Origin of the sequence: Bacillus sp. PSXD-155 (assembly GCF_049310765.1) — a bacterium.
In the GTDB taxonomy this organism is placed as follows: domain Bacteria; phylum Bacillota; class Bacilli; order Bacillales; family Bacillaceae_G; genus Bacillus_A; species Bacillus_A cereus.
On the sequence record NZ_JBMOWC010000014.1, the window covers coordinates 1 to 114503 of the forward strand.

Sequence of the window (114503 nt, forward strand, 5' to 3'; positions counted from 1 at the left end):
TGGAGCTGACGAATACTAATAGATCGAGGACTTAACCATATAATATGAAGCAATGTTATCTAGTTTTGAAAGAATATAAAAAACTTGTTGACTTTTAAAAGTAAATGAGTTAAAATGATTCTTGTCTTAAATGAATACAGTCTGGTAATGATGGCAGAGAGGTCACACCCGTTCCCATACCGAACACGGAAGTTAAGCTCTCTAGCGCCGATGGTAGTTGGGACCTTGTCCCTGTGAGAGTAGGACGTTGCCAGGCAAAATGGAGGATTAGCTCAGCTGGGAGAGCACCTGCCTTACAAGCAGGGGGTCGGCGGTTCGATCCCGTCATCCTCCACCATATATGTCGGAGGGGTAGCGAAGTGGCTAAACGCGGCGGACTGTAAATCCGCTCCTTCGGGTTCGGCAGTTCGAATCTGCCCCCCTCCACCATTCTTAATTAATGGGCTATAGCCAAGCGGTAAGGCAACGGACTTTGACTCCGTCATGCGCTGGTTCGAATCCAGCTAGCCCAGCCATTAAGAGCCATTAGCTCAGTTGGTAGAGCATCTGACTTTTAATCAGAGGGTCGAAGGTTCGAATCCTTCATGGCTCACCATTTTTAATAAAACATGCGGGTGTGGCGGAATTGGCAGACGCACTAGACTTAGGATCTAGCGCCTTTGGCGTGGGGGTTCGACTCCCTTCACCCGCACTTTTAATAAAATAACTCATACATGTCTTGCGGAAGTAGTTCAGTGGTAGAATACAACCTTGCCAAGGTTGGGGTCGCGGGTTCGAATCCCGTCTTCCGCTCCAATTTTCAATATGACATGCCGGGGTGGCGGAACAGGCAGACGCACAGGACTTAAAATCCTGCGGTGGGTGACCACCGTGCGGGTTCGACCCCCGCCCTCGGCACCATATGCGCCCGTAGCTCAATTGGATAGAGCGTTTGACTACGGATCAAGAGGTTAGGGGTTCGACTCCTCTCGGGCGCGCTTTTATTAACGGGAAGTGGCTCAGCTTGGTAGAGCACCTGGTTTGGGACCAGGGGGTCGCAGGTTCAAATCCTGTCTTCCCGATATTCCAAAAAACATGGGGCCTTAGCTCAGCTGGGAGAGCGCCTGCCTTGCACGCAGGAGGTCAGCGGTTCGATCCCGCTAGGCTCCACTTTATTTAATATATGTCTCGGAGGTATACCCAAGTTCGGCTGAAGGGATCGGTCTTGAAAACCGACAGGCGGTGAGAATCGCGCGGGGGTTCGAATCCCTCTACCTCCTCCATTTTTAAAAATGGTTTAGACATATAATAATAAAATATTTATTTTTTCCTTCATGGAGGTATACCCAAGTTCGGCTGAAGGGATCGGTCTTGAAAACCGACAGGCGGCGAGAGTCGCGCGGGGGTTCGAATCCCTCTACCTCCTCCATTTTTTAATTTAATATTGTCGCGGGGTGGAGCAGCACGGTAGCTCGTCGGGCTCATAACCCGAAGGTCGCAGGTTCAAATCCTGTCCCCGCAACCAAATGGTCCCGTGGTGTAGTGGTTAACATGCCTGCCTGTCACGCAGGAGATCGCCGGTTCGACCCCGGTCGGGACCGCCATTTATGTTGGCTCGGTAGCTCAGTCGGTAGAGCAGAGGACTGAAAATCCTCGTGTCGGCGGTTCGATTCCGTCCCGAGCCACCATTTTTTTTATGCCGGCTTAGCTCAATTGGTAGAGCAACTGACTTGTAATCAGTAGGTTGGGGGTTCAAGTCCTCTAGCCGGCATCATTTAGGGGCATAGTTTAAAGGTAGAACTGAGGTCTCCAAAACCTCCAGTGTGGGTTCGATTCCTACTGCCCCTGTAAAGTATATGGGCCTATAGCTCAGCTGGTTAGAGCGCACGCCTGATAAGCGTGAGGTCGATGGTTCGAGTCCATTTAGGCCCACCATATATTATTCCGCAGTAGCTCAGTGGTAGAGCTATCGGCTGTTAACCGATCGGTCGTAGGTTCGAGTCCTACCTGCGGAGCCATGGCCCGTTGGTCAAGTGGTTAAGACACCGCCCTTTCACGGCGGTAACACGGGTTCGAATCCCGTACGGGTCATACAAAAAAGAGTCAGCATTATGCTGGCTCTTTTTTATTTTGTTGATCCTTTTTATCATTTTACTTTCCAGAAATAAATAAAGGAATTTTGGAAAAGCTATGGTATGTATAAAAAGGAGGAAATAAATAATGACACGAGTTAGAGACTTAATGAGTACCCATATTGTACATTGTACACCGCTAGACAATGTATATGAGGCAGCTGTAAAAATGAAGGAAGAATCGGTTGGGTTAATTCCTGTTGTTGAAAATGAGCAGGTTGTTGGGCTTGTTACTGATCGAGATTTAGTTGTTCGAGGGATTGCTGAAAAACATCCTGGATCTAATAAAATTACAAATGTAATGACAACAAATATTATCTCAGTTTCTCCAAATGATTCTATTGAAAAAGCTACAGAGCTAATGGCACAGTATCAAATTAGACGGTTACCAGTAGTTGATAGTGGTCAGCTTATTGGCATGTTAGCACTAGGAGATTTAGCTATAAGGGAATCGGCAGATGATCAAGCTGGATTTGCCTTGAGCGAAATCTCAGAGCGTACAGAGTAAATTGAAACTTTAATTAACCGAGATTTTAATGGTCACTCATAAAGAGCTAAATTATATATAAAGCTCAGATGCATTATTCTAGTATATATGGATTAAACTAATATGTTAGCGTGATGTATCTGAGACATTATATAATAAGGATATGGTTAATAATTTCCACAGTTTTTTTAAATTTGTTATTCTTCATTTTTAATAAGAGAAAAGATGATATACTGATAGATATAAGTATTATGAGAGATTTCGAATATAACAATATTAATTTTTAGTGGTACGATAATAAATTAATATTTCCTACATAGATGAAAAGGGAAGGGGAATTATATGAAGGCTGTACAGGGCGATCCAAATTGGAATTTGGTTACAGATACATATATAGAACCAAATAATTTTGCTGAATTATTTTCTTTGCTTGTACCTTGTCACCCAAAAGGTGAGGGGAAAGAACGAACTATATTAGTATGGAAAGAGAAAGAATTTTATAAAGAAGAAAATTTAGCGGCATTTATCGTATATGGCATGAATAAAGTAAAGAATTTACCGCAGTTTCATAAAGATGAAATTCCAACTTTAGTGCGTATTCTTCGCTTATGCCAAGAGATTGGTTGGTATGAAGAGGCAAATGCTTTTATGATAGCACAAGGATTAGCTGAGTTTGTTCATACTTCATTGGAATATGAAACATGGGATCTTTTGACGCAATCAGTTGCTTTAAACTATTTAATTATTAAATATCGTATAGGTGAATTGACAGATAGGGATATTGAAATTTGGGATAGAGTTAAATTTAATGAGAAATGTATAACCGATTGTAAACATTTATTATCTCATAAAGAAGTATTGGAATTTACATTCTTTTATATGTGCAAGAGAGCGAAATCATTATCAAAAGAGCAATTAAATAGTGATATGATGAGTTTAGCAATGTATTGTAATACTTTCGTATATGATTTATATACACATGATTTATTACGGAAATATCGTAAGTGTACAGATTTCCTATCATATTATGGACCTAGTCAGGCAGTTTTAGCATGTCAAAGAGCTGTATTATCTCAAATTTCCGATCGCTTAGACCCATTAAAGACAACACATGTAGATGATTATTTATATGTAATGAAAGAAATGATGGAGCATATGACGATAGGAGTAATGGATCGATACGGTCATTTTATTGGAAAGCTACTATCTTATGTGCCATTTTTCGAGATGATACAAGTTCCACAGCATGCATATTATTGTGAAGAATTACTGTATATTTGTAAGGGCATTGAATATAAAGAAGAAACACTACGCAATTATATATTTATACAATTACATGATTGTTTACCATCATTCTTTAGGCTATTTCTTAAAAATAAGCGTTACGCAACGATTCATGATATTCTTTTCTATTGGTGCGATGACGAACAACGAATGAGCTTAGAGAAAAAATATAATCTGAGCTTTATTTATGAAAAATATGCTTGTGGATAAACAATATTTTCGATATGAAAAATTAATATAAATTAAAAAGGATCTCCAGTTTATGTGAGATCCTTTTTTGTTAGTAAAACAAGGAGAAAGTGATTAAAACAAGAAACAACATTCCATATAGGAGAAGTTGTGCAGTATAACTTCCTTGTATACCAAAAAAAGTATTGGCTTTCTTATACAAAAGCAATATGTATTTTATTGGAGTATCTTTGAAAGATTGGTACACAGTGTCTCCTCTTTCTAAGCTTCTTGTTCTTGTTTTTGTTTTTGGTTATAAGGGACATTAATATATCTAGCTACAAATAATAAAACAGCCATAAAGAATACTGGAAATACAGTAGATAAATAAAAGCCATTACTAATTATATTTGTTATGAGAGCACTCAAAAGAAATATAGCGTTATAAATATGGGCAATTTTTTGTTTTAGTTGCACTTGAAATGATTCCATCATAATTTCTAATGCAACAAAAGCAATAATAATAGATAAAAATACAATGTTTGTATTGTAAATGATTAAACAACAGATTAAACCTAAAAAGGCTGCGTATTCAATTATAAGAGGTATATTGCGTGGCATACAATTTACCTAACTAAATATGGCAGTGGATTTACTGCATTTGTTTTTTCAAAATTCCATTCTCCATTATGTAATTCAAAATGAAGATGTTGCCCGTATGAATGACCTGTGTTGCCCATATGACCTACTAATTGTCCAGCTTGTACTTGATCACCAGTTTGTACAGTGCGATCCTTCATATGAGCATAAACAGTTGTATATAATTTCCCATTGATTTGATGCGCAATGAACACAACATTGCCATAGCTAGCTGAATAATAAGATTTCACAACTTTACCTGCAGCAGCAGCTTGGATAGAGACGTTCCCTGGAGCAGCAATATCTATACCATAATGCATTTGTTCCCAGCGTATATCAAAGGTTGAGCTAATTCTTCCTTGAGCAGGGAATTTGAAAGCAGCTGGAATAGATGAAGGCTGATCTGTTTTAGTCTGTGGTTGATTTTGTACTACATAGTGTTTTGCTACATATCCGTATCCTGTGCCAAAACGAATTTTATACCAAGTTCCTACAGTTTCTACTACTTGTACTTGTGTACCGTTTTGTAATGAACCGAGTAGAGCGCTACTTGTACTAGTGTTGCTACGTACATTCAGATTAGGTGTTGCAACAGTATATTTTGTATTATTTTGAACGGTGATTCCTTTTACTAAGGGTTGTGAACCATTAGAGATGAATGCTTTTTGTACGTAACCCGTTTGGCCATTATGTGATATTTTATACCATTCGCCTTGATCTTCTTGAACGGTAATAAACTTGCCATTTGGTAATACATCTAAAATGGAAGATTCTAAATTAGGTTCAGAGCGAACGTTTAATGCATTAGCATTGACGATGTATTGATCATTAGATTGAAGTTTGTTTTTTAGTAAAATAGCATCTTTTTGTACATAACCTACTTTATTATGAACAGATACTTTATACCAACCATTAGTTGTTTCAAGGATGTTCACTTTTGTATTAAAGCGAATTGTATCAATTGATGTGCTCTTTACGTTATCTTCTGTATGTAATGCTACTTGATCGACTTTGACATACCCAGTTTTAACATTAGATAATTGTTCAGCGTTTGCTTTTTGTACATTTGTTTCACCCATAGAAGGAAGTAAAGAAGCAATCGCTACAGTAGTTGCTGTTAAAGCAGTAGCTTTCATATTCATGGAATAGAGACCTCCTCTAGTTGTATAGTTGTAATTTTATTATAGTATAAAGATATAATATAGTGGGTGTATTCACATAAATGTAATATGAAATCAATATAAAAATAAATTTTTTGAGGATAATGATTCCTTTTTAAACAATTAATTGGAGTTTTATTTTCTAAAATAGAATGTATGTATTGTATAACTTTAATTTTTTTATTGATAATTAAGAAAATTAAAATAGTTGATGATGTCTTATTAGGGTGTTATACTGACAGTGATAATTTTATAGTTTGCTAGGAGAGCTGGTGTTGCCAGCTGAGAGTAGGCCGTAAGCCTTTGATCCTTTTTATTACCTGATCTAGATTATGCTAGCGTAGGGAAGCAATTCGGACACTAACAATGAGTCCCCGTTTCTTTGCGTATAGAAACGGGGCTTTTTTATTTGAAAATTTCATATTGAAACCACTAGGGGTGCTTGATTTGCTGAGAGAGGAATAATCCTTAACCCTTATAACACCTGATCTAGGTAATACTAGCGAAGGGAAGTGGAACATCGAATAAATGTATAATTTTATTTGCTGTAACCACTTCTTATATATAGAAGTGGTTTTTTATTTAGATACATATATTGAAAGGGGATAGAGAAATGAAATTTTGCGATAGATTATTAGAAACTGTGCAACCGGTTTGGGAGATGAGTCATAATCATCCGTTTGTAGTGGGTATGGGAGATGGCACGTTAGAAAAAGATAAATTTCAGTATTATATTATTCAAGATTATTTATATCTGCTAGATTATGCAAAATTATATGCGATTGGTGTTGTAAAAGCAACGAATCCACAAGTAATGGGAAAGTTCGCTGAACAAATTGATGGAATATTAAATGGCGAAATGACAATCCATAAACAATATGCAAAAAGACTTGGAATTTCTATAGAGGAGATAGAGTCTGCAAAACCATCTGCTAAAAATTTAGCTTATACAAATTACATGATGTCTGTATCTCAAAATGGCACACTTGCAGAATTAATAGCAGCGCTTCTTCCATGTATGTGGAGCTACTGGGAAATTGGAAAGCGTTTAAATGATATTCCTGGAGCAAGAGATCATGAGTTTTTTGGTGAGTGGATTCAAGGATATAGTTCGGAAGAATACGGTAATCTTTGTATTTGGTTAATAGATTTATTAAATGAAATGGCAGTTGGAAAGTCTGAGAAAGAACTAGATAGATTAGAGGAGATTTTCTTATATTCCAGTCGATTTGAATATTTATTCTGGGATATGTCCTATCGTAAGGAGATGTGGGGATTTGAGGAGCAAGAACATACTACAGTTTCATAATGTTTCTTTTCATTACGATGAGAAACCAATCATCCATGAATTAAATGCTTCTATACATGAGAAAGAGTTTGTCAGTATTATCGGACCGAGTGGATGTGGGAAAAGTACTTTATTTCGCCTTATTACAGGCCTAGAGAAGGTAAGTACTGGAAAGATAGAACTGACAGAAACAAAGCACCATCCTGTAGGATATATGCCGCAAAAAGATATGCTTTTGCCGTGGAGAACAATTATTGAGAATGCTGCTCTGCCGCTAGAGTGCCAAGGTGTACAGAAGAAAGAAGCACAAGTAAAGGCAAAGGAACTGTTATATAAATTTGGTTTACAAGGATATGAGACAAAACATCCGAAAGATTTATCTGGTGGTATGAGGCAACGCGTATCTTTTATCCGAACTTTGTTAACGGGCGGGGAGATATTGTTATTAGATGAACCGTTTAGCGCGTTAGATGCTTTAACGAAGGCCTCTTTGCAAGAATGGCTGTTTGAACAATGGCAAGAGTGGGAAAAAACAATTTTATTCATTACTCATGATGTTGAAGAAGCGTTATTTCTTTCGAACCGAGTTTTAGTAGTGGAACAGCAGCCGATAACGACTTTGACTGAGCGGATTGTACCACTTGATCATAACAGAACACGAAAAGATTTATATAAACCGGAAGTATTAGCGCTGAAAGATGAGCTTCTTAGTATGTTACAAAGGCAGGTACTTGTGTGATGAACCGATTGAAAGAATTAGTTCCTGCTATTACACTTTCTAGTATTTTACTAGCTGTGTGGGAAATAGGAGCAAGAATTGTAGATGAGATGTACATTTTACCGTCACCGTCTGCGATTGTAATGAAGATATGGAAACTAAAAGACATATTATTTACGGTTCATTTACCTGCAACGTTATACGTCGTTTTAATAGGTGTTGTTATTTCTATCGTATTAGGTGTAGGGCTAGCGATGTTAATGAATGCGAGTACATGGATGGAAAGAGCATTTTATCCATTATTAGTTGCTTCACAAACGATTCCGATTACTGCGCTTGCTCCGCTATTTGTTTTATGGTTTGGATACACAATTTGGAGTAAGGTTGTTGTCACAGTTTTAATTACGTTTTTCCCGATTGCGGTCAATACGTATGATGGACTGCGTAGTACGAAAAAAGAATGGGAGGAGCTCTTAGTTACATATGGAGCAACGAAAAGAGATATTTTTCTTAAATTAAAGTTGCCGTCTGCTCTTCCTTATTTTTTCTCAGCTTTAAAAATTGCAGTTCCGCTTAGTGTTATCGGAGCAGCAATTGGAGAATGGCTCGGTGCACAAGCTGGGCTTGGATATTTCAGTAAGAGAATGATGACGCAGTTAGATGGAGCTGGCGTATTTGCACCCATTGTATTGTTATCATTATTAGCTATTTTCTTCGTCGTACTTATTTCCATATTAGAAAAGAAATTCATTAGTTGGAGGAAGCATTCATGAAATTTTTAAAGCGCATCTTTGTATTTACATTATTAATTGCAATGATTGCAGGATGCTCGAGTAATTCAGCATCAGACAAAAGTAAAAAAGAGAAAGAAATAACAGTCATGTTAGATTGGTATCCAAATGCGGTACATAGTTTTATCTATGCAGCAATTGAAAAAGGATACTTTAAAGAAGAAGGTGTAAAGGTAAATATTAAATTCCCTTCTAATCCGACTGATCCATTAACATTGGCAGCAGCAGGGAAGGTGACAGTTGGCTTGTATTATCAGCCAGATGTTGTTATGGCAAGAGCAAATGAGCAAATTCCAGTGAAATCAATTGGGGCTGTCGTACGTTCACCATTAAATCATGTCGTATCGCTGAAATCAGCGGGTATTCAATCACCGAAAGATTTAGAAGGAAAAACAGTAGGATATTCTGGAACACCTTTAAGTGAGATGTATTTAAAAACGATGGTAAAAGAAGCTGGTGGTAATCCTGATACAGTGAAAGTAGTTGATGTTGGATTTGATTTAGTACCAGCCTTAATTACGAAAAAAGTGGATGCGGTAACAGGGGCATACATTAATCATGAAGTACCGGTTATGCGTCATGAAGGCCATGAACCAGCTTACTTTAATCCAGCTGATTATGGAGTACCGAACTATCATGAACTTGTGTTTGTAACAGGTGATAAAACGTTGAAAAAAGATAAAGAAGCGTTGCAAGCTTTCTTACGTGGTACGAAAAAAGGCTATGATTTCATGAAGAAAAACCCAGATGAAGCATTGAATATTTTATTAAATCATCAAGAAAAAGAAAACTTCCCACTTGTGCCAGAAGTTGAAAAGGAAAGTATGAAAATTTTATTAGAGAAGATGGAAACGAAAGATGAGCCATTTTTATCAGATTCAAAAGAATCTTGGGAGAAACAAAATAAATGGCTGAAGGACAAAGGAATGACGAAAGAAACCGTTCCAGCCGATGAACTATTCGAAAATATTTTAAAGTAGGCGAATGAATATGAAAAATGAGCTCCACGTAATCTCAAATGGCCATATGCCATTCGAAGAGTTAGTGAATGTAGCGATGCAAATTGAGAGTGAGATTGATTATTTGCATATTCGTGAGCGTGAGAAGAGTACGAAGGAGTTATATGAAGGTGTGGAAAGTCTTTTAATGGAAGGCTTTCCGGCTTCTAAAATTGTCATAAATGATCGAATTGATATTGCAATTTTATTAAATATTTCTCGTGTTCAACTAGGGTATCGAAGCACAGATGTAAAGTCAGTGAAAGAAAAGTTTTCGTATTTGCATGTCGGTTATTCTGTGCATTCGCTAGATGAAGCGATAGTAGCATTTAAAAATGGAGCGGATTCACTCGTTTATGGTCATGTATTTCCGACAGATTGTAAAAAAGGTGTGCCAGCGAGAGGGCTTGAAGAAATTTCTGACATTGCAAGGTGTTTATCTATACCGATTACAGCAATTGGAGGAATTACTCCAGAAAACGCAGTGGATGTCCTTACTAATGGTGTAAGCGGTATAGCAGTTATGTCCGGAATTGTAAGTAGTAGTGACCCGTATAGCAAAGCGAAATCTTATAAGGAATCAATAAGAAAGTGGGCGGAAAAACATGTGTGAGAAGTATGATGTAGCGATTATTGGTGGTGGTGTAATTGGTAGTTCAGTTGCACATTTTCTAGCAGAAAGAGGACATAAAGTAGCGATTGTAGAGAAGCAAAGAATTGCATCGGAAGCTTCAAAAGCAGCTGCTGGTCTACTTGGTGTTCAGGCAGAATGGGATGCGTATGATCCGCTATTTGAACTTGCTAGAGAAAGCCGAGCTATATTTCCACAACTTGCAGCAGTTTTACGTGAAAAGACGGGTATTGATATTGGATATGAAGAAAAAGGAATTTATCGTATTGCTCAAAATGAAGATGAGAAGGAAAGAATTCTTCACATTATGGATTGGCAGCAAAAAACAGGTGAAGATTCCTATTTTCTAACGGGAGACCATGTGCGGGAAAAAGAGCCGTATCTATCCGAATCTATTATAGGAGCAGTATATTATCCGAAAGACGGTCATGTTATTGCATCAGAGCTTACGAAAGCATTCGCACATTCTGCGGCAATGTCAGGTGCTGATATATATGAACAGACAGAAGTGTTTGATATTCGTATTGAAAATAATAAAGTGACCGGAATTTTTACGAGCGAAGGTATTGTCACATGTGAGAAAGTCGTTATTGCAGGAGGTTCATGGAGCACGAAGTTACTCAGTTATTTTCACCGCGATTGGGGTACATATCCAGTTAAAGGAGAAGTGATTGCGGTAAGAAGTAGAAAACAACTTTTAAAAGCACCTATTTTTCAAGAAAGATTTTACATTACTCCAAAGCGCGGTGGACGTTACGTAATTGGGGCAACAATGAAGCACCATACGTTCAATAAAACTGTGCAGCCAGAAAGTATAACTTCTATATTAGAGCGTGCTTATACAATATTGCCAGCTTTAAAAGAAGCAGAATGGGAAAGCGCGTGGGCAGGATTAAGACCACAATCGAATCATGAAGCTCCTTATATGGGAGAGCATGAAGAAATAAAAGGTTTATATGCTTGCACGGGCCATTATCGGAACGGTATTTTATTAAGTCCTATTTCTGGCCAATATATGGCTGATTTAATAGAAGGAAAGCAAGAGAATCATTTGCTAGATTCATTGCTTTCTAGAAGAGTTTAGAAAGGGGATGGAAGTTTGAATTTAAAAATTAATGGTAACCAAATTGAAGTGCCAGCGAGTGTAAAAACAGTAGCTGAGTTACTTACACATTTAGAGCTAGATAACAGAATTGTTGTAGTAGAGCGTAATAAAGATATTTTACAAAAAGATGATCATACAGATACATCTGTTTTTGATGGAGACCAAATTGAGATTGTAACTTTCGTAGGAGGCGGTTGATTATGTTGAACATTGGACCATTTTCATTTCATTCTAGACTTTTATTAGGAACAGGTAAATTCCCTGATTTTGACGTACAGCAAAAGGCAATTGACGTTTCTGAAGCTGAAATTTTAACGTTTGCAGTACGTCGTATGGATATCTTTGATGCAAAGCAACCTAATTTATTAGAGAAACTTGATGTGAAAAAATATACGTTATTACCAAATACAGCAGGGGCAAAAAACGCTGAAGAGGCTGTTCGTATTGCAAAATTAGCAAAAGCTTCTGGGCTTTGTGACATGATAAAGGTAGAAGTTATTGGTGATGATAGAACGTTATTACCGGATCCGGTAGAAACGTTAAAGGCATCTGAAATGTTACTGGAAGAAGGATTTATCGTACTTCCGTACACATCTGATGATGTTGTATTAGCACGTAAATTACAAGAGCTTGGCGTGCATGCGATTATGCCAGGAGCATCTCCAATCGGATCAGGACTTGGTATTGTAAATCCATTAAATTTGGGCTTCATTATTGAACAAGCGACAGTACCAGTTATCGTTGATGCTGGTATTGGTAGCCCAGCTGATGCGGCATTTGCAATGGAATTAGGAGCAGATGGCGTGTTATTAAATACAGCTGTATCAGGAGCAAAAGATCCTATTAAAATGGCACAGGCAATGAAACTAAGTATTGAAGCAGGACGTTTAGGATTTGAAGCAGGTCGTATTGCACGTAAGCGCTGTGCAACTGCAAGTAGTCCTTTAGAAGGAATGAGCGTAGTTGAATAATCGATATTCTCGCCAAGAACTATTTTCTCCAATTGGAGCAGAAGGGCAGCAAAAGATAAGAAAAAAGCATGTACTTATTATCGGTGCAGGTGCATTAGGTAGTGCAAATGCAGAGATGTTTGTAAGAGCGGGTGTTGGCAAGATAACAATTGTTGACCGTGATTATGTAGATTGGAGTAATTTACAAAGACAACAATTGTATGCAGAGAGCGACGTAAAGAATAATCTCCCAAAAGCTATAGCGGCTAAAAAACGTTTAGAAGAGATTAATAGCGATGTAACAATAAAAGCTCTCGTTCAAGATGTAACAGCTGAAGAGCTAGAAGAACTTGTTACAAACGTTGATGTAATTATTGATGCGACTGATAATTTCGAAACACGCTTTATTGTGAATGATATAGCACAAAAATATTCTATTCCATGGATTTACGGTGCATGTGTAGGTAGTTACGGTCTTTCTTACACAATCATTCCTAGTAAAACACCATGTTTATCATGTTTATTGCAGTCGATTCCGCTTGGCGGGGCAACATGTGATACAGCGGGTATTATATCACCTGCTGTATCTCTTGTCGTTTCTCATCAAGTAACAGAAGCTCTTAAACTGTTAGTAGAAGATTACGAATCACTTCGAGATGGGCTTGTATCGTTTGATATGTGGAAGAATGAGTATTCATGTATGAATGTGCAAAAGCTTCGCCAGCATAATTGTTCTTCATGCGGAGAGAATGCATTATATCCGTATTTAAATAAAGAGAACACATCAAAAACAGCAGTCTTATGCGGGCGAAATACAGTTCAAATTAGACCACCTCATAAAGAGGAAATGAATTTTGAACAATATAAAGAGTTGCTGGAAGGTCGCGTGAATGATTTAAATGTAAATCCATATTTACTATCATTTTCTGTTGAAGACAAGAGGTTAGTCGCCTTTAAAGATGGCCGTGTGCTCGTACATGGAACGAAAGATATAAGCGAAGCAAAAACGATTTATCATCGCTATTTTGGATAGAAAAGGATGAGTGGGATGAAAGTGAATAAAGCTTTAACAATTGCAGGGTCTGATAGCGGCGGCGGTGCTGGAATTCAGGCAGATTTAAAAACATTCCAAGAGCTTGGTGTATACGGAATGACGGCTATTACGGCAATTACTGCTCAAAACACGCTTGGCGTTCAAGGGGTATATCCTGTTCCGTTAGAAGGTATTACAGAACAGCTGAATTCAATTGGTACGGATTTAACACCAGATGCAGTGAAACTAGGAATGTTATTTAGTAGTGAAATAATTCAAATTGTTGCAGAACAAATTAAAAAATTTGGCTGGAATAATATTGTGCTAGATCCCGTTATGATCGCAAAAGGCGGTGCATCATTATTACAGCAAGAAGCAGTTCATGCATTAAAAGAATATTTATTACCAGTAGCAACCGTTATAACACCGAATGTTCCAGAAGCAGAAGTGTTAACTGGGATGGAGATTCATAATGTTGAAGATAGTAAGGAAGCTGCAAAAGTATTGCACAAATTAGGTGCTAAATATGTGCTTATGAAGGGCGGACATGCAGAATATCAAGGTAATGAAGTAATTGATTTCCTCTTTGATGGAGAAGAATTTATTGAGTTTAGAAGCGAGCGAATTCCTTCAAAGCAAACGCACGGAAGTGGGTGCACATTTGCTTCAGCGGTTACAGCAGGACTTGCGAAAGGATACTCAATTGAAGATGCTGTTCAAGAAGCAAAACGATTTATTAGTATAGCAATTGAAGAGCCATTGAATATTGGTAGTGGTCATGGACCAACGAATCATTTTGCGTATAAAGTGAATAGAACGCGTGTATAGATAAGTGAAAAGCCAGTTTTATAACTGGCTTTTTTTCTGTTTACTTTTTCAAAATACAGGAGTAATATATCAGCCAGAATATATTTTTTTGTAAACGCTGAGTCCAATTATATGGAGCGGAGGAACCAATTTGTGCAGTGTCACTAGGGGTGAATCTTTCAAATTTGAAAGTAGGGCTACTCTCAAAGCCCGAATCCGACAGCTAACTTCGTAAGCGTCTTGAGAGAGGACGGTGCCATGATGGATACATCACTTCATCGATCTGATTAGTATAGGGGAATATCAATCTATGTTTGATTTTTTTTATACTAAGGAGGATGAGGTACATGGAACTAACACTTATTTGTGTTGGAGAAGAAAGTAAGGTAAATAGTTTAAGAGATCTAGTTGCATTTCAACATGAGTTAGTTATTTTTACAGCAAATGAAGAGGTAGCGGCTGAAGTTAGGAATTGTGGGTTTGATTGGACTTATAGTTGTAGTAAGGAGCAGGATTTTACTAGTATTTGTGAGTGTATTAAGAAGGTCATTTTACTAGGGGATGAGCTTCCAATCGTTAGTTTCTTCACAGAACACATTCGTTTTTCTTTTCAAGCACCTATTACTGTTGTTACAAGGAATAAACGATATCCAGCGAGGCTCTATGAAACAATTGGAGCTAAGTTTGTCGTGTTTACAAATTGTGATAATATTTCTTTTTTATTTTTTGAATAGGGCGGGGGAAGAAATGATGAAGGTACTATTACTTGGAGATATAGCAAATCGTTGGGCAGTATCGGTAGAGCGAGTTCAAGAATTGGTCCAGATTGATCCCCTTTTTCCAGGGCCATATATTATATTACCATCAAAAGATGCTTTGTATTTAGAGATGGATATTACCGAGTATGAGCAGCTACATGCAGAATTGACACAAGTTTATATTCGTGGGAGAAATTTACGTGCATTTTTACGAGGGGAATAAAGGTTGAATAAAAAAGAGCGAATGCTGAGTGCAACAAGCTATGCACTTCATGTCATTCGCTCTTTTTATTTCATATTTAAAAGGTCATTTTTAAGAAAAGAAAAGAGAAATAAAGAAAATAGATGAAATAACAGTAATAATCTTCGATGTAAGCGTTTAAATGAATGTAAATATTATTATTTTCAGTAATTTACCCCTTTACAAGTGAAATATAGAGGAGTATATTTACTCTCATAAATCATTCATAAAATTTCCAAAAAAACCTAAAATCGCTGAGTTCCAGAAATGGAGCGGGGGAACCAATTTTGTGCATCGTCACTTGGGGTGAATCTTTCAGTTTTGAAAGTAGGGCTACTCTTTAGGCCCGAATCCGACAGCTAACCTCGTAAGCGTTTAGAGAGGAGGTTTACTTTTTGTTGTTCATTTTTTGAACACTGAGTAGAGCTCAGTGTTCTTTTTTAATATTTAAATGGTAAATTTTAACAAAAAGAGAGGGATAGTTATGTTAGATGTTGTAATGGTCGGGATTTTTATTTTATTAGTTGCATCGATGGCAAGTCTTGCAAGTTGGTCAGATAAAGTTGTGAAAGAAGGAAAGCAATCATGATGATTGTCTTATCGGTTATTGTCGCAGCAATTACAGTGTATTTAGTGTATGCATTATTAAATCCAGAGAAGTTTTAATTAGGGGGAATCATTCATTATGATTTGGGTTGCAGTCATTATTACAATGCTCTTGTTTATTTTAGTAGCAAAGCCAACGGGGATTTATTTAGAAAAAGCTTTTCAAGGTAGCAAAACGTTAGATAAAGTATTCGGGCCTTTTGAAAAACTTATTTTTAAAATTACGGGTGTAAAAGCATACAATCAAACGTGGAAACAGTACGCATTATCATTAGTTTTATTAAATGGATTTATGATCGTTGTCGTATACTTCATTTTCAGATTACAAGGTGTGCTGCCATTAAATCCAGCGCATATTGAAGGGATGGAGCCTACGCTCGCTTTTAATACAGCAATTAGTTTTATGGCTGATACAAACTTACAGCATTATAGCGGTGAAAATGGTTTATCTTATTTATCACAATTAATCGGAATTACATTTTTAATGTTTGCGGCACCAGCAACGACATTAGCGCTCGTTATGGCTTTTATAAGAGGACTTGCTGGAAAAGAACTTGGTAACTTTTTCGTTGATTTTACGAGAGCGTTAACGAGAGTGTTTCTTCCTATCGCATTTATTGCGGCACTAGTTTTTGTCGCACTTGGTGTACCACAAACGTTAGATGGGGCGGTTACAGCACAAACGATTGAAGGTGCAAAGCAAAGTATTTTACGTGGACCTGTTGCATCATTCGTTTCCATTAAGGAACTTGGAAATAACGGCGGTGGATTTTTCGGAGCAAACTCTACGCATCCTTTCGAAAATCCAGGACAAATGAGTAATATTTTGCAAATGATGCTTATGATGTTATTACCAACAGCACTTCCATTTACGTACGGACGAATGGTCGGAAATAAAAAACAAGGCCGCATCCTTTTCGTGTCACTATTTATGGTATTTTTACTAGGGTTTATAACGATTACGACATTTGAACTAAACGGGAACCCGGCATTAAATGGAATGGGTATCGAACATGTACAAGGAAGTACAGAAGGGAAAGAAGTACGATTTGGAACAGTATTTTCTTCACTATACGCAACAGTAACGACAGCTGCTGAAACAGGCGCTGTTAATACGATGCATGATACGTTAACACCAATTGGTGGTCTAGTTCCCCTCGTAAATATGATGTTAAATACAGTGTATGGCGGAGTTGGAGCAGGCTTTGTAAACATTATTATGTATGCAATTATCGCGGTGTTTATATCTGGGTTAATGGTTGGACGGACACCAGAGTTTTTAGGTAAAAAGATTGAAGGTAAGGAAATGAAATTAATCGCAGTCACGATTTTATTTCATCCATTGCTCATTTTAGGATTTTCGGCATTAGCTCTTTCAACAAATTTAGGAACGGATGCTATTTCTCATTCCGGTTTCCACGGTTTAACACAAGTTGTATATGAATATACATCGTCAGCTGCGAATAACGGATCTGGATTTGAAGGATTAGGAGATAATACACCGTTTTGGAATATTACGACTGGTTTAGTTATGTTTTTAGGACGCTACTTCAGTTTAATTACGATGCTAGCTGTGGCAGCTTCGTTGAAAGAAAAAACGGTAGTGCCAGAAACAGTCGGAACGTTCCGTACAGATAATAGTTTATTTGGTGGCATCTTCATCGGAACGATTGTAATTGTCGGTGCATTAACATTTTTCCCGATGTTAGTACTCGGACCAATTGCAGAATTTCTTACATTGAAGTAATGGAGGGTAAATGATGAGACCGGTAGTAGTAAAAGAAAAACAAGTAAATGAGACACAAATACATGCTGTAGAAGATGAGGTTAGACAAGCGAAAACGATGGATCGTGATATCGTAACACATGCGATGAAGCAATCCATTGCGAAATTGAATCCGAAAGTCATGATAAAGAATCCGATTATGTTCGTTGTGGAAATTGGGTTTATCATTACGTTCATTTTATCTTTTCTTCCAAGCAGTTCTAGTAGTATACCAGGATGGTTTAATATAACAGTTTCTCTTATTCTATTATTTACAGTTTTATTTGCGAATTTTGCAGAAGCATTAGCAGAAGGTCGCGGTAAAGCGCAAGCCGATTCTTTAAAACAGTCGAAGAAAGATGTGTTTGCAAATGTTGTAAAAGAAAATGGAGACATTGTCCAAGTTTCAGCAACTGATCTTAGAAAAGGTGACGTTGTTATCGTAAAACAAGGAGAAATGATTCCGAATGATGGTGAAGTAATCAAAGGATTAGCGTCTGTAGATGAATCTGCAATTACAGGAGAATCAGCTCCTGTAATAAAAGAAGCGGGTGGTGATTTTTGTTCCGTAACAGGTGGAACGATGGTGGTAAGTGATGAAATTACAATTGTCATTACGAGTAATCCTGGTGAATCATTTATCGACAAAATGATTTCTTTAGTAGAAGGAGCTGCTCGTCAAAAAACGCCGAATGAGATTGCTTTAAATACAGTATTAACGAGCTTAACTCTTATCTTCTTGATCGTCGTTGTGACGTTGCCGATTTTTACAAATTATTTAGGTTTTCAAATTGATACAGCTGTACTCGTAGCATTGTTAGTATGTTTAATTCCAACGACAATTGGTGGTTTGCTATCAGCGATTGGTATTGCTGGGATGGACCGGGTGACAAAATTTAACGTGTTAGCGATGTCAGGGAAAGCAGTAGAAGCTGCGGGCGATATTAATACAATTATTTTAGATAAAACAGGTACAATTACTTTTGGAAACCGGATGGCTCATACATTATTGCCTGTAGGAAATGAAACGATTGAGCAAGTTGGAAAGTGGGCTGCTATTAGTTCTGTTTTAGATGAAACACCAGAAGGTCGATCTGTTATTGAGTATGTGCAGGGAAAATCTATATCATATAATAGAGAACTTGCAGAACAAGGGGAGTTTGTTCCGTTTAAAGCAGAAACGAGAATGAGCGGTGTTGATTTACAAGACGGAACGAAAGTGAGAAAAGGTGCTGTCGGTGCTGTTATTGAATGGGTTGGGTCACAAGGTGGAACAATTCCGAAAGATGTAAATCAAAAAGCAGACTTAATTTCAAAAGAGGGCGGAACACCACTTGTAGTTGCAGTAGATAATCGTATTTACGGTTTAATTTATTTAAAGGATACAGTAAAACCGGGTATGCGTGAGCGTTTTGAACAGTTGCGCCAAATGGGGATTAAAACGGTTATGTGTACAGGTGATAATCCGTTAACAGCAGCAACGATTGCAAAAGAAGCTGGAGTAGATGAATTCGTTGCCGAGTGTAAACCAGAAGATAAAATTGCGGTTATTAAAGCAGAGCAAGATAAAGGGAAACTTGTAGCGATGACAGGTGATGGTACAAATGATGCTCCGGCATTAGCACAGGCTGACGTTGGATTAGCGATGAATAGTGGTACGACAGCTGCGAAAGAAGCAGCGAATATGATTGATTTAGACTCGAATCCAACGAAAATTATTGAGGTTGTAGGAATTGGTAAGCAATTGTTAATGACCCGAGGTGCGTTAACGACGTTTAGTATTGCGAATGATATAGCGAAATATTTTGCGATTATTCCAGCGATGTTTACACTTGCGATTCCGCAAATGGAAGCATTGAACATTATGAAATTAACATCACCACTGTCAGCGATTTTATCAGCATTAATATTTAACGCTGTTATTATTCCATTACTCATTCCGTTAGCGATGAAAGGTATTGCATATAAACCGATGAGTTCTAATGCATTGCTTAGCCGAAACTTACTTATTTATGGGCTTGGCGGAGTTATCGTTCCGTTCATTGGAATTAAAGTAATTGATATAATTGTCGGTTTGTTCATATAAGGAAGAGGGGAAAAAGATGGAAAAGAAACAAAGTATACTATCACCAATTATCCGTATTACTTTTACATTTCTAGTGTTGTGTGGACTTGTATACCCACTTATTGTTACTGGTATTGCACAAGCAGTGATGAAGGATAATGCGGATGGAAGTCTAATATATAATGATAAAAATGAAGTGATTGGTTCTAAATTAATCGGGCAAAACTTCACGGATCCACGTTATTTTCAAGGGCGTGTTTCTAGTATTGAATATAAGGCAGAAGCATCTGGTTCAAATAACTATGCACCATCTAATCCAGATTTAGAGAAACGAGTAGAGAAAAGTATTGAAGAGTGGAAGAAACAAAATCCGAGCGTTCCAGTTACAGAAGTACCGATTGATTTAGTGACAAATTCAGGTTCAGGGCTTGATCCTGACATTAGTCCGAAGGCAGCTTCTGTGCAGGTGGATCGCATATCGAAATTAACGAATATTCCGAAAGAAAAACTTAATCAATTGATTAAAGATCAAACAGAAGGTGCTGCGCTTGGTTTATTTGGAGAAGATCGAGTGAACGTCTTAAAGCTAAATTTGGCATTACAGGAATTAATGAAATAGTAACAACGCTACCTCAATCTAACGGATTGAGGTAGCGTTGTTTCGAATGAAAGGTAGTGTTTATTTTGTATGCAGATGATTATGAACCGAAGTTTCAAAGGCGAACGCCAGAGGAATATTTAGAATATATTCGTCAGCAAAATCGCGGAAAGTTAAAGCTATATGTAGGAGCAGCTCCAGGCGTAGGAAAAAGTTATAAAATGCTCTTTGATGCAAGGGAAATGAAAAAAGATGGAATTGATATTGTAATTGGTTTAATTGAAACGCATGGAAGAAAAGAGACGGAAGAAGCAATTGCTGATTTAGAAAAAGTTCCTTTGAAAGAAATACAGTATAAAGGAAAGGTATTTTATGAGCTTGATGTGGAAGGAATAAAAAAACGCGCGCCGCAAGTAGTCGTAGTGGATGAACTTGCGCATAGTAATGTTCCTGGTTCTAAGCATAAAAAACGTTATATGGATGTGCAGGAATTGTTAGAGGCTGGTATATCGGTATTATCAGCTTTTAATATTCAACATTTAGAAAGTGTTCATGATATTGTAGCTCAAATTACGAATGTAAAAGTAAGAGAACGAATTCCAGATTTTATTTTACAAAAAGCAAATGAAATTCAGCTCGTTGATGCAACGCCCGAGGTATTAAGGAAGAGACTAATAGACGGAAAGATATATAAAGAAGAAAAAATTCAGCAAAGTTTACAAAATTTCTTTACGCTTAATAATTTAGGGGCACTTAGGGAATTATCACTTCGCGAGGTTGCCGATGATATGGACGAGAAAATTAGCCAAACAGTAATAGAACCAATTGGCGTAAAAGAAAAAATTCTTGTTTGTGTACAATACAGTTCAACAGCGGAGAAATTAATAAGACGGGGATGGCGCATGGCTGATCGGTTAAACGCTGAATTGTACGTATTAAACGTTGAGAGGGAAAATATAGATTCTATTTCAGCTGGAAAAAAGCAGACGATTGAAGAGTGGAAGTTGCTAACGAATCAATTTGATGCAAGTTTTGTATTAGAAGAAGCAAAGGGAAGAAAGCCAGCAGATGTTATTATTGAAGTGGCAAAAAGATTACAGGTGACGCAAATTTTACTTGGACAATCGGCTAGAACAAGGTGGGAAGAAATACGAAAAGGCTCTATTGTAAATGAAATTATGAGACAAACAAAGTATATTGATATTCATATTGTTGCGGATCAAAGAGGATAAATAGAGCCGACCTTTTTGGGGGCTCTATTTTGCTTTTTGTACAGAATGAAAACTTAGCATTTTCATTGCATATAAGATTACAAGTAAAAACATAATTGCGCCTAGGAAGAAAATCCAAAAGTAATTTTGGTTAAATAAAAGAAATCCACCTATAAGTGGCCCTGTGCCCATACCAAGATAGCGGATGAAGTTGTACATACCGATAGCTGTTGCACGTTCTTGCACGAATTCTTCTGTTAATAAAGTAGTGTGAATTGGCATAGAAAGTCCCATACTAAAACCGTACAAAGATGTAACGATAATGATGAATGGGATATTGATGTTATATATGAAAGAGAATAAAAAGACACATATAATATTGAAGTAACTCGTAATAAATAAAGTTTGCTTTGTTGTGAGGCGTTTTTGCAAAAACTTGTAGCAAAAACTTCCTAGCATGATAGAAAGAGACATTGGTACAAACATAAGACCAATTTCACTTGCAGCTAGATGAAATGAATTTGCTAAAATGCTCGGTAAAAAAACGAGAAAGCAAAAGTAAATACAAAATTGAATGAAGCCAATAAGAGTAATAGAAAATCCAGTTTTATTTTTTAAGATAAGAGAGTAATTCTTTTGTGCTTTAGGCTGCTTAATTACATTTGGCTTTGTTTCTGGAAGTAGTGAAATGTTTATAATTAATAAGATAATGCCAAGTGTAGATAAAAAGAGAAATACAGATAAGTGACCATTTATACTGCCAAGAAATCCACCTATGAGAGGAGCCATTGCAGGTGCGAGGGCAAGTAACATTTGGTATAGGCTCATCGCTTCTCCGCGTTCTTTTCCTTCAAATAAATCGCCGATAATCGTTGCTGAAACTACAGGTATAGCCGCTATTCCTATAGCTTGAACAGCTCTAAAAAAGAGAAATAAATAAATGTTTGCCGAAAAAGCACATCCGATTGAACCAATTGTACTAATGACTAAACTAGGGATAAGGACAGATTTTCTCCCTTTTGTATCAATTAAAGGTCCATATACGAGCTGCATAATTGCAAGAATGAATGTGAAAAGTGAAACTGTTACATTTACAAGATAAAGAGAAGTGTGAAAAGAATTTTGAATCATCGGTAAGATAGGTGTGTAAATATTTTGAGCGAAGGAACCGAGTAAGGCACTAATACAGACAACATATAAAATGAAAGTTAGTTTAGATTTTTTCATCTTGTTAACCTCCTTGTATTTTGGTTTCCTTGGAAACTAAATTTATTTTAACATGATTTTCTCACTTGTAAAGATGAAAAAATAATTTTAAAATGGTATATAGTTAAATTGTTTCTTCGGAAACTTAGGAGGCGAACGGATTGAAGCATGCAACGAAGCAAATGGAAATACTGTCGGACATTCGTACACTTTTGCATAAAAAAGAAGAACATTTAAAACGACAAAACGAGAAGTTTCTTCGTGAGACAGGTGTAAGTAGTATGTCTTTATCTGAGTTACATGTAATCGAATGTATCGGAAAAAATGGTTTGATGAATGTAACGGCAATTACGACAGAAATGGGCATGACGAAGGGAGCAATCTCTAAAATTTGTACGAAGTTGTTTCAAAAGCAATTCGTTGAGAAGATGCAAATGTTAGATAATCAAAAAGAAATCTTCTTCAGCTTAACGGAAAGCGGCAATGAAATATATAAAGCTCATGAAAAATTGCATAAGCAAGCTGAAGAAAAGTGGTTGTTACTTTTAGATGGATATACGAAAGAAGAGCAAGACTTTATTCAAAGGTTTATAAAGGATGTCTCCGATCATTTGGAAATATAATTGGAAGAAAAAACTCCTTTTTCTCAAGTCTTTTAAATATAATTTCTGAAAGAACTCATATATAATAGAAAAAGATACTTAACATGGTGAATAATTAAAGAGTCAATATATATAGAGGAGAGAGTAACATGCTTGAAAATACGGGGTTAGTATTAGAAGGCGGCGGTATGCGTGGTGTATATACGGGTGGGATATTAGAATACTTTATGGAACAAGATTTATATTTTCCATATGTAATCGGTGTATCAGCTGGTGCTTGTCATGCAGCGTCGTATCTTTCCAGACAAAGAAATAGAAATAAAACGGTCAATATTGATTATGCATCACATCCGAAATATTTGTCGTATAAAAACTTATGGAGAAAACGTCAGCTATTTGATATGGAGTTCATTTTTCATGAAATTCCAGAAAAGCATGTTCCGTTTGATTTTGAAACATACTTTAATAGCCCAGAACGTTTCCTTGTAGGAACGACGGATTGTGAAACAGGACAATCTGTTTATTTTGAGAAAGAAGGAACGAATGATGATGCACTAAATTTATTACAAGCGTCTAGTTCATTGCCTTTCATTGCACCAGTAGTAAATTATCGTGGTAAGCAGTTATTAGATGGCGGGATTTCTGATCCAATTCCAGTTCGTAAGGCACAGGAAGATGGATTTAAAAAATCAGTCGTTATTTTAACGAGAAATCATGGTTACGCGAAGAAAAAATCAAAATTCGGATGGATTGCAGGAAAAGCTTATAAAAAATATCCGAATCTTGTTAACACGATGTTGAATCGTTATGAAGTGTATAATGAAACACTTCACTATATTGAAAAAGAAGAGCAAGCTGGTAATTTATTTGTTATTCGCCCAGAAGTGCCGCTTCAAGTAGATCGTATGGAAAAAGATACAGCAAAACTACAAAATTTATACGAGCAAGGCTATGAAGATGCAAAGAGACAATTTGCAGATTTGCAGGCGTTTTTGCAAAAATAAATATTAGGCTGTGGAGATGGAGTTCTCTGCAGTCTTTTTATTATTGGTTTCAATACCGAATGTTGGTTATACACGTTTTTAGATTATGGTATAATATGGATAAAAGTATGTGGAGAGGTGATACATATGGAAAATGTATATAAAGGGCTTAGACATACTGGATTTATCATGATGCTTATTTTTGGGGGTGTATTTTTACTTCGCTGGTTTATTCATGATGAAATGTTATTAGATCAACTTATTAGTTTTAGTGTGGGCATAGTAATGGTTATTTCATCAGTTTTCATTCAAAAGTATAGTAAAGAATTACGGGTAGAAGAGAAATATTAAAAGGCTATAAGCTCCTTCATATTTTGGAGGGACCGTTATAGTTTGAATGATTGTTATAAAAGAAAAGTAGAGCATCGGATTTCGATGCTCTACTTTTTTAATGTGGTAAGAATATTAATTGATAAGCAAACAAAATTCCAAATACATATACAAGTGGGTGAACAGCACGGAATTTACCTTTTGCCACTTTCATAAGTGGGTATGAAATAAATCCAAGTGCGATACCTGTTGCGATACTTGATGTAAGCGGCATGCTTAAGATTACTAAGAATGCTGGGAATGCTTCATCAAATGAGTCCCAATCGATGTGGCGAACTGAACCCATCATAAGACTACCAACAATAATTAATGATGGTGCAGTAATAGCTGATACACCAGAAACAGCACTTACTAATGGTCCGAAGAATGCTGCTAGTGCGAACAGAACAGCTACTGTAACAGTTGTTAAACCAGTACGACCACCAGCTGCAACACCAGCAGATGATTCAATGTAAGCTGTTGATGGTGTTGTTCCGAACATAGAACCGATTGTTGCTGAAAATGAGTCAGATAGAAGAGCTCGTCCAGCTTTCGGGAGTTTTCCGTCTTTCATAAATCCACCTTGTTGAGCTACCCCAAGTAATGTACCTGTTGTATCAAATAATGTAACAAGGAAGAATGAAAATACAACGCCGTACAATCCGTAGTTAATTACATCAGATACAGCAGTAATTGGATTTGAAACGATAATTCCTTCTGGTAATCCAGGCATTGATGTAACACCGTTTGAGAATGTTAACTGTCCTGTGAAGAAAGCGATAATACCAGTTAATAGCATACCAATAAATAGTGCGCCATTTACATTTAAAGACATAAGAACAATAGTAATTCCAAGCCCAGCCAATGCTAGTAGAACTGGAGCAGAGTGAAGATCACCAAGTCCAACTAAGTTTGCATCATTTTTTGTAACGATACCTGTTAAACGTAAACCGATAAAGGCGATGAAAAGACCGATACCAGCAGTAATTGCATGTTTTAAGTTTTCAGGAATTGCTTCCATTAATTTTGTACGGAAAGATGTGAATGATAACAAAATTAAAATCATACCTGCTACGAATACAGCAGAGAATGCAATTGCGAAAGTCATGCCTTCATGAGCTTTTACAACAGAGTAAGAGAAGTAAGCATTTAATCCCATACCTGGCGCGATTGCGATTGGTAAGTTTGTAAAGATTGCCATAAATAATGTTCCGACAACAGCAGCGATAATTGTTGCTGTAAATGCTTGTTCAAATGGAACACCTGCATCCCCAAGGATGACTGGGTTTACGACAATGATATATGCCATTGTTAAGAAGGTAATAATACCTGCCATAATTTCAGTTTTAATAGAAGTTTTATGTTTTGAAAGGTTAAACATATAAACATCCTTTCTGTTTACGAATAATTTTCACAACAGTTATATATAATATTCGTTTTTTAACTATTTTGCAATAGTTTTGTATAAAAAGTTTACAACAATTCATATTTTGTGTCTTAAATTCGAATATTAATCGTAACTTGATGTGTGAATTTCAGTTTTTATTATGCACATTATAAGGAAAAGGAGTTGAAAGAAGCTATGCCACAGCAAAAAAACTTTGTAACAATGCCAGCGCAACATCAAAATAAACAGCCTGGTATTGAATCATTAATGAATCCACTTCCGCAGTTTGAAGATTCAAATTATAAAGGTAGCGGAAAGTTAAAAGGAAAGAATGTATTAATTACAGGGGGAGATAGTGGGATTGGACGAGCTGTTTCCATCGCTTTTGCGAAAGAGGGAGCAAATATTGCGATTGCTTATTTAGATGAGGAAGAAGATGCTAATGAGACGAAGCAATATGTTGAGAAAGAAGGTGTAAAGTGTGTATTGTTGCCGGGTGATTTAAGTGATGAACAGCATTGTAAAGAGGTTGTTCAAGAGACCGTCCAGCAGCTAGGTAGTTTACAGGTTTTAGTAAATAATGTCGCGCAGCAATATCCGCAGCAAGGGCTAGAGTATATTACAGCAGAACAGCTAGAAAAAACATTTCGTATTAATATTTTTTCTTATTTTCACGTTACGAAAGCAGCCCTTTCTCATTTGAAGAAAGGGGATGTCATTATAAATACGGCATCTATCGTTGCATATGAAGGAAATGAAACGTTAATTGATTATTCCGCAACGAAAGGAGCAATCGTAGCTTTTACAAGATCACTTTCTCAATCGTTAGTCCAAAAAGGGATTCGGGTAAATGGTGTTGCACCAGGACCGATTTGGACACCGCTTATTCCATCGAGCTTTGATGAGAAGAAAGTCTCTCAGTTTGGGAGCAATGTCCCGATGCAACGGCCTGGTCAACCATATGAGTTAGCGCCGGCATACGTATATTTAGCGTCTGGTGATTCTTCTTATGTTACTGGACAAATGATACATGTAAATGGGGGCGTTATTGTAAATGGATAGTTTTCATTTATAAGAGCAAAGTAAAGCTAATTACAATTATTATGGTGAGCGCTAGGGGGGATATAGGTGAAAAGGGTATGTTTCGTTTTACTATTATTTTTCTTCCTACCGGTTAGTGCTTTTGCTGATACAGATCATTTAATATTAGTGAATCTTACGACAAACCAGTTGTCTTTTTTTGAGAATGGAAATTACACAAAAACATTTCCAGTAACGACTGGAAGAGATCGTACACCTACGCCTGAAGGTAATTTTTGTATTATAACGAAATTTAAAAATAAAGAATACCATCGAAAAAAAATAGCTGGGGGTGCACCGAATAACCCTCTCGGTACGAGGTGGCTTGGACTAGATAAGAATGAATATGCAATTCACGGGACGAACCGGGAATGGACGATTGGAAGTAGGGAATCAAATGGCTGTATTCGCATGCATGACAGGGATATACAATGGTTATATGACCGAGTACAATTACAAACAAAAGTAATCATTTCTCGTTTTCATACGAGCCCCGAATATGAAGCGAATAAGCTTGGTTATCGCGTTGTGAGCTGGAATGGTCGAAAAATAGAAAAAGAACAAATTGGAGTACTTACGTTAGTAGACCGCGCGGATATATATTGGCAAGAACCAAATGGACAGTTAACGAAAGTAAAAACTGTATTGCCAAATGAAAGATATCCGGTATACTCAAAACGAAAAGATGGAATATATTATATAGGAAACAATTCGTATATTATAGATGAAACAGGAGAGAAAGTTCGTTACGAGCAAATTCCTTCTTCGATTTTAAGTAATATATATAAACGGAAATACAATGTTCCGTAATGGCTACCGTATTATAGACGGTAGCTTATTTATACTTGGAGTTTAACTGCAACTATTGTATTTTGCTGAATATAATACAGTACAGATAGGGGGCGGTTATATTATGAAAAGTGAATTTGCGTTTAAAGTTTTCTTAGTAACGACCTGTTTATTTATCGTGTATTTATATGCGTTTCTCGTCTTTTCTTTTTATGTTCCATATGTTGATTTAATATTGTTCTTTGGATTTATTTGGGCGTTTGTGAAAGCGAGGGAAGGAGAGAAGAGTATATATCGGCGCATTACCTTATGCGGGACGGCCGTTCTCGTTATTTTGTACTTTTTTATTATGCATGATTTTTGGAGAGGAATGTAAAAAAGCATACGATTAATCGTATGCTTTTATATCTGTTAATGATGGAAGAGAGGCAATTGCACCGTAATTTGTACATGTGATAGCGCCTACTTTATTTGCAAAGGAGATAAACGCTGTTAAGTCTTTGAAATGATACGAAAGTGTATGTTCACTTTGGGCAATCTGATATAACATTGCTCCAACGAAAGCATCACCAGCACCAGTTGTATCGACTTGTTGAATGGAAATAGAAGAGACAATGGTTTGACCTTCATTTGTCGCAAGAAGGGTACCGTCTTTTCCAAGTGTAATAGCTACTACTTTTGCGCCATAATTTAATAATTTGAGTGCAGCTTGTTGTAAATCACTCTCTTTAGAGAGCATAGTAGCTTCCTCTTGACTTACTTTTACGAAGTGTGCATGTTTTATAAAGGTTAGACAATCTTGAGAGAATTGTTCTGTATTTGTAATGAGTGCACTTCGATAATTTGGATCAAAAGAAATAAAATGGCCGTTATCTTTCGCATATTGTAACAACTGAAAATACGTTTCTTTTAATGGGCTTGATAGTAAAGCTGTCGCTGAACTGAAATGTATTAAATCATTCGTTTGTATTTTTGATAAATCAATGCTATTGAATTGATATTCACCATCTGCACCACGCATAAAAGTAAAATCACGTTCGCCATCTTGATCGATGGATACGAATGCAAGTGTTGTTTGTTTATCTTTTATGAGCATGGATGTATCGACTTGCGCACGCTGTAAAGTTTGTTCAAGAAACTCACCAAATGGGTCATTTCCTACTTGCCCCATAAATGTAGCGTGTCCACCTAATTTTGTAATCGCAGCAGCAACGTTAGCGGGTGCTCCACCAGCTTTTTTTTCGAAATCTGAACCGTTTACTAAAGAAACGTTAGTATTTCGGCACACAAAATCAATTAATAGTTCACCTATACAAAAGACATTTCTCATACAATCCCTCTTTTCAGCTTATATTGTGTGATGGTAAAGTTTAGTTTTGCATCTGAAAAGATTGCGATATGATGTTTCATGTCTTTTCGAGGAAAAACTCGGGACGTAAAGACTGTTGAACCATCGTATAAGAAAATTTCCACGATGCTTTTATCTACAAATATTTGTAGTTCTATCGTATCTTGAATATCGATTTTTTTACAGCGTTCAAATCCATATTCTCCGCCAAATTGATGGTAGAAGTTGCCCCTGTCTATAGAAATAGTACCTTGTTCCCGATTAAATGTAATGGGGAAACATTCCTCCTCATTGTGGAAGAGAGAAAGCCCAAAACGCTTTGCATCTTCTGTTTTAAGTGTAACAATTAATTCATAGGAGTCTTCATCATCAAGTGCTGATAATACATTTAATCCAGCTGTTATATCTCCTGAAATGTCTTTTTTTATTGTTCGTAGTTTTGTTAATTCTGAAACTGGTTTTTGTTTTAAGATGTTATCTTCTAATGTTAATTCACGTGGAAGTGTTAGGCAATGAGCCCACATATAATCATCAGAAGGATATGTGATTTCACTTGATCCTGCCCAAGCAAACAATAGGCGACGACTAGTAGAGTCTTCTAAAGTTTGAGGGGCATAAAAATCGAATCCTTTATCAGCTTCGTAATAGGAATCAACATGGAAATATAAATTTTTAATATCGAAATGGCCTATAGCATAAACGACATTGTATACATTGTGAAAGTTTTCTCCGTCTTTTTCAATTCCTTGCGGTGAAAAGAGAAGTACATCTTTCCCTGATAATTGGAAGTAATCGGGGCATTCCCACATAAATCCGAATTCTTTTAAATTTGTTGTAATTTCGCCTTGGAAATGCCAATTGTATAGGTCTTGTGATTTGTATAGTAATAGAGTTCCTGTTTTATTTTCACGTTGGGCACCGAGTAACATATAGTACATATCATTATGTTTCCAGACTTTTGGATCACGTACATGTTTTGTATATCCGTCAGGAATTATATCAATAACAGGATTATTACTATATTTCGTCATCGTATATTGTGAATCCATTGTTGCCATACATTGTTTTGCATCACGGGAATCATCAGGATTTTTTATATTCCCTGTATAAATTAAATGAAGAAGGCCACCTTTTACGATAGCACTACCAGAATATGCACCGTGTGATTCATAGCTTTCAGTAGGGATGATGGCTACAGGCATACGCTCCCAGTTAATAAGGTCTTTTGACTTCACATGCCCCCAATGCTTCATTCCATGAATGGGACCAAATGGATACCACTGATAAAAAACGTGATATTCATCATTGTAGTATGATACACCGTTAGGATCATTCATTAATCCAAATGTTGGGTGAATATGATAAATTGGTTTCCATGAATCTTGGTTTGCAATTTCATATAAAGAATGTAATTCGTCTTTATTAGATTGCAGTATTGTTTTATATTTTGACATAGGTTTTCACCCCGTTATTATTTACTTTCTTTATATAAAATGAATGTGGCAACAAAAGCAGTGATAACTGCAATAGCGAAACCAATTATATAGTGAATCATGTTCATCATGCCAAGAGGTGCAACAATTGTAAGCATCGGAATACCTGTTAAACCGTATGCATTAGCCGCCACTTGCATCCAAACAACGTAAGCGCCTCCAATTGCGCCGCCAATAGCTGCTGCAATAAATGGTTTACCAAGTTTTAAATTGACACCAAAAATAGCTGGTTCTGTAATTCCTAAAAATGCTGAAGCTGCTGCTGGAATTGCAATTTCTTTCGTTTTTTTGTTTTTTGTTTTGAAATAGACAGCTAAAGTAGCACCGCCCTGTGCAACGTTCGCCATTGACCAAATAGGGAGTAAGAAATTGACACCGATATCTTTATTTGCGAGTAAGCCCGCTTCAATAGCGTGGAAGCTATGATGTAAGCCAGTAAGAACGATTGTTGAATACAATCCACCGAATATAAGTCCAGCTACTGGTCCTGCAAATTGATAAATTGTATTTAAAAGGTACGTAATGCCGTCACCGATTTTATATCCAATTGGTCCGATAATAATAAGTGATAAAAAGCCAGTTATAATAATTGTTAAGAATGGTGTAACTAATAAATCTAAAGAGTTCGGAACACGTTTTCGAAGTTCTTTTTCAATTGTACTCATAACATATACACATAATAAAATAGGTAAAACAGTACCTTGATAGCCAATCATATCAATATCCATACCAAGGAAATGTAAAACAGTGGGTTTTGCATTTGAAAGAGTCCAAGGATTTGTTAAGTTTGGGTGAGTTAATATACCACCAACAACTGCACCTAAGAAAATGTTTCCACCAAATTCTTTAGCGGCACTAACTCCAATTAAAATAGGTAAAATGATGAAAGCTGCACTTGAGAACATATCAAGTAATTGGATAAGTGAGTGATCTCCAGGAACTAATTTAAACGCTTTCAACATTCCGAGTAGACCCATAAGTAAACCGCTTGCGACGATAGCTGGAATAATTGGAACAAAAATATTAGATAGTGTCTTTGCTAGGCGGGCGATAGGATTCATTTTTTTCTTAGGTATATCGTTTGATGTTGTAGAATCTAGTTCGGCTATTCCAATTAGTTTTGAGAATTCATCATATACTTTGTTTACTATGCCAGTTCCAAAAATAATTTGATATTGCTCGGTCGTTGCAAAAGCACCTTTTACTCCATCGATGTTTTCGATTTCTGCAGAGTTTATTTTCGTATCATCCTTTAATATAAGACGAAGGCGAGTCGCGCAATGTGTGGCACGAACAATGTTTTCCTTTCCACCAATGTTCTGTATTACTTGAGTTGCAATTTGCTTCATATCCATAAAAATTCCCCCTTACTATAAATTTTCTTTTTGTGGAACCGGTTCCGTAATAAGTTAAAATAAAAAACAGGGAAATGATGTTGAAAATCCTGTTTTTAAAATGTGGAACCGGTTTTAATTTTATTATAGAGCGCCTTTATATTTTGTCAACGCTTTCTTGGATTTTTAATGTATAACGAGAGTGTAATATTTTTGGTATAGTTTTGTTTTCAACAAGCTGTGAAAGAGAAGTGGCAGCAAGCTTTCCAGCATACTCATAGTCAAACGCAATTGTCGTTAAACTAGGGTGTACCATTTCTGAAATATCATATCCACCGAATCCTGTTACAGAAATATCACCTGGTACAGAAAGGGAGTGGGAGTGAATGACTTTCATTGCGCCAAGAGCGATGTTATCTGTAGCACATACGATAAGAGTTGGGCGATTATTATCTAAAATATGTTGTACTTGTTTCATGGCATCTTCTATGCGGAAAGTTGTTTCGTAATATGAAACGTTGCAAGTCGGTTCTAAATTTTCAATTGCTTTTTGAAAACCATTTTTTCGATTTATTCCAACAGAAATATCATCTTTTTCTATCCCTAAATAGGCAATATGTCGATGGCCTTGCGATAAAACGTATGCCCCTAACTCATAAGCTGCATCATAATCATCGTGAACGAGGCAATATTGATCTTTATATTCTTGCCCGACGAATAAAATAGGGATGTTTGAATTAGCCATAATTTTTTGATGTTCATTCGTTAATGTTTTTGTTAATAAAATAATGCCAGCTACCTTTTGTTTTATAAAGTTTTCAATTGCTTGTATTTCAGTTTCGGTTGTTTGATTTGCATTTGCTACAAGCATTTGATAGTTATTTTCCTGTAATGTTTTATCGATCCCGATAAGTGTTTTCATTGTAGCGAAGGAGTCTAATCGGGGGATGATGACACCAATTAAATTTGTTGTTTTTGCTTTTAAACTTTGAGCAAATGTATTGGGAGAGAAATTTGTTTCCTGAATAATACCTTCGATTTTAAGTTTTGTTTTATCACTTACATATCCGCCGTTTAAGTAACGAGAGACTGTGCTTTTTGCAACTCCAGCCAATTTGGCGATATCTGCAATTGTTTTAGCCATAGTATTTCACCTTCGTATTCATAAAAATGTTAACTTTATTATAGGGAGAATTAGAGATGACGTAAACAAGAAGAGAGAAAGAAAAAACCACCTCACGTATATGAGGTGGAATAATTGTTAATATTTAGGCTTAAATGTATGACAACAAGTCTCTACACTCGTTGCTACAGAACTTTCTAGCGTCTCGTTTGTTAAAACAGCAGCTGTATATGAATCATTTTCAGTTTGACCAGTTTCATCTGCATCAGGCTGAACGATGATCGCACTTGCTTGACAAAAGTTACCTTGTCCCCAAAAAGAACAGTTGGAAACAGAACATCTTACTTCTGGCATAAAACCCCCTCCTTATACATTAGTGTGGGATTTTACGCCCATTTCATGTGTAGAAGGAGTTTCCTTTTCTTATTACTTTTTCGTTTGTTCAAGCCATTCTTTTAATTTGTCTTTCGGCTGTTCACCGCTAATACGGCTCACTTCTTTGCCATCTTTAAAATGAATGATTGTTGGTGTACCTTGAATTTTATATTCATCCCAAGGAACATCTAATTTTTCAATATCCATAACTTTCATATCAACGTTCAAGTCTTTAGCCATTGGCACTACGACAGGAGATAATTTTTGGCAATGAACGCAAGATGTTTGATAAAAGTATACTGTTTCTTCTTTTTTCTCTTTTAAGTTCTTTTGAAGATCTGAAAGAGAGATTTTATTTGTGTAGTAGTCAGGACCATCTGTTTGACTACCAGTAGCATTATCAATTTTTTGGCTAGTTGAAGCTTTTTTTTCTTCCATTTGTGTTACAGCGAAAATTGCCGCAAACAAGGCGATAATAATACCACCAAATATAAGCATTTTTTTCATTCTTTCATCTCCTTATTTGTTTTTGATGACAATAAAGCTACAAACAGCGATTGTAATAAAGCCGATAAGTGCTAAAAACGGGATTGTCACAAAGCCGAACCAGTTTATGTATTCTCCCGTACATGGTACACGTCCACAAGCTGCCCCAGCAGCTGAAAATGCTGCGACTTTTTGAATTGCATAGTGATATAAAGAAATACAAGCACCAATACTTGCAATTGGTAAAGAATAACTTGCAATGCGATAATCTTTCTTTGCTACAGCGATACCAAGCCATAAAACGAATGGATACATAAAAATACGTTGATACCAACAAAGAACACAAGGCTCAAATTTCATGATTTCGGAAAAGTACAGACTTCCTAGTGTAGCGATAAAAGAAGCTCCCCATGCGGTAAGTAAAGCATATTCTTGCTTTTTTTCTCGTCCCATATTTTATACCTCTCTTATAATAGTTACATACTAAATTATAGTATGAAGTGGTATGGAAAAGAAAGAAAAAATATGTTTATCAATAAAAGTTTTATAAGGAGAAACTTTTATTGATATAAATATTTTAAAAAAGCGCCATTCTCCGGAAGAGAATAGCGCTATAGTTTACATTTGAATTTGTTCTACTTCTTCTACATGCGACTTTTGGGATGCGTGGTCAATATATTGAAATAGGAGCTGCAATTGTTTATCAACTTCTGGGAGTTCTTTACTGTATTGATAAGCGTGTAAAAAATGCTCAATACGCTTAGAAAATAATTGATCGTTCGTTTGAACCATGAGAACGAGTAATTTATCCCAATTACAGCAATACGTGTAATAGAGAGCTTTATCATAGTCGTTATATGTTTGCACTGTGTACCCTCCTTACCGAGAGTTATATATAGTGTGTGATAAGTAAGGAGAAATACACTTGAAAGAATTTGTTAAGAAAAAAAGTGAATGAAAAGAAAAAACGAGGAGTTTCCTCGTTTTTTAAGCTTTTGGCATTGGCGTAGGTGTTGGTTTACCATAGCCTTCTTTGTATTTATTATCGATATAGTTACGAATTTCAAGCGTTGATTTTCCTTTTTGTTTCATGGAAGCAGATTCAACTGCGATTTCTAGGCAATTGACGCAAGTCGTTGCATGGGAGTCCCAAACAACTTCACCATTCTTTTTAATTTCACGAATAAAGCAGTTTTTATTATTTTTATGTCCTACACTTTCACCGCAACCACAATAGCATGGAATCCAATCTAATAGCTCTGCATTTTGTCCAGCGACAGTGTAGATATCTTTCATTTGTGGATCAAGCTTATCTAGGAAGGTAGGAAGTGTGTCGACTCCTTTTGTTTTCTCTTGAATGTCAGCTTGCTGAGTGTGCGATGCGTGGTCATGTTCTTCTTTTTTTGATTCGGAAGATTTTTGGTCATTTGTACCAGTACTTCCGCATCCAGCAAGAATTAAGCTCAGTACTGCAAGTAAAGAAAATACATACTTTTTCATTCGCTTGTCCCCTTTACAAATGTATTAATCAAATTGTATCAGAGATTACGGTGTATCGGTTGAAGATTTTTTTGACTGATTTTTGAAGCGCCATCTTAGCGAATGGAATAGAAATAAAAGTGGGATATAAGCGTATACAATATACAATCCCGCTTGAGATAGTACAGTATTTAATGCGTTGATACTTTCCCGATTTTTAAAAAATAAAGAAGCTGTAAAAACGATGAAAATAAAAAATGGTAGTGTAAATTTAAATGAAATATGAAAGGAACGCTTCATCGTTTGACATGATGACCAAATAGTTAAACAAAGATTCGGCAAAATTATTAAAAACCAAACAAAAATAATAATATATTCGAACCGCTGAATAAAAGGAACTTTAATTATTTTTAACATCGTTAAAGTAGGCCAAATAGTGTGATTCAATTGTCCTTCACTATAATACATAAATGATACAATAGCTAAAACTACATAAATTAGAGTGCTAAAAACAATCCCTGCGTGAGCCCATCTTTTTAAAGATTTTCCTTTTTCAATAAAGGGATAGAAGATAAGAATTGTTTCAAATCCGAGAAATTCTAATGCAGATTGTTTTGCTGACACAAGTATGTCGAAAGGGGAATGTGTAAAAATAGGTAAAATATTACGAAAATGTGCATACTTCATCGGATAGACTAAAAAGAATACAACGAACATAGGAAGAACAATACCCCAAAAACATATCCCTGTCACAGAACGGAAGCCACCTTTTATAATGTAGTAAGTGACTAACAAAAACATAAGCGTAAGTTTCCATAACTTAATGGTAGGAAAGATCCAAACTTGTATTACTTCCATATATGTACGAAGAACAGTAAGGCAAAATAATAAGCAATAAAGAGTGAAAATTACAGAAAATATAGAGCCAATCCATTTTCCAAAGGTTGTTGTATGAATGCTAATTAAATCTCCGTCTTTTTCAAGCATTTTTAACATACAAAACAGTACAATATGAGTTGCAATACCTGCAATAATAAGAGAAATCCAAGCATCATAACCTGCATTTTTCAAAATTACACGTTGATATCCGAGAATTCCTATTCCGATTTGGAGAGAATGCAATAAAATAAATGCAAAATATGGAGAAACAGTTTTTGTTTTATTCATTGTATTCATTGCTCATTTCACCTCACTATTCCCCGATTCCAGATTGTACAATATTAAGATCTAAATTTATATCCACCGCTACGTTTTGATACATATTTCGAATTTGTTTTATATTCCATTTTCTCGTATGGCTTCTAATTTCATCTCGTATTCCTAAAGGATCAATTTTCTTTTCTTGAAATTGTTTTATTAAATCTTCACAGTCTTTTTCAACATTTCGTTCAATTTGTTTTTTTATATAGTTGATATTTGTTTTTTTTCTTAGATCAATCCAATTTGGAGAGTTTTTAATTAATCCATTTAATTTTAAATGGATTTTTACTTTTGGTATGTCGCCAGTTTGATCTATATCATACTTATTTTCCCCAGCTAAGTTTTGTATAACAACCATACCTTTATGTTTATCCTTTGTTATCGCTGCTTCGTAACGTCCATTTTTCGTAGGGTTAATAAGTAATTTTGCTAAAACAGAATGTCTTTTATCCGTATACATAACGACTTTATCGCCTTTTAAAAAAGCAAGTCCTTTGACAGCGACGGAATGATTATCGTCCATTTTAAGATAAGGGACATAGGCATCACATACAGAAGAGTAGTAATTATATAAAAAAATGTCTAATGCGGTTTGTGGAATATTCTCATTTCGGATATTTTGTTCAAGTAAATCAGCAATGTATAAAGATCCATTTTTTTTTCCGTAATTTAAAAGTTCCTCAGCTGATCCATCTACAATTGCTAGTTGTACATCGCGCCCGATATTTGGGTCACGTTGTAAGTTAGTAATAATCTCTCCCATTCCACGTTCTCCTAGAGCCTTTCCAAATAGGACGACACGCATTTGACCTACAACGACATTGTGAGGTGATTTTGCATTTAATCGTGAAGCGATTGTCTCAAGTGAACGGGCAGATGTTGATTGAGTTTCTGGTTTAGACTTTACACCATGTGTGTACTCTGGGAAGAGAATAGTTCCTTGGAATCTTTTGTTTTTTGTGATGTCAAATCCAGCGACATGAATAATACGCTGCGTATCCACTATATACGTTTGTGTACAGCCAGTTTGTAAAATGAAGAAGATAATGATAATAAGGTGCAATAAAATTTTCTTCATTCATTCTCACCATCACGTTTTTGCTTCGATTTGTTTGGATTATATCGCCATTTTGATTTTGGTCTAAGAAAAGAAGGTCTTTGTGCCGTTTGACTAAATGGTAATCGAAGAAAACCTTCTGCTGTACCTAAACCACGAAATGGATATAAAGGTAACAAATAAGGTGATCCAAGCGATTTTAATTTAATTAAATGAGCTAAAATAAATACAAATCCGACAGCGAGGCCTAATCCTCCGAATGCACCGGCTAAAAGAATAAGCGGAAAGCGTAACAACCGGATAGTAGAAGACATCTTTACTGTTGGTGTTGTGAAAGATGCAAGAGCGGATAAAGCAACTGCAATTAATAAAATTGTACTTGTCAAAGCCGCTTCAACAGATGCTTGGCCAATTACAATCCCCCCAACAATCCCGATTGTTTGTCCGACTTTTGTCGGTAAACGCGCTCCAGCTTCACGGAGCAATTCAATTGTAATTTCTAAAAAGAGTGCTTCTAGAATAGGAGGGAAAGGTACGTTAGCTCTCGAGAAAATAATAGGACCTAGTAAATCGGCAGGGATCATTTGATAATGATATGTTAAAGCCGCTGTATAAATAGCGGAGGAAAAAAGAGAAAATATAGCTCCGAAAAAACGAATAATACGAAAGAACGATCCAATCATCCACGGTAAATAATAATCTTCTGGTGAAATGAAAAAATCCAGTAACGTTGTTGGTCCTGATAAAGCATATGGAGAGCCATCTGTTAAGATTAAAACTTCCCCATTAATTAATGCAAATACAGCTCGATCTAATCGTTCTGTAGGTAATAGAACAGGAAAAGGTGAATTGCTATTATCACTAATAAATTGCTCAATCATAGTTGAATCAAATGGGACATCAAAGTCAATGTCTTCTAGCCGTTGAATTGCGGTGTTGACAAATTGTTCATTTGTAATTCCTTCTATATAAGCAACTGCTACTTTCGTTTTTGATATAGATCCGACGGTAACTTCTTTAAAAATGAGTTGCTCTGTTACGATATTTCGGCGCAATAAGTGGATATTTGTATCAAGATTTTCAACGAAACCGATTTTAGGCCCGATTACACTATACTCATTTTCTGTATCGTTATATAATCGTTTTCCTAAAACAGTACTTTCGGCACGAATTAAAGCATATTGATCAGGATTCGCATTGTTTTTTAATCGTATTAAAATATATCCACCTAATAATTTTTCACGAATATCATCAATAGAAGGGGAGGTAATAATGTCTTCAATAGAGATGATATTACATAAATCAGAGATGTTTTGAATTTGTTCCGATTCCTTTTTTATAGGAGTTAAAATGAATTGTTTAATAATAAGTGCTTCCACGACAGATTTATAATAAAACAAGCACAACGTTTCATCTTTAAGTATGTTATAAGAGACAAAATCGCTTGATTCTTTCATGGTTTGTATAAATTCTGGAATAGAACAAAGTGTTTTTGTATTAGTCTTTTTTGATTTCTTAGATGATAAACCGAACATTTTCTCACCCCTAACATACGTCATTTACTTGTGTTAGTTTTTGGGAAAGACGGAAATTTATACTTCAAAGTTGAAAGTTTATAAAGAAAAGGAAGAGTAGTGAATACCTCTTCCTTTTTAGCGTGTTAATTTGTTTTCTTTTCTTTAATAGACTTCACTAATTTCAACATTTCCGCTCTTATATCTTCTCTTTTTACATTTAATTTTTCGGCAATTTGTTTAATGTCCATTCCATCTTTTTTCATTTTTAATACATCATCAAGAGGGGTATTGCTTTTTTGAGAGATGATTGTTAACACAGTAAGATGACGCAATTTGATGTTATATTCTTTCATTTTTTGTTTTAGCTGATCCGGTGTGGATTTTTGCATAGTTGCTAACTGTTGTAGCAGTGCTTGCTTTGTTTCTTTACTCATATGATGCTTTTTCAGCTTACTTGGATCTACACCGAAATGCTCGGCTGTTTTCTCCCAAGATTTATTTTGCTTATAGTAAGATAAAACACCTTTTATTTCTTGTTTACTGATTCTTGCAATATGAGCAGCTTTCCAAATTTCATGTTTGTTATAGCCGAGTTTTTCTAGCGACTGCATTTCTTCTTCTGAAATTGGTTTATGGTGATGCATTGTTACTTCTTTTGGTGTGGCAGCGGACGTAGGGAAGGTGGATATCCCACATAATAATGCTGCCATAGTCATACTTACCGCGATTTTTTTGTACATGTAAACTCCTCCTAGATGGATAGTGTGGAAAACTGTACACATATCATTTCCATAAAATGTGAAATACTTGTGAACAAGTTAAGTTTTTTTATTCACAGCATGGAATGACGTTTTTAGAAGTTTTCCAACATAAAACATTGATTAATAGTAAAAAACTAAGGTATAATCGAAATTGAAAATCAATATCAATACTGACGATAAACTTATACATATAGATAAAAATAAGGGAGAGATAAATATGACTACATATACTTCCATCGCTAATGTGATTAAAGAAAGGCGCTCTGTTCGTACATTTACAGACAAAGCAGTAGAAAAAGATTTATTAATTGAACTATTAAATGATGCAACATGGGCACCAAATCATAAGCACCGTGAACCATGGAATTGTAAACTATACATCGGAGAAGGCCGCAAGAAATTAGTAGATGCAGTATTAAACTCTTTCACAGAAGAAGAAAGAGCGAAACGCGGTAAAATTTTATCAGATCGTTTTTTAAGCACGCCTGCACAAATCGTTGTATATATAAATGAAGATCCGCGTCAAATTCAACGTGATGAAGATTATGCTGCAACATGTGCATTCATGCAAAACTTCCAACTTCTTGCTTGGGAACGCGGATTAGGTTGCGTTTGGAAATCAGGCGGATTAAACTACAATCCATTATTTATAGAAGGAATCGGTTTAACAAGAGGCCAACGTATCGTTGGAATTCTTCATATCGGCTATTTCGATAAAGCACCAGAAGGAAAAGCTCGTACTCCAATTATGGAGAAGATGGAGATTATTGAAGGTTAATAGATGAGACATTCTCGTTTTTACGAGGGTGTCTTTTTATTATGCAATCAATCCTCATGAAAGCTTGTTCTTCATCATACACTTTCTTAAGGGAAAGTGTAAGGAGGGAAAATAATGAGAGCAAGTGACGATAAAGCACTGCAATATGCGATTGCGGAAATTACGGAAATTGCGACTGGATTTGGGCTTGATTTTTATCCGATGCGTTATGAAATATGTCCAGCGGAAATTATTTATACATTTGGTGCATATGGGATGCCGACAAGGTTTTCACATTGGAGTTTTGGAAAACAATTTTTCAGAATGAAATTACAATACGATTTAGGACTTAGTAAAATATACGAACTCGTTATTAACTCTGATCCATGTTACGCCTTTTTATTAGATACGAACTCTTTAATTCAAAACAAATTAATTGTAGCGCACGTTTTAGCGCACTGTGATTTCTTTAAAAATAATATTCGTTTTTCAAATACGAAGCGAGATATGGTAGAAAGTATGTCAGCGACAGCTGAACGGGTGAAAGCATATGAGCATAAGTACGGAAAAGAAGAAGTAGAAACATTTTTAGATGCCGTACTTGCCATTCAAGAGCACATTGACCCGTCGCTCATGCGTCCCAAACTTGCGTGGAGTATTGATGATTTAGAAGAAGTAGAAAAGAAAAAGGTATCACAATACGATGATCTATGGAATTTAGATGATCGAAACAAAAAGAGAGAACGATCCAATATACGCAAAAAGAAGAAGATCCCACCGCAACCAGAGAAAGACTTGCTCCTCTTTATTGAAGAATATAGCCGTGAACTAGAAGATTGGCAGCGTGATATATTAACGATGATGCGTGAAGAAATGTTATATTTCTGGCCGCAGCTTGAAACGAAAATCATGAACGAAGGCTGGGCATCCTACTGGCATCAACGCATACTTCGCGAAATGGACTTAACCTCTGATGAAGCAATTGAATTTGCGAAATTAAATGCAGGTGTTGTACAGCCATCAAAAACAAGCATTAATCCATACTACCTCGGTATTAAAATGTTTGAAGATATTGAAGAACGTTACAACAATCCAACAGAAGAAATGAAACGACGAGGCGTAAAACCAGGATCTGGCCGTGACAAAATGTTTGAAGTACGCGAAATTGAATGGGACGTATCGTTCCTAAGAAACTACTTAAATAAAGATCTTGTTATGCGAGAAGATATGTACTTATTCCAGCGCCAAGGAAAAGAATATAAAGTAATAGATAAAGAATGGGAAAATGTGCGTGATCAACTCGTAAATATGCGGACAAATGGTGGGTTCCCGTATTTAGTAGTAGAAGATGGAGACTACTTAAAGAACGGAGAATTATACATTAAACATAGTTACGAAGGAATCGAGCTCGATTTAAAATATTTAGAAAAAGTATTGCCATATCTTCATCAGCTATGGGGAAGAACGGTGCATATGGAGTCCATCGTGGAGAGTAAGGGCGTTGTGTTTTCTTATGATGGGAAGATGGTGCATCGGAAGTATGTGTGAGGGGAAGAACGGACATAGGATACTGTGTCCGTTCTTTTTATTTGGAACCAAGTTAAATATGCTATTCTTGAAAAAAGGGAGTTACATAGAGAAATGGAGCGATTAAAATGAGCAAAGTAGGGGTATGTAAGGTTGATATTACGCCGCCTGTAGGTATTGATTTTGTCGGATATCATAGAGAGACAGGAATAAATAATATTGAAGAGCGTATTTATGGGACAGTTTTTGTATTTGAAAAAGATGAACTGAAAACTGTGTTTATAAGTATTGATAATATTGGGATGTTAGTAGAAGATACGAATATGATTCGTGAGCGAGTAGCAAGTAGGCTTCATGTGCCATTTGAGCGAATAACTGTTGTTTATACACATACACACTCTGGGCCGGAAACAGTCGGTGATCATCCTTTAGTAAAGTCGTATAAAACGATTTTAGTAAATAATGTAGTGCATGGTGCTGTTACTGCTAATAAAAACTTGAAGCGATGTGAAGTTGGCTGGAGTGTTACGACAGGTGATATTGGGGTTAATCGAAGAGAGAGAACATCTGATGGAAAAGCGAAGATGGGAACAAATATAGATGGTGTTGTAGATAAACGAATTGGTATGTTAGCAATAAGAGATGCTGAAACGAAGGAGTTATCTGGGGTTTTAGTATTTTGTACTGCGCATCCGAATGTTTTAAAAGGTGATAGTGATGAATTATCAGCGGATTATCCTGGAATGACGAGAGAGATTCTAGAGCAGATAGTGAACGGCCCTGTTATTATCGTTCAAGGTGCCGCTGGAAATGTGAATGCGAAATATCGCGGTTCAAGGGAAGCGTTAAAACAAATGGCTTACATACTTAGTGGACATGTATTAACGATGTTACCAACAGTTACATATAGTCCAATTGTAAAACTAAGGACAGTTTCGAGTATGATGCAAATGAAGTTGAAGGATATTCCTGAATTTGATGAGATACGAAGCATGGCTCGATTAGCCGAGAAGCAGTGGGGCGTGAATACGGACGAATGGCTTACTATCGTATTAGAGAAATATAGGCAAGGTATTCGGCGGTTAAGTATTGATTTAGAAGTGCAATTGTTTCAAGTTAATGATGGTATGTTTTCAGGTTTACCGATGGAACCTTTTTCGGAAACGGCATTAGAAGTGAAAGAGAATCTTCAAAATGAATTAGCTTTCTTTGGTGGATATACGAATGGATATATTGGTTATTTACCAACGAAGGAAGAATTCTCATATGGTGGGTATGAAGTGGAATTAAGCCCTGTTGTGTATGGACCGGTTACGAATTTATTGATGCCACCGGAGGAGAATACTGCGGAGTTGGTTGTGAAGAGAGTTATGGAATTATATAACGTGTAAAAAATATAGTCAGTAGAATAAAATTTAAAGAAATTCATGATTTTTAATACACCTATAGAAAAACGAATCCATTTTGAAAAATATGAATCAAAGTGGATTCGTTTTTTGTTTACCAGACAGGTCGTATATTTGATGATAATTTCTCTGTATTTTCTTTAGTAACGAATGTTGTTAAATCCTCTTTCAGCATTTGCATTCGTTCTGCACCTATGTTTTCAATCCATCGCTGTTCTATTTCAGCTACTATTTCTTCTTTAGCTTTCATTACTGACAAACCACGTTCGGTTAAAACGATGATTTTACCTCTTTTATCAGTAGGATGTGTTTTGCGTGTAACGTAGCCATTACTCTCAAGAGAATCCACCATTTTACTTACAGCTTGTTTGGAAATCCCTAAATACTCAGCTAGCTCTATACCAGTTGCCCCATTAGGGAGGATGCGTTTGAACATAAAACCATGTGCTGGCCTAATATCTTCAAATCCTAATTCACTTAATTTGTCATGTAGCTCAGTGATTAATGTGCTAAATGATAATGATAAAAGCGATGTAAGATCTAACTCGTTAAATGTTTGATCCATGTATATAACCTCCGCACTTGTAGTCAATCAAGTTGACTATATGTAATACTTATTGTACTATACATAATATAGTCAATCAAATTGACTATATTATGTTGGTAGAACAAATAATGATTTATATAATATAGAATCAATGGAGGTTTCACATGGTTAATATCGTGAAAATTAGAGGGAGTGTATTTGCACCGTATGCATCGCTGGAACCTATTAAGGACCCTGCAACAGGAAGAGTGTTTGAATATGCTGGAGATGCACGTGAGTTTACACCACAAGCTGTGAACACAAAGCGTTCAAGGTTAGAACAAGAAGTGAATATTGATTTTTATAAAAGAGAAATTTTCACATATGCAGATGCTTGTATCGTCACCGTGAAGATTACAAATCCAGATGGCTCAATTGAGTATCAAAAGGGAGAAACAAGTACAGAAAACATTGTATGTACAAATATTGTATGGAGTGAAGATGAAGTTTCATTTGAAATGAGAGCAAGTGCAAGTAATCCTTTAAACGCAGCAGCACCTGCAGCTGATTATTTTTTGACTATACGAGCTAATGAAAGTGGTACTGTGAATATTGAAGGTGTACATGATGGTTTCCCTTGCTATGAATTTTATAAACAAGTAGATTTTGGTTCGTTTGAATTGATATACAAACATGATTTCAGAAAAACGGATGATACCCCAGCAGCACTAGCTGGAGAGATGGAATATAGCTTTAAAACGATAAGCTAGCTGTAAATATAGCGCTATTTTTCAGAAGGAAGTAGCAAGCGTAAAAGAGAAAGCTATTTATTATGATAGCGAGATTGTGGGCTGTTTTACTCAAGATTATGCCGTATCTAAAATAAAATTATAGAGGTGTTTCTTATGACTAATATCGTGAAAATTAGAGCCAGTGTATTTATTCCAATGTCTTGGACTGAGGCTAAGAAGGATATGGAAACAGGAAAAGTAATTCAATTCGAAGGTGATTCACGTGAATTCACACCGTATGCGGTAAATGCGATGCGCTCTAGAGTTGAGCAAGAGGTAGTAGTGGATTTTTATAAAGAAGAAGTGTTTTCATATGCGAACACGGGTATTACGACAGAGAAGGTTACGAATCCAGATGGTTCTGTGAATAAAAGAACAGGAAAAGCGAGTACTGAAAATATTGTGTGCACGAATATCGTATGGAATCCTGGTGGTGTGCAATTTAAAATGAGTGCGAGTGCAAGTAATCCATTAAATATATATGCACCTCCTGTAGATTATTTATTACATGTATGTGTGAAAAAGGATGGTAGTATTGATATTCAAGGAGAGCATGATGGATTCCCTTGTTTTGAATTTTATAAGCAAGTAGATTTCGATTCATTTGAAAAAATATATACACATGATTTTAGAGAAACTGGTGATACAGCTGCAGCACTAGGCGGGAACATGGAGTATAGTTTTACAAAGAGATTATAGGAAGTATGAAAATGGAACGATGGATTGCTTCATTCGTAAAGAACTTGGAGATATCTAAGTTCTTTTTTATTTGTTTCAAATTTGTGAAAGAAAGACATATTGATTGAAATTAAATTTTTTATACTCTATCATATACCCATACGGGTATATGTTTTTGTGGTACATGAGAAAATTAAATAATATGGAGGTTTAAAATATGTCCAGAAAAATAGTTGTAGTAGGCGGAGTTGCCGGCGGGGCATCAGTAGCTGCAAGGCTTCGTCGTTTAAGTGAGGAAGATGAAATTATTATGGTTGAACGCGGTGAATACATTTCATTTGCAAACTGTGGATTGCCATATTATATTGGCGGTGTCATTACAGAAAGACAAAAATTATTAGTACAAACTGTTGAAAGGATGTCAAAGCGTTTTAATTTAGATATACGTGTATTGAGTGAAGTGGTAAAGATTAATAAAGAAGAGAAAACAATTACTATAAAGAATGTAACTACAGGTAAAACATATAACGAGGAATATGATGTTTTAATTCTTTCACCAGGGGCAAAACCAATTGTTCCACCTATTCCAGGTATTGAAGAAGCGAAGGCGTTGTTTACGTTACGAAATGTACCTGATACAGATCGTATAAAAGCGTATATTGATGAGAAGAAACCACGCCATGCGACGGTTGTTGGTGGTGGATTTATTGGAGTGGAAATGGTTGAGAATTTAAGAGAACGTGAGATTGAAGTTACTCTTGTAGAGATGGCGAATCAAGTGATGCCACCAATCGATTATGGAATGGCAGTATATGTACATGAGCATATGAAGGTGCACAATGTTGAGCTTGTTTTTGAAGATGGTGTAGATGCATTAGAAGAGAGCGGGACTGTTTTACGTTTAAAAAATGGTTCAATTATAGAGACAGATATGATTATTTTAGCAATTGGTGTACAACCAGAGAGTAGTTTAGCGAAAGATGCAGGATTAGCATTAGGAGTTAGAGGAACGATAAAGGTAAATGAGAAATTTCAAACATCTGACCCATATGTATATGCAATTGGTGATGCGATTGAAGTGAAAGATTTTGTTACAGAAACAGAAACGATGATTCCTTTAGCGTGGCCAGCTAATCGTCAAGGTCGCATGTTAGCAGATATTATTCATGGTCATACGGAGTCTTTATATAAAGGTACGATGGGAACTTCTGTGGCTAAAGTTTTTGATTTAACAGTTGCTTCGACTGGAGTAAATGAGAAAATATTAAAACGATTAAATATACCCTATGAGGTAGTACATGTACAGGCAAATTCTCATGCGGGATACTATCCGAATGCTACGCCAGTGCTAATAAAATTAATCTTTAATAAAGAAAGCGGAAAAATTTACGGAGCACAGGCTTTAGGGCGTGATGGAGTAGAGAAGCGTATCGATGTTATTGCAACGGCAATGAAGGCAAATTTAACTGTAATCGATTTACCAGATTTAGAATTATCATATGCCCCGCCGTATTCTTCTGCAAAAGATCCAGTAAACATGGTGGGATATGCTGCAAGTAATATAGTAGATGGTTTTGTGGACACAGTGCAATGGCATGAAATAGATCACATTGTTGAAAATGGTGGGTACCTTATTGATGTTCGAGAACCTAATGAACTAAAACAGGGAATGATTAAAGGCTCTATTAATATTCCGTTAGATGAATTACGTGATCGATTGGATGAAGTACCAATGGACAAAGAAATTTATATCACTTGCCAACTTGGTATGAGAGGGTATGTTGCAGCGCGTATGTTAATGGAAAAGGGATATAAGGTAAAGAATGTAGATGGTGGTTTTAAGTTGTATGGCACAGTATTGCCAGAACGTGTTGTATATTGATATTTTTCATCTTCTACTTCAAGATTTAGTGGAAGATGAAAATCTATAGATTAAGGTTTTATTTTTTGGTTTGCGAACATATAAGACAAAAATTAAAAATAGGGGTTTACAAAATACCCTATAGGGTATAATATATTGTCATAGGTTATAAATGGTGACATAATGGTAATGAGGTGATTATAGAATGGAATATAATCAAGATATGAAAAATAGATTGAAACGTATTGAAGGTCAAGTTCGTGGTGTGCTTCGTATGATGGAAGAAGGAAAAGATTGCCGAGAAGTTATTACACAGTTAACGGCATCTCGTTCTGCCCTTGATCGTACAATTGGGCTCGTTGTTGGAACGAATTTAGAGCAATGTTTGCGTGAACAGTTTGAAAGTGGTAATGGTTCAAATGAAGAGTTAATTAAAGAAGCTGTTCAATTACTTGTAAAAAGCCGATAATCTGTCAAACATAATTGTTGACAGATTTTCAAAAACGTTTTAATATACCCCTGCAGGTATATGTATATGGATTGTGGAGGAATCGATTATGAGTATAAAAGTGGATATGAGTTTAGATTGTAAAGGTTTGGCTTGTCCGATGCCTATTGTGAAAACGAAGAAGGCGATAGAAGGATTGGCACCAGGGCAAGTGATTGAAGTTAAGGCAACAGATAAAGGATCTACGGTAGATATAAAAAGTTGGGCGAGTAAAGTAGGACATCAATATATCGGGACGAAACAAGAGGGGGATGTATTGGTGCATTATGTTAGGAAAGCAAGCGAGCATGAAGTGAATGAAGTTGTGAAATATCCTCATACAATTACGAATGCAGAATTACAGTCTATATTGTCTCATGGAGAAGAGAGCATTGTATTAGATGTTCGCGAAGCAGCGGAATTTGCTTTTGGCCATATTCCATCCGCCATTTCGGTACCATTAGGTGAATTAGACAGCGCAGTGTTAGATGAGACGAAGCAAATTTATGTTATTTGCCGAACTGGTAATCGCAGTGATATAGCTTGCCAAATGTTGAATGAGAAAGGTTATTTAAATGTGAAAAATGTCATTCCAGGTATGGTAGAGTGGCAAGGGAATATAGAGAAGTAAATTTTTTTGAACGAAAATATACCTATGGGGGTAATTAAATGAATGTTAAACCGTTACAAGCAAAAGATGTGGCAGAGAAAGTTTTATTCGGAGAGTTATTTATTTTAGATGTTCGCAATGAGACGGATTATGAAGATTGGAAAATTGAAGGGAAACAAGTTTCTTCTATTAATAGACCTTACTTTGATTTGTTAGATGGTGTAGATCATATTGTAAGTGAATTACCTAAAGATAAAGATGTTTTAGTAGTATGTGCAAAAGAAGGGTCTTCTATATTTGTAGCAGAGCAATTAACAGAGGCGGGATTACAAAATATTTATTATTTAGCTGGTGGTATGAAAGCTTGGAGTGAATATGTGAAGCCGTTAAAAGTAGGGGATGTACAGGGCGGAGGAAGTATATATCAATTTAATCGTCTTGGAAAAGGCTGTTTATCTTATATGGTTGTTTCTAACGGTGAAGCAGCAGTTATTGATGCAGTAAGAACGGTTGAAGCATATGAGGAGTTTGCGAAAGAGCATGGCGTTACGATTACGAATGTAATGGATACACATTTACATGCAGACCATATTTCCGGAGGACGTAAGTTAGCTGAAAAGGTAGGTGGTACGTATTGGTTACCGCCAAAAGATGCCGAGGAAGTCGTTTTCTCATATGAACCACTTGTAGAAGGATCTGTTATTACGGTGGGGGGTACAAAAATTGAAATTGACGCGTTATACTCACCAGGGCATACGATTGGAAGTACGTCATTCATTGTAGATGATTCTTATTTATTATCAGGTGATATTTTATTTGTAGATTCAATTGGGCGTCCTGACCTTGCTGGTAAGGCTGAAGATTGGGTGAGTGATTTACGAAATACGTTATATACGCTGTATAAGGAACTGTCTCAAGATTTAATTGTTTTACCAGCTCATTATTCAAAAATAAGTGAAATGGATGAAAGAGGCATTGTGAGTGCGAGCTTACAAGAGCTATTTAAAGAGAATGTAGGGTTAAATATTGTTGATGAAATAGAGTTTCGTAAAACTGTGACAGAGAACTTACCGCCACAACCAAATGCATATGAAGAAATTCGTCAAACGAATATGGGGAAAATTCATCCGAGTGTGGAAGAAGAGCGTGAAATGGAGATTGGCCCAAATCGTTGTGCAGTGCATGAGTCATTATAAAAATAACAAATTGGAGGAATTGATGATGAATATAAAACAAGTATTAGATGCGAAAGGTTTAGCATGTCCAATGCCGATTGTAAGAACAAAGAGAGCAATGGATACTCTACAAACTGGAGAAGTGTTAGAAATACACGTAACGGATAAAGGGTCAGTTAAGGATATTCCAGCGTGGGCAAATAAAAGTGGTCATGACATCGTAAAGCATGTAGAAGAAGCTGATGTGCTGAAGTTTTGGATTAAGAAGGCGTAGGAAAAAAATATTGTTATAAATGCAGAGAGGTTGGTTATATGAACACAATATTAAGTACGCTTTTCATTGTACTTGCTGCATGGTTTGTTATTTCACGATTTTTACCAGTGAAAGGTGTGCAAAATATCAGTGGAAAAGAATTAAAGAATATAGTGGAAAAAAAGGGGAAACAACGTATCGATGTTCGTACAGTAGGTGAATATAGAGGAAATCATATGAAAGGATTTCAGAATATCCCGTTAAATGAGTTAGCTAGTAGAGCAAGTCAGTTAGATAAAAATAAGGAAGTAATCGTTATTTGCCAAAGTGGAATGAGAAGTAAGCAAGCTGCAAAGATGTTGAAAAAACTAGGGTTTCAGCAAGTAATAAACGTTTCGGGTGGTATGAATGCTTTGTGAGGAGGGACTTTAAAATGAAAGAAATGACAGCAAAAGAATTAGAAGAAAAATTGTTACGTAAAGAAGCAGTAAATATCGTAGATGTCCGTGAAGTAGAAGAAGTAGCAGAAGGGAGAATTCCAGAAGCATGTAATATTCCGCTAAGGCTATTAGAGTTTCGAATGCATGAGTTGGATAAAAAGAAAGAGTATATTATCGTTTGTCGCTCTGGCGGAAGAAGTGGAAGAGCAGTTCAGTTTCTAGAGAGCTACGGTTTTCAAGCAATCAATATGGTAGGTGGTATGTTAGCGTGGGAAGGTAAAGTCATATAGTGAAGTAAGTGATTTGGGCCTTTTTATAAATAAATAAATACCCCTATAGGTAATTGGAGGGAGAACAATATGGAACAACAGAAGAAAACAACAATCGTTTTATTTAGCGGGGATTACGATAAAGCAATGGCTGCTTATATTATTGCAAATGGCGCAGCGGCGTATGATCAAGAGGTAACTATTTTTCATACTTTCTGGGGATTAAATGCTTTAAGGAAAGATGAACATGTGAATGTAAAGAAAACATTTATAGAAAAAGTATTTGGAAAAATGATGCCACGCGGTGCTGATAAGATGGGATTATCCAAAATGAATTTTGCTGGCATGGGGCCGAAGATGATTAAAGGCATTATGAAAAAACATAACGCAATGCCTTTGCCAGATTTAATTGATTTGGCGAAAGAACAAGGAATTAAACTTGTAGCTTGTCAAATGACAGTAGATTTATTAGGGTTAAAAGAGGAAGAGATTATGGAAGGGGTAGAGTTTGCAGGTGTAGGGGCATATTTAGCAGATGCTTCGGATGGGAATGTAAACTTATTCATTTAAATCACCTTCTTTTTAGAAGGCGGGGGATGTAAGATGAGCTTAGTCGTATTACTTTTTATAATTGGGTTTATAGGATCGTTTATATCAGGAATGGTTGGGATTGGTGGCGCGATTATTAATTATCCGATGATCTTATACATTCCAGTATTGCTAGGATTTACTGGCTATACGTCACATGAAGTGAGCGGTATTACAGCGGTACAAGTATTCTTTGCAACTTTTGCAGGCGCGTGGGCATACCGGAAAAGTAATGACATGAATAAAACGTTAGTTATGTATATGGGAGCTAGTATATTAATAGGAAGCTTCATAGGGAGTTTCGGTGCTAACATATTAGAGGAACATACAGTCAATGTTGTTTATGCAGCATTAGCTACAATTGCAGCTATTATGATGTTTGTACCGAAACAAAATAATAGTGGAGATGTGAAGTATAATAAATGGTTAGCAAGCTTGTTAGCGTTCGTTGTAGGGGGAGCTTCAGGCATTATAGGAGCTGGAGGTTCGTTCCTTTTAGTTCCCATTATGCTAGTTATTTTAAAATTACCACTGCGCATGACGATCGCGACATCTATCGCTATTACGTTTATTTCCTCAATAGGGATTACTACAGGAAAAGTGATTACTGGGCAAGTAGTTATCATTCCAGCTCTAATTATTGCGGTTGCCAGTATATTTGCTGCGCCACTTGGAGCACGAGTCGGGAAGAGGCTAAATCAAAAAGTACTGCAATATGTATTGTCCACTTTAATTGTAGGCACTGCTGTTAAAATGTGGATCGATATGATATCAAAATAAAAGGATGGTGCTGCTTACAGCCCATCCTTTTATTTATTGTCCGTAAACCTAACGGATTATAGTTTTACTTTATGCCCAAATAACTTTCATTAAGTTTTTATATTCGTCATTTGCTAATTTATATAGCATTCTCGTATGTTCAAAGACAAGTGCTGGATTAAAGTTTGGTTCTGAGAATGCAAGAGATGCTGAAATATCAATTGCATTTTGCTTGTTTAATGTGAATTTTGCAAAGCGATAAGATGTGTTTAATTCATTAATAACATGTAAAATATCATTTGTTGATGTTGCATCAGGCACGTGAGCAACATTGAAGCAGTATATATCCACCGTAGGATGTTCGTTTTGGAAAGCAGCGATAAGTTGAATTTTTGCGCCAGCTTCTGTCTCTAATCCTACTGAAAAATGAACAGAGCCATCATTTTCATCTATATTTTCTTCCATGTATATATCGTTGGATTTTAAGTAGTCTTTAAAATCTGAGATGTTATGTTTTACTGCAGCTTTCATATGTATGAGCCCCCTGATAATTGGAATAGATTGCTACTATTTATTATAATTTAAAAATATTAAAAAAGATAGTTAGAAAGTTCTGATTTTTGATTCTGAAGAAATAAAAAGAAGCAGTACTCTACCTCCATAGAGTACTGCTTCTTTACTATTCATTGTCGTTAGACGATGTTTCTGTATCTTCACTGCTATTTTTGTTCTTATTTTTCACTTCATTGTTACTTGATTCGCGTTCACTTGAATTTTCAGACTTAGATTCTTTTGTCTTTTTCGAATCAGAGTCTGAGTCAGACTTTGTATATGCAGGTAGCCCAAGATGAGTACGAAGTTCATTTGTAACATTAGCTAATTCTTTTTTATCTGGATTGTAGTAGTAAGTTCGACCACCACCAGCAGATTTGCTACATGTATCGTCACCTTTTGCCATATAGCAATCATCACCTTGGATTTGTAATTTCTCAATTTCCGAATCCGATCCATATTTATAGAATGAAAGCATATCATCAAATGTTAAGTTTGTAACGAATTGTCCGTTAATATCATCAATGATGTTGCCAACTTTTGTTACAGAACCAACACTTGTTAGTTTCTTTAAAATAGCCTCGATAACGAGTTGTTGACGTTGTCCACGCATTGCATCACTATCGATGTGTCTTGTTCTAGCAAGAGCAAGAGCTTCTTCGCCATTTAACTTTTGAACACCTTTTTCTAGGTGAATTGCCTCAGCATTATCATTGCTATCTTGCTCAGTAAATTCAACTGGTACATCAACTTCAACACCGCCCAAGTCATCGACGATTTTTATAAATGATTTAAAGTTGAATTTTACAAAATAATCGACAGGAACATTCATTAATTTTTCAACTGCATCAATGCTTGCTTGTGGTCCACCATTTTTTCCGTTTTTAGCAGAACCGAATGCATGAGCGTGTGTAATTTTATCTTTTTTCTTTTCTATTGGAATATAAGTATATGTGTCACGTGGGATACTTAATAGTTTAACAGTTTTGCTATCTTTATTAAATGTTGCAAGTAAAAGCGCGTCTGTTCTTATAGCTTCACCATATTCTTTTCCACGGACATCGCTTTCATCAACACCCATTATTAAAACAGAGACATTGTTTGTAATAGGTTTTACAGCCTTATCACGTAAATCAGATTTATCACCGCGTGCTAAATCGTGTGCGGCATTTCGAACAGCAGAAGATGCTTTATTTACTAAAAACCAAGTATAACCGCCGCCTATTAATAAAACGAATAGTATAGCGCTTATAATAATTTTTATTTTTTTCTTATTTTTTTTCGGTTTACTGCGTGTATTTTCTTGCAAAGATGGGTTTTGCTCCATTTCTTGTACTCCTTCATTTGGATTGAAATACGACACTCATATCCACTTATTATAATGAAATTTAGCGAAAAAAAACATTACAAATCATTTACATTTCGTAAAAATTCAATTTATTTATAAAAAGTCAGATTTTCTATATATTATTTTGTAGATGTAGAATAAGTATAAGGGCTATTAGTAGAAATGAAAATATATATTATGAGAAAGCGATAGGGAAGTAAGATTTGTTGAAATATAGCCAAGAAGAAATGAGTAAGCTTACTTATTTCTTCTATATAATAAAGAAGAATTTGACGGATAAAGGAGAGAGCATAATGAATCATACATCATTCCGAGCAATCGTTGTGAACGAAACGGAAAATCATCAGTTTGTAAGAAAAGTTGTTGAGAGAGAAGTAAGTAGTTTACCTGAGGGAGACGTACTCATACAAGTTCATTATTCTTCATTAAATTATAAAGATGCCCTTTCAGCTACTGGTAATAAAGGTGTTACGAGAACGTATCCTCATACGCCAGGAATTGATGCCGCAGGAGAAGTTGTGAGTAGTGAAGATAACTGCTTTAAGGTAGGAGATCAAGTTATTGTAACGGGATATGACTTAGGTATGAATACCTCTGGTGGTTTCGGAGAATATATTCGCGTGCCATCATCTTGGGTCGTGCCTTTACCAGAAGGAATGTCATTAAAGGAAAGTATGATGTATGGGACAGCAGGTTTTACTGCGGCTTTTTCGGTATATAAGCTTATTGGAGCAGGAATCAAGCCTAGTATGGGAGATATTTTAGTAACGGGTGCTACAGGCGGCGTAGGGAGTGTAGCTGTTAGTATATTAAGTAAGTTAGGGTTTAACGTAGTAGGAGCGACAGGGAAAATGGAAGAGGAAGAAATGCTACTACGTCTAGGAGCGAAAAAAGTGATTCATCGCGCGGAATTGAATGATGAATCAGGAAGACCGATGTTAAAAGGGATATACGCGGGAGTTATCGATACTGTAGGTGGACATATGTTAGAAACAGCTTTAAAAACAGTAAAGTATGGTGGTTGTGTAACGACATGCGGTAATGTGGCAGGCCAGGAACTACAAACCACGGTATATCCGTTTATTTTACGAGGTATAAGCCTTTTAGGGATAGATTCCGTGCAATGCCCAGTAGATGTGAGAAGAGATGTCTGGACGCTTTTAGCGAAAGAATGGGGAAATAAAGAATTACTATCTTATACAGAAGAATGTACATTAGAAGAATTAGAGAAGAAGTTTGCACTTATATTGCAAGGAAAGTTAAAAGGAAGAACAGTTGTTAAAATATAATGAAAAAAGAGACGCTTAAGTTAGCGTCTCTTTCTTATTATAATGATTGTTTTAAATTGATTTTTCCTTGTTCGCCTAAAACACCGTCAGCGATATTTACAGCGTGATCGCCAATGCGCTCTAAGTTACTTACCATATCGACGAAGATGATACTTGCATCACCTGAACAGCTGCGTTCGTTTAGACGTAATACGTGACGTTTACGAAGAACACGTTCCATTTGATCGATTTTGCGTTCTTTTGCAATAACAGTTTGAGCTAGTTCAGTATCGAAGTTTGTTAAAGCTTCAACTGCGTCTTGCAGTGTTGAAATCGTTAATTCTAGCATTTCGTTTAATTCAGCTAATGCTTCATCTGATAGTGAAACACGGTTTGAAATTTGGAAATCTACAAGTTCTACAAGGTTTTCTACATGATCACCGACACGTTCAATATCTCCAACAACACCTGCTAAAACAGAATGTTTTTCAGAATCCGTAGGTGAAAGTGGCTTTTCTGATAGTAAAACTAAATACTCGGTAATTTTTTTATCTAAATTGTTAATAGCTCCTTCTAATTGAGTAGCCATGTTTGCGTGTTTTTTGTCTTGTGTATTTAAAAATTGATTTGCTTCTTTTAATCCATGTAATGAGAACTCAGCCATACGGATAATCTCTTTTTGAGCTTCAGTTAAAGCGATGGCTGGAGATTGTTCAATAAAGATTGGATTTAAATGTTGCGGTTTGAAATTAATAGCAGAATCTTCGCCGCGAATAATTTTTGTTACAATCCATGCTAATACTGCAATGAATGGGAACTGAATGATTGTATTTGTTACGTTAAATGTTCCGTGTGCAAATGCAATGGTCATTTCTGGATTCAAGTTTAATGATGTTTGGAAATATTGAATTAAACTTGTAAATGGTACTAATAAAATTGTAAAGATAATGGTACCGATAATATTAAAGATAACGTGAACTAATGCTGCACGTCTTGCTGCAATTGAAGTACCGATTGCTGCTAATACTGCTGTAATTGTCGTACCGATGTTATCACCGAATAATACAGGAAGAGATGCTTGTAAATCGATTGCACCTTGACCGAATAGTTCTTGTAAAATACCGATTGTTGCACTTGAGCTCTGTACAATTAAAGTGAAGACTGTACCGACAACAATTCCTAAAATTGGATTATCACTCATGCTAATCATTAAATCTTGGAATGACTCTAAAGAACGAAGAGGTTTCATACCTGCGCTCATTAATTCTAAACCGAAGAATAGCATACCAAAACCGAATACAACTTGACCTACAGAATGTACTTTTTTATTTTTAAAGAAGAATAGTAAGATTGCTCCAACTGCCATAACTGGGAGAGCATATTCTCCGATTTTAATTCCGATAATAAATGCAGTAACTGTCGTACCGATGTTTGCACCCATAATAACACCGATTGCTTGTCTTAATGTCATAAATCCGGCACTTACAAGTCCGACTGTTAAAGCGGTTGTTCCTGAACTAGATTGGATTAATACAGTAACTAACATACCAGCTAGTACACCCATTAGTGGGTTTGTTGTAAAACGATCTAGAATATCGCGAAGACGATCTCCAGCTGCTTGTTGCAGTCCATCGCCCATGTATTTAATCCCGAATAAGAAAATACCTAATCCACCAATGAATTGGAAGATCATTTCTTGAACATTATATTCCACGCATTCCACTCCTTAAATTTCATGTACGCTGTAATTATTAACTGAACCTTGAGTCACTGTAAACGGTTTGCTAGTAAAATTTACACTAAATTTACAAAGAGATGAAAAGTTTACAATTCTTTAAAGAAACAGCTGTATTTTATTGGTTTTTGTATTTCGTAAATAGTGTTTTTGTAAATAAATCACACTTTTTAGAATAGTATTATTCAATTGTATATCAAGGGAATTGTCTACAAGTTCATTGTATATTTTTTGAGGAAAGTTAAAAAAATATGTAGGGAAATGCATGTAGTTTTATAACGTCAACATAAGGTTTAATATTTATTAAGTAGTCTTTTTTGCAAGAAAAAAAGCCGCTAAATTATCCAGCAGCTTTTTCTGTATTTTTATCTCCGTGCTTTTGTTTTCTTATACTTGTAATGTAAATGAAGAGAAAAGCAATAAGTAATAGCGAAGAATAACGATATACAGTTGCATAGTTTGTAAAATGAGCAATAAATCCAAATATAATAGCTCCAGCGCCGATTCCAAGGTCAAATGCGGAGAAGAATGTAGCCGTTGCTACGCCACGTCGATGCGGTGCTACGCGGTCAATCATCCATGCTTGTAGTGCGGGTTGGATCGCCCCAAAACCACTTCCGTAACATGCTGCAGCAATAATTAAGCTCGGAATTGTCGTCGTATACGACAATAAAATAATACCTGTAAACGTTATAATAACTCCCGGAATGATGACGAATGTATGACCTTTCGCATCATATAGCTTCCCAGAGAATGGACGAGTTACAGCGATTGCTAGTGCGTTACATAAAAAGAAGAGACTAATATCAGCTATGCCGACTTCTGTAGCAAATAGTGTGATAAAACTTCCGATTCCTCCGTACATTAATGTAATACATAATATTAATAATGAAGGAAGTAAAGCTTTACGCTCAATAAATCCATCGAGAAAAGTACTAGATGATTGTTGTGGAGGCTGTTTCGTTTTTTGGATTTGAAGTAGTTTCGTTAATATTAATGAAACAATTGTGCACGATAATGCACATAAAAAAAGAATTGTGAAGTTATATGTTTGCATAAGCCATAGTCCGATAAGTGGACCGAGGGCCATTGCAATTGTTCCAGAAAGGCCAAAATATCCCATGCCTTCTCCGCGGCGAGCTGAGGGAATTAAATCAGAAACGACAGTTCCATATGTAGTCGTTGTAATACCGAAACCAGCTCCGTGTAAAATACGAACAGCAAGCAAGAGAAAGATTGTTGAGGCGAAAAGGTAACTGCCCATAGCGAGTAAACAAATAGCAGTACCGATCATTAAAATGATTTTTTTATTGAATTTTTGCAAGGCATTCCCAGTTAGCGGTCTAACAAAAAGTGCCGCAACGGTAAACATGCCAACAACCAATCCGATATTGGAACTTGTGCCACCAATTTCTTTCACATAAACAGGTAAGGTTGGAATTAACATTTGAAACCCTAAAAACATACATAAGTTTGCAAAAATTAAAGCAACAAACTCTTTTGTCCATAACGGTTCTCGTTTTACGAGTATTGCTTCTCCCATATATTCATCCCCTATATAAAATTTTCTCTTTTCTTTCGAGTATATGTATTGGCCAATGAAACAGTCAAGGAAGGTGTCTTGAAAACGGATAACAATTTTTAAGATGAAAAACTGACAAATTTGTGTAAAAGCTACACAACTATGAAAAAAAGATGTAAAGTATAGATGTATAGACTTGTAGGTGTTAAGAATGATAGAAATTGTTTTTTCTTTAAAGAAAGCGGATTCAAAAGGGTAGTGAACAAGAAGGGGATATATACTTTTTCACTACATATATTTGAAAAGGTTTACAATATGATGAAGAAAGAGGCGTGTACATATGAGACGATTAGGTATTTCTATTTATCCAGAACATTCAACAGTAGAGAAAGATAAGGAGTATTTAACATTAGCAAGTAAATATGGATTTACACGTGTGTTCACATGTTTATTATCTGTGGATGGAGAAAAAGAGAAAATTATAGAAGAATTTAAAGAAACGATCTCTCATGCGAATGCATTAGGGTTCCAAGTATTAGTTGATATTAGTCCATCTGTTTTTGAACAATTAGGTATTTCGTATAATGATTTATCATTCTTCCATGAATTAGGTGCGTACGGTATTCGTTTAGATGTTGGTTTCTCAGGATTAGAAGAATCAATTATGACTTATAATCCGTATGGTTTGAAAATTGAGATTAATATGAGTAATGGTACGAAGTATGTAGATAACATTATGAGTCATAGACCAAATCGTGAAAATTTAATTGGTTGTCATAATTTTTATCCGCATCGTTATTCAGGGTTATCATACGATCATTTCATTAAATGCTCGAAACAATTTAAAGATTACGGTATGAGAACGGCTGCTTTTATTTCATCATTTGATGCAACATACGGACCTTGGCCAGTAACAGAAGGGTTATGTACATTAGAGCAGCATCGTGAATTACCGATGACAACACAGGCGAAGCATTTATTCGCGACGGAATTAATTGATGATGTTATTATTGCAAACGCATATGCGTCAGAAGAAGAATTACAAGCACTAGGTGCATTAAATAAAGAGAAACAAACATTTGATATAGAACTATATGATACAACGACAGAATTAGAAAGAATTATCGTATTAGACGAACCACATTTTTATCGCGGAGATGTATCTGAATATATGATTCGTTCTACACAAAGTCGTGTGAAATATAAAAAAGAAGAGTTTAAACCTCATAATACGCGTGAAATTAAGCGTGGAGATTTATTAATTGATAATGAACAATATGGCCAGTATAAAGGCGAATTACAAATTGCATTAAAAGATATGGTGAATACAGGAAAAACAAATGTAGTTGGTCGAATTATAGAAGAAGAAATTTTCTTATTAGATTATTTACAAGCATGGGATAAATTCGGGTTCACATTAAAGAAATAGAGAGAATATAAAGGGGAAAAACTACTGATTTCAGCAGCTTTTCCCCCTTTATATATAAAGAGCGAGAGGAAGAGCTATGACAAAGGTGCATCAGCGATTAATTTCTATTTTAGAGGAGTTTTTAGAAGAGAAATCGATGTTAAATCGAGCTTTTTTAGCGGGCCGTTTACATGTATCAACGAAGACGATTCAAAAGGATATAAAATTATTAAATGATATATTGGAAGAAAACGGAGCGAAAATCGAATCGCAAAGAGGGACTGGGTACGAATTAGAAATTATACAAACGAAGAAATTTGAAGAATTTTGTGTGAGTCTATTTCAAAAACAGACGGAAAAGATCCCAACTTCTTATGAAGAAAGAATAGCGTATATTCTGCAGCGTGTTTTAACGACAGAGGGATATGTGAAGCTTTCAGAATTAGCAGAAGAGATTTATGTGAGCAAATCAACGGTCAATTTAATTATGAAAGATGTTACAGATATATGTGGCCGCTATAAATTACAAATTGAGAAGAGACCGTATTATGGTATACGTATTGTTGGAGGGGAATTTAATATTCGTTCTTGTTTATCACAATATGGTTTACCGCGTTATGACCATACTCCGTTTCATGAGCAATTTGAGCAGACGGAGACATATTTATCGCTACCTCATATATCACTCATTCGTTCAATTATATTAAAGTATATTGAAGGCGGAACAATATATTTATCTGATATAGAAATTGATAATTTAGTCATTCATATTGCAATCGCATTAAAGCGTTGTCAAAGTCAACATTATATGAAAGAACTGCATGCGGAGCAATCAGAACTTATAATAAAGAAAGAATATACAATTGCGAAGCAGATTTTAGGAGATTTAGAGAAAGAGTTAAAATTTTTATTTCCAGAAGAAGAAGTATTATATGTGACGATGCATTTATTAAGTACTGCTGTTACAACGAGAGATCGCTATGAAAATGTAGAAGAGCTATTAGGAAAAGATATATATGCATTTATGCAACATATTCTTTTTAAAGTAGCGGAAGAACGGAATCTTATTTTTTATTATGATGAAGAATTATTATTTGGATTTGGTATTCATTTAAAAACGTTATTAAATCGTTTGAAGTATAAGTTAAATACGAGAAATCCTCTTTTGGCAGAAGTGAAAAAGAATTATCCATATGCTTTTGAAATTGCGGTTCTTGTTGGAGATATCATTGGTGAATATACGGGTGAATCGATCCCTGAAAGTGAAATTGGTTATATAGCAATTCACTTCGGCGGAGCGATGAGCCGTTTGCAGGAGCAGAATCAAAAGAAAAGATGCTTATTAGTTTGTGCGACTGGTCAAGGAAGTGCACAACTATTAAAATATAAAATTTTATCACAGTTCCGAGATAAATTAGAGATTGTAGGTATTACAGGCTATTATCAATTGAAAGTAGAAGATCTTTATAAAGAAAAAATAGATTGTATTATTAGTACGATTCATATACCGAGTGGCTTGCCTGTTCCAGTTATAAAAGTGAATTCAATATTTGATGATAAAGAGATTAAATCGATTGGTCAGCGGTTGTTTACGCATGTGAATAATAGTGTGCAGCAATATATTAAGGAAGATTTAATCTTTTTAAATCATAGTGCTTCTACGAAAGAGGATGTTATTCAGTTTTTATGTGAGAAAGCTGCTGAGAAACGCTATGTACCAGAAAACTTTTATGCTTCTGTTATGGAAAGAGAAAATACGTCTCCGACAGCGGTTGGGAATTCAGTTGCAATCCCGCATCCGATGCAGTTATTAAGTGAGGAAACTTTTTTGATGTTTTGCACACTTGAAAAGGCTGTTGATTGGGGAGATAAAAAAGTACAAGTAATTATTTTATTTAGTGTAAAGCGCAATAATAATGAAGATTTGCAAAGGCTTTATGATTTTTTATATGATATTATGTCTAGTCAAACTACGATAGAGAAACTTACTCAGACCGAGGTAATTGAAGATTTTCAAGAGATTTTATTATCATTTTGAAAAAGTATATAAAAACTTCCGTTACATAACGGAAGTTTTTTATGTTTAATTGTATGCGTTTTCATAATAAGATAAAAATATAGAAAACATATAGCTTGGGGGAATTTAAAATGGCTGATATGCAAACTCCATTTGCATTAATTTTACATGGTGGCAATGCGAGAAGTGCGGCGCTTGAAGCAATCGCTTTTGCAAGACAAGGAGATTTTGAGAATGCGGGTGAAAAGATGAAACTTGCTAGTGAGGAAATTTCAGCAGCGCATCGTATTCAAACGGATTTAATTCAAGAAGAGGCAAGAGGAAATCATGCAGAAATCAGTTTACTGTTAGTGCACGCACAAGACCATTTAATGAATGCAATTACAGTGAAAGAACTAGCTAAAGAATTTATTACTCTTCATAAACGCGTGGAAGAGAAAGTGACAGTATAAGATGTATATTTTATTATGTTGTGCAGCAGGTATGTCAACGAGTATGGTCGTAAGAAAAATGCAAGAAGAGGCAAAGAAACAGGGGAAGAATTATAAAATTAAGGCGGTTGATTCAGAACTTGTGAAACTTGAAATTAAGGAAGCTGATGTCGTTTTAATTGGTCCACAAGTGAAATATTTATTTCCAGCTGTAGAGTTTCTTGCAAACTCATACAACATACCAGTTGCAATTATAGACCAACGAGATTATGGCATGTGTGATGGTTTGAAAGTGCTTAGGCAAGCAGAACAATTAGTTTTAGCATAATTATATCTTTTTAAATATAAACATTATAATGTTATAAAGTTTATTTCATTCTTTTATAGTAGAGAGAAAGAGGAGGGCTATTGATGAATGGGTTTATGAATTTTATGGAACAAAAGATTATGCCAACAACGCAAAAGATTGCAGGACAACGACATTTATTGGCAATACGAAATGGGGTTATTTCTACATTACCGTTAACGATCGTCGGGTCATTTTTCGTTATCTTTTTAAATTTACCAATTGATGCATATATGGAATGGATTGCACCGTTTCGCCATATTTTAGATATTCCATTCCGATTTACAGTAGGACTAATGGCATTATACGCAGCGTTTGGTGTAGGAGCTTCGCTCGCGAACTTTTATCAGCTCAATCAATTAAGTGCAGGGCTACTATCTGTACTCGCCTTTTTACTAGCATCAGTTGAACCAATTCAAATTACGAAAGCTGTACCAGGTGTTATTGATGCAGGTCGATATATTTCAGTAGGAACATTAAGTGCAACGTCTTTATTCGGCGCAATTGTTACAGCATTAATTGCAGTAGAAATTTATCATTTTATGATTAAGCATAATATCTCAATAAAATTACCAGACAGTGTCCCACCAGCAGTTTCAAATTCGTTTGCAGCATTAATTCCAACATTAGTAGTTATTCTTTTATTCTGGGGCATTCGCTACGGTTTGAAATTCGATGTAAATACAACAATTACATACTTAATCGCACCATTAAAATCAGTACTAGTAGGAAATAACTTATTCGGTGGTTTATTAACAGTATTCTTAATCGTGTTCTTCTGGTCATTTGGTATACATGGACCGGCGATTTTAGGACCAATTATTCGTCCGATGTGGGATTCAGCAATTCTTGAAAATATGGAAGTGTTCACGGCTACAGGAAATGCACATCAGTTACCAAACTTATTTACAGAGCAATTCATTCAATGGTTCGTATGGATTGGCGGATCAGGCTCAACGTTAGCTTTAGTAATTATGTTTATGTTCTCTAAATCTAAGTTCCTAAAAGAGTTAGGTAGATTATCATTCGTACCAGGTTTATTCAATATTAACGAGCCAATTATTTTCGGAGCTCCGATTGTAATGAACCCAATCTTAATTATTCCGTTCGTTATTACACCGCTAGTGACAACGACAGTATCATATTTCGCAGTTGTTTCAGGTATGATTCCACTCATGATGGCGAAACTGCCATTTACGATGTTAGCACCAATTGCAGCGATTATTAGCACGGACTGGACAATTATGGCTGGTGTACTTGTACTTGTTAACTTTGCGATCTCATTCGTTATTTACTATCCATTCTTCAAAATGTATGAGAAACAACAATTAGCAGGAGAGGAGAAAACAGAATGCTCGGAGCAATTATCATCTTAATTACATTCGTGGTCGGACAGTGTACTGCCCATTATTCGAAATGGGTACAAAGTAAATCTTTATTAGTGTTACTACTAGTATCAGTTTTATTTATCGGTTGTTCAATGGGTGCATATGTAATGTTAGGTCTACACTCACCGTACGTAATTATTGTACCGACAATTTTATGTGCAACATGTTTATCTGCAAAATATAGATTTACGAGCATGGCATTAATACAACGTGTGAAGGAGATGCAAAAGCATGGAGCGTAAATTAGGAATTTCACTTTATCCAGAACATTCAACGAAAGAAAAAGATATGGCTTATATTTCCGCAGCGGCACGACACGGTTTTTCAAGAATATTTACTTGTTTGTTATCTGTGAATCGTCCGAAAGAAGAAATTGTAGCTGAATTTAAAGAGATTATCAATCACGCAAAAGATAACAATATGGAAGTTATTTTAGATGTAGCTCCGGCTGTTTTTGATCAGCTTGGTATTAGTTATAGCGATTTATCATTCTTCGCGGAGTTAGGTGCAGACGGTATTCGTTTAGATGTAGGCTTCGACGGGTTAACTGAAGCGAAAATGACGAATAATCCGTACGGTTTAAAAATTGAGTTAAATGTAAGTAACGATATTGCGTACTTAGAAAATATTCTTTCGCATCAAGCGAATAAATCAGCTTTAATTGGTTGCCATAATTTTTATCCGCAAAAATTCACTGGTCTTCCGTACGATTATTTCATTCGCTGCAGTGAACGCTTTAAAAAGCATGGTATTCGCAGTGCAGCCTTTATTACATCACATGTCGCAAACATCGGTCCATGGGATATTAACGATGGATTATGTACATTAGAAGAGCATCGTAATTTACCAATTGAAGTACAAGCGAAGCATTTATGGGCAACAGGGTTAATTGATGATGTCATTATCGGAAATGCTTATGCGAGTGAGGAAGAGTTAGAGAAACTAGGAAACTTAAATCGCTACATGTTACAGCTAAAAGTGCACTTTGTAGACGAAGCGATTGAAGTAGAGAAGAGAGCTACGCTGCAAGAATTACACGTAAGGCGCGGCGACATAACAGAGTATATGGTACGTTCTACAGAAGTGCGTAAAAAGTACAAAGACTATGACTTCCCAGTGCGCGAAAGTGTGCTACAGGAAAGAGGGCAAGTTGTAATTGGTAACAATTCATTTGGTAAGTATAAAGGTGAACTGCAAATCATTCTAAAAGAAATGCCGATAGATGAACGGAAAAATATTGTCGGTATAATTGCGGAAGAGGAGTTATTCTTACTAGATTACGTAGGGGCTTGGACACAGTTTACTTGTGTGGAATAGGGAAGATAGGGGGCGGTCCAAATTTTGGAACGCCTTTTTAATATTAAAGTACTTTTAACGTCAAAATTTGTCGGTAAATCGATATCTCTTGTCGAATCGTTGATATATTGTAAGTTATGATAGATATATTCGAAAAATCGTTGATATATTGTAGGTTACGATAGATATATTTGAAAAATCGTTGATATAATTTCATTTACTATGTCATTTTTCAGTAGTTTAATAGAGTAAAAAAAAGAGCCAGCCTCAACGATGAGACTGACTCTTTTTTTTAACTAGTTTAATACTTTAACTGTAACTGTTTTACGTCCCCAGCTACTTGATGTGCCTTTATCTGGCATTAAAACGTCGATTTTATTACCTTTAATAGCTCCACCAGTATCACCAGCGATTGCTACTCCGTAACCTTCAACCCATACTTTTGAACCTAATGGAATGACACTTGGATCAACTGCAATTAGTTTCATGTTTGGATTAGCTGTTAAGTTGTGGCCTAAAGCTGATTTTACTTGGTCGCCTGCTTTATAACCATTTTCAAGTGGATCTGCTGTATAAGCTGTTGCTACAACACGTAACTCACGAGAAGATGATGGTGCACTTGTTTCAGTTTCTTTTGCAACAGGTTGTTGTGTAGCTGGTTTTTGAGCTTTAGCTGCTTCTTTAGCTTTAGCCGCTTCACGAGCTTCAGCTGCTTCTTGAGCCTTAGCCGCTTGAGCTTCAGCATCTTCTTGAGCTTTAGCCGCTTCACGAGCTTTAGCTGCTTCTTGAGCTTTAGCCGCTGCTTGAGCTTCAGCATCTTCTTGAGCTTTAGCTGCTTCACGAGCTTTAGCCGCCTCTTGAGCTTTAGCTTCTGCTTGAGCTTCAGCATCTGCCTGAGCTTTAGCTGCTTCTTGAGCCTTAGCTGCTTCACGAGCTTTAGCCGCTTCTTGAGCTTTAACTTCTGCTTGAGCTTCAGCTGCTTCCACTGCTTTAGCTTTTGCTTGAGTTTCAGCTACTTCCTGAGCTTTAACAGCTTCACGAACTTTAGCTGTATCTTGAACTGTAGTTGTTTTTTCAGCTTTAACTACTGGTTGAACTTTAACTGGTGCTTTACCTGTTAAGTAAGGAACATGAACATAAGCTGTTTTTCCGTTATATTCAAATTGAATCCAATCATTTTGTACTTGGTGTGTTGTTTCGATTACATCATCTTTTTTCAACTTACCAAGAATCTCTGAATCTGTGTTTGCACTAGCACGTACATTTAATACGTTTGCTGTTACGTAGTAAGTGTCTTTTGTATAGTCAGCGCTTATGAAAGCTTCTTTACCGCTATTCAATTGAACTTTTGACCAACCATTTTCTGTATGTAAAACATTTACTTTATATCCATCTAATAATTTTCCTACAACTTTTGATTCAGTAGTTGGGTTTTCTCGTACGTTTAGTACGTCAGTCGTTACGATCGTTTCTGCTTTAGCAGATGTTGTGAAAATCCCAAGACCAAAAACCGCTGCTGTTGCTATACCCATAAATTTTTTCATAATAGCCTCCATTGCATTTGTTTTCGTTGACCTCATTATAGCAACCATTATTTTCTTATTTGCGAAAAACATAAAATTACAAAGCTTTCGTAACGGGGCATTAATATTCTGTAACAATTCCATAAATATCCTGATAGCGCTTCCTTGTTGTTTTTTGGCGTATTAGGGCATGTAAAACACAAAATGAGTAGCATTTCAATTACCGTAACATTAATAATGTTACGGTAATATTTCTTGTGGATATCTATAGTGTTACAAAAACAGCGTATTTTACTGTCTGAATGAAAAGATAGTTATGGAATGATAACCTTTTTAGATGTAAAAAGATATAAATGAGGTGAAATTTAATGAAATATCGATATAATTGTTACAAAATCAGTCGAAGCATGGAAAAAATTACGCCTTGATTTTCGTCTGTTACATAGTATTTTTGCAATAATAGGATTAGATAATAGCCTTAGTACCTATAAATAATGAAGAGTATTAGAGTGATAGTTGTAACGTGAAATATATATAATAGAAGAAACTCGATTTAATAGGTAAATAAAAAACGCAGGAGTGTAAACTCCTACGTTTTTGTTTATTCATATCGTAAACATTCAATTGGATCAAGTTTTGCAGCTTTGTTGGCTGGTAGTAGTCCGAATGCAATACCGATTAGCATTGAAATACCTACGGCAAGAAGTCCAAGTTCTTTTGAGACAACGAGTGGCCATCCAGCAAAGATTGAGACGATCCAAGCGAAGAAAATACCAAGCATGAATCCGATGAAACCACCAAGTCCTGTTAAAATACAAGATTCGATTAAGAATTGTGTTAATACTTTACCACGTGTTGCACCAAGTGCTTTACGAATACCAATCTCACGTGTACGTTCTGTTACAGATACGAGCATGATGTTCATTACACCGATACCACCAACAAGTAAGGAGATAGCAGCAATACCACCGAATACCATTTTCATCATACCGATTGATTCGTCTAGTTGTTTCGTAAATTCACCTAAATCTTGTGCTTCGAATTTGTGCTCAAATTTAGGAGCTTTCATTTCGTTTAAGACAGAAACAGCTTGTTTTTCTACACTTTTACGTTCTGTCGGAGAGGTCATTGTTAATCTTACAGAGTCATACTCATTTACTCCTGAAATGACAGGCGCGTTTTCAAGTGACGTATAACCTTCAGGCATAGGCATTCCGAAGTCGTTTTTCGTTTCGTATACACCGACTATTTTATAAGGCTTTCCTTTTATATCTGTGTATTGGTTTGATTCCCAACCACTAAATAATTTGTTGAAAGCTTCTTCATTTAATATAACAGCAGGGATTGCTTGGTTTAGTTCACTGTCATTTAATTCACGACCGTGAACTAATTTTATTTTCGAATCTTTCATAAAGGCGCCTGTTCCACCTTTTAAATCAAGATTTACATCTTTTGAACCAGCAGATGCTTTTACTTTCATACTTACGTCTGGATATACATCTTTAACGCCTGGTACAGTTTGCAGACGGTTTAGCATATCAGGTGTGATTTTGGCACTATCTGTTCCGTAATCAGGGTTGTTGTAGTAAATCGTTACTTCATTATCTTTTCCTTGGCCTAATTCTTTTTTAAACTTTGCGTTTGTACCATCACCCATTGAGATGATAGTAATAATGGCACTAATACCGATAATAATACCTAACATTGTTAAGATAGAACGCATCTTATGAGCAAAGATAGAGGAAAGGGCCATGCGTATATTTTCACTCGTATTCAAAATTAACCTCTCCAATCTTGGACGATATTTCCGTCACGAATTACAATTTGACGTGCTGCAGCTTCCCCGATTTCACGATCATGGGTAATCATAATAATTGTTGAGCCTTGTTTATTTAATTCGTAAAAGAGGTCCATAATTTGTGTGCTTGTTTTCGTATCAAGTGCTCCCGTCGGTTCATCGGCTAAAATGAATTTTGGGTTATTTACGATTGCACGTGCAACAGCGACACGCTGCTTTTGCCCACCGGACAATTCGTTCGGTAAGTGAGTAGCGCGATCAGCTAAGCCTACTTTTGTTAAAGCAGCTAACGAGCGCTCACGTCTTTCTTTTTTATCGACTCCAGCGTAAATAAGAGGTAGCTCTACATTTTGAAGTGCTGTAAGTCTAGGTAATAACATGAAGTTTTGGAATACGAATCCGATTTCTTTATTACGTACGTATGCAAGTTCTGTTTCAGACATGTTTGAAATGTTTTGACCAGCTAGTTCGTACGTACCTGTCGTCGGTTTATCTAAGCAACCGATAATGTTCATTAATGTTGATTTACCAGAACCAGAAGGTCCCATAATCGAAGTGAATTCTCCTTGGTTCAGTGTTACATCAATTCCGTGTAATATTTGAACGGACTCTGCACCATTTTGGAAGGATTTCGTGATGCCTTTTAAGTTAATCACTGGGCGACAACCTCCATACCATCTTTTAAGTCTTTTTCAGGCTTAGAGATAATTTCCTCTCCTTTTTTCACTCCAGAAACTTTTGCTTCGCTATCAGTCTCGAATTCAACAGTAACTGCTTGTTCTTTCGCTTTACCGTCTTTTACAACGAAGACAACATTTTTGTCACCTTTTTTCACGATACTGCTTTTCGGAACAATTGTACCAGTTGCTTCGCCAGATTTACTTGTTACGTAAACGTGGAATCCGTTTTGTAATTCGTCACTATTATCTAATGTGACAGTGAATTGATAGTTAGAAACAGTTTTATTTTCATCCATGCTCTTTAATGGTGTAGAACCGATTTCTGTTACTTTTCCTGCCCAAGTCTTACCAGCGACAGTTTTTGATGAAACAGTTACTTCTTGCCCAACTTTCATACTAGCAAGCTCATATTCAGAAAGTTGACCTTTTACTTTAAATTGACCAGCGTGACGAAGAGTAACTCCGCTCATACCTGTTTTTTCGTCAGCAGTTTTCACGATATCATCAATTACGCCATCAGCAGGACTTGTTACAGAAAGATTGTTTACTTTCTCTTTTGCTGTTTTAATCATTTCATCAGCTTTTTCAACTTCAAACTTTTTCATTTCAAGTTGTGATTCTAATTGCCCAACTTCAGCTTCTGATGCTTTTAATGCTTCAGCAGGAAGGCCTGAATTTTTATCTTTTTGTAATTTTTGTTTCGCCGCATCAATTTGTTTTTGGAACAACGTTACTTCTTTTTGTGCGATTTTCTTTTGCATTTCTGCTTCTGTTACCCCTTGTTTAGCAGTCGGGTCATTGTATTTAAATAGAAGCTGACCTTTTTTCACTTCATCGCCTTTTTTTACAGCTAATTCATATGTTCCTTTTGTTGGATCGAATGAAATAGTTTCAATTCCATTTGGAATAACTTCGCCACCAAATTTTTGCGCGTTTTGGATTTGTTTTTCGGTTACTTTATATCCGCTATATGCCATTGCTACATCTGAACCGCCCCCAGCAAATGCAAAGTATGATCCAGCTGCAATTCCGATTGCTACTACACTAGTAATTAACACTTTATTTTTCTTTTTCATCTATTTATCACCTTTTCGTTCGTTTTAGTATCTACATTAAGTATAGAAGAGGTGAAGAATCTGACAAATCGTTTTAGCTTACAATAACCTTACAGTTTTGTAAGGTATGAATATGTAAATGTAAGGTAGAGGTTGTCCTAGTGTAAGCAAATGAATTGACTCGTCGTTTCTTTCTTACAATAATATTGTATGGAGGAAAGGAGGAAGGAAGATGGAAGCTTATTTTAGCGCACACCCATTAAAACCATTTATTCCATACTCAAGGCAACATGCCCTTATATTATTTATTATGTTGGTGGGGATATTTTTTCTGTATCAATACCAAGATGTATTACGTCAAAGTGAGTGGAATATAACGGTTCGATATGCAATTGCATTTTTATTTATAGGTAGTGAAATTGGGCTTCATATGTGGGAGTGGAAAGCGGGGATTTTTGAGCTAGCTACTTCATTACCGTTTGAATTATGTACGATTAGTTTATTATTAGCGTCGATTATGATCGTAACGAAAAGTTACCGCATATATGAGATTGTATTTTTCACGGGAATTATTGGTGCATCACAAGCTATTTTAACGCCAAACTTGCAGTATGCTTTTCCGCATTTTCGTTTCATTGAATATTTTATCGCGCATATATTGCTCATTTGGGCACCACTCTTTATGACTTGGGTGGAAGGATATCGTCCGACAGTACAATCTATTAAACGCACAATGATATTTTTAAACATATTGATTCCAATTGTTTCGTTTGTAAATTACAAAACAGGTGGTAATTATATGTTTTTAGCTCATAAGCCAGAAACAGCTTCATTACTTGATATGTTAGGGCCGCATCCTTACTATATTATTTCATTAGAAATAGCTGCGCTTATTGGATGTTTGGTTTTGTATATGCCGTTTGCGAAAAGAGAAAGGCATGCGCATAAGGAATCACTAGGATCATAGCCTAGTGATTTTTTGTTCTTAAAATATTTACAATTCAGAAAATTAAGAATAAAATTAAGGGGTAAATTATAGAGAGAGAAGGGCGAAAATGGTCAAAAAGGTATTTTTGAATGGAATGGAAGTGACGATTCAATTTCTTATTTCGATTTTGGGGATTATTATTTTAGGGGCTTTGCCGAAATTATTTTATGGATTTAAGGTGGATGTATCAAAGTACATACAGAGTTTAAAAGAAGTGTTTGTGAACTTAATGGATATTTCCAATTTGCAATATGTGAGAGGTAAATTTTTATTTCCACAGTTGTTCGTCCATTATAAAGAAACGATTATTATTTTTTTGGCTGCTTTTTTCATTTCATTATTTGTAGCATTTTGTATCGTTTATGTAATTATGAGTAGTTCACCGCGTATACAACATCGAATTAAATCATTTCTTATCTTCCTAGAATCCATTCCAGATATTCTTCTTATTTTAGTATCACAAATTTTAGTTGTATGGTTTTTTAAACAAACAGGTTTTTTACCTTTTCAAATTGCTTCAATTGGAGGCGAGTCGATTAGAGGATTGCCGATACTTTGTTTGAGCATCCCGACTACGATTATGTTTGTAAAAATGGTAGTGCTTCGTTTTGAAAATGAATTAGAAAAAGATTATGTACTATTTGCTAAGGCGAAAGGTTTGGGGCGTTTTCATATTTTAAATCGTCATATTTTACGAAATGTGTTGCTTAGTACACTTTTCTTTGCGAAAACGAATATCTTTTTTATGTTATCTAATTTATATATTATAGAATGGATTTTTAATACGGGTGGTATTTTCATGTTTTTAAAATCGTACGAAGGTATTAGGGTGGAGGTTTTCATCGTTAGTGTACTGCTTATTTATATTCCGATTTTTATTTTATTTAAATTGTTTCATTATCTCATTCCGGCTGCGATGAAGGAGAGATTATAATATGTGGACGTATATAAAACGTGATAAAAGATTTTGGATAAGCATTGGGTTTCTTCTCATATTAGTTCTTTTGAGCATCGGAAATACGTTATGGAATGATGGACACATTAGGCAAGTTACATTGCAATATGATGCGGATGAAAATCCACAAGTGCCACCGTTTTCACCTTCATTCCAATTTTTACTCGGGACAGATCGGAAAGGATACGACCTTTTACATTTAGTTATTGAAGGCGCGAAGTGGACGATTGGTATATCTATTTTAATTGCGGCACTTAGAATGGTAATAGGTGTGTTCTTTGGTGTTGTACTTGGAACATATGTAAGAAGAGGTTTTTCAAAGATTGAGGCTTTTTTTGATAGTTTCACAGTTATTCCAACAGTTATGATTGCGTATTTTTTTCTTCAATTTGCAAATCTATTTGGAAGCGGGGAGGAAACAACAAGCTTTTTTGAAAGGGCTTCGTTTCAAGTTGTATTACTTGTAATGCTTGTGATGCCAGTTATTGCACTGTATGTCGCGAAGGAAGTTCGTAAATTACAAACGGAAGAATTTGTTGATGCTGCGCGCATATTAGGCGGATCGAGGAGACGTATTGTTATAAAACATCTTTTTCCGCATATCTATATGACTTTTATACTCGTATTTCTTCAACAGTTTACGCAGACTCTTACTATTTTACTGCACTTAGGATTACTAGAAATATTCTTTGGTGGAACGGTTAATTTTTTAGGGCCGATAGAAGAAATAGAATCTTATACACATGAATGGTCAGGCTTAATTGGAGTCTATTTTAGATCATTAACAGTGCATCCATGGATTCCTCTCGTCCCAATTACATTTTTCGGGCTTACTATTTTTTCAGGAAATATGATTGTGAAAAGTATAGAAGAGGCGATGTTGAAAGTAAGATTAGGAGGAGAGCTAAAGAAGGATGTTGTAGAAGAGGAACAATCTGTTGTGCAGTCGAAAGAAGAGTTATTTACTTTTAAGCATACGATGTGAAAATAAACAGAAGCAAGCATGGATTTCATGCTTGCTTCTGTTCTTTATTTTGTAGAAACTTCACCTGCAGCTTCTGTTTGCGGAATAAAGTATCCAATTATACCACCGATTATTGCTGGAATGATCCAGCCAATTCCTAAGTTATAAAAAGGAATAGTGTGTACGATATTAGCGATAAAACCTGGTATCATTTCCACATTATCAAGTGCATGAATACAGCTAATAATAAATGCTGCGATCATCGCTCCGATGTAGACAGAAGGTTTACGTTTCGTATATTTGTCGATAAATGATACGAAAACTAAAATGATTGTAATTGGGTACAAAATAATTAATACAGGTAGTGTGATTTTAATTAATAAGCTTAATCCTAAGTTTGAAATAACGAAACTAAAGATACAAACGTATAGCACAAGCTTTTTGTATGAAACATTTGTTAGTACTGTTGTGAAGTAATTTGCAAATGCACTTACAACACCAATTGCCGTCGTTAAACAAGCGAAGATAATGGCGATACTTAATAAAATATTACCGCTTGTCCCAAAGAATTGATACATAACAGTAGCTAATAGTTGACCACCGTTTTCGAATTGCCCTAAGTTTCCGTTTGAAGCTCCAATATAACCGAGTAAGAAGTAAACAATTGTTAAGAATAGAGCAGCGATACTTCCGCAAATGATTGTATATTTCGCGATAGATTTCTTCTCTTGTATACCGTTTTGCCGAATTGCATTTACAACAATTGTTGATAGTACGAGAGCGCCAATTGCATCTAACGTTAAAAATCCTTCGAGAAATCCTTTGAAAAACGGGATGTTTTTATAGTCACCGATAGGCTCTGCAAATGTTCCTGGTGAAAGAATCGCTTTTGTTGCCATAATTGCAATAATTACAAGTAAAATTGGCGTTAATATTTTACCGATATGATCTACTAGCTTGGATGGATTTAATGATAAGAAGTAAACGACTGTAAAGAAAATCGCACTAAAAACTAACATAGAATACCATTGATCCGGGAAAAGTGGTGCAATCCCGATTTCATAAGATACAGATCCAGTTCGTGGAATAACAAATAGTGGGCCGATTGAAAGATAAATAATGATAGCGAATACTGCTGCGAATTTTGGATGAACACGGCTCGCTAAAGTGTTAAAACTACCACCAGCAAGGGCAACAGCAACGATAGCAAGTAAAGATAAACCGACGTCTGTAATAATAAATCCTGTAATAGAAACCCACATATTTTCTCCGGAAGAAAGACCGAGAAGGGGCGGGAAAATCATATTACCAGCACCGAAGAAAACTGCGAATAGTAATAAACTAATCGAAAGTATTTGCGCTGGTTTTAAAGTTGTACGCATATAAAGAAAATCCTCCTAATGAGTATTTTTGTCGAAAATTCAAATAATTTGTCGAGTAACTGTTATTATTTTAAAGGTCTGATGACTAGAAAGCAATAGGGAATTTTGAAAAAATTAAAAAATAATGCATTAAATCGAATAAATATACTATTTATATGTTTAATAGGAAGGATTTAACTTTTAACATAAAAAAACACATATCGCTAGGATACGTGTATTAAAAATATATTTTTCTATCGCGTTCTTCTTTTAAAATTTCAACCGCTTCTCGGAAACGTTGTGAATGGACAATTTCTCGTTCGCGTAAAAAGCGTAAACTGTCATTTATATCGGGATCGTCAGATTGGTTAATAAGCCATTGATATGTGGCACGCGCTTTTTCTTCAGCAGCAATATCTTCGTATAGGTCGGCAATTGGATCACCTTTAGCTTGTATATAGGTTGCAGTAAATGGAACACCAGCTGCGTTATGGTAATGAAGTGCGCTGTCATGGTCAACGTAATGAGGGTCGAGACCAGCTGCCTTCATCTGTTCAGGAGTCGCATCTTTTGTCAGCTTATAAACCATCGTAGCAATCATTTCAAGATGTGCAAATTCTTCTGTACCAATATCGGTAAGGAGGCCAATGACTTTATCGGGAATTGTATAACGCTGATTTAAGTAACGTAGTGCAGCAGCTAATTCTCCATCTGCACCACCGTATTGCTCAATTAATAATTTTGCAAGTGCTGGATTACAAGTTCCCACTTTAACTGGGTATTGTAATTTCTTTTCATAAATCCACATAGTTTCTCTCCTTTATATTTGCCATGGCCAAGGACCTTTGCTCCATTCCCAAGGGGCATTAGAATAGCTGTTTCCAAACTGTTGGAGTGGTCCGTATTTTTCTTCCATCTTTTGTTTTAATACTCTCCGCTTATAGGAAAAGTCATTAAATTGATTAATCGCGGCGGTGTCATCTGGATGTGTATCTAAATAAAGAGTGAGTTCAACTAGTACAAAGTCTAATTCTTGAAGCTCCAGTAAAAGCTGATAGTATTCTTCTGGTAGCGATTGATTCACGTCAGTAGTCACCGCCCTTTTTTATAAGGATTTTCATAATAGTCATAAAAAACAGGCCATAAAGTCCCTTTTTGTAGTGCTTCTTTTGGTGTGAATTGAGGCAAGTTTGGCGGTTGAAAGCCTAAAAATAAATTAGGAGGAGTAGAATAATATTTTTTTCCGATAGGAGGACAAGGATCGAGAGGACTATGATAGGGTACGAATGATCTCATATATTTATTCATGAATAAACCTCCTTACATGTTCATTACTACGTATTGTATTCAGACATAATGAGCATTTATGACACATATAAAAAAGTAATAAGTACAGGGGGAATGAATGTGGAGAATGTAAAGAATTTAATCGTGTTAGAAGTAAAGAACTTAAAGGAAACTCTGTATTTTTATGAAGGGATTTTAGGAATCAAGCCTAGTTTAGAAAGACCCCAATTAGATGTAACAGGGGTTTGGTATGATACTGATTCAACGAGAATTAGTTTTGTAATGAATCGTATGTTAGGGGGACGAGAGAAGAGTTTTACGAATTCATGCGCTGGTTTAACATTTTCAATTTCTAACATAGAGAATTTAAAGAAGAGGTTAGTGTTTTATAAAATTGCATATACAGAAAACAAAAGTGAGAAGAGTATTGTAGTACAAGACCCAGATGGATATAAACTTCAAGTGATAGAGAAGGATGAATAAACGGAGGCGATTTAGTGGAGAGGAATTATGAAGAAAGTGCGTTGTTTGAGCATCAATTTTGGCTAAGGGTGCTTACTGATCATTCGCAATTTTTACTTGATGCATTAGCTCCGAAGGAAAAAGAAGATATAAAGAAGGCCACATATTTTCTTGAAACATTTACGAATCTTTTAAATAAAGTTCATAATGTGAATCTCATTGCATTTTCAAAAGAGGCAGAACGAGCCGCAAAGGAAATACGAACGTTTAAATTAAGTATTATACAGAAACAACTCGAGGGAAAAATCACTATTCATTTTACGCCAACTTTCATCAATCATATGGTAAACGAAGTAGAAGAATATATAACGGTGTTAGAATTTTTAAAGAAAGGAGAAGTTCCGCCTGTTTTTCATGAATTACATTACCATCTCGTTTGGTTAACGGATGCGGCTGGTCATGCAGGCTCTATTTCTGGTGGATTAGATCTTGTTGAAAAAAGATTAAAAGAGAAAAGCGAAGATTTTACGAAGCACTTTGAACAATTTTACTTAAAGGCAGTTGAAATGACGGGGTATTTACGGACAGAGCTTCATCATTTTCCTGCATTAAAGAAGTTTACAAAAGATGTTTCACTTGAGTTAAAATTATTTTCGCATTTTCTCCATGAGGTTGAAGAGATGGAGTTATCGAATGAAATATTAAGTGCATTATCTGCTAGAATGGCAGATCATATGGCAAGAGAAGAATGTTATTACTTATTAAAACTAGCTCAATCGTCTGGACTTGAAATGCCAAAATGTAATCCGCTTTAAAGAAAAAAGAGGTCAATTTTATTTGGCCTCTTTTTCTGTTTTATTGTCTCTTTTTATTTTTGCTTGTTCAATACTTGCCTGTAATGTCTCCATAATATTGATGATGTTCGGAGCTGGAGAGATTGTTTCGGTTTTTTCCTGTTGTTCAATTTTATTTTCGATTAATTCGGTAAGGGCTTCTTTATACTCATCTGTATACATCTCTTGTTCAAAAGGATTTGTAAGATGGTGGATTAAATTGATTGCCGCTGTGAGTTCTTGTTTTTGAATCGGATAATTTTCGTTACTTGGTAAGTTAGGTGTATTTGTTATATCGCGAATTTCATTAGGGTAGTGAATAGTTTGTAATATAAGCCCATCTTCAAAGTTACGGATAATAGCTAAATGTTGTTTTTTTCTAATGGAAATATGGATAAGACCAAGTTTATTCGTACGTTCAAGAGCTTCTTTTAATAATAAATACGATTTTTCATGTCCTGAGGTAGGGCCTATAAAATAAGAACGATCGTAGAGAACAGAATCAATTTCGTTATTTTGGACAAAAGATATAATACGAATAGATCTTGGTTCGTGAGCTTTTTGCAACTCAGCTAATTCTTTTTCATCCATAATAATGTACTTATGAGGTGCGTATTCATAGGCTTTTACAATATCTTTATCATCAATTTCTTCATCCGTACAATCAGGAGCAAATTTTTTATATTTAATAGGTGTTAAGCATTCTTTATGAAGACTTAAAAATTTTATATCGTTTTCTTCTACGGCACTGTATAGTTTGATTCCTATATTTAATAGTCCAAGTGAAAGGGCACCTTTCCATACGGTATGCAAATGAAGCCTCTCCTTTCATTCAAAAATGATTATGTATATTATGAGATAGTAAGAAATTTCCTATACGTTTTTTGTTTTTACGGAATGTTAAGCAGGAGGATGTGGGATATAAAATATATTGACAAGCCCTCCAAAATATTTTAATGTGATTGTATAAAATTGTGTATATAAAGGGGAGTAACTTATTACAGTAAAGTCGTCATTACAGGGAGAAACCCTCGGCTTTATTGGCAACGTTTCGTTGTTAGTGAGACCTTTACCAGCAATGGTAAAGGCCCCTTATTGTCTTTTTTAGGACCCTTATCATGTTTGGTAGGGTCCTTTTTGTATACAAAGAGAGGAGATATAAAAATGAAAAAACTTATTAGTAGATTAAGAGTTGTATTTCATGTTCGCCGATTTGTTCCATTCCTATTTGACTTTTTCACTTCAAAAGAGGTTTCAATAAAGAAGAAAATTTTATCTATTGCGTTTTTAGTTGGTTATGTTGCGATGCCGCTCGATTTAATTCCAGACTTCCTGCCGTTTATCGGTATTTTAGATGATATTGGAATTGTGTTATTTATTTTGAACCGAATTGTAAAAATGGCGCCAATTCAATTACAAGAAAAGCATAACGTAAACGTAGGATAGGAGTTAAAAATATGGAGCAAATTATTTTAGATATAATCGAGTTTTTAAAGCAGTTTTCTTATTTTGGAGTTGTGTTAGCATTAACGTTTGAATTTATTCCAGCAGAAGTAGTTTTGCCCATGGTTGGTTATTGGGTGTACGAGGGAGATATGAATTTTTGGCTTGCTGTACTAGCTGGAACCCTGGGCGGAACGACAGGACCTTTAACTTTATATGCACTCGGTTATTACGGCGGTCGTCCTCTATTAATAAAATACGGGAAATACTTCTTCATTAAAGAAGAACAAATTCAAAAAGCAGATGATTTCTTTGAGAAATATGGACCGGTTGTAGCATTTGTTGGACGCTTTGTGCCAGGGGTTCGAACGCTTATTTCTGTTCCGTGTGGTATGGCGAAAATGAACATATGGAAATTTAGTATATATACATTTGTAGCAATGTTCCCGTTAACGACTTTGTATGTTTATTTTGGAATGAAATTAGGTCCGCATTGGGAAAAGGCAGCGGACGTTGTTGGACAATATATGTTACCAATATTAGGAGGCGTTATTCTTATCGTTGCTAGTATCTTTGTCTATAAATATATGAAGAAAAGAAATAAAACGGAATCTATTTAGTCATTTGAATATTTTTTGAAAATAGATGAATAGTACAGGCAAAAGACTCTGAGGGACATACACATATAGGGAATATAAAAGAGAGAGGGGAAACAACTATGTCTTGTGAGTGCTCAGGGTCAGCATTAACTTGTTGTCCAGATAAAAATTATGTACAAGATAAAGTGTGTAGTCCGTGGTCTGCTACTGTAGTTGCAACAGCAATTGATAATGTTCTCTATACAAATAATATTAACCAAAACGTAGTTGGTACTGGTTTTGTTAAATATGATGTTGGACCAGGCCCAATTACTGTAGAAGCACTTGATTCTGCTGGGGGTACAATTGATACACAAACATTAAACCCAGGAACGAGTATTGCTTTTACGTATCGTCGCTTTGATAGTATACAAGTTGTGTTACCTGCAACACCTGCTGGAACGTATCAGGGAGAATTTTGTATTACAACACGTTATCCACTTTCATAGCAGAATAGGAGAGGATCGAAATGGGAATGAGAAGTTCCAGTTTGTCTTGTTGTTCTAATAAAACACTTGTGCAAGACCAAGTATGTACAGACTGGTCTATTACAGGTGCTGGTACTCAAATTGTATATACAAATAATATCACGCAAGAAGTATATGGTTCAGGTTACGTGAAATATGATGTAGGAGCCAACCCGATTACAGTTGATTTTTTAGTAGGTGCAACAGTAGTTGATACAATTACTGTACAACCACAAAGCAGTGGTACTTTCACTGTCCGATATTTTACTACTGTCCGAATTACTACGACAGGAACGACTGTTAATCAAGGAGAGTTTTGTATTACAGTACGTTATCCAATCTCATAAAAAGCATACCATGAACGGTATGCTTTTTATATTAAGGAAATAATGAAATTGGTATTCTATAAGCAACATGTAAATTCGCAACAGTACTTGCCTTCTAAATATAGTGAAGGATTACTTGTTATATTGATAATACTGACCGAGTGTAAGTCTTTTCCTGTGTACGATATTGTATTACCAGGAAACACAGTGAAAATATTGGTTACTGTTCCAACGATTTGAATTGTAATTGTTTCGGTGCTGCTAGTACTATTGTAAACCGAGACAGTACCTGATATAAGTAATATCCCATCACTTTGCCATAGTATCATTGATTGTGATGCATCTTTGGCAGATGGGATGGTGTTATTAGTTATGAGGAAATTCCCTGCAAATTCATTTGTTACTCGCTCGCAATTTGGATTTGGAGGAGGGGGCGGTGGACAAGGGTCTGGACAAATAATAGATAAAGGAGCGAAACAACCGATATTTTTTTTATTCTTCAATACAACCCCTCCTTTTAAGTTGTCTTTTACTACTATTAAATGTAAAAGCATGGCCGATGTGTTAAAAAAAGAAGGAAATATTAAAAATTAAGATTGTCTAATAGGCTTAAACCTTAACTTATCATTAGCGTTATAGAAAAGATTATATGTGAATAGTCATAGGAAAAGAATGATCAGACTCTTTTAGACAAAAGGTGGTTGTATACAGTAGTACGAGGAATGTTGGACTTAATTTCTAATTAACTGTATATTTACAAAAATCTAATAAAGTTCATTTGTTATTTAAACGACATTAACATGTATTAGATAAAATAGCCCTTGTAATGAATCAATTATTATGAGGAGGATTCACGTGGACAGAAATGCTTTAAGAAAAGTAAAAGGCCTTATTGGATTATTAATGGTTTTTGTATTAGCGTTCGTATCATTTCCGTGGAGTACATCAGTCAAGGCGGAAGAGAAAAAGCAAGAAAAGGCATCAAGTGAGAAGAAGATAGTTTTTCCAGTTGTAAGTGATGTGCATATTAAAAATAGTGGAACAGATGATACGTTTCGCTGGAAAAGAGCGATCGAACAGTTTAATACATTAGCACCGAAGCAAGATGCATTTGTTATTGTAGGTGATTTCACGGATACAGGATCGGTGCAGCAATATGATCGTTTCATGCAAGTGTACAATGAAAATGCAAATAAAGATGCTGTGCGAATGAATTCTCTTGGTAACCATGATTATTGGAACGGTTTATCTGTAGAAGGTGCGCAGAAGCGTTTCTTAGAAAAAACAGGTATGGAATCAATTTATTATCATAAAGTGGTAAAAGGTTATCACTTCCTTGTTATGTCTCCAGAGAATGGAACAACTCATGGCTATTATTCGGACAAGCAAATTAATTGGTTAAAAGAAGAAATGGCAAAAGCGCAAAAAGATGATCCAGAAAAACCGATTTTTGTATTTTTACATCAACATATTAAAGATACAGTGTACGGTAGTCATGAATGGGGAACACAAGATAGCGCAAAAATTAATGCAGTATTAAAGGAATATCCACAAGTTATTACGTTTTCAGGTCATTCGCATTATCCGTTAGACGATCCAAGATCGATTCATCAAAAAGACTTTACATCAGTTGGTACATCTTCAGTAAGTTATATGGAAGTTGAAGGTGGTAAAGTACAAGGGAATATCCCGCCAGGAGCTAGTACGTTAAGCCAAGGTTTATTAGTAGAAGTAGATGATAAAGAAGTAACGATTAATCGTCGTGATTTCCATACGAATTCTTGGACAGGCGAGCCTTGGAAAATTAAATTACCAGCAAAGAAAGAAACATTTACACATGTAGAAGATCGTGATAAAGAAAAGCCTTACTTTGCTAAGGATGCAAAGCTTGCTGTATCAAATGTAACAGAAAATGCGGCAACAGTAACATTCCCGCAAGCATTGGACAACCTTCTTGTTCACTCTTACCGTGTACAGGCTAGAGATAAGCAAACGGGTGAAATAAAAAATAAATTGTTAGCATTCTCAGAGTTTTATCGTGATCCAGTGCCAAAAGATCTTACGTTTACGCTTGCAGGGTTAGATGGCGGGAAAACATATACACTTGAAGTCGTTGCGATTGATTCATTTGGCAATGAAACCGCGCAGCCGTTAACTGTGGAAATTACTACGAAAAAAGATAATATTGACCCGAATGTGAAAGTACCAAAAGCTGATGTTTTCGATGTAAACTTTCCAGATGGTACATTTAAAGACAATTCACCATTTGGTACAAAAGGTGATGTGAAGGGCAATGTGACTATTGAATATGATAAAGCATTGAAAAAGAATGTTATGAAGTTAAACGGACAATCTAATACATTTGGATACCTTCCATTTTCAGCAGCACAAAAAGAGAAAGTAGCAAATACATTTACGCTAGAAACGGTATTTTCAATGAATCAAATCCGTGGTCAAGGTATTTTGCAAAATACAGAGAGCGGCGGAATTGGATTTGAGTCTACAGGAAGTGGATATGTTGAATTATGGGCTCAAATTGGCGGCAGCTATAAACGTGTTGGAGTTCAATTAGAAGCGAACAAAACGTATCACTTAACAGGAACGTATAACGGAAGTGAAGTGGCAATTTACGTAGATGGTAAAAAAGTAAATAGCCAGCCAGCTACTGGGAAAGTGTATCATCCAAACGTACCATTTGCATTTGGAGCGGATCCTGATAGTAACGGAAATGGTGGTATTCCGTTAAATGGACAAATTGCGCTTGCGAAATTATATAGTAAAGCGTTAAGTTCTTCAGAAGTATTAGCAGCGTACAATGAGTTCTCTAACCGTACGAAGTTAGAGCAAGTAACTGCGTTATTTGAAGAGCTTGGAAAAGTAAAGGAAGTGCTAGCTGGTACGTATGAATTTGGTGATAAACCAGGTCAATATTCAAAGGAAGCATTTCAAGAACTAGAGAAAAGCTATAATAATGCAAAACAAGTGTTTGAAAATGTAGGGAGTACGGGAGAGCAAATCGTTCAAACATATAACGAATTAAAAACAGCTAATGCAACATTTGTACAATCTAAAGTAGTAGAACAACCGAAAACACCGAAAGAAAAATTACAAATCAATATTGAATCTGCAAAAGTAGTAGTGAAAAAAGCGCAAGATGCAAATGTAACGGACGGTTCAGTGAAAGCATTGAGTCAAAAAATTACAGTGGCCGAAGCTGTAGTGAAAGATGTAAAAGTAAAAGATGCACAGGTAGAAACGATGAATCGTACTTTAGAGTATACGATTTCACTTGTTGAAAAAAGCATAAACAAATAAGAGAGAAGAAAAGAAGCTTATCATGATAGGCTTCTTTTTTGTTATACTAAAAGTAGTATAGAATGAAGGAGCGAATAATTTGGAACAGAAAAAGCTAAAAAGAATTCTTGAATATGTATGGATTGCGGTTGTGCTCCTTGTAGGATATTATTTCTTAAAAGAGAAAAGTATTTGGGTTTTATTTTTAATGACTTTCTTATTAGCAGGACTAGGAACGTTATTTATTAACTTTTTCTTTGATAGTTTGAATGCCTGGAAGAATAAAAAGAAGGGAACGAAGTAAAGGAGGGAATATATGCAAAAGTGGAAGCTCATATATCAGGTGATTATTTTCCTATTACTTGTAGGTATTGGAATTGTTAAATACGCAACGCCAATAGGAAATTGGGCATGGTTTACAGCTTGCATTGGCATATTTTTCATTTTACAGTCGTTAACGAAAAAATATAATAGTACAGAAAGATAGCTCGCCGTTTTATCGGCGAGCTATTTTGTTATGCTTTTTTCTTTTCATCATTCGTTTTTTCGGTAGCTAAGTGACTATGCTTTCTAGAGTAGAAGAAATAGAAGCATAAGCCGACTATAAGCCAAACGGCAAAGCTAATCCATGTTGTTTTAGACAAATTGATCATTAAATATAAGCAGCAAAGAATCGCGACAACTGGTAATACAGGTACGAAAGGTGTACGGAATCCACGTTTTAAATCAGGATGTGTTTTTCGTAAAATAAGTACAGCGCAGCAAACGAATGTAAAGGCTGTTAACGTACCGATGTTTACTAAATTCGCTAGCAAATGTAAATCTAAAAGTCCTGCTAATAAAGCAGCAACAACGCCAGTAATCCACGTATTTAATAAAGGGATTTTTACTCTTTTATTTACACGTGCTAGCGCTTTTGGAAGTAGACCGTCACGGCTCATTGCATACGAAACGCGAACTTGTCCATACATAACGACTAAGAGAACGGTTGTCATTCCAGTCATCGCTCCAACAGCGAGTAGTCCTGCAATTGTGTCCTCACCAACGAAATGCAATGCAAATGCAACTGGATCAGAAACGTCTAATTGCGTATAAGGAACCATACCTGTTAAAACGAAAGATACAATCATATATAAAACAGTACAAATAAGAAGAGAACCGATAATACCAATTGGTAAGTCACGCTGCGGTTTTTTCGTTTCTTCTGCAGCGGTTGCGATTGCATCAAATCCTAAGAAGGCGAAGAACACAGTGGCAGCCCCAGTAATAATACCGTCGTATCCGAATGGGATGAACGGTGTCCAATTTTCAGGTTTTACATATTTTGCACCTGCTACGATAAAGGCAATGATAACAGCTAGTTTAATAAGAACCATAATATTATTAATGCGTGCACTTTCACGTATACCAAAACTTAAAAGGCCAGTAATAAGAAGTAAAATGCAGACAGCTGGTAAATCGATGAGACCACCTTTTCCTACGCCGGGGGCCGAGGCGATTATGGCGGGCAGGTGTATATTGAACCCTTGTAGTAATGATTGCAAATAACCAGACCAACCGACAGCTACTGCTGCAACGGCAAGTAAATATTCGAGCATTAAACACCATCCGACGATGAAGGCGACGACTTCTCCGACTGTCATGTATGCGTAAGTATACACACTTCCTGAGACAGGAATAGAAGAAGCAAATTCAGCATAACAAAAGGCTACACAAGCACAAGTAAATGCAGCAATAAGAAATGATAGCATAATACCAGGACCAGAATGTTTTGCTGCAACAATACCTGTTAATACAAAGATCCCTGTCCCAATTACGGCGCCGATTCCTAAAAACGTTAAATCGAGTGCAGTTAATGTTCTATCTAGCTGCTTTGGTGATTCAGTACTAAGCGCTTTTTTTCGTAATAATGACTTCACTTTGGACTCTCCCCCCGTTTTTTCATTTCCATAACTGCGACTATAGTATGAGCCCATTAAAAAAGAGTAAGTAAGGAAGTGGAGGTGCAGTTATGGTATGTAGTTTTTAAAATTGCTGGATTAATCTTAATATAATTCAGAATATTTTGTCAAATAAAAATATGAAAAATAAAATTCGGATCAATAGGGGAAACTACTTGCAGAAATGGACGGGGGTTAACGACCCACTGATTAAAGTTAAAGTAGGAGCAGATGCTATGTTATTTTATTTTGAACTTGTCGTCATTTTACTTTGTACGAAATTAGCTGGTGACATTAGTGTGAGACTGGGTCAGCCTTCTGTACTTGGTAAGTTAATTGTTGGTATTATTATCGGTCCGGCTGTACTCGGTATTATTAATAGTTCTGAACTGATTGATGAACTGAGTGAGATTGGTGTTTTGCTACTTATGTTTATGGCGGGACTTGAAACAGATTTAGAAGAGTTAAATCGGAATTTGAAATCGTCATTTGCAGTAGCGGCTGGTGGAATTATTTTTCCTTTCATCGGTGGTTATGTAACAGGGTTACTGTTTGGATTAATACAGTCCCATGCCATTTTTTTAGGGTTATTACTTTGCGCAACATCGGTTAGTATTACGGTGCAGACGCTACGTGATTTAGGAAAAATGAATACGAGAGAAAGTACAACAATTTTAGGTGCTGCCGTATTTGATGATGTCATTGTCGTTATTTTATTGGCATTTGTAATGAGTTTTTTAGGAACACAAGATGTGAATATAACACTTGTCATTGCAAAGAAAATTATTTTCTTTGTAAGTATTGTTTTTATTGCTTGGAAAGTCGTTCCTTGGATTATGAAAATGCTTGTACCGCTTCGTGTAACAGAAGCGTTAATTAGCGCGGCTCTTATTATTTGCTTTTCTTTTTCTTATTACAGTGAAATGATGGGAATTGCAGGTATTATTGGAGCATTTGCCGCGGGAATTGCTATTTCTCAAACAGAGTATAAGCATGAAGTGGAACATAAAATTGAACCGATCGCTTATGCAATATTTGTTCCAGTATTCTTCGTAAGTATCGGAATGGAAATTACATTTCAAGGCATTGGAAGCCAGCTTTGGTTCATTATTATTATGACTCTCATTGCGATTTTCACAAAGTTAATCGGATCAGGTTTAGGAGCAAGGCTGACAGGGTTTAACCTCCAATCTTCTATTAGTATTGGCGCGGGGATGGTATCACGTGGTGAAGTAGCGCTTATCATCGCAGCAAATGGACTTACGGCGAATTTATTAGCGAAAGAAAATTTCACAGCGATTGTTATTGTTGTTATATTGACGACGATTATTACACCGCCACTTTTGAAGAAATATTTTGTATAGAGAGGAAGGGCTTATCTGATGTAGGTAAGCTCTTTTTTTATTCCCAAAAGCAATGATCATATAGTATGAAGGGTTTGTAATTATGGTAAAATCTATGTATGTGATATGACAAGGAGAGGGAAGTGTGAAGATTACGAAGGAGAAGGTTATCGGTGTAATCGTACTTATTGCAGTATGTATACCATTTACTGCATGGAAAGAATCAAAAGTGAAAGATTTTCCGGTTTCTATTTTTTCGGAAGAAGCAGATGGTGAGTACGGTCAGAAGCTGAAATATACTGCTTTTTTACCTGATGTTGCTATTTGGATGAACGGTTGGGAAAAGAAGTGGACAGAAGGGGAAAGAACTGTTTATCAAAAAGGGAATCGCATTGTAAATGTGTTTCATCCTCCTGGCGATGATGGTTATTACCTTCTTGAAGCAAGAGAAAATAAGTGAACGCAACCGTAAGAAGTGGAGGTTAAATAGTGAAAGCTTCAACATTACTATTTAAAATTGAAAGTAATATGGATCAATTTTCACCAGCTGAGAAGAAGGTTGCCATGTACATAATGGAGAATGCAGAAATTGTACCGAATTTAACGACGAAAGAAGTGTCAACGAATGCAGGCGCAAGTGAAGCGAGTGTCGTTCGCTTTTGTAAATCGATTGGAATCGGAAGTTTTAAAGCATTTAAGATAGCACTCGTTCGTGAATTAACGATTGCTGATTATAATATTAACGATTTTTCAGTGATGAATACAGAAGATGGACCGTATGATTTATTTAATAAAGTTACTTATGTGAATAAAGCTGCAATTGAGGCGAGTGTTACTGCAATAGATAAGAGGGAACTTGAGAAAGCTGCAGATCTTATTGTAAATGCGAATAAAATTATATTTTACGGAGTAGGCGGATCAGCTACGCCAGCAATGGACGGGGCTTATAAATTTACGCGGCTTGGATTTACAGCGATGATGCTATCTGATTTTCATATGATATTGCCACTTGTGACGAATTTAAAAGAAGGCGATATATTTGTTGCGATTTCAACATCTGGTCGAACGAAAGATGTGCTTGAAATGGCGCAGTATGCAAAGAGACAAGGTGCAACTGTTATTGGAATTACGAAATTAGATCAATCATCACCCCTATATAAAGAAGCGGATATTCGCCTTTGTATGCCAGATGTAGAACAAGATCATCGTATTGCGAGTATTGCTTCGAGAATGACACAATTGAATATGATCGATGCTTTATATGTGATTACTTTCAATCGAATTGGTAATAAAGTATTGGATCAATTTATGGAGACGCGAGAAGAAGCGTTGCGGTTACGGAAGTTAAAGTAGAAGAAAAGATGAGGAGACTCATCTTTTTTATTATCTTTGACACAAATATGTCATTCTGTGAAATTTTATTTCATAAAATAAGAAAGAGTTATTGATTTTTAGTTTCTTAAAGTTATAATAAAAGTGTGAAATATAATTTCAAAGAGGGTGGCAATATGTTAGAAAATTTATCGACAGAACATCGTAATGAGAAAACAATGAATCTGGATGAAATGAGCATAAAAGAAGTGTTACACAGTATGAATGAAGAAGATCGAACTGTTGCGTTAGCAGTTGAAAAAGAGATAGAACAAATTGAAAAGGTTGTACAGACTGTTATTCAATCTTTTGAAGAAGAGGGACGCTTAATTTACATTGGTGCTGGTACGAGTGGTCGTTTAGGTATTCTAGATGCAGTGGAATGTCCGCCGACATTTGGCACGGATGATAAAATGGTGCAAGGATTTATAGCAGGTGGATTGAAAGCGTTTACTAAAGCGGTGGAAGGTGCCGAAGATCGCGAAGAGTTAGCAGAAGAAGATTTAAAAAGTATTGGATTAAATGAGAAAGATACAGTGATTGGAATTGCTGCAAGTGGCAGAACTCCTTACGTAATTGGCGGCTTGAAATACGCACAGAGCGTAGGAGCGAGTACAGCGAGTATTTCTTGTAATAAAAATGCTGAAATAAGTAAATATGCAAAGTTAAATGTGGAAGTAGAGACAGGTGCAGAAATATTAACAGGATCAACGCGTTTAAAAGCTGGTACAGCACAAAAATTAGTGCTGAATATGATTTCAACAGCTTCGATGATTGGTGTAGGAAAAGTATATAAAAACTTAATGGTAGATGTTCAATCCACAAATGAAAAGTTAGTAGAACGGTCAAAACGAATTATTGTGGAAGCAACAGGCGCTAGTTATGAAGTAGCGGCAGAGTATTATGAAAAGGCAGAACGTAACGTAAAAGCTGCCATTGTTATGGTGTTGTTGCGGTGTGAGTATGGGGAAGCACTGGAGAAACTAAAATACGCAAAAGGGTTTGTGAAGAAAGCACTATAAAGTAATAGGGAGGGGGATTCTATTATGAAGAAAGAAGAGAGAATGGCCAAGGAAATTTCGGAGCAACTTGGGGGAATAAAAAATATTCGTAGTATTGCTCATTGTATGACGAGACTACGTTTAACGCTTCATGATGAAAGTAAAGTAAATATGGACCTTTTGAAAAAAGTTGAAGGCGTTATGGGTGTTATAGAAGATGAGACGCTTCAAGTTGTCGTTGGTCCAGGAACAGTAAATAAAGTAGCAGCTGAAATGGAAGGTTTGACAGGACTACGAATTGGTGAGGTAGCAGATCATCACCTTGAAGATATTGGGCAAGAGATGAAATCAGAGATTAAGAAGAAAAATAATACACCGGTGAAAAACTTTTTACGAAAAATAGGAAGTATTTTCATCCCATTAATTCCGGGGCTTGTTGCGTCAGGAATTATAAACGGGGTTGCTAACTTTGCGAAAAATGCTGGTGCTGATCCAAATGCAACGTGGTTACAAATGTTACTACTCATTGGCGGCGGTATCTTTACATTCTTAGGAATTTTAGTCGGCTGGAATACAGCGAAAGAATTTGGCGGGACATCGGTTCTTGGGGCAATTGCTGGTATTTTAATTTTCAATCCGGCGATGGCAAACGTAAAATTGTTTGGTGAAGCATTAGTGCCCGGACGGGGCGGATTGTTTGCAGTTATTTTTGCAGCATGGCTTATGGTTGTAGTGGAAAGACAAGTTCGAAAAGCAGTGCCAAATGCAGTTGATATAATCGTGACACCACTCATTACTGTATTAGTTGTAAGTATCGTAACGATGTTAGCCATTCAGCCATTAGCAGGTTTCTTATCAGATGGTATTACGAGCGGAATTAATGCTATTTTAAATATTGGCGGAGCATTTGCTGGCGCAGTACTTGCGGGAACATTTTTACCTCTCGTTATGGTCGGATTGCATCACGGTTTAACACCAATTCATATGGAATTTATTAATCAAACACACGTAACACCTTTATTACCAGTGCTCGCAATGGCTGGTGCTGGCCAAGTGGGCGCAGCAATTGCGGTTTATGTGAAAACAAAAAACAAACGACTTCGTAACGTAATTAAAGGTGGATTGCCAGTTGGCTTTTTAGGAATTGGTGAGCCGTTATTATACGGGGTGACATTACCACTTGGGAAACCGTTTATTACTGCTTGTTTAGGAGCGGCTGTCGGTGGTGCATTCCAAGCAGTTATGCAAACAGCTTCTCTTGGAATTGGCGTATCAGGGCTATCTTTAATTCCGTTAATTGCTGACAATAAATATTTACTCTATTTCTTAGGTTTAGTAATTGCATATGCTTTCGGATTTATCTTTACGTACTTCTTCGGATTTAAAGAAGAAATGGCAGAAAACATATAGAGAAAGGGATTCCTTTCTCTTTTTCTATTAATAGAAAGGGAGATTTATATGATCGGAGTTTCCATTTATCTTTCAAAAGAACGAGTAGAGAAACAAGAAGAGTGGCTAAAAGTAGCGAAGGAAAATGGGTTTACATCTATTTTTACATCACTGCACATTCCAGAAGATGATCCAAATATGTATAAAGAGTTAATTCAAATATTAGGGAAACAAGCTCTTGCACATGAAATGGAGTTAATGGTTGATGTTTCTCCAAAATCGTTACATCATTTAGGGCTAACATATGAAAATGTGGAAGAACTATTGGACTGGGGCATTACCGGTTTAAGAATGGATTACGGCATTGCGCCAAAAGAAATTGCAAGCGTATCTCATAAGATGAAAGTAGCTTTAAATGCGAGTACGATTACAAAGCCATTTTGGAAAGAATTATTTGCAGAACATATAAGAGTAGAGAATGTAGAAGCGTGGCATAATTTTTATCCACGTCCAGAGACAGGACTAGCAAAGTCCTTCTTACAAAAACAAAATCAATATTTACAGAAGTGTGGAATAAAGACGATGGCATTTATTCCAGGAGATGCGGAAAAACGAGGTCCGTTATATGAAGGGTTACCAACGTTAGAAAAACATCGCAATATGCGCCCGCTTGAAGCGTACTTAGAACTTGTTCAAGATTGTGGTGTTGATAAAGTATTGATTGGAGATATAAGCGCAAGTTTGGAAAGTATGCAAGAAGTAGCTAGTGCGAGTAGAGGGATTATTCCATTGCGTTACAAATCATTTATAACTGATAAAGAAGTATTAAAAGTGGTGGAGCAAGTGCATACAAATAGACTAGATCCGGCTCGTGATGTTATTCGATCTGTAGAATCAAGGGAAGGAAATAGAGTGGTTTTACAGCCGATGCATACAATTGTAAGAAAGAAAGGCAGCATTACAATTGATAATGAATTGTACGGTAGATATGCAGGGGAGATGCAAGTTGCTACACATGATTTACCTGTGGATGAGAAAGTGAATGTTGTTGGAATAGTTGTGGAAGAGGACGTTTCTTTACTGCCTTATATTGGCGCTGGAAAAATGTTTCAACTTTTTCTATGCGATAGAATAAAAGCTTGAATTAGCGCTATTTTGTAGGAAAACATTATCCGTAAAACGGATAATGTTTTTTGTTTTCTTTAAAAAAGTATTTGACGAATGAAATAAAATACCGTATTGTTTTGACTTGTAAATAAAAGTTCACCATAACAAAACAAAAAGGAGAGTTCAAAATGAATCAATATATTGGGAATTTAATTATTCGTATCGTGTTAGGAGTTACGTTCTTTGCACACGGTTTAGCAAAGTTTCAATCAGGTATCGATAATGTAGCAGGATGGTTTACAAGCATCGGTTTACCAGGTGGCCTTGCATACGGCGTAGCAACTGTAGAATTAGTTGGTGGTATATTATTAATTATCGGTTTAGGTGTACGATATGTAGGATTGTTATTCGCTCTTATTTTAGCTGGAGCTATCGTAAAGGTAAATGGAGCAGCAGGTTTATTAGGAGATGGAAAGAATCCAGGATATGAATTAGATCTTGCATTATTATCAATGGGTGCGTATTTATTCGTAGTAAAAGCAGAAGGATATGTAGATCGTTTCTTAAAAGAGAAAGTAATGAAAACGAAGTAAATTTTATTTATAAATTGTTGACTTGAAGAATTATTGTAACTATAATGATTACAACTAATGAATTACGAATGAAACAATTTAAATATTTTTTTACACAAGATGTAACTATATTGGTTACGTCTTGTGTAAAAATAAATAAACGGGAGGAAGTAATATGCCCAAATCAAATTTAGAAATTATTCAAAGCACGTATGAAGGATCAGCTTCTTCGAATGCAAAGCATTTAGCAGAAGCCCTCTCTGAAAAAGTGGAATGGACAGAGGCAGAAGGTTTCCCGTATGGCGGAACATATACAGGCGTAGAAGCTATAATGGAAAATGTATTTAGCCGTTTAGGATCAGAATGGGATGATTATAAAGCAAGTGTAAATACATATCATGAAGTAAACGGAAAAGATGTAATTATTGCTGAAGGTATGTATTCTGGAGTTTATAAAGAAACAGGAAAATCATTTGAAGCAGAATTTATTCATGTATGGCAGCTTGAAAATGGAAAAATCGTGAAGTTTAAGCAGTATGTAGATAGTCATATTGTTAGGGAAGCGATGAAGAGCTAATGCTTTTTAAATGGATTGTAGGTATATGTATTACCATTACGGTAATCATCTCTTCTATAGTTGGCGGAAAGAAATTGCTTGCATATGTGGAAAAAGAAAATACAAATATTCAAACTGAGCGAGCGGCAAACGAAAAAGAGAAAAAAGCTGCAGAAGAAGCTCCGCAAATTAGTGAAGGTGAAATTATTTCTACTATGCATAAAATGGTCCACCAAAAGGTAAAATCCTCTGAAAAATGGGGATTTGTAGAGATGACAAAAAAGGAAATTTCTAATGTAAAAAGAGATATTGAAAATAGTACAGGTTTTCAATATAAAATGAAGTTATTTTCTATTATAAATAGATGGGAAAAAGGAGATTTTTCTCAAACTGTTGAGGAGCATAACTTTTTATGGAGCCTTCAAGGTGGAGATACTGGCAAGGCGACGGAACGTTTATCGCCAGAAGAGGAAAAGCAGTATATAAAAGAAATGAAGAGTAAATAAAAACATCGCCAACCCAGATGACGATGTTTTTTCATTAAGAATGTTTTCGCATTAAAGCTCTAGTTGGCTGAACAGCGACAGTTTTGAAATGAGAAAATAAATAACATCCTGTTACAACGACAATTGTTCCTAAAATTTGTATCCACGTTAATTCTTCTCCGAGGAATATGAATGCTAAAATGGCTGTGAAAATTGGATTGAAGTTTAGAAAAATACCTGATGTAGTTGCACCTAATTTTTGTACACCAATATTCCAAAATACCATACAAAGAACTGTCGAAATAAGCCCGGTATATAAAAGTGATGTGATGAAAGAAGTATTTATATTTGAAACAGTGAAGCTACCTATGTTAAACGGTAGTAATAAAATAACGCCGAAAATACCAGAGTACAACGTTGCCATAAGTGGTGTAGTTGTTTTTGTTGCCCATTTACTACAAACAGAATAGATTCCCCAAATACAAACTGCTGCAATCATCCATAAATCGCCACTATTAAAATATAGTGAAAATAAAAGCGAGAAATCCCCTTTTAATAGGACGAGGATAACCCCGAAGAATGAAAGAATCATGGATAGGATTTGGAGTGTATTTACTTTTTCTTTTAGAAATAATACTGAAAATAATGCGATTGAAATTGCATTCAATGTAGAGATAAGACCTACATTCGTAGCGGATGTTTTTTCTAATGCTAAAAATTGAAAGATGTTAAAAAGAGCGACCCCTGAAATTCCCATCAATATTAAAGGAAGTATTGCGGTACGTGGTGGAAGGATTTTCTTTTCTTTAAACCATACCATTGGTAATAAACAAACAATCGCAATCATCCATCTTAAATTTGTCAGTGTCATCGGCGATGCATGATCGACGAGTGATTTTCCAACGACAAAATTTCCTCCCCATAATAAGCTCGTTAGTAATAGTAAAAAGACGTAAAAATAAGGCATGCTAAAATCCCCTTTTTTGTAATCAATACGAATTGTAAATAATTTTAGCATTTTTCTTTATTGTGTAATATATTCTTTTGTATAATGGTTAAAACTCGATAAAATATTTAGTTATGAATGATATTTACGGAATGATATTCAGTTTTGTGTAAGGTATAAGGTGTTTTTTCGAATAATCATCGGTAAGAAAAAAAGGGGGAATTGTAATGGAGTCGTCTGTTATTAAAGTGTTGGATGATTTGGATGTACAAATTTTAGATATATTGCAGAAGGAGTCACAAGTAAGTAATGCAGAGCTGGCACGTCGCGTTAATTTATCACCGGCTGCGATGCATGCAAGAATAAAAAGATTGGATGGGGAAGGTTTCATCGATAAGCAAGTTGCGATTTTAAATCAAGAAAAGCTTGGATTTGATTTATTATGTTTTATTTTTATGAGTACAAATATTCATCAATTTGACAAGCTGGAAGTGTTGGAGAAAGAATTAGAATCGATGCCGGAAGTGTTAGAATGTCACTGTTTAACAGGAGAGTACGATTATTTATTAAAGGTTGCAAATCGTGATCGTAAAGAACTGGAGCAGTTTATTAGAAAGTTGAATAAGCTTGGTATTACAAGGATACAGACAAGTTTAGCACTTCGTGAAATTAAATATTCGACGGTATTGCCGATACGAAATGAGGAACCGAGCATCGATTAGATTGCTTGGTTTTTTGTTTGTATAAACTGATTGACGAGGAGAAAAGAGAGATGTATTATTATATAAAATTATGAATTAAAATTCATTTAAAGTTATAAATATTAATATTGAAGGGCAAGGGGATGTAATATGAAAATCTGTAATGCGGTGACGAGTGATGTGAAAGAAATTTATAGTCTTATTGAGGTTTATGCAAAAGAGGGAGTTGTTTTACCACGTTCTCTTTTGTCTCTTTATCAATATTTGCAATGTTTATATGTTATGAAAGAAGACGAGAGAATTGTTGGAGTTGCTGGATTGCATGTATTAGGAGAAGATCTTGCAGAAATACGATCGTTAGTAGTTTCGCATACATATGCAGGGAAAGGGATAGGGCGTATGCTCGTAAATCATGTAATGGAGGAAGCTACGAAAATAAATGTAAGAAGAGTAATTTCCTTAACATATGAAACAGTATTTTTTCAAAAGTGTGGATTTGATTTTATAAATAAAGAAGCGTTGCCAGAGAAAGTATGGATTGATTGTAGATATTGTCCAAAGGTGGATTATTGTGATGAAGTGGCGATGGTGCGGTATGTTGGATGAAAATTTTATAGAGAAAAAGCTCCCACTATTATTTACATATATAGTGGGAACATATATTTCCATAAGAAATGGACAGGTTATTAAGAATTTGAATTCTTTTGTCTCACGGCAAAATTATAAAGTGGATCTTTAAGTTCATAGTTATATGTTAAGCCGTCGACAATTCCTACAACTTTATCATTATCATAAAGATCGAGCATAAATTGTGCCATTTGTTTTGCAGTGTGGAATTTTGGTACAACATTATCGTATTGGAATTCATCAATATCAAATGAACGTTTCGCAAATTCTGTTTCAGTTGCAGCAGGAGCTAAAACTTTTGCTTGCAGTTTTGCGCCTTGTTCTTTCAGTTCGTGAGACAGCCCTTCTGTAAATGCACTTACATAGAATTTCGTAGCGCAATACGTAACAGCATCAGCAACAATTGTGTATCCGCCGCCCGATGAAACGTTAATAAGCTGTGTTCCATCAACCATTGAATAATCTCGAACGAAAAGAGAAGAGAGTATTGTTAGTGCTTCTATATTTACATGTAACATCGTTTCGATTTTATTTAAATTTTGTTCAGCAATTGAGGCGAAATTACCAAAACCTGCGTTGTTAATCCATGTTTCAATTTGAAAAGCTTGTAGGCTTTCATAAAGTTTATAAACATCTTCAGTAACAGATAAATCAGTTCTTCGAATGACAACATCCAACTCCGGATGCATTTCGTTAATTTTCAATTTTAATCCGTTTAATTCTTCTTGTCTTCGAGCTACAAGTACTAAATTTTTTCCGCGAGATGCAAATGCTAAAGCTGCTTCATAACCAATTCCGGAACTTGCGCCAGTAATAACCGTGTATTTCATATAAAATCCCCCTAAATTCAAATTCATTTATGGTTAGATTGTATTTGTTAGAGTATACTCTAAGTCAAATGTTTTTTATAAATTTGATACGGTTATAAAATATAAGAGAGTAAGCATGTGAAGGGAGTTTTAGTATGTACACAATTAGCGAGGTAGCAAAATTATTAGGCGTGAGCACACATACACTACGTTATTATGAAAAGGAAAATATATTAATTGCAAATCGTGATACAAATGGAAATCGACTTTACGAAGAGTCACATATAAAGTGGTTGCAGTTTGTAATGAAATTAAAACAAACGCAAATGCCAATAGCGAAAATAAGAGAATACGCTAGATTATATACAGAAGGGGAGCATACAACAGAAGCTCGTTTACAGCTCCTAGAAGATCATAGGAAATCTATTCAGATTCAAAGAGAAAACTTAGAAGTTACAGAGAAGATGCTTGAGAATAAAATTAGTGCATACAAAAACTCATTGGAAAATAAATAGATGGTTGTTATGTGATGAAAAATGGATTTGATCTATGAGTATTTCATCATAGTGTACGGACAAATAAAAAAGAGCAGCTAGCAAAAGCTAACTGCTCCATTCAAGGGATCTCTCCAAGGGGGAGTGGAGAAAATATTATGTTACTAGCAGTATTAACAGATTATTGAGAAATATACAAATCGGATGAAAGAAATTTTAAATAAACTTTCGGCATTGACAGTTTTTAAAATGTTCATGTACAATATATATGAATGACATTCAGTCATTTTTATGTGACAGGATGCAGTTAGCTTAGAAGTGGAACAAATACAATGGTAAATGAGGATGATAGTTGTTTTTATATAGTATTGATGAAAGAGTATATTTTTTTAAAACAAAATGACTGATAGTCAGTCATAAGAGGTGAGAGGTATGAAAAATAGAGCTTGGTTATATGTCATATTAACATGTATCTTTGAAATTTTTTGGGTGTTTGGTTTTAATACGGCTAATACTTGGTGGCATTGGATTATTATTTTAGGAGTTATTGCTATTGATTTTCACTTCCTTTCTAAAGCGTGTGAACATCTTGCAACAGGGACTGTATATGCTGTTTTCGCCGGAGCTGGTACGGTAGGTACTTTCTTAATGGATGTATTTCTTTTCGGTGGAAGTTTCAGCGCAGGCAAACTATTCTTCATTCTTATGGTAGTAGCCGGCGTTATCGGTTTAAAGCTAGCTGATAATAAAGAAGAAACTGTGGAAGGAGCTGCTTAAAAATGGGTTGGTTTTTCGTATTTTGTGCTGCAATTAGTGAAATAGTCGGTGTGATAGGACTTAAAATGTATAGTAAAGATAAGACATTGGCCAATGGTGCGATTTATATAGGCGGGTTTGCTACATCCTTCGCATTTTTGTATACTTCCTTCTTATTTTTACAAGTAAGTGTCGCGTATGCGGTTTGGATTGGTATCGGAACAGCAGGTGCAGTTTTGTTAAACATGTTCTTGTTTGGTGAGTCGAAAAGTAAAGCGCGTATCATTAGTGTGTTTCTTATTGTATGTGGAGTGACAGGATTAAAGGCACTTTCTTAAAGATATATTGTATTTTTATCTCCTAATTGTTTATTAGGAGATTTTATTATAAAAAAATGATTTCCTCTTAGAGTTCACTATCATTGACAGTACAATCGATTATCTTATAAAATGAGTGACAGTCATTCAATATGCGTGTGAAAGGGTTTAGATGATGAATAAAAAAGAGAAAATTGTCTATGCAGCTATTGAAGTGTTTCAGGAAAAGGGCGTCGAAAAAACGAAGATTTCTGATATCGTGAAATTAGCTGGCATTGCGCAAGGAACTTTCTATTTATATTTTCCTTCTAAGCTATCTGTTATGCCTGCAATAGCAGAAGTGATGGTTGAAAAGATGATACTTGCAGTGAAAGAGAAAGTACAAAAAGATGTACCTTTTTCAAATAAAGTGGCACAAGTAATCGATGCGGTGTTTCAATTTATAGAGGAATACCGTGAAATACAAGCTTTAATGTATGCGGGTCTTGCATCTACAGAACATATAAAAGAGTGGGAAGCTGTGTATGAGCCTCTTTATATGTGGTTAAGCGAATTTTTAAGTGAGGCGAAAGAAGCTGGTGAAATTCGTGATTCGGTTCACGCAGAACGAACAGCGAAGTTATTTATCGCTCTTGTTGAATCAGCAGCGGAACAAGTTTATTTATATGATCATAAAGATGATGATCAAGTCGAGCTACAAAAGGCAGAAGTACTAGATTTTTTAACACATGCACTACATATAAAGAAGTAGTAAGATGAACCTGTCTGAAAAGGTAGGTTCATTTTTGAGGAAAACTGAATGATAGTCATTCACCTAATGCTTATGTATGTGTGGAAGGATAGAGTGAAATTCTAATGAGTGGAGGCATCCTCACTCATTACTAGCCCGCAAAGAGCAGGATAAAGAAAAAGCTTCTTGGGCATTATTTTTTGAGAGGAACTTACGGGAAGAGGTGTTAAAAAGTGAAGAAACCGATAAAAGAACAAAAGATGGTATTGGTCATTCTTTTGAGTAATATATTTATCGCTTTTCTAGGGATTGGATTAATCATTCCGGTTATGCCGTCCTTTATGAATGATATGCATTTAACAGGGAAGACGATGGGCTATCTCGTTGCAGTGTTTGCAATGGCACAGCTCATTACTTCACCTATTACAGGCCGGTGGGTTGATCTTTACGGTAGGAAGAAAATGATAATCATTGGATTATTTATTTTTGGTGTTTCAGAGCTTCTTTTTGGATTAGGAAAAGATGTATGGATGCTTTATGTAGCAAGGGTATTAGGCGGAATTAGTGCTGCTTTTATTATGCCTGGTGTTACGGCATATGTTGCGGATATTACATCTATTCAGGAACGTCCAAAGGCGATGGGATACTTATCTGCGGCTATTAGTACTGGATTCATTATAGGGCCTGGAATCGGCGGATTTATTGCAGAATACGGTATACGTGTGCCGTTTTTCGTTGCAGCAGTAATTGCTTTTATAGCATGTGTGATTTCGATTTTTATTTTAAAAGAACCGTTAACGAAAGAAGAACTTGCAGAGATTTCTTCTAATACGAAAGAATCAAGTTTTATTGGTGATTTAAAGAAGTCATTACATCCAATGTATGCAATTGCATTTATTATCGTATTTGTACTCGCATTCGGATTATCAGCGTATGAAACTGTGTTTAGCTTATTCTCAGATCATAAATTTGGTTTCTCGCCGAAAGATATTGCAGCAATTATTACAATCAGTTCAATCTTTGGGGTAGTTGTGCAAGTATTTATGTTTGGCAAATTGGTAGACATGTTCGGTGAGAAAGTATTAATCCAAATATGTTTAATTGTAGGGGCAGTATTAGCATTCGTCTCAACTGTAGTCTTTAATTATTGGATTGTACTTCTCGTTACTTGCTTCATTTTCTTAGCATTTGATTTACTTCGTCCAGCTTTAACGACGTTTTTATCAAAAGCAGCTGGAAAAGAGCAAGGATTCGTTGCTGGGATGAACTCGACTTATACGAGTTTAGGAAATATAGCAGGACCAGCGATGGGCGGAATATTATTTGATATGAACATTCATTATCCATATGCATTTTCAGGCGTTGTTTTAATAGTTGGTCTCGCTATTACATTTATGTGGAGAGAGAAACAGTTGGCTGAAAGTTTTGCTAAGTAATAAAACCCCTTACGACGGTAAGGGGTTTTTGTTTTATCCTGATTAAAGTTTCATTTTATAAACTTAATCCAAACCGTTTTAATTCAATAAAAATCCCCTCTAATTGCTTTCCTTTATCCGTTAATGTGTACTCTACACGAGGCGGAACTTCTGGATATACTTTTCTCGTTATAATGCCTTGAGACTCTAATTCTTTTAGTCGAAGCGATAATGTTTTTGGACTAATACCATCCATTGATTTTTGTAAATCACTAAAGCGTAATGTTCCTTCGATAAGAAGATCACGAATGATTAAAAACGTCCATTTTGTACTAATTACATCAAGCGTTTTAGCGATAGGACAAGGTATGCCAGGTAAACCTTTCGTTAATTCAATTGGATCTATATTGTTCATGGAACTAGCCTCCATAAAATTTTTTTGGATGAATTTGCTTTATAGTATCACAAAACTATACTTTTGGTAACTATATGAAAAAAATATCACTACTTCCATAAAGGAAGTTATTGCATATACAATAGCAATACGAAACAAAGAGGATTTATATAAGGAGGTGGTGATTTCCATGGGGATAAAAAAGTTATTTGGATTTCTTAGTTTGTTTGTTATTTGTATTGTGCTTGTAGCATGCGGTGTGGAAGAGAAAACTGAAGTCCAGTTATTAAAAGAAATGCCAAAGCCAAAAGCAATGACAATTGATCCCTCACTAAGTAAAAAAGAAGCGACAGAAATGGTTCATGCGGCGCAGCGTTTTTATGCATTTTGGGATACAGGTAAGGAGGAACTTATTCCGCAGACTGTTACTAAAGATTTCTTCGATAATACATTGCCGAAAGGGCGACCACAAGGCATTGAAGGATTAAAGTTTGCAGCGCAAAATTTTCGTAAAGTTGTGCCTGATATACATTGCGAGATTGAAGACTTATTAGTTGTTGGAGGTAAAGTAACAGCCCGTCTTTCTTTTACAGGAACGCATAATGGTAAGGAAATTAATTTTTTTGCAATTGATATTTTACATGTGAAAGACGGAAAGATAACGGAAGATTGGCATTTAGAAGATAATCTTACACTACAGCAGCAACTCAGCTTAATAGCTGAAGAGTAGATCATATTGGGGAGAGGAAAGCGATGAAAAATATATTTATTATAAATGGACATGAAAAATACGTTACAAAGGAAGGACGATTAAATAAAACGTTAGTAGATCATATGGTTACTGTATTAGGCGAGAATCATTATGTGAAAACAACAACGATTCAAGATGGGTACAATATTAAAGAAGAACAAGATAAATTTTTATGGGCAGATGTTGTTATTTATCAAACACCGATTTATTGGTTTAGTGTACCAGGTTTATTTAAAACGTATATGGATGAAGTATATGAATACGGTTTGTTCTTTAAAGGTGCAGATGAATACGGAACAGGTGGTTTATTAAAAAAGAAATCGTATATGTTCTCTACAACTTGGAATGCACCTGAAAAAGCATTTGGAGATAAGACGAAGTTCTTTGAAGGAGAAAGTTTAGAATCAGCGCTTAGTCATTTACACCGCGTGCAAAAGTTTCTCGGTATGAGTCCGTTAAAGAGTTTTGCTTGTTATGATGTGGTGAAGAATCCGGATATAGAGAAGTATTTAGGGAACTTGAAGAATCATTTAGAAGAAGTTATTCAATAATTAGAGTCATCCCCGTATTTAATGCGGGGATGACTCTATCCATAACTTCGTAAAATTTGCCCAGCTGAATGAATCAGTTGTTACGTTTTTTTAGGAAGGGTGATATGTTATTCTTTTTAAAACGGATCAACTTCAGCCAAATCAGGGTTAGCATTCGGATTTGTTAATAAGGTTTTCAGCTCACCTACTTCAGAGAGCGCAACGAGGATATAACCACTAATAAGGACGACGAGTCCGATGACCCTTAATGTTTGCAGTGTAATATCACGGCTATTGTTTTCGGAGTTGTCTTGGGGCGTTGAAGGTGGATTGTTATTCATAAATAAGGCTCCCATCTTTTGTATTTATATATGTGCGAAATCATTATTTAACTTATGGATAGGAATTATATAGTCATTTTCACTATATGAGAAATGCCTATGAAAAGTGATAAGGAATTTTGGGGCGAGAAAAGGGGGGAATCCAAAAGATTATTAAAACTGAACTTTTGGATTCCCCCCTTTTTTATTTATCCTGCTATTTGTGGTGGTCGGATTTCCTGTAAACGACCAGTTGACTCATTATTTTCATGTAAATACAAGGTTAGTTAACCAAAGTAGTTATCCTAATATACGCAACGATTCTTCAATAAACGCTGGGATGTCCTCTGGCTGTCTACTTGTTACTAGCTGATTTTGACATACGACAACCTCTTTGTCATGAAAGTTCCCGCCGGCATTTTTCAAATCGACTTCAATAGATTTATATCCAGTTACATCGCGTCCTTCAAGTGTTTGTGCAGTGATGAGTAGCTGAGGTCCGTGACAAATAGCGAAAACAGGTTTTTCCGCATCCATAAATGCTTTACTAAAGCGAACAAAACGTTCATCGGCACGAAGTATATCTGGAGAAAATCCACCCGGTATGAAGAGGGCATCAAAGTTCTCTGGAGAAACATCATCAATACTTTTATCAATCACGACTTCACTTTTTCCTTGCTTACCGTGTACCGTTTTCCCTTTTTCCATTTCAATAGTTGTGAATTCATATCCCTTTTGTTTAAAAGCTTCTACTGGCTCTGTGTATTCTGTATCCTCGAAATAATCCGTTATTAAAATAGCAATTTTTTTACTCATTCTAATCCGCTCCTTATATTATATTATCGGCTCCAGAATCTTCCTTGGGCAATGCCTTCTATAAATGATTCAATTGAAGTATTTGTTAAGTTGTAAACTCCTGCTTCATCCAGTTTAATCTTACTATGGTCCAAAGCATGAGGATTACTAAGGACATGAGCTATCGGTTTAAAATGTTTAAAAGTAGTTTCTGCAAATTCTAAAACAGGGGGTTGAATGACAGACTCACTACTAAACACTAATACTGCATCAAAAAGGGAGGAGTCTGTTGTTGTATAAGTATCAGTTACTTTAATGGAATCATTGAACTGATAAATTTTATTATCTATGATGCTATAGTTAATACGATGCTGTGCAAAAGCTTGAATCCATTCGGACAGAAGGGAGACACTTGGGTCACCATTTAATAGAATTGCAACATTTTTGGAGTCAGCTTTAAAAATAGTGTTAGACATACTTAGTGCAGGTGATTTTGCATCTGAATTTACTTCGTGATTTTCCTTAGGTAAAGGAGATCCAATAATGTTAGCGACTTCTTGTGCTAATTGACGATCGACGTGGTTTAGGAGAGCAATTACATTTGCCTTCACCATGTCTGATTTACACTTCCCAACTTCGAAGCAAAAAGCTTCTTTTATGTGCTGCTTTTCAATAGGGCTCATACTATTGTAGAAAAGTTTAGCCTGAGAATAAAAGTTAAGAAAGCTTTTACTGCGACCTCTAATTTTATGCCCATCAATCTTTTCTTGATAATGTTCATATCCTCCTTGTTCGGCTTGGACGGTTGCAGGTTGATTGTTATTTAATCCATTAGGATGATAGCTTGTTTGACCGCGATGAATCTGCATTTGATGCATACCATCACGTTGATTATTATGAAAAGGACATACGGGCTGATTGATAGGGATTTGATGGAAATTAGGGCCCCCTAAACGAGATAATTGTGTATCTGTATAGGAGAATAATCTTCCTTGCAGAAGAGGGTCATTTGAAAAATCAATACCTGGTACGACATGACCAGGGTGAAAAGCTACCTGCTCTGTTTCAGCAAAGAAGTTATCAACATTTTTGTTCAATGTCATTTTACCAACTAATTTTACGGGAACTTCTTCTTCTGGCCATAATTTCGTTGGATCTAAAATATCAAAATCAAATTTATGTTCATCTTCTTCTGGAATTAACTGTAATCCAAGCTCCCATTCAGGATAATCCCCTTTTTCAATTGCTTCGTATAAATCTTGACGATGAAAATCAGGATTTTTCCCAGCAATCTTTTGAGCTTCATCCCATACTAATGAATGAACCCCGAGGGTAGGTTTCCAGTGAAATTTTACGAAATGGGCTTTTCCTTCTGCGTTAATGAGTCGAAATGTGTGAACTCCAAAACCTTCCATCATTCGTAAACTACGTGGAATAGTTCGGTCGCTCATTTGCCACATGACCATATGAGTGGACTCAGGATTATGCGCAACAAAGTCCCAAAAGGTATCATGAGCGCTAGCTCCTTGAGGAATATTATTATGTGGTTCTGGTTTAACTGCATGGACAAAATCAGGAAATTTAATGGCATCTTGGATAAAGAATACTGGCATATTATTACCCACTAAATCATAGTTTCCTTCATCTGTATAAAATTTTGTGGCGAATCCGCGTACATCTCTTACTGTGTCATTGGATCCTTTAGAACCTTGAACGGTTGAGAACCGTACAAATACAGGTGTTTTCTTTGAAGGATTAGTAAGAAAATCTGCTTTCGTATATGCTTCTAACGATTCATAAAGCTGAAAATAACCATGAGCGCCAACTCCGCGTGCATGAACAATCCTTTCAGGAATTCGTTCATGATCAAAGTGGGTCATTTTCTCGCGAAAGTGGAAATCTTCTATTAAGGTTGGGCCTCTTAAGCCCATCTTTAAAGAAAATTCATCTTCAGCTATTTTTACTCCTTGGTTTGTTGTTAAAGCATGTTTGCGTTGATTGTCGGTAACATGGTGCTTCAATTGCTCCATTTTTTTATTCACAATATAGGCCCCTCCTTTACGCTGTTAATTTAATAGATACCCTTTTTATTAGGACGTAAACATGTATTATGATTTTTGTATGTAAAAATCATAATTAAACCCTAAAACATCAAGGGGAAGAAAGGGAGTTTGTATAGCACTCTATGCTTAAGAAAAACAGGAGTAACATACCTAAAGTTTGTAATTAAGTATGAACGATAGGTTTAACATTAAAAAATAAAAAAGCCAAGGAGATAATTTATTTTCTCCTTGGCTTTTAAGATAATTCTTTTCGTTAAAATGCGGAAATTCTTTGCTTCGTTTTTGGTACAATAATAAATTTGATCCAGAGTAACCCGACAATCATAATGATAAGGCTATGTAAAAATTGACCTGTAGCAATGAGTATAACAATTGAAAATACAATGAGTTGAATACTTAGCAATATAAAGATTAAGCTAAGAAACTGCTTCATCCTTTCTTCAGTATGGATTGGATATAATGCTACAATAATATTTCTCGAAAAATATTTCCATAGTGAACGAAGCTGCATAGAGATCATATATAGAACGATGTAAGTGATAGCGCCTTTTACGTATATATTTGGTATGAAATATAAGGCGAAAGCACTGATCAATCCTAAGCGAATATATATACCGAAATAATCATTTCCACGTAAAAATGCTAGTGTATGTAAGTAGAAGAAAGTTGCTCGTTTTTTATGTAATAAAGGTTCAATCCAATTTGTAAGCCATTTTCTTTTATTTACTTGTTTATTCAGTTGCGGAACATCTGTAAAAATGCTAGCAAATTGATAAAAACGAACGTTCATTTTTTCTTCTTGCTCGATTATGTAATCCCACGGTATTCGTTTTGTAGGCTGTTTTTTCGTATATAGAAGTAGGAAAGCAAGTAGTAAGAGTAGTCCGCCCAATATGAGAACATTTGCGGAATAAAACAGCATGAAAACGATTAGGGCGTTACAAGTAATACGAATGATTAGCCATATGTTTTTTTCGTGACTATCACGCCACATCCAATGTATGTACATGTTCCAGGCTTTCGTAATCATTAACATGATAAAGATTGTACATAAAAAAGGAACCGTTAATTGCAATGATTGCATAGCAAGTGGAACGAGAATAAGGAACGTAAATAACAATGGGAAAAGCTGAATGATGTAATTGTATAGAAGAGATTTTTTGAAATAAGATGTTAATTTCTCTTCTAGTGCTAGTAAATAGACAGCATCAGGTTTTTGAATAAATGTACGGATAGGGCATCTCGTTATAATGAATGTAAGTACAATCGTTATAATTATTAAAGATATTCCTTTAGAAGGAGATGCTTTTAGAAACTGAGCATAATAATATGCACCAACGCATGAAATAAAGATAAAGCTATATAGTAAACCGTTAATCATACGTGCAAAGTATGTAATGATATTTTGAATATGTTGTTGGAAGCGACTGCTCCATAGCGATTCGATTGACATGTTTTTCACCTCTTTGTTCTATTATATATGTTTTACAAAAGAAAAAACGAGCAAATTGCGTTATGCAACTTGCCCGTTTTTCTTTTCGTTATTTTTTTTCTGATCACGATTCATTAATGGATAGAAAGCAAATCCGATTACGAATAAACCAATTCCGAGAAGGAACGTTTTTATATCGGATGCGCCGGTTTTAATAACCCATAGTGCGTAGCAAAGTGCGATAACTGCGACTATGCCATCTGTAATTCTTGCCCGCATTTCATTTTTATATGTTTCACCAGTTGCGACTAGTTTTAACTGGAAGATTGGTGAAACGAGATATGGAATGAGGTAGGCCAGTGTCGATACGGTAATAACGAATGTATAAGCTTCCGCAATGGTTCCTGATAATGTTGAGAATAGGAATACTTGCGACATAATGTTTGTTAATCGTAATGAGTAAATTGGACTTCCTTTTTTATTTGTTTTCGTGAAGAAGGAAGGGAAGAAACCTTCTTTTGCTGCTTGATAAGGTACTTCTGAGCTTAATAAAATCCAGCCTAAGATAGAACCGAACAGGGAAGTAAGAGCAAGTAATGCCATCAGTTTCCCGCCGCCATGACCCATTGCAGCGTTTAGTGCATCTGCTAATGGACGTTCAGAAGTTTGTAATTTATCAACGTGAAGTACACCCATTGTTAAAATTGTAATTCCTAAGTAAATCGCAACTGTAATAAGTAATCCCGCAACTGTTGCACGTTTTACCGTTTTTGGAGAAACAGCACGGTTTGATAAAAGAACGGCTGATTCAATTCCGATAAACGCCCAAAGCGTTGTAAGAGCAGCTAAATTTACTTGTGAAAGAAGACCATGTGATACACCTGATTTATCAATCATCGGCGTGTACCATTGTCCAAACTTAGAAGCTTCGAATGCAAATAACGTAACGACGATGAATAAAAGGAATCCAGTTACTTTCGTTGTTGTTGCTAAGAAGTTTAGTTTTCCAGCTCCGCTTACACCATTTGTTAATATAATATGAGTTCCCCAAAGTAAGATGGAACAAATCGTAAATGTAATTAGTTTTCCGACTTCTATGTTAAAAGAACCGATTGAAAATAGTAGTCGCGTATCTTTCATAATTGGGAAGAAGAGTGATAAATATCCCGCAAATGATGTAATGATGGCAACGTTACTTGCCCAGTTTGCAACCCAATATCCCCATACCATACTGAATCCAGCCATTTTTTTCTTTTTTGGTGTTGAGAATAAAGCATATGCATGACTTTGTGGTCCTGTCGTTAAATCAGGACGACGAATTGCTAAATTACCGAAAACAAGAGCTAGCATTAAAACACCAAACCCTGTTGTTAACCAAGCTAAAGTGACACCGAGTGGGCTTGCTGTTTGTGCCAACGTACTTGGCACCATGAAAATACCAGCGCCAACCATGTTACCGACAACGAAAGCTGTTAGTACCCAAAAGCCCCATTTTTTTTGTTGCATAGAAAATACCTCCAAAGTTAGTATAACCAAGTCAAGCGAGGAGATATGTATGTCTTCTTAGTAGAGAAGAGAAGTCCCAAACAAAACAAAAAAAGCACATAATCTGCCGCTACATGCTTTCTATCTTATAAGAAACCCACGACATACCTCTCGATAGCTCTCCACAAACGAAACGTTTGTGACAGTTCTGCACTTATTAAATGCAGACCCAGCAAGCGTGCATGGTGGACACGACTTACTTCGGCAACCATTCCTTTCTCATTCCTTCATCAATGCCACTACATCTCCTGAAATGATACTCTTAATGATTGCAACCTCTACCTCACCGAGATACGAATGAGGATTTAAATATTAAATTAACGTCTTTAAGAGTAACAAATGTATTTTTATACGTCAATGGATATAGTAATAATCAGATTATAGAGAAGAGTTTGTGATTAAAAGTAAGAGGGATTGTTATGTGATATTTGAATTTTCGTAATATAATACATGTTATTGGCGCTAGATGATTGAAAAGGGGATGAAATAAATGTCTGTTTGTCATAAACATTCAGTAATAGGTGTGTTAGATTCGGGAGTTGGGGGATTAACAGTTGCGAGCGAAATTATAAGACAATTGCCTAAAGAGAGCATTTATTATATTGGTGATAATAAGCGTTGCCCGTATGGGCCAAGAAGTGTAGAGGAGGTGCAATCTTTCGTATTTGAAATGGTTGAGTTCCTCAAACAGTTTCCATTAAAAGCGCTAGTCGTAGCATGTAATACTGCTGCAGCTGCTGCATTGACTGCGCTGCAAGAAGCACTTTCCATTCCAGTTATTGGCGTTATACATCCAGGAGCAAGAGCGGCAATTAAAGTAACAAAGAAAGAGAAGATCGGAGTAATTGGAACTGTAGGTACGATAAAATCTAATATGTACGAAAAAGCATTACACGAGCTTGATACATATTTGGAAGTGCATAGTCATGCGTGTCCGACTTTAGCTACAGTTGTAGAAAATCGATTAGAAGATATAGCATATGTCACGCAGCAAGTGAAACAAGCGTTACTTCCATTAACGAAAGAAGATATAGATACGTTAATTCTTGGGTGTACGCATTATCCACTTCTAGAGTCCTATATAAAAAAGGAACTAGGAGAAGATGTAACGATTATTAGTTCTGCAGAAGAAACAGCGATAGAGTTAAGTACCATTTTACAGCACAAAGGAATTTTGTCTGACAATCTGAATCCGAAGCATCGCTTTTTTACAACGGGATCTGTTTTATCATTTGAACATATTGCTGAGCGATGGCTAGGGTATCAAATTTCTGTAGAATGTGTGGATTTACCCGTAAAGAATGCTCGTATCTGTAATTAGACTGTATTAAAGTACTTTTTGTTCAATAAATTAGGTTAGTTGCATAAGAAGGAAAAAATGCACTTTTAATTGAAAGGATTAAGGTCATTTCAATTAAAGGGGAGATTGGATTATGGAATTATCAAGATCTCAATTATTTGCTTTAGAGTATATTTCAAAATATGCAGAGAACGAAAAACGTGAGGCTAAAGCAACGATTAATCATATACTTAAAATGTCTAATATTACAGATGAAATATTTGAAGAAGCTGTCGCTAATTTAAAATCTCATGCAAGGATTGCTTTACACTTTCATCCAGACAGACTTGATTCGAGTATGAAAAGTGTTGCTGAAGCATTGTTTGAGCAAGGAGTATATAAAAGTCAATTTGAAACATTACTATCTAATGGAAGCGTATCTGCTTACCCTGGTGGTGAACGTGACCTTTGGGAAAAGAGAATATTTGGAGGGGCATATCAATTAGAAGGCGTAACGAATGAGCAACGGCCAAAATACGGAGCGCTAAATTTAATGTTACATCCAGATGGGCCGGCTCCGCGTTTTGGTTCATGTTATTTTCTTTTATCTCCAAAAGTTTCTTCGCGCTCTACATATACGTATTTAGATTCGCATCAAGATCCGAAAGAAAAGGGGACTTATGAGGAGTTTGATATGATTTTAGCTGCTCTTTTGGAAGAGACATTTGTAAGAGATTTTGCAATTGGTGAAGGAAATTTGACTCCAACAATATTAATTAATCATTTACTGGCTAATCTGAAAAGGCCGTTTATAGATTTAGTAAGCAAAGAGCCAGCCCGTAATCTTAATCATTATATTGAAGCGCAGATTCATGGAGGGATTTCTCTTAAAGAAGACGTAGAGATGCTTGTTGCAGATCCTTCATTTAAGGGTACGGATGTAGGAAGAGTTTTAGAAGAAATTTGCCTGAAGTATGCTATTGATTTGTATTGGCACATCGGTTTTGTACTTATGGTAGACGAAGTTCCGATGGATTTTAGAGGTTCAAAAATGCCATCTTTAGCAAGACGCATTGCAAGGAATCATTGTATCGATGCAAATATAATTGGCTCTGCTGTAGTGGATTTGAAACGCAATCCATTATCTTGGAGTGATCGTGGCACTTATGAAGAAGTGCTTCAGGAATTAAAATTATTATGGCATGTTTTAGTTCGATTTGGAAAACCAAATCGGAAGTAGAATGAAATACTCCGTTTTTCGGAAGTATTTATATAGAAAAGAAGCTGATTTAAAAATAAATCAGCTTCTTTTTATAAGATTAAACTAAGTTTAATACAGTTACTTTTTCACGTGTCATAGACTCAAGGCTCTTACGAATACCTTGTGCGCCCATACCTGAACCTTTTACACCGATGAATGGGAAGTGATCAGGGCCGCGCTCTGTACGTCCGTTAATTTGAACAGAACCAGTTTCGATTTTGTTAGCAATTGCAAATGCTTTGTTAATGTCTTTTGTGAAGACACTTGCTTGTAAGCCGAACTCTGATTTGTTAGCAATTTCAATTGCTTGCTCGTCTGAAGAAACACGGATGATTGGAAGGATTGGGCCAAATGGCTCTTCCCAAGCAACTTTCATTTCTTCTGTTACGTGGTCGATTAATGTTGGGTAAATTAAGTTACGCTCACGTTTGTTACCGATAACGATTGTAGCACCTTTTTCAACAGCATCGTCAACTAAGCCTTGAACGAAGTCAGCAGACTTGTCGTCGATTAATGGAACGATTGTGCTGTCTTGTTCTGGAGATCCAACTGATAGTTCAGCTACTTGCGCTTTTAATAAGCTAACAAGCTCGTCCGCTACGTTTTCGTGTACAAGTACACGTTTAATAGCTGTACAACGTTGACCAGAGTAAGAGAATGCACCGCTTACGATATGGTTTGCAGCATCTTGTAAGTCAGCATCTTCACGAACGATACCAGGATCTTTACCACCAAGTTCTAATACAAGTGGAATCATTGAAGCTTTTTTCGCTAAATGTTTACCTGTGTTTGTACCACCTGTGAACGATACCATATTGACGCCTTCGTGTTCTACTAAGTAGTCACCAATTACAGAACCGCGTCCTGTAGCTACGTTTACAAGACCTTTTGGAAGGCCGGCTTTGTGAAGTGCTTCAACCATTTTAATACCACTAATTGCACCTTGAGTTGCTGGTTTGAAAATAACAGCGTTACCCATAATTAATGCTGGTGCAAGTTTTGCAGCAGATAAGTTTACTGGGTAGTTAAATGGTGCGATTGCTAATACAACACCAAGTGGTGCGCGTTGGATGATCGCAAGTTTCGATTTCGTTCCGCCAGGGAAGCTATCGCCCATCATGCTTTCTCCGTGCATATGTAAAGCTTCTTCGATCGTGTAACGAATGAAGTCAGCTGTACGAACAACTTCTTTCTTCGCATCTTTATAGCCTTTACCGACTTCTTTCATAATGATATCGGCAATTTCATCCTGCATATTTACGAGCTCATCAGCCCATTTATATAAGTATTTTGCGCGATCTTGTAGGGAAGCTTCAGCCCATGATTTTTGAGCTTCTTTTGCAGATGCAATTGCTTCATCTACTTCTCCGCGAGTAATTGCTTGTACTTGTCCAATTACTTCGTGTAAGTATGGAGATGGAATTTCGATTGTTTCTCCTGAAGAGCTTTCTCTCCATTCTCCGTCTAAATAAAATTTGTACGTATTGCTAGTTGTCATGATTAGTCCTCCTAAAATAGCAACTTGTAAGAGTGAGTATAAGGTGATTGTAGGGGGTTTGATAACATTTTTCAAATGAAATGTTTGTGAAAACGATTTCTTATTCTTTTTTTATTTTGTATGCCCTTTCTTACAGAACATTCTTTTATTTCAAACTGGTTTATTATGTCATGAACCATTTGCATTTTCGTGCATTTTACTTTATGTGTAAAAAAACAATTGACAGAATACTCAATAAAGTTGTAAGATTATAAATGGAAAATAAATGAAGGGGGTGTGCGTAATGATTGTAATCGTAAATGTAATGAGCTTAGCTCTGTTAAATGGCAGAAAACATTTATATCATTACGCAACCCGTGCGGATATATAGGGCATCTTTGTCTTATAAAAAGCGTACGTTGCGTATATCGTAACGTACGCTTTTTATGCATTCCTGTGCATATCGTCAAGCGGCGGTATGCTTTTTTTTGTTTATTTTCCATGTTACTATATAAAATTTTGGAAGGTGGAAAAATGTGATGAGATTGTATGGGTTACGAAATGTAAATGTGATGGATTTGGATAGCGGATAAAGAAATGAGAAGTAAACGAGAACGAGAAGGGAGAGGTTACATTGTTATCAGTATTACTAAAGTTAAAATGGTTTTTTAAAGAGCACTGGAAGAGATATAGTATTGCCATTGGAGCTCTTTTAATTGTGAATATAGTTGAAGTTATTCCCCCGAAAGTGTTAGGGGTTACGATAGATAACATAAAAACAGGAACGTTATCGAACGAAGCAATTATGCAATCTATTCTCATTTTAATAGGGGTTACGATCGTTGGATATGGCCTCACTTTCGTATGGCAACATCAATTGTTTGGCGGTGCATTTGTACTGGAGAAAACGATGCGCTCTAAATTTATGGGGCATTTACTTAAGATGACGCCGACTTTTTATCAAAAAAATCGTACTGGCGATTTAATGGCGAGAGCAACGAATGATTTAAAAGCAATCGCTATGACAGCTGGTTTTGGTATATTAACGCTCGTGGATTCTAGTTTATATATGCTTACGATCGTTTGTATGATGGGTTTTACAATTAGTTGGGAGCTTACATTTGCAGCGCTTATACCACTTCCAATTATGGCGTATGCGATGAATATATATGGAAAGAAATTGCATGAAAGATTTACAGTTGCGCAAGATGCGTTCGGTGATATGAATGATAAAGTGCTTGAATCAATCGCTGGTGTGCGCGTTATTCGTGCATACGTACAAGAGAATGCAGACGAGGAAAGATTTCATCATTTAGGAGATGACGTCTACGAAAAAAATATGAAGGTAGCGAGAATTGATGCATTATTCCAACCAACTGTGAAAATGCTTGTCGGTCTTAGTTATTTAATCGGTTTAGTGTACGGTGCATACCTTGTGTTCCAGTCAAAGGTGACGCTTGGTGAACTCGTTTCTTTTAACGTGTATTTAGGGATGATGATTTGGCCGATGTTTGCAATTGGTGAATTAATTAATGTTATGCAAAGAGGAAATGCTTCGCTTGACCGTGTGAATGAAACGTTAGCGTATGAGCCAGATGTAAAGAATCCGAAACATCCAAAGCTTGTGCAAGAGCCGGATTATATTCAGTTTGATGATGTGTCTTTCTCATATCCTTCATCAACTGAAGAAAATTTAAAAAAGGTTTCTTTCACATTAAAGCAAGGAGAAACGCTTGGGGTTGTCGGAAAAACAGGAAGTGGGAAAACGACGCTTGTACGTCAACTTCTTCGTCAATATCCGCTTGGAGATGGAGATATTGCAGTCTCTGATGTGACGTTAGATAACATAGCGAATGAAAATGTACTCGGATGGATTGGGTATGTACCTCAGGAACATATTTTGTTCTCAAAAACAGCGAGGGAAAATATTTTATTCGGAAACCGAGAAGCGACTGAAGAAGAACTCGAGAAAGCGATTGAAATCGCGGCGTTTACAAAGGATTTAGAGTTTTTACCAGAAGGGTTAGAAACGCTCGTTGGAGAGAAAGGTGTTTCTTTATCAGGTGGACAAAAGCAAAGGATTTCAATTGCGCGAGCTGTTATTCAAAATCCAGAAATTTTAATTTTGGATGATTCTTTATCAGCTGTAGATGCTCGTACGGAAGCAGCGATCATTGAAAATATAAGAACGGAAAGAAGCGGAAAGACGACGATTATTACGACGCATCGTTTATCTGCAGTGCAACATGCGGATTGGATTCTCGTTATGGATGAAGGCGCAGTTATGGAAGAAGGTACGCATGCTCAGCTTATCCAGAGCGGAGGCTGGTATGCTGAACAGTTTGAAAGACAACAAGGTGAAAGTGAAAGTGCGGATAGTGGGGTGAAAATATGAGCGTTTCAAAACGATTGTTTCAATACGCGATGAAAGTGAAAGGGACGATTTTTGCAGCGATGGCGATGTTATTTATTTTCGTCATTGCAGAGCTTGCTGGTCCTTTCGTCGCTAAAACGATGATTGATGATCATATCGTCGGGATAGAGAAATCTTGGTATGAAACAGAAAAGAGTGAAGAAGCTGT

General features: G+C 35.9%; 126 protein-coding genes, 20 tRNA genes, 1 rRNA gene and 5 riboswitches (1 of these 152 running past the window's edge). Of the genes, 105 read left to right on the forward strand and 42 right to left on the reverse strand.

Annotation, left to right across the window (positions count from 1 at the left end; translation table 11 throughout):
- The first annotated feature begins 140 nt into the window (after positions 1-140).
- From rrf to ACO6VI_RS16675, 23 genes are all read left to right on the forward strand, one after another.
- Positions 141-256: ribosomal RNA gene (rrf, locus tag ACO6VI_RS16565) — 5S ribosomal RNA — on the forward strand.
- A 5-nt stretch (positions 257-261) separates the two neighbouring features.
- Positions 262-337 (forward strand) — tRNA-Val (locus tag ACO6VI_RS16570).
- Positions 338-345: 8 nt separating this feature from the next.
- Positions 346-429, forward strand: a tRNA-Tyr gene (locus ACO6VI_RS16575).
- A gap of 11 nt (positions 430-440) precedes the next feature.
- Positions 441-515, forward strand: a tRNA-Gln gene (locus ACO6VI_RS16580).
- A gap of 4 nt (positions 516-519) precedes the next feature.
- Positions 520-595, forward strand: a tRNA-Lys gene (locus ACO6VI_RS16585).
- 15 nt (positions 596-610) lie between these two features.
- A tRNA-Leu gene (locus ACO6VI_RS16590) sits at positions 611-691 on the forward strand.
- 29 nt (positions 692-720) lie between these two features.
- Positions 721-795 (forward strand) — tRNA-Gly (locus ACO6VI_RS16595).
- Positions 796-811: 16 nt separating this feature from the next.
- A tRNA-Leu gene (locus ACO6VI_RS16600) sits at positions 812-900 on the forward strand.
- Between the two features lie 3 nt (positions 901-903).
- A tRNA-Arg gene (locus ACO6VI_RS16605) sits at positions 904-977 on the forward strand.
- A 10-nt stretch (positions 978-987) separates the two neighbouring features.
- A tRNA-Pro gene (locus tag ACO6VI_RS16610) sits at positions 988-1061 on the forward strand.
- A 15-nt stretch (positions 1062-1076) separates the two neighbouring features.
- Positions 1077-1149: transfer RNA gene (locus ACO6VI_RS16615), tRNA-Ala, on the forward strand.
- Between the two features lie 20 nt (positions 1150-1169).
- Positions 1170-1262, forward strand: a tRNA-Ser gene (locus ACO6VI_RS16620).
- Positions 1263-1315: 53 nt separating this feature from the next.
- Positions 1316-1408: transfer RNA gene (locus ACO6VI_RS16625), tRNA-Ser, on the forward strand.
- Positions 1409-1427: 19 nt separating this feature from the next.
- Positions 1428-1504 (forward strand) — tRNA-Met (locus ACO6VI_RS16630).
- 3 nt (positions 1505-1507) lie between these two features.
- Positions 1508-1583, forward strand: a tRNA-Asp gene (locus tag ACO6VI_RS16635).
- Between the two features lie 8 nt (positions 1584-1591).
- Positions 1592-1667 (forward strand) — tRNA-Phe (locus ACO6VI_RS16640).
- Positions 1668-1677: 10 nt separating this feature from the next.
- Positions 1678-1750, forward strand: a tRNA-Thr gene (locus tag ACO6VI_RS16645).
- A gap of 6 nt (positions 1751-1756) precedes the next feature.
- Positions 1757-1827 (forward strand) — tRNA-Trp (locus ACO6VI_RS16650).
- 10 nt (positions 1828-1837) lie between these two features.
- Positions 1838-1914, forward strand: a tRNA-Ile gene (locus tag ACO6VI_RS16655).
- An 8-nt stretch (positions 1915-1922) separates the two neighbouring features.
- Positions 1923-1997 (forward strand) — tRNA-Asn (locus tag ACO6VI_RS16660).
- A 1-nt stretch (position 1998) separates the two neighbouring features.
- Positions 1999-2070, forward strand: a tRNA-Glu gene (locus ACO6VI_RS16665).
- Positions 2071-2199: 129 nt separating this feature from the next.
- On the forward strand, positions 2200-2619 hold the full coding sequence (locus tag ACO6VI_RS16670; RefSeq protein ID WP_000199012.1) for a CBS domain-containing protein: 420 nt from the start codon (positions 2200-2202) through the stop codon (positions 2617-2619).
- Positions 2620-2940: 321 nt separating this feature from the next.
- Positions 2941-4092: a DUF3965 domain-containing protein gene (locus tag ACO6VI_RS16675; RefSeq protein ID WP_000648915.1), complete on the forward strand. Its 1152-nt coding sequence runs from the start codon at positions 2941-2943 to the stop codon at positions 4090-4092.
- Positions 4093-4332: 240 nt separating this feature from the next.
- On the opposite strand, the gene ACO6VI_RS16680 is transcribed toward ACO6VI_RS16675, so the two are convergent.
- Both ACO6VI_RS16680 and ACO6VI_RS16685 read right to left on the reverse strand, forming a co-directional pair.
- Positions 4333-4671 (reverse strand): hypothetical protein, encoded by a 339-nt coding sequence (locus ACO6VI_RS16680; RefSeq protein WP_001137818.1) that lies wholly within the window; start codon positions 4669-4671, stop codon positions 4333-4335.
- Positions 4672-4676: 5 nt separating this feature from the next.
- A complete protein-coding gene (locus ACO6VI_RS16685; protein WP_001056046.1) occupies positions 4677-5831 on the reverse strand; it encodes an SH3 domain-containing protein in 1155 nt (384 codons plus the stop codon).
- A gap of 270 nt (positions 5832-6101) precedes the next feature.
- Positions 6102-6213, forward strand: a riboswitch (TPP riboswitch).
- Between the two features lie 60 nt (positions 6214-6273).
- Positions 6274-6377: riboswitch (TPP riboswitch) on the forward strand.
- Between the two features lie 85 nt (positions 6378-6462).
- Here ACO6VI_RS16685 and tenA point away from each other — a divergent pair.
- From tenA to kdpDN, 19 genes are all read left to right on the forward strand, one after another.
- Positions 6463-7158: a thiaminase II gene (gene tenA, locus ACO6VI_RS16690; protein ID WP_000666826.1), complete on the forward strand. Its 696-nt coding sequence runs from the start codon at positions 6463-6465 to the stop codon at positions 7156-7158.
- Complete coding sequence (locus tag ACO6VI_RS16695) at positions 7127-7876, forward strand: ABC transporter ATP-binding protein (protein ID WP_001256790.1); 750 nt, start codon at positions 7127-7129, stop codon at positions 7874-7876. Before tenA ends, ACO6VI_RS16695 begins: the two co-directional genes overlap by 32 nt.
- On the forward strand, positions 7876-8628 hold the full coding sequence (locus tag ACO6VI_RS16700; protein WP_001080857.1) for an ABC transporter permease: 753 nt from the start codon (positions 7876-7878) through the stop codon (positions 8626-8628). Before ACO6VI_RS16695 ends, ACO6VI_RS16700 begins: the two co-directional genes overlap by 1 nt.
- Entirely contained in the window at positions 8625-9626 is a 1002-nt protein-coding gene (locus ACO6VI_RS16705) for an ABC transporter substrate-binding protein (protein WP_000670421.1), read from the forward strand. The genes ACO6VI_RS16700 and ACO6VI_RS16705 overlap by 4 nt, the downstream gene beginning before the upstream one ends.
- Before the next feature lie 10 nt (positions 9627-9636).
- Positions 9637-10257 (forward strand): thiazole tautomerase TenI, encoded by a 621-nt coding sequence (tenI, locus tag ACO6VI_RS16710; protein ID WP_063546488.1) that lies wholly within the window; start codon positions 9637-9639, stop codon positions 10255-10257.
- Entirely contained in the window at positions 10250-11359 is a 1110-nt protein-coding gene (thiO, locus tag ACO6VI_RS16715) for a glycine oxidase ThiO (RefSeq protein WP_063546490.1), read from the forward strand. The genes tenI and thiO overlap by 8 nt, the downstream gene beginning before the upstream one ends.
- A gap of 15 nt (positions 11360-11374) precedes the next feature.
- On the forward strand, positions 11375-11578 hold the full coding sequence (gene thiS / locus ACO6VI_RS16720) for a sulfur carrier protein ThiS (protein WP_001049502.1): 204 nt from the start codon (positions 11375-11377) through the stop codon (positions 11576-11578).
- Positions 11579-11580: 2 nt separating this feature from the next.
- Positions 11581-12351 carry a thiazole synthase gene (gene thiG / locus ACO6VI_RS16725; RefSeq protein WP_000931980.1) on the forward strand — a complete coding sequence of 257 codons (771 nt, stop codon included), beginning with the start codon at positions 11581-11583 and terminating at the stop codon, positions 12349-12351.
- Positions 12344-13363 carry a thiazole biosynthesis adenylyltransferase ThiF gene (thiF, locus tag ACO6VI_RS16730; protein WP_422423679.1) on the forward strand — a complete coding sequence of 340 codons (1020 nt, stop codon included), beginning with the start codon at positions 12344-12346 and terminating at the stop codon, positions 13361-13363. The genes thiG and thiF overlap by 8 nt, the downstream gene beginning before the upstream one ends.
- Positions 13364-13378: 15 nt before the next feature.
- Positions 13379-14191: a bifunctional hydroxymethylpyrimidine kinase/phosphomethylpyrimidine kinase gene (gene thiD / locus ACO6VI_RS16735; RefSeq protein WP_063546492.1), complete on the forward strand. Its 813-nt coding sequence runs from the start codon at positions 13379-13381 to the stop codon at positions 14189-14191.
- A gap of 85 nt (positions 14192-14276) precedes the next feature.
- Positions 14277-14424, forward strand: a riboswitch (cyclic di-AMP (ydaO/yuaA leader).
- 93 nt (positions 14425-14517) lie between these two features.
- Positions 14518-14904 carry a hypothetical protein gene (locus tag ACO6VI_RS16740; RefSeq protein ID WP_000424087.1) on the forward strand — a complete coding sequence of 129 codons (387 nt, stop codon included), beginning with the start codon at positions 14518-14520 and terminating at the stop codon, positions 14902-14904.
- 13 nt (positions 14905-14917) lie between these two features.
- Positions 14918-15151, forward strand: coding sequence for a hypothetical protein (locus ACO6VI_RS16745; RefSeq protein WP_002025339.1), 234 nt, complete (start codon positions 14918-14920; stop codon positions 15149-15151).
- Between the two features lie 3 nt (positions 15152-15154).
- On the forward strand, positions 15155-15277 hold the full coding sequence (locus tag ACO6VI_RS16750) for a hypothetical protein (protein WP_001034421.1): 123 nt from the start codon (positions 15155-15157) through the stop codon (positions 15275-15277).
- 134 nt (positions 15278-15411) lie between these two features.
- Positions 15412-15557, forward strand: a riboswitch (cyclic di-AMP (ydaO/yuaA leader).
- 96 nt (positions 15558-15653) lie between these two features.
- The gene (locus ACO6VI_RS16755) at positions 15654-15758 is read left to right on the forward strand and encodes a SipW-dependent-type signal peptide-containing protein (protein ID WP_000887894.1); all 105 of its coding nucleotides are present in this window, start codon (positions 15654-15656) and stop codon (positions 15756-15758) included.
- Positions 15758-15835 carry a K(+)-transporting ATPase subunit F gene (gene kdpF / locus ACO6VI_RS16760; RefSeq protein WP_223153441.1) on the forward strand — a complete coding sequence of 26 codons (78 nt, stop codon included), beginning with the start codon at positions 15758-15760 and terminating at the stop codon, positions 15833-15835. The genes ACO6VI_RS16755 and kdpF overlap by 1 nt, the downstream gene beginning before the upstream one ends.
- A 19-nt stretch (positions 15836-15854) precedes the next feature.
- The gene (kdpA, locus tag ACO6VI_RS16765; protein ID WP_000638329.1) at positions 15855-17522 is read left to right on the forward strand and encodes a potassium-transporting ATPase subunit KdpA; all 1668 of its coding nucleotides are present in this window, start codon (positions 15855-15857) and stop codon (positions 17520-17522) included.
- Positions 17523-17535: 13 nt separating this feature from the next.
- The gene (gene kdpB / locus ACO6VI_RS16770) at positions 17536-19626 is read left to right on the forward strand and encodes a potassium-transporting ATPase subunit KdpB (RefSeq protein ID WP_001248009.1); all 2091 of its coding nucleotides are present in this window, start codon (positions 17536-17538) and stop codon (positions 19624-19626) included.
- Between the two features lie 16 nt (positions 19627-19642).
- The gene (gene kdpC / locus ACO6VI_RS16775; protein ID WP_000412606.1) at positions 19643-20224 is read left to right on the forward strand and encodes a K(+)-transporting ATPase subunit C; all 582 of its coding nucleotides are present in this window, start codon (positions 19643-19645) and stop codon (positions 20222-20224) included.
- A 56-nt stretch (positions 20225-20280) separates the two neighbouring features.
- Positions 20281-21435: a KdpD-like non-kinase potassium sensor gene (gene kdpDN, locus ACO6VI_RS16780; RefSeq protein ID WP_003269552.1), complete on the forward strand. Its 1155-nt coding sequence runs from the start codon at positions 20281-20283 to the stop codon at positions 21433-21435.
- Positions 21436-21459: 24 nt separating this feature from the next.
- Here the strand turns inward: kdpDN and ACO6VI_RS16785 are convergent, their stop codons facing one another.
- Positions 21460-22641, reverse strand: a complete 1182-nt coding sequence (locus ACO6VI_RS16785; protein ID WP_000748717.1) for an MFS transporter — start codon at positions 22639-22641, stop codon at positions 21460-21462.
- 140 nt (positions 22642-22781) lie between these two features.
- Here ACO6VI_RS16785 and ACO6VI_RS16790 point away from each other — a divergent pair, with 140 nt between their 5' ends.
- The 3 genes from ACO6VI_RS16790 to ACO6VI_RS16800 all read left to right on the forward strand — a co-directional run bounded on the left by ACO6VI_RS16790 (position 22782) and on the right by ACO6VI_RS16800 (position 24556).
- The gene (locus ACO6VI_RS16790) at positions 22782-23243 is read left to right on the forward strand and encodes a MarR family transcriptional regulator (RefSeq protein ID WP_048536152.1); all 462 of its coding nucleotides are present in this window, start codon (positions 22782-22784) and stop codon (positions 23241-23243) included.
- 128 nt (positions 23244-23371) lie between these two features.
- The gene (locus ACO6VI_RS16795) at positions 23372-24226 is read left to right on the forward strand and encodes a patatin-like phospholipase family protein (RefSeq protein WP_063546494.1); all 855 of its coding nucleotides are present in this window, start codon (positions 23372-23374) and stop codon (positions 24224-24226) included.
- A 126-nt stretch (positions 24227-24352) separates the two neighbouring features.
- Entirely contained in the window at positions 24353-24556 is a 204-nt protein-coding gene (locus tag ACO6VI_RS16800) for a hypothetical protein (RefSeq protein WP_063546496.1), read from the forward strand.
- A gap of 97 nt (positions 24557-24653) precedes the next feature.
- Here ACO6VI_RS16800 and ACO6VI_RS16805 read toward each other — a convergent pair whose 3' ends face one another.
- Complete coding sequence (locus tag ACO6VI_RS16805; RefSeq protein ID WP_000482716.1) at positions 24654-25955, reverse strand: NCS2 family permease; 1302 nt, start codon at positions 25953-25955, stop codon at positions 24654-24656.
- 201 nt (positions 25956-26156) lie between these two features.
- Between ACO6VI_RS16805 and ACO6VI_RS16810 the strand changes: the two genes are divergently transcribed.
- From ACO6VI_RS16810 to ACO6VI_RS16820, 3 genes are all read left to right on the forward strand, one after another.
- The gene (locus ACO6VI_RS16810) at positions 26157-27023 is read left to right on the forward strand and encodes an SDR family oxidoreductase (RefSeq protein ID WP_063546498.1); all 867 of its coding nucleotides are present in this window, start codon (positions 26157-26159) and stop codon (positions 27021-27023) included.
- Between the two features lie 66 nt (positions 27024-27089).
- The gene (locus tag ACO6VI_RS16815; RefSeq protein WP_072939956.1) at positions 27090-27851 is read left to right on the forward strand and encodes a L,D-transpeptidase; all 762 of its coding nucleotides are present in this window, start codon (positions 27090-27092) and stop codon (positions 27849-27851) included.
- A gap of 103 nt (positions 27852-27954) precedes the next feature.
- Positions 27955-28206, forward strand: a complete 252-nt coding sequence (locus ACO6VI_RS16820) for a hypothetical protein (protein ID WP_000834195.1) — start codon at positions 27955-27957, stop codon at positions 28204-28206.
- Positions 28207-28218: 12 nt separating this feature from the next.
- On the opposite strand, the gene ACO6VI_RS16825 is transcribed toward ACO6VI_RS16820, so the two are convergent.
- The 13 genes from ACO6VI_RS16825 to ACO6VI_RS16885 form a co-directional block, all read right to left on the reverse strand.
- Complete coding sequence (locus ACO6VI_RS16825; protein WP_422117995.1) at positions 28219-29160, reverse strand: carbohydrate kinase family protein; 942 nt, start codon at positions 29158-29160, stop codon at positions 28219-28221.
- Positions 29157-30632, reverse strand: coding sequence for a beta-fructofuranosidase (scrB, locus tag ACO6VI_RS16830; RefSeq protein WP_422423686.1), 1476 nt, complete (start codon positions 30630-30632; stop codon positions 29157-29159). Before scrB ends, ACO6VI_RS16825 begins: the two co-directional genes overlap by 4 nt.
- 17 nt (positions 30633-30649) lie before the next feature.
- Positions 30650-32026 carry a sucrose-specific PTS transporter subunit IIBC gene (locus ACO6VI_RS16835; protein ID WP_098840320.1) on the reverse strand — a complete coding sequence of 459 codons (1377 nt, stop codon included), beginning with the start codon at positions 32024-32026 and terminating at the stop codon, positions 30650-30652.
- Between the two features lie 136 nt (positions 32027-32162).
- Positions 32163-33149 (reverse strand): LacI family DNA-binding transcriptional regulator, encoded by a 987-nt coding sequence (locus ACO6VI_RS16840; RefSeq protein WP_065224734.1) that lies wholly within the window; start codon positions 33147-33149, stop codon positions 32163-32165.
- 117 nt (positions 33150-33266) lie between these two features.
- Positions 33267-33482: a DUF1540 domain-containing protein gene (locus ACO6VI_RS16845; RefSeq protein WP_001115481.1), complete on the reverse strand. Its 216-nt coding sequence runs from the start codon at positions 33480-33482 to the stop codon at positions 33267-33269.
- Positions 33483-33554: 72 nt separating this feature from the next.
- On the reverse strand, positions 33555-34010 hold the full coding sequence (locus tag ACO6VI_RS16850; protein ID WP_000738432.1) for a thioredoxin family protein: 456 nt from the start codon (positions 34008-34010) through the stop codon (positions 33555-33557).
- A gap of 12 nt (positions 34011-34022) precedes the next feature.
- Positions 34023-34442 (reverse strand): disulfide oxidoreductase, encoded by a 420-nt coding sequence (locus ACO6VI_RS16855; RefSeq protein WP_000532263.1) that lies wholly within the window; start codon positions 34440-34442, stop codon positions 34023-34025.
- 165 nt (positions 34443-34607) lie between these two features.
- Positions 34608-34856 (reverse strand): YhdB family protein, encoded by a 249-nt coding sequence (locus ACO6VI_RS16860; RefSeq protein WP_001195459.1) that lies wholly within the window; start codon positions 34854-34856, stop codon positions 34608-34610.
- A 120-nt stretch (positions 34857-34976) separates the two neighbouring features.
- Entirely contained in the window at positions 34977-35489 is a 513-nt protein-coding gene (locus ACO6VI_RS16865; protein ID WP_000761026.1) for a PCYCGC domain-containing protein, read from the reverse strand.
- Positions 35490-35534: 45 nt separating this feature from the next.
- A complete protein-coding gene (locus ACO6VI_RS16870; protein ID WP_001095035.1) occupies positions 35535-36644 on the reverse strand; it encodes a GerAB/ArcD/ProY family transporter in 1110 nt (369 codons plus the stop codon).
- 16 nt (positions 36645-36660) lie between these two features.
- The gene (locus tag ACO6VI_RS16875; protein WP_000722252.1) at positions 36661-37746 is read right to left on the reverse strand and encodes a Ger(x)C family spore germination protein; all 1086 of its coding nucleotides are present in this window, start codon (positions 37744-37746) and stop codon (positions 36661-36663) included.
- The gene (locus ACO6VI_RS16880; RefSeq protein ID WP_000467487.1) at positions 37743-39260 is read right to left on the reverse strand and encodes a spore germination protein; all 1518 of its coding nucleotides are present in this window, start codon (positions 39258-39260) and stop codon (positions 37743-37745) included. Before ACO6VI_RS16880 ends, ACO6VI_RS16875 begins: the two co-directional genes overlap by 4 nt.
- Before the next feature lie 125 nt (positions 39261-39385).
- Positions 39386-39982, reverse strand: coding sequence for a hypothetical protein (locus ACO6VI_RS16885; RefSeq protein WP_000276982.1), 597 nt, complete (start codon positions 39980-39982; stop codon positions 39386-39388).
- A 238-nt stretch (positions 39983-40220) separates the two neighbouring features.
- Here ACO6VI_RS16885 and ACO6VI_RS16890 point away from each other — a divergent pair, with 238 nt between their 5' ends.
- From ACO6VI_RS16890 to ACO6VI_RS16900, 3 genes are all read left to right on the forward strand, one after another.
- The gene (locus tag ACO6VI_RS16890) at positions 40221-40781 is read left to right on the forward strand and encodes a nitroreductase family protein (protein ID WP_000214818.1); all 561 of its coding nucleotides are present in this window, start codon (positions 40221-40223) and stop codon (positions 40779-40781) included.
- A 114-nt stretch (positions 40782-40895) separates the two neighbouring features.
- Positions 40896-42308 (forward strand): stage V sporulation protein SpoVR, encoded by a 1413-nt coding sequence (spoVR, locus tag ACO6VI_RS16895; protein WP_001202719.1) that lies wholly within the window; start codon positions 40896-40898, stop codon positions 42306-42308.
- Positions 42309-42415: 107 nt separating this feature from the next.
- Positions 42416-43678 carry a neutral/alkaline non-lysosomal ceramidase N-terminal domain-containing protein gene (locus ACO6VI_RS16900; protein WP_063546500.1) on the forward strand — a complete coding sequence of 421 codons (1263 nt, stop codon included), beginning with the start codon at positions 42416-42418 and terminating at the stop codon, positions 43676-43678.
- Positions 43679-43787: 109 nt separating this feature from the next.
- Here ACO6VI_RS16900 and ACO6VI_RS16905 read toward each other — a convergent pair whose 3' ends face one another.
- Positions 43788-44258 (reverse strand): MarR family winged helix-turn-helix transcriptional regulator, encoded by a 471-nt coding sequence (locus ACO6VI_RS16905; protein WP_063535698.1) that lies wholly within the window; start codon positions 44256-44258, stop codon positions 43788-43790.
- A gap of 146 nt (positions 44259-44404) precedes the next feature.
- On the opposite strand from ACO6VI_RS16905, the gene ACO6VI_RS16910 reads away from it, so the two are divergent.
- From ACO6VI_RS16910 to ACO6VI_RS16960, 11 genes are all read left to right on the forward strand, one after another.
- Positions 44405-44989 (forward strand): DUF3238 domain-containing protein, encoded by a 585-nt coding sequence (locus ACO6VI_RS16910; RefSeq protein WP_063546502.1) that lies wholly within the window; start codon positions 44405-44407, stop codon positions 44987-44989.
- A gap of 135 nt (positions 44990-45124) precedes the next feature.
- Entirely contained in the window at positions 45125-45709 is a 585-nt protein-coding gene (locus ACO6VI_RS16915; RefSeq protein WP_000182102.1) for a DUF3238 domain-containing protein, read from the forward strand.
- 196 nt (positions 45710-45905) lie between these two features.
- On the forward strand, positions 45906-47570 hold the full coding sequence (cdr, locus tag ACO6VI_RS16920; RefSeq protein WP_063546504.1) for a CoA-disulfide reductase: 1665 nt from the start codon (positions 45906-45908) through the stop codon (positions 47568-47570).
- A 184-nt stretch (positions 47571-47754) separates the two neighbouring features.
- A complete protein-coding gene (locus ACO6VI_RS16925) occupies positions 47755-48018 on the forward strand; it encodes a metal-sensitive transcriptional regulator (protein ID WP_000456206.1) in 264 nt (87 codons plus the stop codon).
- A gap of 88 nt (positions 48019-48106) precedes the next feature.
- Positions 48107-48667 (forward strand): sulfurtransferase TusA family protein, encoded by a 561-nt coding sequence (locus ACO6VI_RS16930; RefSeq protein ID WP_422423694.1) that lies wholly within the window; start codon positions 48107-48109, stop codon positions 48665-48667.
- Between the two features lie 38 nt (positions 48668-48705).
- Positions 48706-49842, forward strand: a complete 1137-nt coding sequence (locus tag ACO6VI_RS16935) for an MBL fold metallo-hydrolase (RefSeq protein WP_001101341.1) — start codon at positions 48706-48708, stop codon at positions 49840-49842.
- A 22-nt stretch (positions 49843-49864) separates the two neighbouring features.
- Positions 49865-50095: a sulfurtransferase TusA family protein gene (locus ACO6VI_RS16940; RefSeq protein ID WP_014481958.1), complete on the forward strand. Its 231-nt coding sequence runs from the start codon at positions 49865-49867 to the stop codon at positions 50093-50095.
- A 38-nt stretch (positions 50096-50133) separates the two neighbouring features.
- Complete coding sequence (locus ACO6VI_RS16945; protein ID WP_063546510.1) at positions 50134-50493, forward strand: rhodanese-like domain-containing protein; 360 nt, start codon at positions 50134-50136, stop codon at positions 50491-50493.
- Positions 50494-50507: 14 nt separating this feature from the next.
- Positions 50508-50804, forward strand: coding sequence for a rhodanese-like domain-containing protein (locus tag ACO6VI_RS16950; protein WP_000661802.1), 297 nt, complete (start codon positions 50508-50510; stop codon positions 50802-50804).
- Positions 50805-50873: 69 nt separating this feature from the next.
- Positions 50874-51353 (forward strand): DsrE/DsrF/DrsH-like family protein, encoded by a 480-nt coding sequence (locus ACO6VI_RS16955; RefSeq protein WP_000437741.1) that lies wholly within the window; start codon positions 50874-50876, stop codon positions 51351-51353.
- 33 nt (positions 51354-51386) lie between these two features.
- Complete coding sequence (locus ACO6VI_RS16960; protein WP_000060742.1) at positions 51387-52151, forward strand: sulfite exporter TauE/SafE family protein; 765 nt, start codon at positions 51387-51389, stop codon at positions 52149-52151.
- A 69-nt stretch (positions 52152-52220) separates the two neighbouring features.
- Here ACO6VI_RS16960 and ACO6VI_RS16965 read toward each other — a convergent pair whose 3' ends face one another.
- Both ACO6VI_RS16965 and ACO6VI_RS16970 read right to left on the reverse strand, forming a co-directional pair.
- Entirely contained in the window at positions 52221-52661 is a 441-nt protein-coding gene (locus tag ACO6VI_RS16965; RefSeq protein ID WP_000642361.1) for a hypothetical protein, read from the reverse strand.
- Positions 52662-52809: 148 nt separating this feature from the next.
- Positions 52810-54009: an LCP family protein gene (locus ACO6VI_RS16970; RefSeq protein ID WP_000437406.1), complete on the reverse strand. Its 1200-nt coding sequence runs from the start codon at positions 54007-54009 to the stop codon at positions 52810-52812.
- A 314-nt stretch (positions 54010-54323) separates the two neighbouring features.
- Between ACO6VI_RS16970 and ACO6VI_RS16975 the strand changes: the two genes are divergently transcribed.
- On the forward strand, positions 54324-55319 hold the full coding sequence (locus ACO6VI_RS16975) for a YhdH/YhfP family quinone oxidoreductase (RefSeq protein ID WP_088021524.1): 996 nt from the start codon (positions 54324-54326) through the stop codon (positions 55317-55319).
- A gap of 37 nt (positions 55320-55356) precedes the next feature.
- On the opposite strand, the gene ACO6VI_RS16980 is transcribed toward ACO6VI_RS16975, so the two are convergent.
- Both ACO6VI_RS16980 and ACO6VI_RS16985 read right to left on the reverse strand, forming a co-directional pair.
- The gene (locus tag ACO6VI_RS16980) at positions 55357-57012 is read right to left on the reverse strand and encodes a Na/Pi cotransporter family protein (RefSeq protein ID WP_023521221.1); all 1656 of its coding nucleotides are present in this window, start codon (positions 57010-57012) and stop codon (positions 55357-55359) included.
- A 361-nt stretch (positions 57013-57373) separates the two neighbouring features.
- Positions 57374-58576, reverse strand: a complete 1203-nt coding sequence (locus ACO6VI_RS16985; RefSeq protein ID WP_000503254.1) for an MFS transporter — start codon at positions 58574-58576, stop codon at positions 57374-57376.
- Positions 58577-58895: 319 nt separating this feature from the next.
- Here ACO6VI_RS16985 and ACO6VI_RS16990 point away from each other — a divergent pair, with 319 nt between their 5' ends.
- The 7 genes from ACO6VI_RS16990 to ACO6VI_RS17020 all read left to right on the forward strand — a co-directional run bounded on the left by ACO6VI_RS16990 (position 58896) and on the right by ACO6VI_RS17020 (position 65462).
- Positions 58896-59984, forward strand: coding sequence for a DUF871 domain-containing protein (locus tag ACO6VI_RS16990; RefSeq protein ID WP_001253350.1), 1089 nt, complete (start codon positions 58896-58898; stop codon positions 59982-59984).
- A 76-nt stretch (positions 59985-60060) separates the two neighbouring features.
- Positions 60061-62001 (forward strand): BglG family transcription antiterminator, encoded by a 1941-nt coding sequence (locus tag ACO6VI_RS16995; protein WP_063546514.1) that lies wholly within the window; start codon positions 60061-60063, stop codon positions 61999-62001.
- 110 nt (positions 62002-62111) lie between these two features.
- On the forward strand, positions 62112-62432 hold the full coding sequence (locus tag ACO6VI_RS17000) for a PTS lactose/cellobiose transporter subunit IIA (RefSeq protein WP_000774624.1): 321 nt from the start codon (positions 62112-62114) through the stop codon (positions 62430-62432).
- A 1-nt stretch (position 62433) separates the two neighbouring features.
- On the forward strand, positions 62434-62739 hold the full coding sequence (locus ACO6VI_RS17005) for a PTS sugar transporter subunit IIB (RefSeq protein ID WP_000275645.1): 306 nt from the start codon (positions 62434-62436) through the stop codon (positions 62737-62739).
- Positions 62740-62822: 83 nt separating this feature from the next.
- A complete protein-coding gene (locus ACO6VI_RS17010; protein WP_001013042.1) occupies positions 62823-64133 on the forward strand; it encodes a PTS sugar transporter subunit IIC in 1311 nt (436 codons plus the stop codon).
- Complete coding sequence (locus ACO6VI_RS17015) at positions 64109-64387, forward strand: hypothetical protein (protein WP_098834627.1); 279 nt, start codon at positions 64109-64111, stop codon at positions 64385-64387. Before ACO6VI_RS17010 ends, ACO6VI_RS17015 begins: the two co-directional genes overlap by 25 nt.
- Positions 64377-65462, forward strand: coding sequence for a DUF871 domain-containing protein (locus ACO6VI_RS17020; RefSeq protein ID WP_063546516.1), 1086 nt, complete (start codon positions 64377-64379; stop codon positions 65460-65462). Before ACO6VI_RS17015 ends, ACO6VI_RS17020 begins: the two co-directional genes overlap by 11 nt.
- 275 nt (positions 65463-65737) lie before the next feature.
- Here the strand turns inward: ACO6VI_RS17020 and entC are convergent, their stop codons facing one another.
- From entC to ACO6VI_RS17040, 4 genes are all read right to left on the reverse strand, one after another.
- A complete protein-coding gene (entC, locus tag ACO6VI_RS17025; protein ID WP_422423700.1) occupies positions 65738-67108 on the reverse strand; it encodes a cell wall-binding protein EntC in 1371 nt (456 codons plus the stop codon).
- Between the two features lie 457 nt (positions 67109-67565).
- The gene (locus tag ACO6VI_RS17030) at positions 67566-68717 is read right to left on the reverse strand and encodes an ABC transporter permease (RefSeq protein ID WP_015406456.1); all 1152 of its coding nucleotides are present in this window, start codon (positions 68715-68717) and stop codon (positions 67566-67568) included.
- Between the two features lie 26 nt (positions 68718-68743).
- Positions 68744-69418, reverse strand: coding sequence for an ABC transporter ATP-binding protein (locus ACO6VI_RS17035; protein ID WP_422423702.1), 675 nt, complete (start codon positions 69416-69418; stop codon positions 68744-68746).
- Positions 69415-70518 (reverse strand): efflux RND transporter periplasmic adaptor subunit, encoded by a 1104-nt coding sequence (locus ACO6VI_RS17040; protein WP_088021525.1) that lies wholly within the window; start codon positions 70516-70518, stop codon positions 69415-69417. Before ACO6VI_RS17040 ends, ACO6VI_RS17035 begins: the two co-directional genes overlap by 4 nt.
- A gap of 211 nt (positions 70519-70729) precedes the next feature.
- On the opposite strand from ACO6VI_RS17040, the gene ACO6VI_RS17045 reads away from it, so the two are divergent.
- The 3 genes from ACO6VI_RS17045 (at position 70730) to ACO6VI_RS17055 (ending at position 73425) form a co-directional block, all read left to right on the forward strand.
- The gene (locus ACO6VI_RS17045) at positions 70730-71464 is read left to right on the forward strand and encodes a TIGR02206 family membrane protein (protein WP_000388700.1); all 735 of its coding nucleotides are present in this window, start codon (positions 70730-70732) and stop codon (positions 71462-71464) included.
- 88 nt (positions 71465-71552) lie between these two features.
- Positions 71553-72419 (forward strand): ABC transporter permease subunit, encoded by an 867-nt coding sequence (locus ACO6VI_RS17050; protein ID WP_000239687.1) that lies wholly within the window; start codon positions 71553-71555, stop codon positions 72417-72419.
- Position 72420: 1 nt separating this feature from the next.
- Positions 72421-73425, forward strand: a complete 1005-nt coding sequence (locus ACO6VI_RS17055) for an ABC transporter permease (protein ID WP_065482286.1) — start codon at positions 72421-72423, stop codon at positions 73423-73425.
- Between the two features lie 44 nt (positions 73426-73469).
- On the opposite strand, the gene brnQ2 is transcribed toward ACO6VI_RS17055, so the two are convergent.
- The 4 genes from brnQ2 to ACO6VI_RS17075 all read right to left on the reverse strand — a co-directional run bounded on the left by brnQ2 (position 73470) and on the right by ACO6VI_RS17075 (position 76073).
- Positions 73470-74786, reverse strand: coding sequence for a branched-chain amino acid transport system II carrier protein BrnQ2 (gene brnQ2, locus ACO6VI_RS17060; protein ID WP_063546521.1), 1317 nt, complete (start codon positions 74784-74786; stop codon positions 73470-73472).
- 217 nt (positions 74787-75003) lie between these two features.
- Complete coding sequence (cotJC, locus tag ACO6VI_RS17065; RefSeq protein ID WP_000265278.1) at positions 75004-75573, reverse strand: spore coat protein CotJC; 570 nt, start codon at positions 75571-75573, stop codon at positions 75004-75006.
- A gap of 12 nt (positions 75574-75585) precedes the next feature.
- Positions 75586-75849 carry a spore coat protein CotJB gene (locus ACO6VI_RS17070; RefSeq protein WP_001076510.1) on the reverse strand — a complete coding sequence of 88 codons (264 nt, stop codon included), beginning with the start codon at positions 75847-75849 and terminating at the stop codon, positions 75586-75588.
- A gap of 8 nt (positions 75850-75857) precedes the next feature.
- Positions 75858-76073, reverse strand: a complete 216-nt coding sequence (locus ACO6VI_RS17075; protein WP_001046257.1) for a spore coat associated protein CotJA — start codon at positions 76071-76073, stop codon at positions 75858-75860.
- 48 nt (positions 76074-76121) lie between these two features.
- Between ACO6VI_RS17075 and ACO6VI_RS17080 the strand changes: the two genes are divergently transcribed.
- Entirely contained in the window at positions 76122-76535 is a 414-nt protein-coding gene (locus ACO6VI_RS17080; RefSeq protein ID WP_120460775.1) for a VOC family protein, read from the forward strand.
- 14 nt (positions 76536-76549) lie between these two features.
- Positions 76550-77329, forward strand: a complete 780-nt coding sequence (locus ACO6VI_RS17085; protein WP_000440990.1) for a DUF2935 domain-containing protein — start codon at positions 76550-76552, stop codon at positions 77327-77329.
- Positions 77330-77347: 18 nt separating this feature from the next.
- Here the strand turns inward: ACO6VI_RS17085 and ACO6VI_RS17090 are convergent, their stop codons facing one another.
- The gene (locus ACO6VI_RS17090) at positions 77348-78160 is read right to left on the reverse strand and encodes a Ku protein (protein ID WP_078994548.1); all 813 of its coding nucleotides are present in this window, start codon (positions 78158-78160) and stop codon (positions 77348-77350) included.
- Positions 78161-78511: 351 nt separating this feature from the next.
- Here ACO6VI_RS17090 and ACO6VI_RS17095 point away from each other — a divergent pair, with 351 nt between their 5' ends.
- From ACO6VI_RS17095 to ACO6VI_RS17110, 4 genes are all read left to right on the forward strand, one after another.
- Entirely contained in the window at positions 78512-78793 is a 282-nt protein-coding gene (locus tag ACO6VI_RS17095; protein WP_000733842.1) for a YkvA family protein, read from the forward strand.
- An 11-nt stretch (positions 78794-78804) separates the two neighbouring features.
- Positions 78805-79410, forward strand: coding sequence for a DedA family protein (locus ACO6VI_RS17100; RefSeq protein WP_000435017.1), 606 nt, complete (start codon positions 78805-78807; stop codon positions 79408-79410).
- A 98-nt stretch (positions 79411-79508) separates the two neighbouring features.
- On the forward strand, positions 79509-79877 hold the full coding sequence (locus ACO6VI_RS17105) for a DUF3992 domain-containing protein (protein WP_001277540.1): 369 nt from the start codon (positions 79509-79511) through the stop codon (positions 79875-79877).
- 20 nt (positions 79878-79897) lie between these two features.
- Positions 79898-80242, forward strand: coding sequence for a DUF3992 domain-containing protein (locus ACO6VI_RS17110; RefSeq protein ID WP_000525819.1), 345 nt, complete (start codon positions 79898-79900; stop codon positions 80240-80242).
- A 56-nt stretch (positions 80243-80298) separates the two neighbouring features.
- Here ACO6VI_RS17110 and ACO6VI_RS17115 read toward each other — a convergent pair whose 3' ends face one another.
- Entirely contained in the window at positions 80299-80682 is a 384-nt protein-coding gene (locus ACO6VI_RS17115; RefSeq protein ID WP_230387347.1) for an S-Ena type endospore appendage, read from the reverse strand.
- Here ACO6VI_RS17115 and ACO6VI_RS17120 point away from each other — a divergent pair.
- The 4 genes from ACO6VI_RS17120 to ACO6VI_RS17135 all read left to right on the forward strand — a co-directional run bounded on the left by ACO6VI_RS17120 (position 80567) and on the right by ACO6VI_RS17135 (position 84002).
- Positions 80567-80815 carry a hypothetical protein gene (locus ACO6VI_RS17120; protein WP_003269593.1) on the forward strand — a complete coding sequence of 83 codons (249 nt, stop codon included), beginning with the start codon at positions 80567-80569 and terminating at the stop codon, positions 80813-80815. The genes ACO6VI_RS17115 and ACO6VI_RS17120 overlap by 116 nt on opposite strands.
- Before the next feature lie 261 nt (positions 80816-81076).
- On the forward strand, positions 81077-83536 hold the full coding sequence (locus ACO6VI_RS17125; RefSeq protein WP_422423707.1) for a LamG-like jellyroll fold domain-containing protein: 2460 nt from the start codon (positions 81077-81079) through the stop codon (positions 83534-83536).
- 79 nt (positions 83537-83615) lie between these two features.
- Complete coding sequence (locus tag ACO6VI_RS17130) at positions 83616-83819, forward strand: hypothetical protein (RefSeq protein WP_000435797.1); 204 nt, start codon at positions 83616-83618, stop codon at positions 83817-83819.
- A 12-nt stretch (positions 83820-83831) separates the two neighbouring features.
- Positions 83832-84002, forward strand: a complete 171-nt coding sequence (locus ACO6VI_RS17135; protein WP_001174839.1) for a hypothetical protein — start codon at positions 83832-83834, stop codon at positions 84000-84002.
- A gap of 28 nt (positions 84003-84030) precedes the next feature.
- On the opposite strand, the gene ACO6VI_RS17140 is transcribed toward ACO6VI_RS17135, so the two are convergent.
- Positions 84031-85491, reverse strand: coding sequence for an amino acid permease (locus tag ACO6VI_RS17140; protein WP_153592908.1), 1461 nt, complete (start codon positions 85489-85491; stop codon positions 84031-84033).
- 104 nt (positions 85492-85595) lie between these two features.
- Here ACO6VI_RS17140 and ACO6VI_RS17145 point away from each other — a divergent pair, with 104 nt between their 5' ends.
- The 9 genes from ACO6VI_RS17145 to ACO6VI_RS17185 all read left to right on the forward strand — a co-directional run bounded on the left by ACO6VI_RS17145 (position 85596) and on the right by ACO6VI_RS17185 (position 93300).
- On the forward strand, positions 85596-86819 hold the full coding sequence (locus tag ACO6VI_RS17145; protein WP_050457855.1) for a cation:proton antiporter: 1224 nt from the start codon (positions 85596-85598) through the stop codon (positions 86817-86819).
- 124 nt (positions 86820-86943) lie between these two features.
- Positions 86944-87258, forward strand: a complete 315-nt coding sequence (locus tag ACO6VI_RS17150; RefSeq protein WP_000704958.1) for a hypothetical protein — start codon at positions 86944-86946, stop codon at positions 87256-87258.
- Positions 87259-87287: 29 nt separating this feature from the next.
- Complete coding sequence (locus ACO6VI_RS17155) at positions 87288-88151, forward strand: MurR/RpiR family transcriptional regulator (protein WP_088021526.1); 864 nt, start codon at positions 87288-87290, stop codon at positions 88149-88151.
- Between the two features lie 155 nt (positions 88152-88306).
- Positions 88307-89191: an N-acetylmuramic acid 6-phosphate etherase gene (gene murQ, locus ACO6VI_RS17160; RefSeq protein WP_063546529.1), complete on the forward strand. Its 885-nt coding sequence runs from the start codon at positions 88307-88309 to the stop codon at positions 89189-89191.
- Between the two features lie 24 nt (positions 89192-89215).
- Positions 89216-90580, forward strand: coding sequence for a PTS transporter subunit EIIC (locus ACO6VI_RS17165; protein ID WP_088021527.1), 1365 nt, complete (start codon positions 89216-89218; stop codon positions 90578-90580).
- 48 nt (positions 90581-90628) lie between these two features.
- Positions 90629-91702 (forward strand): DUF871 domain-containing protein, encoded by a 1074-nt coding sequence (locus tag ACO6VI_RS17170; protein ID WP_023521237.1) that lies wholly within the window; start codon positions 90629-90631, stop codon positions 91700-91702.
- 152 nt (positions 91703-91854) lie between these two features.
- Positions 91855-92259 carry a DoxX family protein gene (locus ACO6VI_RS17175; RefSeq protein ID WP_001077751.1) on the forward strand — a complete coding sequence of 135 codons (405 nt, stop codon included), beginning with the start codon at positions 91855-91857 and terminating at the stop codon, positions 92257-92259.
- A 154-nt stretch (positions 92260-92413) separates the two neighbouring features.
- On the forward strand, positions 92414-92815 hold the full coding sequence (locus tag ACO6VI_RS17180) for a nuclear transport factor 2 family protein (protein WP_023521238.1): 402 nt from the start codon (positions 92414-92416) through the stop codon (positions 92813-92815).
- Positions 92815-93300 (forward strand): PRK06770 family protein, encoded by a 486-nt coding sequence (locus ACO6VI_RS17185; protein WP_088021528.1) that lies wholly within the window; start codon positions 92815-92817, stop codon positions 93298-93300. Before ACO6VI_RS17180 ends, ACO6VI_RS17185 begins: the two co-directional genes overlap by 1 nt.
- A 34-nt stretch (positions 93301-93334) precedes the next feature.
- Here the strand turns inward: ACO6VI_RS17185 and ACO6VI_RS17190 are convergent, their stop codons facing one another.
- A complete protein-coding gene (locus tag ACO6VI_RS17190; RefSeq protein WP_063546539.1) occupies positions 93335-94246 on the reverse strand; it encodes a DMT family transporter in 912 nt (303 codons plus the stop codon).
- Between the two features lie 206 nt (positions 94247-94452).
- On the opposite strand from ACO6VI_RS17190, the gene ACO6VI_RS17195 reads away from it, so the two are divergent.
- Both ACO6VI_RS17195 and ACO6VI_RS17200 read left to right on the forward strand, forming a co-directional pair.
- Entirely contained in the window at positions 94453-94947 is a 495-nt protein-coding gene (locus ACO6VI_RS17195; protein WP_000446097.1) for an Lrp/AsnC family transcriptional regulator, read from the forward strand.
- 129 nt (positions 94948-95076) lie between these two features.
- Positions 95077-95532, forward strand: a complete 456-nt coding sequence (locus tag ACO6VI_RS17200; protein WP_063546541.1) for an N-acetyltransferase — start codon at positions 95077-95079, stop codon at positions 95530-95532.
- Between the two features lie 80 nt (positions 95533-95612).
- Here ACO6VI_RS17200 and ACO6VI_RS17205 read toward each other — a convergent pair whose 3' ends face one another.
- A complete protein-coding gene (locus ACO6VI_RS17205) occupies positions 95613-96383 on the reverse strand; it encodes an SDR family NAD(P)-dependent oxidoreductase (protein ID WP_000878082.1) in 771 nt (256 codons plus the stop codon).
- 134 nt (positions 96384-96517) lie between these two features.
- Here ACO6VI_RS17205 and ACO6VI_RS17210 point away from each other — a divergent pair, with 134 nt between their 5' ends.
- From ACO6VI_RS17210 to ACO6VI_RS17230, 5 genes are all read left to right on the forward strand, one after another.
- A complete protein-coding gene (locus ACO6VI_RS17210; protein WP_000288069.1) occupies positions 96518-96877 on the forward strand; it encodes a MerR family transcriptional regulator in 360 nt (119 codons plus the stop codon).
- 411 nt (positions 96878-97288) lie between these two features.
- Positions 97289-97633, forward strand: coding sequence for a DMT family transporter (locus tag ACO6VI_RS17215; protein WP_017656912.1), 345 nt, complete (start codon positions 97289-97291; stop codon positions 97631-97633).
- A 2-nt stretch (positions 97634-97635) separates the two neighbouring features.
- Positions 97636-97950, forward strand: a complete 315-nt coding sequence (locus tag ACO6VI_RS17220) for a DMT family transporter (RefSeq protein ID WP_000539671.1) — start codon at positions 97636-97638, stop codon at positions 97948-97950.
- A gap of 151 nt (positions 97951-98101) precedes the next feature.
- Positions 98102-98680, forward strand: a complete 579-nt coding sequence (locus tag ACO6VI_RS17225) for a TetR family transcriptional regulator (RefSeq protein ID WP_043924626.1) — start codon at positions 98102-98104, stop codon at positions 98678-98680.
- Positions 98681-98892: 212 nt separating this feature from the next.
- On the forward strand, positions 98893-100095 hold the full coding sequence (locus tag ACO6VI_RS17230) for an MFS transporter (protein WP_000742955.1): 1203 nt from the start codon (positions 98893-98895) through the stop codon (positions 100093-100095).
- A 55-nt stretch (positions 100096-100150) separates the two neighbouring features.
- Here the strand turns inward: ACO6VI_RS17230 and ACO6VI_RS17235 are convergent, their stop codons facing one another.
- Positions 100151-100489, reverse strand: a complete 339-nt coding sequence (locus tag ACO6VI_RS17235; RefSeq protein ID WP_023521247.1) for a winged helix-turn-helix transcriptional regulator — start codon at positions 100487-100489, stop codon at positions 100151-100153.
- Between the two features lie 169 nt (positions 100490-100658).
- On the opposite strand from ACO6VI_RS17235, the gene ACO6VI_RS17240 reads away from it, so the two are divergent.
- Both ACO6VI_RS17240 and ACO6VI_RS17245 read left to right on the forward strand, forming a co-directional pair.
- Positions 100659-101198, forward strand: coding sequence for an ester cyclase (locus tag ACO6VI_RS17240; RefSeq protein ID WP_063546543.1), 540 nt, complete (start codon positions 100659-100661; stop codon positions 101196-101198).
- 23 nt (positions 101199-101221) lie between these two features.
- Positions 101222-101770 (forward strand): NAD(P)H-dependent oxidoreductase, encoded by a 549-nt coding sequence (locus ACO6VI_RS17245; protein WP_063546545.1) that lies wholly within the window; start codon positions 101222-101224, stop codon positions 101768-101770.
- 116 nt (positions 101771-101886) lie between these two features.
- On the opposite strand, the gene ACO6VI_RS17250 is transcribed toward ACO6VI_RS17245, so the two are convergent.
- The 5 genes from ACO6VI_RS17250 to ACO6VI_RS17270 all read right to left on the reverse strand — a co-directional run bounded on the left by ACO6VI_RS17250 (position 101887) and on the right by ACO6VI_RS17270 (position 107865).
- On the reverse strand, positions 101887-102090 hold the full coding sequence (locus tag ACO6VI_RS17250; RefSeq protein ID WP_016078064.1) for a hypothetical protein: 204 nt from the start codon (positions 102088-102090) through the stop codon (positions 101887-101889).
- Between the two features lie 279 nt (positions 102091-102369).
- Entirely contained in the window at positions 102370-102885 is a 516-nt protein-coding gene (locus tag ACO6VI_RS17255) for a type 1 glutamine amidotransferase domain-containing protein (protein ID WP_000037532.1), read from the reverse strand.
- Between the two features lie 23 nt (positions 102886-102908).
- Positions 102909-104906: a catalase gene (locus tag ACO6VI_RS17260; protein WP_063546547.1), complete on the reverse strand. Its 1998-nt coding sequence runs from the start codon at positions 104904-104906 to the stop codon at positions 102909-102911.
- Between the two features lie 274 nt (positions 104907-105180).
- Positions 105181-106380 carry an ABC transporter permease gene (locus ACO6VI_RS17265; RefSeq protein ID WP_422423719.1) on the reverse strand — a complete coding sequence of 400 codons (1200 nt, stop codon included), beginning with the start codon at positions 106378-106380 and terminating at the stop codon, positions 105181-105183.
- Between the two features lie 60 nt (positions 106381-106440).
- On the reverse strand, positions 106441-107865 hold the full coding sequence (locus ACO6VI_RS17270; RefSeq protein WP_001186293.1) for an amino acid permease: 1425 nt from the start codon (positions 107863-107865) through the stop codon (positions 106441-106443).
- Between the two features lie 146 nt (positions 107866-108011).
- Positions 108012-108193: riboswitch (Lysine riboswitch) on the reverse strand.
- 201 nt (positions 108194-108394) lie between these two features.
- Between ACO6VI_RS17270 and racE the strand changes: the two genes are divergently transcribed.
- Both racE and ACO6VI_RS17280 read left to right on the forward strand, forming a co-directional pair.
- Positions 108395-109225 carry a glutamate racemase gene (gene racE / locus ACO6VI_RS17275; protein WP_000109671.1) on the forward strand — a complete coding sequence of 277 codons (831 nt, stop codon included), beginning with the start codon at positions 108395-108397 and terminating at the stop codon, positions 109223-109225.
- Positions 109226-109337: 112 nt separating this feature from the next.
- On the forward strand, positions 109338-110423 hold the full coding sequence (locus tag ACO6VI_RS17280; RefSeq protein ID WP_088021529.1) for a DUF3626 domain-containing protein: 1086 nt from the start codon (positions 109338-109340) through the stop codon (positions 110421-110423).
- A 79-nt stretch (positions 110424-110502) separates the two neighbouring features.
- Here the strand turns inward: ACO6VI_RS17280 and gapN are convergent, their stop codons facing one another.
- Positions 110503-111942, reverse strand: a complete 1440-nt coding sequence (gene gapN / locus ACO6VI_RS17285; protein WP_000213616.1) for an NADP-dependent glyceraldehyde-3-phosphate dehydrogenase — start codon at positions 111940-111942, stop codon at positions 110503-110505.
- Between the two features lie 613 nt (positions 111943-112555).
- On the opposite strand from gapN, the gene ACO6VI_RS17290 reads away from it, so the two are divergent.
- Together ACO6VI_RS17290 and ACO6VI_RS17295 are read left to right on the forward strand one after the other, a co-directional pair.
- Positions 112556-114316 (forward strand): ABC transporter ATP-binding protein, encoded by a 1761-nt coding sequence (locus ACO6VI_RS17290; protein ID WP_000953768.1) that lies wholly within the window; start codon positions 112556-112558, stop codon positions 114314-114316.
- Positions 114313-114503: the beginning of an ABC transporter ATP-binding protein gene (locus tag ACO6VI_RS17295; RefSeq protein ID WP_023521255.1), read on the forward strand. Its footprint extends 1810 nt past the window's final position; only the first 191 of its 2001 coding nucleotides appear in the window; its start codon is at positions 114313-114315; its stop codon lies off the right edge, out of view. Before ACO6VI_RS17290 ends, ACO6VI_RS17295 begins: the two co-directional genes overlap by 4 nt.

Bases quoted from the DNA above. Each gene is read 5' to 3' on its own strand.
- ACO6VI_RS16670 (WP_000199012.1), top strand. From the start codon at position 2,200: ATGACACGAGTTAGAGACTTAATGAGTACCCATATTGTACATTGTACA.
- ACO6VI_RS16675 (WP_000648915.1), top strand. From the start codon at position 2,941: ATGAAGGCTGTACAGGGCGATCCAAATTGGAATTTGGTTACAGATACA.
- ACO6VI_RS16680 (WP_001137818.1), bottom strand. From the start codon at position 4,671: ATGCCACGCAATATACCTCTTATAATTGAATACGCAGCCTTTTTAGGT.
- ACO6VI_RS16685 (WP_001056046.1), bottom strand. From the start codon at position 5,831: ATGAATATGAAAGCTACTGCTTTAACAGCAACTACTGTAGCGATTGCT.
- tenA (WP_000666826.1), top strand. From the start codon at position 6,463: ATGAAATTTTGCGATAGATTATTAGAAACTGTGCAACCGGTTTGGGAG.
- ACO6VI_RS16700 (WP_001080857.1), top strand. From the start codon at position 7,876: ATGAACCGATTGAAAGAATTAGTTCCTGCTATTACACTTTCTAGTATT.
- ACO6VI_RS16705 (WP_000670421.1), top strand. From the start codon at position 8,625: ATGAAATTTTTAAAGCGCATCTTTGTATTTACATTATTAATTGCAATG.
- tenI (WP_063546488.1), top strand. From the start codon at position 9,637: ATGAAAAATGAGCTCCACGTAATCTCAAATGGCCATATGCCATTCGAA.
- thiO (WP_063546490.1), top strand. From the start codon at position 10,250: ATGTGTGAGAAGTATGATGTAGCGATTATTGGTGGTGGTGTAATTGGT.
- thiG (WP_000931980.1), top strand. From the start codon at position 11,581: ATGTTGAACATTGGACCATTTTCATTTCATTCTAGACTTTTATTAGGA.
- thiD (WP_063546492.1), top strand. From the start codon at position 13,379: ATGAAAGTGAATAAAGCTTTAACAATTGCAGGGTCTGATAGCGGCGGC.
- ACO6VI_RS16740 (WP_000424087.1), top strand. From the start codon at position 14,518: ATGGAACTAACACTTATTTGTGTTGGAGAAGAAAGTAAGGTAAATAGT.
- ACO6VI_RS16745 (WP_002025339.1), top strand. From the start codon at position 14,918: ATGATGAAGGTACTATTACTTGGAGATATAGCAAATCGTTGGGCAGTA.
- ACO6VI_RS16755 (WP_000887894.1), top strand. From the start codon at position 15,654: ATGTTAGATGTTGTAATGGTCGGGATTTTTATTTTATTAGTTGCATCG.
- kdpF (WP_223153441.1), top strand. From the start codon at position 15,758: ATGATTGTCTTATCGGTTATTGTCGCAGCAATTACAGTGTATTTAGTG.
- kdpA (WP_000638329.1), top strand. From the start codon at position 15,855: ATGATTTGGGTTGCAGTCATTATTACAATGCTCTTGTTTATTTTAGTA.
- kdpB (WP_001248009.1), top strand. From the start codon at position 17,536: ATGAGACCGGTAGTAGTAAAAGAAAAACAAGTAAATGAGACACAAATA.
- kdpC (WP_000412606.1), top strand. From the start codon at position 19,643: ATGGAAAAGAAACAAAGTATACTATCACCAATTATCCGTATTACTTTT.
- ACO6VI_RS16785 (WP_000748717.1), bottom strand. From the start codon at position 22,641: ATGAAAAAATCTAAACTAACTTTCATTTTATATGTTGTCTGTATTAGT.
- ACO6VI_RS16795 (WP_063546494.1), top strand. From the start codon at position 23,372: ATGCTTGAAAATACGGGGTTAGTATTAGAAGGCGGCGGTATGCGTGGT.
- ACO6VI_RS16800 (WP_063546496.1), top strand. From the start codon at position 24,353: ATGGAAAATGTATATAAAGGGCTTAGACATACTGGATTTATCATGATG.
- ACO6VI_RS16805 (WP_000482716.1), bottom strand. From the start codon at position 25,955: ATGTTTAACCTTTCAAAACATAAAACTTCTATTAAAACTGAAATTATG.
- ACO6VI_RS16810 (WP_063546498.1), top strand. From the start codon at position 26,157: ATGCCACAGCAAAAAAACTTTGTAACAATGCCAGCGCAACATCAAAAT.
- ACO6VI_RS16820 (WP_000834195.1), top strand. From the start codon at position 27,955: ATGAAAAGTGAATTTGCGTTTAAAGTTTTCTTAGTAACGACCTGTTTA.
- ACO6VI_RS16825 (WP_422117995.1), bottom strand. From the start codon at position 29,160: ATGAGAAATGTCTTTTGTATAGGTGAACTATTAATTGATTTTGTGTGC.
- scrB (WP_422423686.1), bottom strand. From the start codon at position 30,632: ATGTCAAAATATAAAACAATACTGCAATCTAATAAAGACGAATTACAT.
- ACO6VI_RS16835 (WP_098840320.1), bottom strand. From the start codon at position 32,026: ATGGATATGAAGCAAATTGCAACTCAAGTAATACAGAACATTGGTGGA.
- ACO6VI_RS16840 (WP_065224734.1), bottom strand. From the start codon at position 33,149: ATGGCTAAAACAATTGCAGATATCGCCAAATTGGCTGGAGTTGCAAAA.
- ACO6VI_RS16845 (WP_001115481.1), bottom strand. From the start codon at position 33,482: ATGCCAGAAGTAAGATGTTCTGTTTCCAACTGTTCTTTTTGGGGACAA.
- ACO6VI_RS16850 (WP_000738432.1), bottom strand. From the start codon at position 34,010: ATGAAAAAAATGCTTATATTTGGTGGTATTATTATCGCCTTGTTTGCG.
- ACO6VI_RS16855 (WP_000532263.1), bottom strand. From the start codon at position 34,442: ATGGGACGAGAAAAAAAGCAAGAATATGCTTTACTTACCGCATGGGGA.
- ACO6VI_RS16865 (WP_000761026.1), bottom strand. From the start codon at position 35,489: ATGAAAAAGTATGTATTTTCTTTACTTGCAGTACTGAGCTTAATTCTT.
- ACO6VI_RS16870 (WP_001095035.1), bottom strand. From the start codon at position 36,644: ATGAATACAATGAATAAAACAAAAACTGTTTCTCCATATTTTGCATTT.
- ACO6VI_RS16875 (WP_000722252.1), bottom strand. From the start codon at position 37,746: ATGAAGAAAATTTTATTGCACCTTATTATCATTATCTTCTTCATTTTA.
- ACO6VI_RS16880 (WP_000467487.1), bottom strand. From the start codon at position 39,260: ATGTTCGGTTTATCATCTAAGAAATCAAAAAAGACTAATACAAAAACA.
- ACO6VI_RS16885 (WP_000276982.1), bottom strand. From the start codon at position 39,982: ATGTACAAAAAAATCGCGGTAAGTATGACTATGGCAGCATTATTATGT.
- ACO6VI_RS16890 (WP_000214818.1), top strand. From the start codon at position 40,221: ATGACTACATATACTTCCATCGCTAATGTGATTAAAGAAAGGCGCTCT.
- spoVR (WP_001202719.1), top strand. From the start codon at position 40,896: ATGAGAGCAAGTGACGATAAAGCACTGCAATATGCGATTGCGGAAATT.
- ACO6VI_RS16900 (WP_063546500.1), top strand. From the start codon at position 42,416: ATGAGCAAAGTAGGGGTATGTAAGGTTGATATTACGCCGCCTGTAGGT.
- ACO6VI_RS16905 (WP_063535698.1), bottom strand. From the start codon at position 44,258: ATGGATCAAACATTTAACGAGTTAGATCTTACATCGCTTTTATCATTA.
- ACO6VI_RS16910 (WP_063546502.1), top strand. From the start codon at position 44,405: ATGGTTAATATCGTGAAAATTAGAGGGAGTGTATTTGCACCGTATGCA.
- ACO6VI_RS16915 (WP_000182102.1), top strand. From the start codon at position 45,125: ATGACTAATATCGTGAAAATTAGAGCCAGTGTATTTATTCCAATGTCT.
- cdr (WP_063546504.1), top strand. From the start codon at position 45,906: ATGTCCAGAAAAATAGTTGTAGTAGGCGGAGTTGCCGGCGGGGCATCA.
- ACO6VI_RS16925 (WP_000456206.1), top strand. From the start codon at position 47,755: ATGGAATATAATCAAGATATGAAAAATAGATTGAAACGTATTGAAGGT.
- ACO6VI_RS16930 (WP_422423694.1), top strand. From the start codon at position 48,107: ATGAGTATAAAAGTGGATATGAGTTTAGATTGTAAAGGTTTGGCTTGT.
- ACO6VI_RS16935 (WP_001101341.1), top strand. From the start codon at position 48,706: ATGAATGTTAAACCGTTACAAGCAAAAGATGTGGCAGAGAAAGTTTTA.
- ACO6VI_RS16940 (WP_014481958.1), top strand. From the start codon at position 49,865: ATGATGAATATAAAACAAGTATTAGATGCGAAAGGTTTAGCATGTCCA.
- ACO6VI_RS16945 (WP_063546510.1), top strand. From the start codon at position 50,134: ATGAACACAATATTAAGTACGCTTTTCATTGTACTTGCTGCATGGTTT.
- ACO6VI_RS16950 (WP_000661802.1), top strand. From the start codon at position 50,508: ATGAAAGAAATGACAGCAAAAGAATTAGAAGAAAAATTGTTACGTAAA.
- ACO6VI_RS16955 (WP_000437741.1), top strand. From the start codon at position 50,874: ATGGAACAACAGAAGAAAACAACAATCGTTTTATTTAGCGGGGATTAC.
- ACO6VI_RS16960 (WP_000060742.1), top strand. From the start codon at position 51,387: ATGAGCTTAGTCGTATTACTTTTTATAATTGGGTTTATAGGATCGTTT.
- ACO6VI_RS16965 (WP_000642361.1), bottom strand. From the start codon at position 52,661: ATGAAAGCTGCAGTAAAACATAACATCTCAGATTTTAAAGACTACTTA.
- ACO6VI_RS16970 (WP_000437406.1), bottom strand. From the start codon at position 54,009: ATGGAGCAAAACCCATCTTTGCAAGAAAATACACGCAGTAAACCGAAA.
- ACO6VI_RS16975 (WP_088021524.1), top strand. From the start codon at position 54,324: ATGAATCATACATCATTCCGAGCAATCGTTGTGAACGAAACGGAAAAT.
- ACO6VI_RS16985 (WP_000503254.1), bottom strand. From the start codon at position 58,576: ATGGGAGAAGCAATACTCGTAAAACGAGAACCGTTATGGACAAAAGAG.
- ACO6VI_RS16990 (WP_001253350.1), top strand. From the start codon at position 58,896: ATGAGACGATTAGGTATTTCTATTTATCCAGAACATTCAACAGTAGAG.
- ACO6VI_RS16995 (WP_063546514.1), top strand. From the start codon at position 60,061: ATGACAAAGGTGCATCAGCGATTAATTTCTATTTTAGAGGAGTTTTTA.
- ACO6VI_RS17000 (WP_000774624.1), top strand. From the start codon at position 62,112: ATGGCTGATATGCAAACTCCATTTGCATTAATTTTACATGGTGGCAAT.
- ACO6VI_RS17005 (WP_000275645.1), top strand. From the start codon at position 62,434: ATGTATATTTTATTATGTTGTGCAGCAGGTATGTCAACGAGTATGGTC.
- ACO6VI_RS17010 (WP_001013042.1), top strand. From the start codon at position 62,823: ATGAATGGGTTTATGAATTTTATGGAACAAAAGATTATGCCAACAACG.
- ACO6VI_RS17015 (WP_098834627.1), top strand. From the start codon at position 64,109: ATGCTCGGAGCAATTATCATCTTAATTACATTCGTGGTCGGACAGTGT.
- ACO6VI_RS17020 (WP_063546516.1), top strand. From the start codon at position 64,377: ATGGAGCGTAAATTAGGAATTTCACTTTATCCAGAACATTCAACGAAA.
- entC (WP_422423700.1), bottom strand. From the start codon at position 67,108: ATGGAATTGTTACAGAATATTAATGCCCCGTTACGAAAGCTTTGTAAT.
- ACO6VI_RS17030 (WP_015406456.1), bottom strand. From the start codon at position 68,717: ATGGCCCTTTCCTCTATCTTTGCTCATAAGATGCGTTCTATCTTAACA.
- ACO6VI_RS17040 (WP_088021525.1), bottom strand. From the start codon at position 70,518: ATGAAAAAGAAAAATAAAGTGTTAATTACTAGTGTAGTAGCAATCGGA.
- ACO6VI_RS17045 (WP_000388700.1), top strand. From the start codon at position 70,730: ATGGAAGCTTATTTTAGCGCACACCCATTAAAACCATTTATTCCATAC.
- ACO6VI_RS17050 (WP_000239687.1), top strand. From the start codon at position 71,553: ATGGTCAAAAAGGTATTTTTGAATGGAATGGAAGTGACGATTCAATTT.
- ACO6VI_RS17055 (WP_065482286.1), top strand. From the start codon at position 72,421: ATGTGGACGTATATAAAACGTGATAAAAGATTTTGGATAAGCATTGGG.
- brnQ2 (WP_063546521.1), bottom strand. From the start codon at position 74,786: ATGCGTACAACTTTAAAACCAGCGCAAATACTTTCGATTAGTTTATTA.
- cotJC (WP_000265278.1), bottom strand. From the start codon at position 75,573: ATGTGGATTTATGAAAAGAAATTACAATACCCAGTTAAAGTGGGAACT.
- ACO6VI_RS17075 (WP_001046257.1), bottom strand. From the start codon at position 76,073: ATGAATAAATATATGAGATCATTCGTACCCTATCATAGTCCTCTCGAT.
- ACO6VI_RS17080 (WP_120460775.1), top strand. From the start codon at position 76,122: ATGAGCATTTATGACACATATAAAAAAGTAATAAGTACAGGGGGAATG.
- ACO6VI_RS17095 (WP_000733842.1), top strand. From the start codon at position 78,512: ATGAAAAAACTTATTAGTAGATTAAGAGTTGTATTTCATGTTCGCCGA.
- ACO6VI_RS17100 (WP_000435017.1), top strand. From the start codon at position 78,805: ATGGAGCAAATTATTTTAGATATAATCGAGTTTTTAAAGCAGTTTTCT.
- ACO6VI_RS17105 (WP_001277540.1), top strand. From the start codon at position 79,509: ATGTCTTGTGAGTGCTCAGGGTCAGCATTAACTTGTTGTCCAGATAAA.
- ACO6VI_RS17110 (WP_000525819.1), top strand. From the start codon at position 79,898: ATGGGAATGAGAAGTTCCAGTTTGTCTTGTTGTTCTAATAAAACACTT.
- ACO6VI_RS17135 (WP_001174839.1), top strand. From the start codon at position 83,832: ATGCAAAAGTGGAAGCTCATATATCAGGTGATTATTTTCCTATTACTT.
- ACO6VI_RS17140 (WP_153592908.1), bottom strand. From the start codon at position 85,491: ATGGGCTCATACTATAGTCGCAGTTATGGAAATGAAAAAACGGGGGGA.
- ACO6VI_RS17145 (WP_050457855.1), top strand. From the start codon at position 85,596: ATGAAAAATAAAATTCGGATCAATAGGGGAAACTACTTGCAGAAATGG.
- murQ (WP_063546529.1), top strand. From the start codon at position 88,307: ATGTTAGAAAATTTATCGACAGAACATCGTAATGAGAAAACAATGAAT.
- ACO6VI_RS17165 (WP_088021527.1), top strand. From the start codon at position 89,216: ATGAAGAAAGAAGAGAGAATGGCCAAGGAAATTTCGGAGCAACTTGGG.
- ACO6VI_RS17170 (WP_023521237.1), top strand. From the start codon at position 90,629: ATGATCGGAGTTTCCATTTATCTTTCAAAAGAACGAGTAGAGAAACAA.
- ACO6VI_RS17175 (WP_001077751.1), top strand. From the start codon at position 91,855: ATGAATCAATATATTGGGAATTTAATTATTCGTATCGTGTTAGGAGTT.
- ACO6VI_RS17180 (WP_023521238.1), top strand. From the start codon at position 92,414: ATGCCCAAATCAAATTTAGAAATTATTCAAAGCACGTATGAAGGATCA.
- ACO6VI_RS17185 (WP_088021528.1), top strand. From the start codon at position 92,815: ATGCTTTTTAAATGGATTGTAGGTATATGTATTACCATTACGGTAATC.
- ACO6VI_RS17190 (WP_063546539.1), bottom strand. From the start codon at position 94,246: ATGCCTTATTTTTACGTCTTTTTACTATTACTAACGAGCTTATTATGG.
- ACO6VI_RS17195 (WP_000446097.1), top strand. From the start codon at position 94,453: ATGGAGTCGTCTGTTATTAAAGTGTTGGATGATTTGGATGTACAAATT.
- ACO6VI_RS17200 (WP_063546541.1), top strand. From the start codon at position 95,077: ATGAAAATCTGTAATGCGGTGACGAGTGATGTGAAAGAAATTTATAGT.
- ACO6VI_RS17205 (WP_000878082.1), bottom strand. From the start codon at position 96,383: ATGAAATACACGGTTATTACTGGCGCAAGTTCCGGAATTGGTTATGAA.
- ACO6VI_RS17210 (WP_000288069.1), top strand. From the start codon at position 96,518: ATGTACACAATTAGCGAGGTAGCAAAATTATTAGGCGTGAGCACACAT.
- ACO6VI_RS17215 (WP_017656912.1), top strand. From the start codon at position 97,289: ATGAAAAATAGAGCTTGGTTATATGTCATATTAACATGTATCTTTGAA.
- ACO6VI_RS17220 (WP_000539671.1), top strand. From the start codon at position 97,636: ATGGGTTGGTTTTTCGTATTTTGTGCTGCAATTAGTGAAATAGTCGGT.
- ACO6VI_RS17225 (WP_043924626.1), top strand. From the start codon at position 98,102: ATGATGAATAAAAAAGAGAAAATTGTCTATGCAGCTATTGAAGTGTTT.
- ACO6VI_RS17235 (WP_023521247.1), bottom strand. From the start codon at position 100,489: ATGAACAATATAGATCCAATTGAATTAACGAAAGGTTTACCTGGCATA.
- ACO6VI_RS17240 (WP_063546543.1), top strand. From the start codon at position 100,659: ATGGGGATAAAAAAGTTATTTGGATTTCTTAGTTTGTTTGTTATTTGT.
- ACO6VI_RS17245 (WP_063546545.1), top strand. From the start codon at position 101,222: ATGAAAAATATATTTATTATAAATGGACATGAAAAATACGTTACAAAG.
- ACO6VI_RS17250 (WP_016078064.1), bottom strand. From the start codon at position 102,090: ATGAATAACAATCCACCTTCAACGCCCCAAGACAACTCCGAAAACAAT.
- ACO6VI_RS17255 (WP_000037532.1), bottom strand. From the start codon at position 102,885: ATGAGTAAAAAAATTGCTATTTTAATAACGGATTATTTCGAGGATACA.
- ACO6VI_RS17265 (WP_422423719.1), bottom strand. From the start codon at position 106,380: ATGTCAATCGAATCGCTATGGAGCAGTCGCTTCCAACAACATATTCAA.
- ACO6VI_RS17270 (WP_001186293.1), bottom strand. From the start codon at position 107,865: ATGCAACAAAAAAAATGGGGCTTTTGGGTACTAACAGCTTTCGTTGTC.
- racE (WP_000109671.1), top strand. From the start codon at position 108,395: ATGTCTGTTTGTCATAAACATTCAGTAATAGGTGTGTTAGATTCGGGA.
- ACO6VI_RS17280 (WP_088021529.1), top strand. From the start codon at position 109,338: ATGGAATTATCAAGATCTCAATTATTTGCTTTAGAGTATATTTCAAAA.
- gapN (WP_000213616.1), bottom strand. From the start codon at position 111,942: ATGACAACTAGCAATACGTACAAATTTTATTTAGACGGAGAATGGAGA.